General features: G+C 67.5%; 107 protein-coding genes, 2 tRNA genes and 1 pseudogene (2 of these 110 cut by a window edge). 80 read left to right on the top strand and 30 right to left on the bottom strand.

Annotated elements, in window-relative coordinates:
* Positions 1-640 carry the 3' portion of a phosphatidylserine decarboxylase gene (locus tag CRM90_RS10680; RefSeq protein WP_102806991.1) on the top strand. It extends 548 nt beyond the left edge of the window, so only the last 640 of its 1,188 coding nucleotides appear in the window; its start codon lies beyond the left edge, outside the window; it ends in the stop codon at positions 638-640.
* A 129-nt stretch (positions 641-769) separates the two neighbouring features.
* A complete protein-coding gene (gene ligA, locus CRM90_RS10675) occupies positions 770-2,836 on the top strand; it encodes an NAD-dependent DNA ligase LigA (protein ID WP_102806990.1) in 2,067 nt (688 codons plus the stop codon).
* Position 2,837: 1 nt separating this feature from the next.
* On the opposite strand, the gene CRM90_RS10670 is transcribed toward ligA, so the two are convergent.
* The gene (locus tag CRM90_RS10670; protein ID WP_102806943.1) at positions 2,838-3,497 is read right to left on the bottom strand and encodes an ACT domain-containing protein; all 660 of its coding nucleotides are present in this window, start codon (positions 3,495-3,497) and stop codon (positions 2,838-2,840) included.
* 168 nt (positions 3,498-3,665) lie between these two features.
* Between CRM90_RS10670 and gatC the strand changes: the two genes are divergently transcribed.
* The 4 genes from gatC to gatB all read left to right on the top strand — a co-directional run bounded on the left by gatC (position 3,666) and on the right by gatB (position 8,109).
* Positions 3,666-3,965: an Asp-tRNA(Asn)/Glu-tRNA(Gln) amidotransferase subunit GatC gene (gene gatC, locus CRM90_RS10665; RefSeq protein ID WP_102806942.1), complete on the top strand. Its 300-nt coding sequence runs from the start codon at positions 3,666-3,668 to the stop codon at positions 3,963-3,965.
* Positions 3,962-5,446: an Asp-tRNA(Asn)/Glu-tRNA(Gln) amidotransferase subunit GatA gene (gene gatA, locus CRM90_RS10660; protein WP_102806941.1), complete on the top strand. Its 1,485-nt coding sequence runs from the start codon at positions 3,962-3,964 to the stop codon at positions 5,444-5,446. Before gatC ends, gatA begins: the two co-directional genes overlap by 4 nt.
* 18 nt (positions 5,447-5,464) lie before the next feature.
* Positions 5,465-6,496 (top strand): ATP-dependent 6-phosphofructokinase, encoded by a 1,032-nt coding sequence (locus CRM90_RS10655; protein WP_036339260.1) that lies wholly within the window; start codon positions 5,465-5,467, stop codon positions 6,494-6,496.
* Between the two features lie 101 nt (positions 6,497-6,597).
* A complete protein-coding gene (gene gatB, locus CRM90_RS10650) occupies positions 6,598-8,109 on the top strand; it encodes an Asp-tRNA(Asn)/Glu-tRNA(Gln) amidotransferase subunit GatB (RefSeq protein WP_102806940.1) in 1,512 nt (503 codons plus the stop codon).
* On the opposite strand, the gene CRM90_RS10645 is transcribed toward gatB, so the two are convergent.
* Positions 8,110-8,679, bottom strand: a complete 570-nt coding sequence (locus CRM90_RS10645) for an HAD family hydrolase (RefSeq protein WP_233209268.1) — start codon at positions 8,677-8,679, stop codon at positions 8,110-8,112.
* A 221-nt stretch (positions 8,680-8,900) separates the two neighbouring features.
* Between CRM90_RS10645 and CRM90_RS10640 the strand changes: the two genes are divergently transcribed.
* Positions 8,901-9,551 carry a response regulator gene (locus CRM90_RS10640; protein ID WP_102806938.1) on the top strand — a complete coding sequence of 217 codons (651 nt, stop codon included), beginning with the start codon at positions 8,901-8,903 and terminating at the stop codon, positions 9,549-9,551.
* Positions 9,548-10,762 carry a GAF domain-containing sensor histidine kinase gene (locus tag CRM90_RS10635; protein ID WP_102806937.1) on the top strand — a complete coding sequence of 405 codons (1,215 nt, stop codon included), beginning with the start codon at positions 9,548-9,550 and terminating at the stop codon, positions 10,760-10,762. The genes CRM90_RS10640 and CRM90_RS10635 overlap by 4 nt, the downstream gene beginning before the upstream one ends.
* On the opposite strand, the gene CRM90_RS10630 is transcribed toward CRM90_RS10635, so the two are convergent.
* Positions 10,759-11,820 carry an AraC family transcriptional regulator gene (locus CRM90_RS10630; protein WP_102806936.1) on the bottom strand — a complete coding sequence of 354 codons (1,062 nt, stop codon included), beginning with the start codon at positions 11,818-11,820 and terminating at the stop codon, positions 10,759-10,761. The genes CRM90_RS10635 and CRM90_RS10630 overlap by 4 nt on opposite strands.
* Positions 11,821-12,020: 200 nt before the next feature.
* On the opposite strand from CRM90_RS10630, the gene CRM90_RS10625 reads away from it, so the two are divergent.
* The 9 genes from CRM90_RS10625 (at position 12,021) to CRM90_RS10585 (ending at position 20,509) form a co-directional block, all read left to right on the top strand.
* Positions 12,021-12,509 carry a DUF1641 domain-containing protein gene (locus CRM90_RS10625; protein WP_102806935.1) on the top strand — a complete coding sequence of 163 codons (489 nt, stop codon included), beginning with the start codon at positions 12,021-12,023 and terminating at the stop codon, positions 12,507-12,509.
* A 94-nt stretch (positions 12,510-12,603) separates the two neighbouring features.
* Positions 12,604-13,575 carry an NADH-quinone oxidoreductase subunit B family protein gene (locus tag CRM90_RS10620; RefSeq protein WP_102806934.1) on the top strand — a complete coding sequence of 324 codons (972 nt, stop codon included), beginning with the start codon at positions 12,604-12,606 and terminating at the stop codon, positions 13,573-13,575.
* Between the two features lie 48 nt (positions 13,576-13,623).
* Positions 13,624-15,231, top strand: a complete 1,608-nt coding sequence (locus tag CRM90_RS10615; protein ID WP_102806933.1) for a nickel-dependent hydrogenase large subunit — start codon at positions 13,624-13,626, stop codon at positions 15,229-15,231.
* A 104-nt stretch (positions 15,232-15,335) separates the two neighbouring features.
* Positions 15,336-16,097, top strand: coding sequence for a hydrogenase maturation protease (locus tag CRM90_RS10610; protein WP_102806989.1), 762 nt, complete (start codon positions 15,336-15,338; stop codon positions 16,095-16,097).
* Between the two features lie 5 nt (positions 16,098-16,102).
* On the top strand, positions 16,103-16,348 hold the full coding sequence (locus CRM90_RS10605) for a hypothetical protein (RefSeq protein ID WP_102806988.1): 246 nt from the start codon (positions 16,103-16,105) through the stop codon (positions 16,346-16,348).
* Between the two features lie 13 nt (positions 16,349-16,361).
* Entirely contained in the window at positions 16,362-17,627 is a 1,266-nt protein-coding gene (locus CRM90_RS10600) for a tetratricopeptide repeat protein (RefSeq protein WP_233209261.1), read from the top strand.
* A complete protein-coding gene (locus tag CRM90_RS10595; RefSeq protein ID WP_102806932.1) occupies positions 17,611-18,501 on the top strand; it encodes a NifU family protein in 891 nt (296 codons plus the stop codon). The genes CRM90_RS10600 and CRM90_RS10595 overlap by 17 nt, the downstream gene beginning before the upstream one ends.
* The gene (locus CRM90_RS10590) at positions 18,498-19,676 is read left to right on the top strand and encodes an NHL repeat-containing protein (RefSeq protein WP_102806931.1); all 1,179 of its coding nucleotides are present in this window, start codon (positions 18,498-18,500) and stop codon (positions 19,674-19,676) included. Before CRM90_RS10595 ends, CRM90_RS10590 begins: the two co-directional genes overlap by 4 nt.
* Positions 19,673-20,509, top strand: coding sequence for a hypothetical protein (locus tag CRM90_RS10585; protein ID WP_102806930.1), 837 nt, complete (start codon positions 19,673-19,675; stop codon positions 20,507-20,509). The genes CRM90_RS10590 and CRM90_RS10585 overlap by 4 nt, the downstream gene beginning before the upstream one ends.
* A 12-nt stretch (positions 20,510-20,521) precedes the next feature.
* Here the strand turns inward: CRM90_RS10585 and hypB are convergent, their stop codons facing one another.
* Both hypB and CRM90_RS10575 read right to left on the bottom strand, forming a co-directional pair.
* Complete coding sequence (gene hypB, locus CRM90_RS10580) at positions 20,522-21,289, bottom strand: hydrogenase nickel incorporation protein HypB (RefSeq protein ID WP_102806929.1); 768 nt, start codon at positions 21,287-21,289, stop codon at positions 20,522-20,524.
* Positions 21,290-21,312: 23 nt separating this feature from the next.
* Positions 21,313-21,648: a hydrogenase maturation nickel metallochaperone HypA/HybF gene (locus tag CRM90_RS10575; protein ID WP_102806928.1), complete on the bottom strand. Its 336-nt coding sequence runs from the start codon at positions 21,646-21,648 to the stop codon at positions 21,313-21,315.
* A 251-nt stretch (positions 21,649-21,899) separates the two neighbouring features.
* Between CRM90_RS10575 and hypF the strand changes: the two genes are divergently transcribed.
* From hypF to hypE, 4 genes are read left to right on the top strand one after another with little or no spacing between them, the layout of a single operon-like run.
* Positions 21,900-24,230, top strand: coding sequence for a carbamoyltransferase HypF (hypF, locus tag CRM90_RS10570; RefSeq protein ID WP_102806927.1), 2,331 nt, complete (start codon positions 21,900-21,902; stop codon positions 24,228-24,230).
* A complete protein-coding gene (locus CRM90_RS10565; RefSeq protein ID WP_102806926.1) occupies positions 24,203-24,478 on the top strand; it encodes a HypC/HybG/HupF family hydrogenase formation chaperone in 276 nt (91 codons plus the stop codon). Before hypF ends, CRM90_RS10565 begins: the two co-directional genes overlap by 28 nt.
* Positions 24,475-25,575, top strand: coding sequence for a hydrogenase formation protein HypD (gene hypD / locus CRM90_RS10560; protein ID WP_102806925.1), 1,101 nt, complete (start codon positions 24,475-24,477; stop codon positions 25,573-25,575). Before CRM90_RS10565 ends, hypD begins: the two co-directional genes overlap by 4 nt.
* Positions 25,568-26,638, top strand: a complete 1,071-nt coding sequence (gene hypE / locus CRM90_RS10555; RefSeq protein WP_102806924.1) for a hydrogenase expression/formation protein HypE — start codon at positions 25,568-25,570, stop codon at positions 26,636-26,638. The genes hypD and hypE overlap by 8 nt, the downstream gene beginning before the upstream one ends.
* Positions 26,639-26,689: 51 nt before the next feature.
* Here the strand turns inward: hypE and CRM90_RS10550 are convergent, their stop codons facing one another.
* A complete protein-coding gene (locus CRM90_RS10550; protein WP_102806923.1) occupies positions 26,690-27,676 on the bottom strand; it encodes an SDR family NAD(P)-dependent oxidoreductase in 987 nt (328 codons plus the stop codon).
* A 183-nt stretch (positions 27,677-27,859) separates the two neighbouring features.
* Here CRM90_RS10550 and CRM90_RS10545 point away from each other — a divergent pair, with 183 nt between their 5' ends.
* From CRM90_RS10545 to CRM90_RS10525, 5 genes are all read left to right on the top strand, one after another.
* Positions 27,860-29,515, top strand: coding sequence for a nitric oxide reductase activation protein NorD (locus CRM90_RS10545; RefSeq protein WP_102806986.1), 1,656 nt, complete (start codon positions 27,860-27,862; stop codon positions 29,513-29,515).
* 202 nt (positions 29,516-29,717) lie between these two features.
* Entirely contained in the window at positions 29,718-30,422 is a 705-nt protein-coding gene (locus tag CRM90_RS10540; protein WP_286145626.1) for a CbbQ/NirQ/NorQ/GpvN family protein, read from the top strand.
* 13 nt (positions 30,423-30,435) lie between these two features.
* A complete protein-coding gene (locus CRM90_RS10535) occupies positions 30,436-31,554 on the top strand; it encodes an ABC transporter substrate-binding protein (RefSeq protein ID WP_102806922.1) in 1,119 nt (372 codons plus the stop codon).
* A 4-nt stretch (positions 31,555-31,558) separates the two neighbouring features.
* The gene (locus CRM90_RS10530) at positions 31,559-32,686 is read left to right on the top strand and encodes a spirocyclase AveC family protein (protein WP_102806921.1); all 1,128 of its coding nucleotides are present in this window, start codon (positions 31,559-31,561) and stop codon (positions 32,684-32,686) included.
* Between the two features lie 27 nt (positions 32,687-32,713).
* Positions 32,714-33,928: a cytochrome P450 gene (locus tag CRM90_RS10525; RefSeq protein ID WP_102806920.1), complete on the top strand. Its 1,215-nt coding sequence runs from the start codon at positions 32,714-32,716 to the stop codon at positions 33,926-33,928.
* A gap of 79 nt (positions 33,929-34,007) precedes the next feature.
* Here the strand turns inward: CRM90_RS10525 and CRM90_RS10520 are convergent, their stop codons facing one another.
* Positions 34,008-35,297 (bottom strand): TetR/AcrR family transcriptional regulator, encoded by a 1,290-nt coding sequence (locus CRM90_RS10520; RefSeq protein WP_370508266.1) that lies wholly within the window; start codon positions 35,295-35,297, stop codon positions 34,008-34,010.
* A gap of 126 nt (positions 35,298-35,423) precedes the next feature.
* Positions 35,424-36,554, bottom strand: a complete 1,131-nt coding sequence (locus CRM90_RS10515; protein WP_102806918.1) for a PQQ-dependent sugar dehydrogenase — start codon at positions 36,552-36,554, stop codon at positions 35,424-35,426.
* A gap of 136 nt (positions 36,555-36,690) precedes the next feature.
* Here CRM90_RS10515 and CRM90_RS10510 point away from each other — a divergent pair, with 136 nt between their 5' ends.
* On the top strand, positions 36,691-37,524 hold the full coding sequence (locus CRM90_RS10510) for a DoxX family protein (RefSeq protein WP_233209260.1): 834 nt from the start codon (positions 36,691-36,693) through the stop codon (positions 37,522-37,524).
* 34 nt (positions 37,525-37,558) lie between these two features.
* Here CRM90_RS10510 and CRM90_RS10505 read toward each other — a convergent pair whose 3' ends face one another.
* A complete protein-coding gene (locus CRM90_RS10505; protein ID WP_199189848.1) occupies positions 37,559-37,972 on the bottom strand; it encodes a PH domain-containing protein in 414 nt (137 codons plus the stop codon).
* A gap of 259 nt (positions 37,973-38,231) precedes the next feature.
* Here CRM90_RS10505 and CRM90_RS10500 point away from each other — a divergent pair, with 259 nt between their 5' ends.
* From CRM90_RS10500 to ilvC, 3 genes are read left to right on the top strand one after another with little or no spacing between them, the layout of a single operon-like run.
* Entirely contained in the window at positions 38,232-40,127 is a 1,896-nt protein-coding gene (locus CRM90_RS10500) for an acetolactate synthase large subunit (protein WP_102806916.1), read from the top strand.
* Positions 40,127-40,639: an acetolactate synthase small subunit gene (gene ilvN / locus CRM90_RS10495; protein ID WP_036339188.1), complete on the top strand. Its 513-nt coding sequence runs from the start codon at positions 40,127-40,129 to the stop codon at positions 40,637-40,639. The genes CRM90_RS10500 and ilvN overlap by 1 nt, the downstream gene beginning before the upstream one ends.
* A gap of 51 nt (positions 40,640-40,690) precedes the next feature.
* A complete protein-coding gene (gene ilvC, locus CRM90_RS10490; protein WP_174714175.1) occupies positions 40,691-41,692 on the top strand; it encodes a ketol-acid reductoisomerase in 1,002 nt (333 codons plus the stop codon).
* A 60-nt stretch (positions 41,693-41,752) separates the two neighbouring features.
* Here ilvC and CRM90_RS10485 read toward each other — a convergent pair whose 3' ends face one another.
* Positions 41,753-42,319, bottom strand: coding sequence for an EXPERA domain-containing protein (locus CRM90_RS10485; RefSeq protein ID WP_102806915.1), 567 nt, complete (start codon positions 42,317-42,319; stop codon positions 41,753-41,755).
* Positions 42,320-42,401: 82 nt separating this feature from the next.
* Entirely contained in the window at positions 42,402-43,829 is a 1,428-nt protein-coding gene (locus CRM90_RS10480; RefSeq protein WP_102806914.1) for a phytoene desaturase family protein, read from the bottom strand.
* A 65-nt stretch (positions 43,830-43,894) separates the two neighbouring features.
* Here CRM90_RS10480 and serA point away from each other — a divergent pair, with 65 nt between their 5' ends.
* Both serA and CRM90_RS10470 read left to right on the top strand, forming a co-directional pair.
* Entirely contained in the window at positions 43,895-45,481 is a 1,587-nt protein-coding gene (gene serA, locus CRM90_RS10475) for a phosphoglycerate dehydrogenase (protein WP_102806913.1), read from the top strand.
* Complete coding sequence (locus CRM90_RS10470; RefSeq protein WP_102806912.1) at positions 45,478-46,488, top strand: 3-isopropylmalate dehydrogenase; 1,011 nt, start codon at positions 45,478-45,480, stop codon at positions 46,486-46,488. The genes serA and CRM90_RS10470 overlap by 4 nt, the downstream gene beginning before the upstream one ends.
* Here CRM90_RS10470 and CRM90_RS10465 read toward each other — a convergent pair.
* A complete protein-coding gene (locus CRM90_RS10465) occupies positions 46,485-47,672 on the bottom strand; it encodes an MFS transporter (protein WP_102806911.1) in 1,188 nt (395 codons plus the stop codon). The genes CRM90_RS10470 and CRM90_RS10465 overlap by 4 nt on opposite strands.
* A gap of 105 nt (positions 47,673-47,777) precedes the next feature.
* On the opposite strand from CRM90_RS10465, the gene CRM90_RS10460 reads away from it, so the two are divergent.
* From CRM90_RS10460 to CRM90_RS10445, 4 genes are all read left to right on the top strand, one after another.
* Positions 47,778-48,554 carry a fumarylacetoacetate hydrolase family protein gene (locus CRM90_RS10460; protein WP_102806910.1) on the top strand — a complete coding sequence of 259 codons (777 nt, stop codon included), beginning with the start codon at positions 47,778-47,780 and terminating at the stop codon, positions 48,552-48,554.
* Positions 48,554-50,044, top strand: a complete 1,491-nt coding sequence (gene gltX / locus CRM90_RS10455) for a glutamate--tRNA ligase (protein ID WP_102806909.1) — start codon at positions 48,554-48,556, stop codon at positions 50,042-50,044. Before CRM90_RS10460 ends, gltX begins: the two co-directional genes overlap by 1 nt.
* Positions 50,045-50,147: 103 nt before the next feature.
* Positions 50,148-50,219: transfer RNA gene (locus CRM90_RS10450), tRNA-Gln, on the top strand.
* 75 nt (positions 50,220-50,294) lie between these two features.
* A tRNA-Glu gene (locus tag CRM90_RS10445) sits at positions 50,295-50,370 on the top strand.
* Positions 50,371-50,418: 48 nt separating this feature from the next.
* Here the strand turns inward: CRM90_RS10445 and CRM90_RS10440 are convergent.
* On the bottom strand, positions 50,419-50,916 hold the full coding sequence (locus tag CRM90_RS10440; protein WP_036339164.1) for a PPOX class F420-dependent oxidoreductase: 498 nt from the start codon (positions 50,914-50,916) through the stop codon (positions 50,419-50,421).
* A 42-nt stretch (positions 50,917-50,958) separates the two neighbouring features.
* On the bottom strand, positions 50,959-51,660 hold the full coding sequence (locus CRM90_RS10435; protein WP_102806908.1) for an IclR family transcriptional regulator: 702 nt from the start codon (positions 51,658-51,660) through the stop codon (positions 50,959-50,961).
* 75 nt (positions 51,661-51,735) lie between these two features.
* Here CRM90_RS10435 and leuC point away from each other — a divergent pair, with 75 nt between their 5' ends.
* The 3 genes from leuC to CRM90_RS10420 all read left to right on the top strand — a co-directional run bounded on the left by leuC (position 51,736) and on the right by CRM90_RS10420 (position 54,743).
* Positions 51,736-53,169: a 3-isopropylmalate dehydratase large subunit gene (gene leuC, locus CRM90_RS10430; protein ID WP_102806907.1), complete on the top strand. Its 1,434-nt coding sequence runs from the start codon at positions 51,736-51,738 to the stop codon at positions 53,167-53,169.
* A 19-nt stretch (positions 53,170-53,188) separates the two neighbouring features.
* The gene (gene leuD / locus CRM90_RS10425) at positions 53,189-53,785 is read left to right on the top strand and encodes a 3-isopropylmalate dehydratase small subunit (RefSeq protein WP_036339156.1); all 597 of its coding nucleotides are present in this window, start codon (positions 53,189-53,191) and stop codon (positions 53,783-53,785) included.
* A 199-nt stretch (positions 53,786-53,984) separates the two neighbouring features.
* Complete coding sequence (locus CRM90_RS10420; RefSeq protein WP_102806906.1) at positions 53,985-54,743, top strand: HU family DNA-binding protein; 759 nt, start codon at positions 53,985-53,987, stop codon at positions 54,741-54,743.
* Between the two features lie 52 nt (positions 54,744-54,795).
* Here CRM90_RS10420 and mutT1 read toward each other — a convergent pair whose 3' ends face one another.
* The 3 genes and pseudogenes from mutT1 to cofC form a co-directional block, all read right to left on the bottom strand.
* Positions 54,796-55,761 (bottom strand): 8-oxo-(d)GTP phosphatase MutT1, encoded by a 966-nt coding sequence (gene mutT1, locus CRM90_RS10415; protein ID WP_102806905.1) that lies wholly within the window; start codon positions 55,759-55,761, stop codon positions 54,796-54,798.
* Between the two features lie 70 nt (positions 55,762-55,831).
* Positions 55,832-58,010, bottom strand: a pseudogene (locus tag CRM90_RS10410) (RNA degradosome polyphosphate kinase).
* Between the two features lie 60 nt (positions 58,011-58,070).
* Entirely contained in the window at positions 58,071-58,709 is a 639-nt protein-coding gene (gene cofC, locus CRM90_RS10405) for a 2-phospho-L-lactate guanylyltransferase (RefSeq protein WP_102806904.1), read from the bottom strand.
* Between the two features lie 75 nt (positions 58,710-58,784).
* On the opposite strand from cofC, the gene CRM90_RS10400 reads away from it, so the two are divergent.
* From CRM90_RS10400 to CRM90_RS10390, 3 genes are read left to right on the top strand one after another with little or no spacing between them, the layout of a single operon-like run.
* Positions 58,785-59,795, top strand: coding sequence for an NAD(P)H-dependent glycerol-3-phosphate dehydrogenase (locus tag CRM90_RS10400; RefSeq protein WP_199189847.1), 1,011 nt, complete (start codon positions 58,785-58,787; stop codon positions 59,793-59,795).
* Positions 59,792-60,901, top strand: a complete 1,110-nt coding sequence (locus CRM90_RS10395) for a cystathionine gamma-lyase (protein ID WP_102806903.1) — start codon at positions 59,792-59,794, stop codon at positions 60,899-60,901. The genes CRM90_RS10400 and CRM90_RS10395 overlap by 4 nt, the downstream gene beginning before the upstream one ends.
* A 58-nt stretch (positions 60,902-60,959) precedes the next feature.
* Entirely contained in the window at positions 60,960-62,063 is a 1,104-nt protein-coding gene (locus tag CRM90_RS10390; RefSeq protein WP_102806902.1) for a D-alanine--D-alanine ligase family protein, read from the top strand.
* A 1-nt stretch (position 62,064) separates the two neighbouring features.
* Here CRM90_RS10390 and CRM90_RS10385 read toward each other — a convergent pair whose 3' ends face one another.
* Positions 62,065-62,631 carry a DUF3515 domain-containing protein gene (locus CRM90_RS10385; protein ID WP_102806901.1) on the bottom strand — a complete coding sequence of 189 codons (567 nt, stop codon included), beginning with the start codon at positions 62,629-62,631 and terminating at the stop codon, positions 62,065-62,067.
* Positions 62,621-62,857: an Lrp/AsnC ligand binding domain-containing protein gene (locus CRM90_RS10380; RefSeq protein WP_102806900.1), complete on the bottom strand. Its 237-nt coding sequence runs from the start codon at positions 62,855-62,857 to the stop codon at positions 62,621-62,623. Before CRM90_RS10380 ends, CRM90_RS10385 begins: the two co-directional genes overlap by 11 nt.
* Before the next feature lie 132 nt (positions 62,858-62,989).
* Here CRM90_RS10380 and CRM90_RS10375 point away from each other — a divergent pair, with 132 nt between their 5' ends.
* Positions 62,990-63,946, top strand: a complete 957-nt coding sequence (locus CRM90_RS10375) for a thiamine-phosphate kinase (RefSeq protein ID WP_233209259.1) — start codon at positions 62,990-62,992, stop codon at positions 63,944-63,946.
* Between the two features lie 22 nt (positions 63,947-63,968).
* On the top strand, positions 63,969-64,652 hold the full coding sequence (locus CRM90_RS10370) for a uracil-DNA glycosylase (RefSeq protein WP_102806898.1): 684 nt from the start codon (positions 63,969-63,971) through the stop codon (positions 64,650-64,652).
* 77 nt (positions 64,653-64,729) lie between these two features.
* Here CRM90_RS10370 and rpmB read toward each other — a convergent pair whose 3' ends face one another.
* Entirely contained in the window at positions 64,730-64,924 is a 195-nt protein-coding gene (gene rpmB, locus CRM90_RS10365) for a 50S ribosomal protein L28 (protein WP_036339124.1), read from the bottom strand.
* 262 nt (positions 64,925-65,186) lie between these two features.
* Here rpmB and CRM90_RS10360 point away from each other — a divergent pair, with 262 nt between their 5' ends.
* The 5 genes from CRM90_RS10360 to CRM90_RS10340 all read left to right on the top strand — a co-directional run bounded on the left by CRM90_RS10360 (position 65,187) and on the right by CRM90_RS10340 (position 71,567).
* Positions 65,187-66,830 carry a DAK2 domain-containing protein gene (locus tag CRM90_RS10360; protein WP_102806983.1) on the top strand — a complete coding sequence of 548 codons (1,644 nt, stop codon included), beginning with the start codon at positions 65,187-65,189 and terminating at the stop codon, positions 66,828-66,830.
* Positions 66,831-66,832: 2 nt separating this feature from the next.
* Positions 66,833-69,049, top strand: a complete 2,217-nt coding sequence (recG, locus tag CRM90_RS10355) for an ATP-dependent DNA helicase RecG (protein ID WP_102806897.1) — start codon at positions 66,833-66,835, stop codon at positions 69,047-69,049.
* On the top strand, positions 69,046-69,753 hold the full coding sequence (locus tag CRM90_RS10350) for an HNH endonuclease family protein (protein ID WP_102806896.1): 708 nt from the start codon (positions 69,046-69,048) through the stop codon (positions 69,751-69,753). The genes recG and CRM90_RS10350 overlap by 4 nt, the downstream gene beginning before the upstream one ends.
* A 135-nt stretch (positions 69,754-69,888) precedes the next feature.
* The gene (locus CRM90_RS10345; protein ID WP_102806895.1) at positions 69,889-70,338 is read left to right on the top strand and encodes an RrF2 family transcriptional regulator; all 450 of its coding nucleotides are present in this window, start codon (positions 69,889-69,891) and stop codon (positions 70,336-70,338) included.
* Entirely contained in the window at positions 70,335-71,567 is a 1,233-nt protein-coding gene (locus CRM90_RS10340; RefSeq protein ID WP_102806894.1) for a globin domain-containing protein, read from the top strand. Before CRM90_RS10345 ends, CRM90_RS10340 begins: the two co-directional genes overlap by 4 nt.
* Before the next feature lie 25 nt (positions 71,568-71,592).
* Here CRM90_RS10340 and CRM90_RS10335 read toward each other — a convergent pair whose 3' ends face one another.
* Complete coding sequence (locus CRM90_RS10335; protein WP_102806893.1) at positions 71,593-72,408, bottom strand: aldo/keto reductase; 816 nt, start codon at positions 72,406-72,408, stop codon at positions 71,593-71,595.
* Positions 72,409-72,666: 258 nt separating this feature from the next.
* Between CRM90_RS10335 and CRM90_RS10330 the strand changes: the two genes are divergently transcribed.
* The 13 genes from CRM90_RS10330 (at position 72,667) to smc (ending at position 87,376) form a co-directional block, all read left to right on the top strand.
* A complete protein-coding gene (locus CRM90_RS10330; RefSeq protein WP_102806892.1) occupies positions 72,667-73,761 on the top strand; it encodes an alpha/beta hydrolase in 1,095 nt (364 codons plus the stop codon).
* A 73-nt stretch (positions 73,762-73,834) separates the two neighbouring features.
* On the top strand, positions 73,835-74,623 hold the full coding sequence (locus CRM90_RS10325) for a DsbA family protein (RefSeq protein ID WP_102806891.1): 789 nt from the start codon (positions 73,835-73,837) through the stop codon (positions 74,621-74,623).
* Positions 74,620-75,258, top strand: a complete 639-nt coding sequence (locus CRM90_RS10320) for a vitamin K epoxide reductase family protein (RefSeq protein ID WP_102806890.1) — start codon at positions 74,620-74,622, stop codon at positions 75,256-75,258. The genes CRM90_RS10325 and CRM90_RS10320 overlap by 4 nt, the downstream gene beginning before the upstream one ends.
* Positions 75,259-75,298: 40 nt before the next feature.
* The gene (locus tag CRM90_RS10315) at positions 75,299-78,706 is read left to right on the top strand and encodes a pyruvate carboxylase (protein WP_102806981.1); all 3,408 of its coding nucleotides are present in this window, start codon (positions 75,299-75,301) and stop codon (positions 78,704-78,706) included.
* Positions 78,703-79,254 carry a 16S rRNA (guanine(966)-N(2))-methyltransferase RsmD gene (gene rsmD, locus CRM90_RS10310; protein ID WP_102806982.1) on the top strand — a complete coding sequence of 184 codons (552 nt, stop codon included), beginning with the start codon at positions 78,703-78,705 and terminating at the stop codon, positions 79,252-79,254. Before CRM90_RS10315 ends, rsmD begins: the two co-directional genes overlap by 4 nt.
* Positions 79,255-79,315: 61 nt before the next feature.
* The gene (gene coaD, locus CRM90_RS10305; RefSeq protein ID WP_102806889.1) at positions 79,316-79,801 is read left to right on the top strand and encodes a pantetheine-phosphate adenylyltransferase; all 486 of its coding nucleotides are present in this window, start codon (positions 79,316-79,318) and stop codon (positions 79,799-79,801) included.
* A gap of 233 nt (positions 79,802-80,034) precedes the next feature.
* Entirely contained in the window at positions 80,035-80,772 is a 738-nt protein-coding gene (sepIVA, locus tag CRM90_RS10300; protein ID WP_036339102.1) for a cell division protein SepIVA, read from the top strand.
* A gap of 58 nt (positions 80,773-80,830) precedes the next feature.
* Positions 80,831-81,430 (top strand): YceD family protein, encoded by a 600-nt coding sequence (locus tag CRM90_RS10295; protein ID WP_051659864.1) that lies wholly within the window; start codon positions 80,831-80,833, stop codon positions 81,428-81,430.
* A 41-nt stretch (positions 81,431-81,471) separates the two neighbouring features.
* Positions 81,472-82,119, top strand: coding sequence for a ribonuclease III (gene rnc, locus CRM90_RS10290; protein WP_370508337.1), 648 nt, complete (start codon positions 81,472-81,474; stop codon positions 82,117-82,119).
* 27 nt (positions 82,120-82,146) lie between these two features.
* The gene (gene mutM / locus CRM90_RS10285) at positions 82,147-83,010 is read left to right on the top strand and encodes a DNA-formamidopyrimidine glycosylase (RefSeq protein ID WP_102806887.1); all 864 of its coding nucleotides are present in this window, start codon (positions 82,147-82,149) and stop codon (positions 83,008-83,010) included.
* Between the two features lie 79 nt (positions 83,011-83,089).
* A complete protein-coding gene (locus CRM90_RS10280) occupies positions 83,090-83,506 on the top strand; it encodes an OsmC family protein (protein WP_036339094.1) in 417 nt (138 codons plus the stop codon).
* The gene (locus CRM90_RS10275; RefSeq protein WP_036339092.1) at positions 83,493-83,774 is read left to right on the top strand and encodes an acylphosphatase; all 282 of its coding nucleotides are present in this window, start codon (positions 83,493-83,495) and stop codon (positions 83,772-83,774) included. The genes CRM90_RS10280 and CRM90_RS10275 overlap by 14 nt, the downstream gene beginning before the upstream one ends.
* An 11-nt stretch (positions 83,775-83,785) precedes the next feature.
* A complete protein-coding gene (gene smc / locus CRM90_RS10270) occupies positions 83,786-87,376 on the top strand; it encodes a chromosome segregation protein SMC (protein ID WP_102806886.1) in 3,591 nt (1,196 codons plus the stop codon).
* An 11-nt stretch (positions 87,377-87,387) separates the two neighbouring features.
* On the opposite strand, the gene CRM90_RS10265 is transcribed toward smc, so the two are convergent.
* Both CRM90_RS10265 and CRM90_RS10260 read right to left on the bottom strand, forming a co-directional pair.
* On the bottom strand, positions 87,388-88,392 hold the full coding sequence (locus CRM90_RS10265; protein WP_102806885.1) for a cobalamin B12-binding domain-containing protein: 1,005 nt from the start codon (positions 88,390-88,392) through the stop codon (positions 87,388-87,390).
* The gene (locus CRM90_RS10260; protein ID WP_102806884.1) at positions 88,380-89,630 is read right to left on the bottom strand and encodes a PP2C family protein-serine/threonine phosphatase; all 1,251 of its coding nucleotides are present in this window, start codon (positions 89,628-89,630) and stop codon (positions 88,380-88,382) included. Before CRM90_RS10260 ends, CRM90_RS10265 begins: the two co-directional genes overlap by 13 nt.
* Before the next feature lie 146 nt (positions 89,631-89,776).
* Here CRM90_RS10260 and CRM90_RS10255 point away from each other — a divergent pair, with 146 nt between their 5' ends.
* Positions 89,777-90,133 (top strand): STAS domain-containing protein, encoded by a 357-nt coding sequence (locus CRM90_RS10255; RefSeq protein ID WP_233209258.1) that lies wholly within the window; start codon positions 89,777-89,779, stop codon positions 90,131-90,133.
* Here the strand turns inward: CRM90_RS10255 and fni are convergent.
* Positions 90,117-91,178: a type 2 isopentenyl-diphosphate Delta-isomerase gene (gene fni, locus CRM90_RS10250; RefSeq protein ID WP_502693257.1), complete on the bottom strand. Its 1,062-nt coding sequence runs from the start codon at positions 91,176-91,178 to the stop codon at positions 90,117-90,119. The two genes, CRM90_RS10255 and fni, sit on opposite strands and share 17 nt — an antisense overlap.
* 66 nt (positions 91,179-91,244) lie before the next feature.
* Between fni and ftsY the strand changes: the two genes are divergently transcribed.
* The 6 genes from ftsY (at position 91,245) to CRM90_RS10220 (ending at position 99,842) form a co-directional block, all read left to right on the top strand.
* Positions 91,245-92,675 (top strand): signal recognition particle-docking protein FtsY, encoded by a 1,431-nt coding sequence (ftsY, locus tag CRM90_RS10245; RefSeq protein ID WP_102806883.1) that lies wholly within the window; start codon positions 91,245-91,247, stop codon positions 92,673-92,675.
* 177 nt (positions 92,676-92,852) lie between these two features.
* The gene (locus tag CRM90_RS10240) at positions 92,853-94,208 is read left to right on the top strand and encodes an ammonium transporter (protein WP_199189852.1); all 1,356 of its coding nucleotides are present in this window, start codon (positions 92,853-92,855) and stop codon (positions 94,206-94,208) included.
* Between the two features lie 5 nt (positions 94,209-94,213).
* Positions 94,214-94,552, top strand: a complete 339-nt coding sequence (locus tag CRM90_RS10235; RefSeq protein WP_036339085.1) for a P-II family nitrogen regulator — start codon at positions 94,214-94,216, stop codon at positions 94,550-94,552.
* A gap of 73 nt (positions 94,553-94,625) precedes the next feature.
* Positions 94,626-97,109: a [protein-PII] uridylyltransferase gene (locus CRM90_RS10230; protein WP_102806882.1), complete on the top strand. Its 2,484-nt coding sequence runs from the start codon at positions 94,626-94,628 to the stop codon at positions 97,107-97,109.
* Between the two features lie 95 nt (positions 97,110-97,204).
* The gene (gene ffh, locus CRM90_RS10225; RefSeq protein ID WP_102806881.1) at positions 97,205-98,770 is read left to right on the top strand and encodes a signal recognition particle protein; all 1,566 of its coding nucleotides are present in this window, start codon (positions 97,205-97,207) and stop codon (positions 98,768-98,770) included.
* Position 98,771: 1 nt separating this feature from the next.
* Entirely contained in the window at positions 98,772-99,842 is a 1,071-nt protein-coding gene (locus CRM90_RS10220; protein ID WP_102806880.1) for a metal-dependent hydrolase family protein, read from the top strand.
* 1 nt (position 99,843) lies between these two features.
* Here CRM90_RS10220 and CRM90_RS10215 read toward each other — a convergent pair whose 3' ends face one another.
* Positions 99,844-101,292, bottom strand: a complete 1,449-nt coding sequence (locus CRM90_RS10215; protein ID WP_102806879.1) for a hypothetical protein — start codon at positions 101,290-101,292, stop codon at positions 99,844-99,846.
* A gap of 157 nt (positions 101,293-101,449) precedes the next feature.
* Positions 101,450-102,292, bottom strand: coding sequence for a D-alanyl-D-alanine carboxypeptidase family protein (locus tag CRM90_RS10210; protein WP_102806878.1), 843 nt, complete (start codon positions 102,290-102,292; stop codon positions 101,450-101,452).
* Between the two features lie 211 nt (positions 102,293-102,503).
* On the opposite strand from CRM90_RS10210, the gene CRM90_RS10205 reads away from it, so the two are divergent.
* A complete protein-coding gene (locus CRM90_RS10205; RefSeq protein ID WP_102806977.1) occupies positions 102,504-103,136 on the top strand; it encodes a DUF1942 domain-containing protein in 633 nt (210 codons plus the stop codon).
* Between the two features lie 9 nt (positions 103,137-103,145).
* Here CRM90_RS10205 and CRM90_RS10200 read toward each other — a convergent pair whose 3' ends face one another.
* Entirely contained in the window at positions 103,146-104,021 is an 876-nt protein-coding gene (locus tag CRM90_RS10200) for a D-alanyl-D-alanine carboxypeptidase family protein (RefSeq protein WP_102806877.1), read from the bottom strand.
* A 24-nt stretch (positions 104,022-104,045) separates the two neighbouring features.
* A complete protein-coding gene (locus CRM90_RS10195; protein ID WP_102806876.1) occupies positions 104,046-105,680 on the bottom strand; it encodes a sulfite reductase subunit alpha in 1,635 nt (544 codons plus the stop codon).
* A 102-nt stretch (positions 105,681-105,782) separates the two neighbouring features.
* Here CRM90_RS10195 and CRM90_RS10190 point away from each other — a divergent pair, with 102 nt between their 5' ends.
* The 6 genes from CRM90_RS10190 (at position 105,783) to CRM90_RS10165 (ending at position 110,631) form a co-directional block, all read left to right on the top strand.
* Complete coding sequence (locus CRM90_RS10190) at positions 105,783-106,199, top strand: nuclear transport factor 2 family protein (protein WP_083116790.1); 417 nt, start codon at positions 105,783-105,785, stop codon at positions 106,197-106,199.
* A 183-nt stretch (positions 106,200-106,382) separates the two neighbouring features.
* Positions 106,383-106,859 (top strand): 30S ribosomal protein S16, encoded by a 477-nt coding sequence (gene rpsP / locus CRM90_RS10185; protein WP_102806875.1) that lies wholly within the window; start codon positions 106,383-106,385, stop codon positions 106,857-106,859.
* The gene (locus CRM90_RS10180; protein WP_005148848.1) at positions 106,856-107,098 is read left to right on the top strand and encodes an RNA-binding protein; all 243 of its coding nucleotides are present in this window, start codon (positions 106,856-106,858) and stop codon (positions 107,096-107,098) included. The genes rpsP and CRM90_RS10180 overlap by 4 nt, the downstream gene beginning before the upstream one ends.
* 6 nt (positions 107,099-107,104) lie before the next feature.
* Complete coding sequence (rimM, locus tag CRM90_RS10175) at positions 107,105-107,635, top strand: ribosome maturation factor RimM (RefSeq protein ID WP_102806874.1); 531 nt, start codon at positions 107,105-107,107, stop codon at positions 107,633-107,635.
* 11 nt (positions 107,636-107,646) lie between these two features.
* Positions 107,647-108,369 carry a tRNA (guanosine(37)-N1)-methyltransferase TrmD gene (gene trmD / locus CRM90_RS10170; RefSeq protein WP_102806873.1) on the top strand — a complete coding sequence of 241 codons (723 nt, stop codon included), beginning with the start codon at positions 107,647-107,649 and terminating at the stop codon, positions 108,367-108,369.
* A 153-nt stretch (positions 108,370-108,522) separates the two neighbouring features.
* Positions 108,523-110,631: an MDR family MFS transporter gene (locus tag CRM90_RS10165; protein ID WP_102806976.1), complete on the top strand. Its 2,109-nt coding sequence runs from the start codon at positions 108,523-108,525 to the stop codon at positions 110,629-110,631.
* A 13-nt stretch (positions 110,632-110,644) separates the two neighbouring features.
* Here CRM90_RS10165 and CRM90_RS10160 read toward each other — a convergent pair whose 3' ends face one another.
* A complete protein-coding gene (locus tag CRM90_RS10160) occupies positions 110,645-111,577 on the bottom strand; it encodes a serine hydrolase (RefSeq protein WP_102806975.1) in 933 nt (310 codons plus the stop codon).
* 310 nt (positions 111,578-111,887) lie between these two features.
* Here CRM90_RS10160 and rplS point away from each other — a divergent pair, with 310 nt between their 5' ends.
* The 4 genes from rplS to CRM90_RS10140 are packed head-to-tail and all read left to right on the top strand — an operon-like array spanning position 111,888 to position 114,208.
* The gene (gene rplS, locus CRM90_RS10155) at positions 111,888-112,229 is read left to right on the top strand and encodes a 50S ribosomal protein L19 (protein WP_036339053.1); all 342 of its coding nucleotides are present in this window, start codon (positions 111,888-111,890) and stop codon (positions 112,227-112,229) included.
* 54 nt (positions 112,230-112,283) lie between these two features.
* The gene (gene lepB / locus CRM90_RS10150; RefSeq protein WP_102806872.1) at positions 112,284-113,138 is read left to right on the top strand and encodes a signal peptidase I; all 855 of its coding nucleotides are present in this window, start codon (positions 112,284-112,286) and stop codon (positions 113,136-113,138) included.
* Positions 113,139-113,150: 12 nt separating this feature from the next.
* Positions 113,151-113,855: a ribonuclease HII gene (locus CRM90_RS10145; RefSeq protein WP_199189851.1), complete on the top strand. Its 705-nt coding sequence runs from the start codon at positions 113,151-113,153 to the stop codon at positions 113,853-113,855.
* A 47-nt stretch (positions 113,856-113,902) separates the two neighbouring features.
* Positions 113,903-114,208, top strand: coding sequence for a DUF2469 domain-containing protein (locus CRM90_RS10140; protein WP_005148868.1), 306 nt, complete (start codon positions 113,903-113,905; stop codon positions 114,206-114,208).
* A 28-nt stretch (positions 114,209-114,236) separates the two neighbouring features.
* Here CRM90_RS10140 and CRM90_RS10135 read toward each other — a convergent pair whose 3' ends face one another.
* Positions 114,237-114,389, bottom strand: partial view of an ROK family protein gene (locus CRM90_RS10135; RefSeq protein ID WP_102806870.1) — the final stretch only. Its footprint extends 1,026 nt past the window's final position; only the last 153 of its 1,179 coding nucleotides appear in the window; its start codon lies beyond the right edge, outside the window; it ends in the stop codon at positions 114,237-114,239.

Genomic DNA, 114,389 nt, shown 5'->3' with positions numbered 1-114,389 from the left:
CAACGCGGGTCTGCGTCCCATCAGTGCGCCCGCCGACAACGCGGTGGTGACCTCACCGGCGGACTGCAGCTTCCGACACTGCTACGACATCGACGCCGACTCCAACATCCCGGCCACCGCCATCAAAGGCCGCCACTACGGCAACATCACGCAGTTGATCGATGGCAGTCGCTTTGCCGATGCTTTTGCAGGCGGCACCTTCGTGCACTACATGCTGCCCCCGTCGGCGTACCACCGCTTCCACGTCCCGGTCGCGGGGACAGTCGAGGAGTCGTTCGTGATCTCCGGTCAGGTCTACATGCAAGTCGACCTCGAGGATCATCAGCTCAAGGCGCGCGACAGCGCACACACCGGGTACGAGTTCTTCCAAAACCGGGGGGTCCTCACACTGGACACCTCGACGTCGGGAAACGGCGATCTCGGCGTCGTTGCCGTAGTCCCCGTGGGCATGTCGCATGTGGGTTCGGTGAACGTGACTGCGGCGCAGGGTGGCCAGGTGGCCAAGGGCGACGAATTCGGGTTCTTCGCGTTCGGTGGGTCCGACATCATCGTCCTGTTCCAGAACGGCGTGCACCCCGAGGTCGACACCAGCACGAAAGCCCGGAAGATGGGTTCGGTCATCGCCCGCTGCCGCCCCTAGACGGCCGGCCCCGGTCACCGGCCGCGGCCGCTCGCCGGCAGTGCGTCGGTTGCTCGTGCGTGTGGCGTCAGTGGCCTCCGATAGCCTTCGGGGGTGGCTGCAGAGACGTCCGATCCCGAGGTCGATCCCATCGATCCGGATGTGCGGCGGCGTTGGCAGGAACTTGCCGAAGAGGTGCGCGAGCATCAGTTCCGCTACTACATCAAGGACGCGCCGATCGTCTCCGACGCGGAGTTCGACAGGCTCTTCAACGAGCTCCTCGCACTCGAGGATCGCTTTCCCGAGCTTCGCGTTGCCGACTCGCCGACCCAGCTGGTCGGCGGCGCGGGCTTCGCCACCGACTTCGCCGAGGCCGCCCACCTGGACCGCATGCTGAGCCTCGACGACGTGTTCAACACCGAGGAACTGGCGGCCTGGTCCAGCCGGGTCGAAGCCGAGATCGGCCGGGACCCGCAGTACCTGTGCGAGTTGAAGATCGACGGCGTCGCGATCGCGCTGGTGTACCGCAACGGCCGGCTGGAGCGGGCCGCCACCCGCGGTGACGGCCGGGTCGGCGAGGACGTGACGAATAATGCGCGCACCATCGACGACATCCCCGAAACTCTCACCGCGTCAGCGGATTACCCGGTTCCGGCGCTCCTCGAGGTGCGTGGCGAGGTGTTCTTCATGCTGGCCGATTTCGAGAACCTCAACGCCAGCCTGGTCGAGGAGGGCAAGGCGCCGTTCGCCAACCCGCGCAATAGCGCGGCCGGCTCGCTGCGGCAGAAGAATCCGGCGGTCACCGCCCGCCGGCGGCTGCGGATGATCTGCCACGGCCTCGGCCGCACCGAAGGATTCGCGCCGGACTCCCTGCACGACACCTACTTCGCGTTGAAGGCCTGGGGTCTGCCGGTGTCCGATCACACCACACGGGTGGCGGGGCTGGCCGCCGTCGAGGAGAAGATCGTCTATTGGGGCGAGCGCCGCCATGAGATCGAGCACGAAATCGACGGTGTCGTGGTCAAAGTCGACGACTTCGCTCAGCAGCGCCGCCTCGGCGCCACCTCTCGTGCGCCGCGCTGGGCGTGCGCCTACAAGTATCCGCCGGAGGAAGCGCAGACCAAGCTGCTGGACATTCAGGTCAATGTCGGTCGCACCGGCCGCGTCACCCCCTTCGCGATGATGACGCCGGTGAAGATCGCCGGATCGACGGTCGGCATGGCCACCCTGCACAACGGCTCGGAGGTCAAGCGCAAAGGCGTGCTGATCGGCGACACCGTGATGATCCGCAAAGCCGGTGACGTGATCCCCGAGGTCCTGGGACCCGTCGTCGACCTGCGCGACGGCACCGAGCGCGAATTCGTGATGCCCACCCACTGCCCGGAGTGCGGCACCCCGCTGGCCCCGGCCAAGGAGGGCGATGTCGACATCCGGTGCCCGAACGCCCGATCCTGCCCCGCGCAACTGCGTGAGCGGGTCTTCCACCTGGCCGGCCGCGGTGGGCTGGACATCGAGGGGCTGGGTTACGAGGCGGCCACCGCGCTGCTGGCCGCCAAGGTCATCACCGACGAGGGTGACCTGTTCGATCTCACCAGCGCCGACCTGCTGACCTCGGAATTCTTCACCACCAAGGACGGGACGCTGTCAGCCAACGGCGCCCGCTTCCTGATCAACCTGCAGCAGGCCAAGGACCGGCCGCTGTGGCGGATCCTGGTGGCGTTGTCGATCCGGCACGTCGGGCCGACCGCGGCGCGGGCGCTGGCCGTGGCGTTCGGCAGCTTCGACGCGATCATGGCCGCCACCGAGGAGCAGCTCGCCGACGTCGAAGGTGTCGGCCCGACGATCGCCGCCGCGCTCGTCGAATGGTTCGCCGTCGACTGGCATCGCGCGATCATCGACAAATGGCGCGCCGCCGGGGTGCGGATGGAAGACGTCCGCGACGACTCGATCAGCCCTACGCTGCAAGGACTTTCGATCGTCGTCACCGGCTCGCTGCCGAACTTCTCGCGCGACGAGGCCAAGGAGGCCATCATCAGCCGCGGCGGCAAGGCGGTCGGTTCGGTGTCGAAGAAAACCTCGTATGTGGTGGCGGGCGATTCGCCCGGATCGAAATACGACAAGGCCGTCGAGCTGGGCGTGCCGATCCTCGACGAGGACGGGTTCCGCACGCTGTTGGACGAAGGACCGCCGCCGCCGCCGGCCGACGCCGACGACTGAGTCAGCGAAGAATCGTCGCGACTATCCCGGCCAGATAGCCCAGCCGGGCCACCTCGGAAGGCCGGAACAACGGCCCGCCCGGGCGGCCCAACAACACCGCGGTATTCGGGTCGCCGAGTGGCGCGGCGGCCAGCGTGGTGTCCATGTCCCGCCACACCTGCGGCACCCAATCGGCGGTGCCGTCGAGGGCTTCGGCATGTGCGAGCGGCAGCCACGGCGCGGAGGTCGCCGCGGTCTCCGGCGCGCCGGAACTGCCGACCACGCGTTCCAGGCCCGACTCCGACATCCGGGCCACCGTGCAGAAGCCCACCCGCAGCACCCGCGGCGCCTCGTCGGCGAGAACCTGCAGCTTGGCGGCCCGGTTGCCTGCCGCCGCGATGTGGTCGATCAGCTCCAGCTCGCGATGGGCCTCCAACAGGCCGGTGTGCGGCCGGATGGTGTCGACCCGGACACCCTTGATCTGTTCGGCGGCCGTGATCAGCATGTCGGGCATCGCACCGAGCGGCAGCTCGACGACCAGGTCGTCGATCGCCCAGCCGGGCCCCCGCTCGACCACGTCGAGCGACAGGATGTCGGCGCCGACGGTGCCCAGCGCCACGGCGAGCGAGCCGAGGCTACCGGGCCGGTCGGCCAGCTGGACCCGCAGCAGATACGAAGGCACGCGCACACTGTTTCACAGCCGCCTGGACTCAGCATTCCGGTAGGGGCGGCCGCCTGGCGCCGTAGCTACCGCGGGCAGGGCGAGGACCAGCAGGGGCGCTCAGCGGCAGGCCGACCAGAAGCAGTCCCCACGGCACGCGGATCGCCCTTTCACCTAGGCTTGACCACCGTGTCCCAGATCTCCCGCGACGATGTCGCCCGGCTCGCCAAGCTGGCCCGGCTGGCCCTGACCGACCATGAACTAGAGAGCTTCGCCGGCCAGCTCGACGCCATCCTGGAGCACGTCAGCCAGATTCAGGCCGTCGACACCGCAGACGTGAAGCCGACCGACAATCCCCTGAAAGACGTCAACGTCACCAGGCCCGACGTGGTTCAGCAGTGCCTGACCCAGTCCGAAGCGCTCGCCGAGGCGCCGGCCGCAGAGGAGGGCCGCTTCGCGGTCCCGCAGATTTTGGGGGAGCCCCAGTGAGTGACTTGATCCGGCTCGACGCCGCCACCCTGGGCGAGAAGATCGCGGCCAAAGAGGTGTCCTCGGTCGAGGTGACCCAGGCCTGCCTGGACCAGATCGCCGCCACCGACGAGCGCTATCACGCCTTCTTGCACGTCGCCGCCGACGAGGCACTGGCCAGTGCTGCCCGCGTTGACGCCGCCGTCGCCGCCGGGGAGACGCTGCCGTCGCCGCTGGCCGGTGTGCCGCTCGCGCTCAAGGACGTCTTCACCACCGTCGACATGCCGACGACGTGCGGCTCGAAGATCCTCGAAGGCTGGACCTCGCCGTACGACGCGACGGTGACGGCCCGGCTGCGCGCCGCGGGCACCCCGATTCTCGGCAAGACGAACATGGACGAGTTCGCGATGGGCAGTTCCACCGAGAACTCGGCCTACGGCCCGACCCGCAATCCGTGGGACGTCGACCGGACGCCGGGCGGTTCGGGCGGTGGCAGCGCTGCCGCGCTGGCCGCCTTCCAGGCGCCGCTGGCGATCGGCTCCGACACCGGCGGCTCGATCCGCCAGCCGGCGGCGCTGACCGCGACCGTCGGGGTCAAGCCCACCTACGGAACGGTGTCGCGTTACGGACTGGTGGCGTGCGCGTCGTCGCTCGACCAGGGCGGGCCGTGTGCGCGCACCGTGCTCGACACCGCGTTGTTGCATTCGGTGATCGCCGGGCACGACCCGCGCGACTCCACCTCCGTCGACGCGCAGGTCCCCGATGTGGTGGCGGCCGCCAAGGCCGGTGCCACCGGCGACCTGTCGGGTGTGCGGATCGGTGTGGTCAAGCAGCTGCGCAGCGGTGAGGGGTACCAGCCGGGCGTGCTGGATTCGTTCAACGCCGCCGTCGAGCAGCTCGAAGCGCTGGGTGCCCAGGTCAGCGAGGTGGACTGCCCGCACCTGGACTACTCGCTGTCCGCCTACTACCTGATCCTGCCCTCGGAGGTGTCGAGCAACCTCGCCCGCTTCGACGCCATGCGCTACGGGTTGCGGGTCGGCGACGACGGCACTCACAGCGCAGAAGAGGTGATGGCACTGACGCGCGCGGCCGGATTCGGCCCAGAAGTCAAGCGCCGCATCATCATTGGCACATACGCGCTGTCAGCGGGCTATTACGACGCCTACTACAACCAGGCGCAGAAGGTTCGCACCCTGATCGCCGGTGACCTCGACGCCGCCTACGAGCAGGTGGACGTGCTGGTGTCCCCGGCCACCCCGACCACCGCCTTCCGGCTGGGGGAGAAGGTCGACGACCCTCTGGCGATGTATCTGTTCGACCTGTGCACGCTGCCGTTGAACCTGGCCGGGCATTGCGGAATGTCGGTGCCGTCGGGGCTGTCGACCGACGACAATCTGCCGGTCGGCCTGCAGATCATGGCGCCGGCGCTGGCCGACGACCGGCTGTACCGCATAGGTGCGGCCTATGAGTCCGCCCGCGGTTCGCTGCCAACAGCGATCTGACGGGGCAGGATAGGTCCCATGCGTATCGGAGTGCTGACCGGTGGGGGTGACTGTCCGGGCCTGAATGCGGTGATCCGGGCTGTGGTGCGGACCTGCGACGCCCGCTACGGGTCTTCGGTGGTCGGGTTTCTGGACGGCTGGCGGGGCCTGCTCGAGGACCGCCGGATCCAGCTGCACAACGACGACCGCAACAACCGGTTGCTGGCCAAGGGCGGCACCATGCTGGGCACCGCCCGCACCAATCCCGACAAGCTGCGCGCCGGTCTGGACGACATCAAGCAGACGTTGGAGGACAACGGGATCGACGTGTTGATCCCGATCGGCGGCGAAGGAACCCTGACCGCCGCGCACTGGCTGTCCGAGGAGGGTGTGCCCGTCGTCGGTGTGCCCAAGACCATCGACAACGACATCGACTGCACCGACGTCACATTCGGCCACGACACCGCGCTGCAGATCGCCACCGAGGCGATCGACCGGCTGCACAGCACCGCGGAGTCGCATCAGCGGGTGATGCTGGTCGAGGTGATGGGCCGGCACGCGGGCTGGATCGCGCTGAACGCCGGGCTGTCCTCGGGTGCGCACATGACCCTGATCCCCGAGCAGCCCTTCGACGTCGAAGAGGTGTGCCGGCTGGTCAAGAAACGCTTCCAGCGCGGGGAGTCCAGCTTCATCATCGTGGTGGCCGAAGGGGCCAAGCCGGCCGAGGGGTCGATGCAGCTGCGCCAGGGCGGCACCGACGAATTCGGGCATGAACGCTTCACCGGGGTGGCTCAGCAACTGGCCATGGAGGTGGAGAAGCGGATCAAGAAGGAAGTCCGGGTCACCGTGCTCGGGCACGTGCAGCGCGGCGGCACCCCGACGGCCTATGACCGGGTGCTGGCCACCCGATTCGGCGTCAACGCCGCCGACGCAGCGCATGCCGGTGAGTACGGGATGATGGTGTCGCTGCGCGGGCAGGACATCGGCCGGGTGCCGTTGGCGGACGCGGTGCGCCAACTCAAGCTGGTGCCGCAGAGCCGCTACGACGACGCGGCCGCCTTCTTCGGCTGAGCGCTCCATCCGCGAGCAGACAGAAACTCGGCCTTTTTCGGCTTCCGAAGCCCGAGTTTGTGTCTGCTCGGCGGGGAAAAGCGACCCACTAAGATCGACTCATGACTGCTGCTGCGCAGGCTGACCTGCTCGACTACGACGACGTCATCGCCCGCTTCGACCCGGTGCTCGGGCTCGAGGTGCACGTCGAGCTGTCGACCGCCACCAAGATGTTCTGCCCCTGCGCGACGACCTTCGGCGCCGAGCCCAACACCCAGGTGTGCCCGGTCTGCCTCGGCATGCCCGGGGCGTTGCCGGTGCTCAACGAGGCGGCCGTCGAATCGGCCATCCGGATCGGCCTCGCGCTGAACTGCTCGATTGCCCCCTGGTCGCGCTTCGCGCGGAAGAACTACTTCTATCCCGACCAGCCGAAGAACTATCAGATCTCGCAGTACGACGAGCCGATCGCCTTCGACGGTTACCTCGACGTCCCGCTCGACGACGGCAGCACCTTCCGCGTCGCCATCGAGCGGGCGCACATGGAAGAGGACACCGGCAAGCTCACCCACGTCGGCGGCGACACCGGCCGCATCCACGGTGCCACCACCTCGCTGCTGGACGTCAACCGCGCCGGGGTTCCGTTGATCGAGATCGTCACCAAGCCGATCGAGGGCACCGGCGAGCGGGCACCCGAGGTGGCTCGCGCCTACGTGACGGCGTTGCGGGACCTGCTGCGTGGGCTGGGTGTCTCCGATGTGCGGATGGATCAGGGCTCGCTGCGCTGCGACGCCAACGTGTCGCTGCGCCCGATCGGACAGCAGGAGTTCGGCACCCGCACCGAGACCAAGAACGTCAACTCCCTCAAGAGCGTCGAGGTGGCGGTCCGCTACGAGATGCGTCGCCAGGCAGCGATTCTCGTCGAGGGCGGCAAGATCCATCAGGAGACCCGGCACTTCGACGAGGGCGGCTTCACCTCACCGGGCCGCGACAAGGAGACCGCCGAGGACTACCGGTACTTCCCGGAGCCCGATCTGGAGCCGGTGGCCCCGAGCGAGGAACTGGTGGCTCGGCTGCGTGCCACGATCCCGGAGCTTCCGTGGTTGTCGCGCAAGCGAATTCAGGACGACTGGGGCATTTCCGACGAGGTGATGCGCGACCTGGTGAACGCGGGCGCGATCGAGCTGGTCGCCGCGACGGTCGAGGCGGGCGCCGGCAGTGAGCAGGCCCGGGCCTGGTGGGGAAACTTCTTGGTGCAGAAAGCCAACGAATCCGGCGTTGAGCTGGCAGCACTGCCGATCACGCCGGCTCAGGTGGCGAAGGTTGTCGCGCTGGTCGACGAGGGCAAGCTGTCGAACAAGCTGGCACGCCAGGTCATCGAAGGTGTGCTCGCGGGTGAGGGTGAGCCCGAGCAGGTGATGACCGACCGGGGTTTGGCGCTGGTCCGCGACGACTCGCTGATTCAGACCGCTATCAATGAAGCGCTGGCCGCCAATCCCGATATCGCCGAGAAGATCCGCGGCGGCAAGGTGCAGGCGGCGGGTGCGATCGTCGGCGCGGTGATGAAAGCCACCAAGGGGCAGGCCGACGCGGCGCGAGTACGCGAATTGGTCATGGCCGCGTGCGGCCAGAGCTAGCTAGGCGCTGAGTCGGCTGCGGTTGATCCACCACTGCTCGTGCAGTCGCCGACATCGGCCGGCTGACAGCGGTTCGTCACCGTCGTAGCGGTCCAGGACGGCGGCCGCGCCGGCGAAGTCCCGGTTGCGGATGCCCAGGGTGGTGACGACGATCGTCGCGAGACCCGCCGAACGCGCGGTGTGGAACCCGGCGGGGGAATGCTCGACGGCCATCGCGGACTCGGGACCGACCCCGAGTTCGCACAGCGCCCGGTGATACACCTCGGGGTCGGGCTTGGGTCGGATGACGTCGTCGCCGGTGATCAGCACCTCGACCACACCGTCGCCGATGAGTTCGCGGATCAGTGGTTCGACCCAGTCGCGGGGACCTGCCGACGTGACTCCGACCCGGATATCGCCGCAGTGCAGGCTCCAGATCAGCTCACGGAACATGTGCGCGTCGCGTTCGGTGGCCGCCAGCGGCGCGTCGAAGTCGAAAATGACCGCTTCGAGTTCGGGGGCGTCGTCATGCGCGCACCGCGCCCGATCCCACCAGAAGGATCGATTCCGGCTGATCGTGTCCAAAAGCATCGTGGCCACGGGGAAAGTATGGTCCGGTCGATATGCCGCGAGCATCCCCCGACCGGGGGAGTACAGGGTGGAGGTCTCACCCGCGTCCCCGGCGGCACACTCCCCGACCGCCGAGGATTTTCCGCTGTAATCTGCTGTGGCCGTGGTCTTTCCGCATATTTGACAGGTGTCGAGCCGGATTGTCGTCCGATAAGAGCGGTTGCCCCACTACGGTGTTGTCCATGACGGTGCGGGTGGTGCTGGTCGATGACCACGAGATGGTCATCGAGGGCCTCAAGGCGATGCTCGCGCCGTTCGCCGAACGCGTCGAGGTGGTGGGCGAGGCGGTGGGCGCGGAAAAGGCCATGGCCGTCATCGCCGACCTGAAGCCCGACATCGTCCTGTGTGACGTACGGATGCAGGGCGCCAGCGGCCTCGATCTGTGCCGGGAGATCCGGGAGCGCGACCCCGGCCGCAAAGTCATCCTGCTCTCGGTGTACGACGACGAGCAGTACCTCTTCCAGGCGATGCGGGTCGGGGCGTCGGGCTATCTGCTCAAGGGCATCAGCAGCGACGAGTTGGTGCGCCAGCTGGAAGGTGTGCACGGAGGCTCCACGGCGATCGACGCCGGGCTGGCCGCGCGGGCGGCGGAGACCGCGGCGCGGCTGCAGAGTGACCAGTTCTGGCCGGGTGCCCGGCACGGGCTCACTCAGCGGGAGAGCGAGATCCTGTCGCTGGTGGTGACCGGGTTGTCGAACCGTGGCATCGCCGCCAAGCTGGTGATCGGCGAAGAGACCGTCAAGACCCACCTCAGTTCCATCTATCGCAAGCTGAAGGTCAGTGACCGCACCAGTGCCGCGGCGACCGCGTTGCGGGAAGGCATCTTCCGATGAGCCCGGCCAAGGGTGTCAGCCCGCACGCCGTGCACGGGCTGGTCGACGCGGACCGGGAAGTCGCTCTGCTGCTCGACATCATCGCCGCGACGTCGAGCGGGCCCGAGGTGGAACCGATGGCGGCGGCGGTCGCCCGAATGATCACCGCGGCAACGGCATCCGATGTCTGCTTCGTCCACGTTCTCGACGACACCGATCAATCGCTGACGCTGGCGGGCGCCACACCGCCGTTCGACGAGCAGGTCGGCCGCATCCGGATGCCGCTGGGGTCGGGCGTCTCGGGGTGGGTAGCCAGCCACCGGGAACCAGTGGTGATCGTCAGCGACAAGGAAGCCGACCCGAGATACGTGCCGATCGCGGCGTTGCGCGGCAAGGACTTTGCCTCGATGGCGTCGGTACCGATGGAGACCGAGCCCGGCGGGCTGGTGGGTGTACTCAACGTGCACACCATCGAGCGACGCGACTTCACCCCGCGCGACATCGAGCTGCTGCTCGTCATCGGCCGGCTGATCGCCGGCGCGCTGCACCAGGCGCGGCTGCACCGGCAGCTGTCGGCACGTGAACGCGCGCACGAGAATTTCGCCGAACAGGTGATCGCCGCTCAGGAGAGCGAACGCCGCAGGCTGGCCGGTGACATTCACGACGGCATCTCGCAGCGTCTGGTCGGGCTGACCTACCGGCTGGATGCGGCGGCCCGGGCCGTTGACGACCTGGATCAGCCTTCGGCCGCCGAGCAGCTGGAAAAGGCAAGGGATCTGGTCGATCTCACGCTGGCCGAGGCGCGTTCGGCGATCAGCGGCCTGCGGCCGCCGGTGCTCGACGATTTGGGCCTGGCCGGTGGACTGGCCAGTCTCGCCACCTCCATCCCCGAGGTGGACCTGGAGCTCAACCTGGTCGACCAGCGGCTACCCGAGCACATCGAAGTGGCGCTATATCGTATTGCGCAAGAAGGACTTCAGAACGTCGTCAAGCATTCTCGCGCGATGGTCGCCACCGTCCGGTTCGCGGTCACCGACGGACAGGCCCTGCTGGAGGTGGCCGACAACGGGGTGGGCTTCGAGTCGTCTCCGGGGACGCATTCGGGCGGTTACGGCATGTTGTCGATGGCCGAGCGCGCCGAACTGGTCGGCGGAACACTGACGGTCAGATCGCGGCCCGGGGCGGGAACCACAGTCACGGTGGCGATACCGCTGGAGACTGACGGCGGCTAGCGCCGCAGAGTCTCCGAAGGTGCTTCGCCCCAACGCTTCCGGTACTCGACGCCGAAGCTTCCGAGGTGGTGGAAACCCCACCTCTCGGCCACCTGTGTCACGGTCACACCGTCCGCGGGGATGGCGTCAGTGAGTTCCTCGTGGACGCGCTCCAACCGGCGCTCGCGGAGGTAGGTCATCGGTGTCATGCCCAGTTCCTCGCGGAACCCCTGCTGGATCGAGCGCACGCTCATGTGCACGGCCCGGGCGACGGCATCCATCGTAATGCGTTCGGCGAGGTGATCATCGATGTAATTCATCGCGTTCTGGACGACCGCGCCGCGTTGGTCGGGCTGGGCGGGTGCGAGGAATTCGTCGTGATAGTTCGAGGGCTGCAGGTGCAGAAGGCTGCTCATCACGAATTCCTCGATGGCTCCGATTCCGCGACCGCGCTGCACCAGCGATCCCTCGTGGAAGACCTCGGTGTGGATGAGTTGTACTGCGGCATGCCAGCGCATCGCCGCTTCGGTGGCCATGTCGAACTCCGGGTCGAACACCAGCGGGTGGCTCAGGCTGCGGCCCAGCAGCCGGGTCAGGTGGGCGGCCATGGAGCGCTCCTCCACCCGAATGATCAGCTGCGGTGAGTCGTGGCCGAACGCGATCTGCAGCGACGCCCCTGGACTGGTCACCGCGGAGCGGATCGTGTTGGCCTCGAACGTGTGACCGCGGTGCTCGACGATCGCGTGGCCGTTCATCGGCATGTGCACCCCGTAAAACGGTCCCAGCAGCGGGATGTCGATGGTCGCGGCGACGTGCACGTCGAGGTAGAGCATGCTGACGTTGCGCAGCCGGACGCCGTGCATGGTGGCCGCGAAACCGGCCACCTGGTCGGCCTCGACCATCAGATTCAGTGGGCCAAGGGTTTTGGCGATCAGTCGTGACGCCTCGCCGACGTCTTCGGTGTAGAAGATCTCGTGCAGCGCCAGTGCCGGCGGCACGCCGCGCGACCGCACCTTGCGGCGGACCGGGTTGCTGGTGCGGCGGACGTCGATGTAGCCCAGTCGGGTCAACCGTGACATCAGCGTAGCTGCGCAAACCAGTCGTCGGCGAGTAGGTTATTCGTGCCGCTCACACAAGCCTCCGAAAGATCGAGCGCGCTTCAGCGCGCACAACTCTTCGCAATCCTGACAGCTGCTGCGCGAAAGCGATAGGCAGGGGTCGTGACATAAGTCTACTTTTGTGGCTTGAAGCACATTCGCCAGCGACCCGGGAGAAGCGCATGACGGCCAACGGGCAGACAGTGGCCACGTCGCCGGGCGATCAAATCCGCGAGCGCCTTGACGATCCCGCGGTTGCCGAAGCGCTCAACACACTGCTCGATCACGCCGAACTGCTGGCGGTACTGGTCTCCGGCCTAGACGGCTTCATCCGCCGCGGCGACACCATCAGCAACTCGCTGTCCTCGGCCCTCACCGAACTGAAGGGCGCCCCCTTGGGCAGCGCAGTCCCCGGGGCCGCGGCGCTGAAGGGTGTCGACATCCAAGCGCTGGCGGCGAGTCTGGCTGCGCTGTCCGCCACCCTCGTCGCGGCGACGCCGGTGCTCAGCGCTCTCGGCGAGGCCGTGGTGGATGCCAAGGCCGCCGCCACCGTCGCGCCCCCGAAAGGGCTGTTCGGCTTGTGGAAGGTGACCAAGGACCCTGACGTCGGCCGGGGAATGAATTTCATGATCCAGGTGGCCCGCTCATTCGGTCGCCGAGTGGGCCGGTAGTGACCATCTTGTCCACCCATCCGCCCGCCTTCCATTCAGCACACCTACGCCCGATCTCGGTCTCGCCCAGGGGCGTCATCTGAAAGGAGTTCGCATGGCTTCCGTTCTGTGGTTTCAGGGAGGGGCATGTAGTGGCAACACCATGTCGTTTCTCAACGCCGAGGAACCCAACGTCGTCGACCTCATCGTCGACTTCGGTTTGGACCTGATCTGGCATCCTTCGCTTGGCCTCGAGCTCGGCAACAACGCCCAGAAATTATTCTGGGACTGCGCCAAAGGTGAACGGCCCCTTGACATCTTCGTGTTCGAGGGCACGGTCATCGAGGCGCCCGACGGCAGCGGCCGGATGGACATGTTCGCCGACCGCCCGATGAAGGACTGGGTGACCGATCTGGCCGGCGCCGCGCAGATCGTCGTCGCCATCGGCGACTGCGCCTGCTGGGGCGGCATCCCGGCGATGGAGCCCAACCCGTCGGCGTCGACCGGATTGCAGTTCCACAAGCGTGACAAGGGCGGGTTCCTCGGACCGGACTTCCGCTCCAAGATGGGCCTGCCGGTCATCAACATCCCCGGCTGCCCTGCCCACCCGGACTGGATCACCCAGATCATCGTGGCGCTGGCCACCGGCCGCGCCGGCGACATCGCACTGGACGAGCTGCACCGGCCCGAGACGTTCTTCAAGACGTTCACCCAAACCGGTTGCACCCGTGTGCAGTTCTTCGAGTACAAGCAGTCGACGATGTCCTTCGGTGAAGGGACCCGCACCGGCTGCCTGTTCTACGAGTTCGGCTGCCGGGGTCCGATGACGCACTCCCCGTGTAATCGCATCCTGTGGAACCGGCAGTCGTCGAAGACCCGGGCCGGCATGCCGTGCCTGGGCTGCACCGAGCCGGAGTTCCCGCACTTCGACCTGGCGCCGGGAACACTGTTCAAGACCCAGAAGGTCGGTGGGGTGATCCCCAAGGAAGTGCCGGAAGGATCCGACCACCTCACCTACATGGCCCACGCCGCGGCGGCTCGGATCGCTGCGCCGCAGTGGTCCAAAGAAGACATGTTCGTGGTCTAGCCGAATCCGCCAGCACAGCCTCAGCCCAATTCCTATGGAGGACTTCACATGACCGCGCTCGACTTGTTCGTCAGCCCACTGGGCCGCGTCGAAGGTGACCTCGACGTCCGGGTCACGATCGACGACGGTGTCGTCACCTCGGCATGGACGGAGGCCGCGATGTTCCGCGGCTTCGAGATCATCCTGCGGGGCAAGGACCCGCAGTCCGGTCTCGTCGTGTGCCCCCGCATCTGCGGGATCTGCGGCGGCAGCCATCTGTACAAGTCGGCCTACGCCCTGGACACCGCCTGGCGCACTCACATGCCGGCGAACGCGACGCTGATCCGCAACATCGCCCAGGCATGCGAAACGCTGCAGTCGATTCCCCGCTACTTCTATGCGCTGTTCGCCATCGACCTGACCAACAAGAACTACGCCAAGTCCAAGATGTATGACGAGGCGGTTCGCCGCTTCGCGCCCTACGTCGGCACCAGTTACCAACCGGGAGTGGTGCTTTCGAACAAGCCGGTCGAGGTGTATGCGATCTTCGGCGGGCAGTGGCCGCATTCGAGCTTCATGGTGCCCGGCGGCGTCATGTGTGCGCCCACGCTGTCGGACGTGACGCGCTCGATCGCGATCCTGGAGCACTGGAAGGACAACTGGCTCGAAGGCCAGTGGCTGGGCTGCAGCATCGACCGCTGGCTGGAGAACAAGACCTGGGACGACGTTCTGGCGTGGGTCGACGAGAACGAGTCCCAGTACAACAGCGACTGCGGCTTTTTCATCCGCTACGCCCTCGACATCGGCCTGGACAAGTACGGTCAGGGCGTAGGCAACTACATCGCCACCGGTACCTACTTCGACCCGACGCTGTACGAGAACCCCACCATCGACGGTCGCAACGCCGCGCTGATCGGTCGTGGCGGCATCTACGCCAAAGGCCAGTGGTACGAGTTCGATCAGGCCAACGTTCGCGAGGACGTCGCCCACTCGTTCTACGAGGGCAGCACGCCGCTGCACCCGTTCGACGGCGAGACCATCCCGGTGGACCCCGAAGAGGGCAGGAAGCAGGGCAAGTACAGCTGGGCCAAGTCGCCGCGCTATGCCGTCGGAGACCTGGGCACGATTCCGCTCGAGGCTGGTCCGCTGGCCCGGCGGATGGCCGCGGGTGGTCCTAATGCATTGCCGCATCAGGACAACGACCCGCTGTTCGTCGACATGGTTGGCAAGATCGGGCCGAGCGTGATGGTGCGACAGCTGGCGCGGATGCACGAGGCGCCGAAGTACTACAAGTGGGTGAGGTCCTGGCTCGACCAGCTCGACCTCAAGGAGAGCTTCTACAGCAAGCCCACCGAGTACGCCGAAGGCAAAGGCTTCGGTTCCACCGAGGCCGCGCGTGGCTCGCTGAGCGACTGGATTGTCATCGAGGACAGCAAGATCAAGAACTACCAGGTCGTCACCCCGACGGCGTGGAACATCGGGCCGCGCGACGGATCCGACGTCCTGGGCCCGATGGAGAAGGCTTTGGTCGGCTCGCCGATCGTGGATGCCGAGGACCCGGTCGAGCTTGGTCACGTGGCTCGCAGCTTCGACTCCTGCCTGGTGTGCACCGTGCACGCCTACGACGGCAAGACAGGCAAGGAGCTCTCGAAGTTCGTCATCAACGGAATGGTGTGATCCCGGCGGTCGAGCCTGGGGCACACGACTCCCACAGCAACCCAGGCGGTTCCGATATCAGCAACCCCTCGCTCGATATCGGGCCGCCTGGGTGTGCGGTTCTGGTGGTGGGCTGCGGCAACCTGCTGCGCGGTGACGATGGTGTCGGACCGGTTCTGGTCCGGCACCTCTGGGAGCGGGGCGTGCCGGCCGGCGCTCGTCTGGTCGACGGCGGCACCGCGGGCATGGACGTCGCGTTCCAGATGCGCGGCGCCGAGCGCGTCGTCATCGTCGATGCCTCGGCTACGGGTGCGACGCCGGGGACCATCTACCGCGTCCCCGGCGAGGAGCTGGCCGACCTGCCGCCCCTGCAGGGCTTGCACACCCACTCGTTCCGGTGGGATCACGCGATCGCGTTCGCGCACTGGGCGCTGGCCGATGCCTGCCCCAGCGATATCACGGTGTTCCTGATCGAGGCGGGCGGCGTCGAGCTGGGCGCCGACCTCTCCGAGCCGGTGCAGGCGGCGATGGAACAGGTGATCGATGTTCTCGAGCGGGACTTTTTGGGGCCGCTGCGACCTCCGCTCGGCGACGACATCTCGGTACAGTTCACCGACGACGGATATCTGCGCCTCGATGCGGCATTGGCGGCCAACCGATTCCCCTCGGATGCCGTCGCGGCGATGGTGCGCGGCGACGACCTCTGGTTGTTCCCGCTGCGTGGGCCTCGCAGCGGGGGGCTGTTGCTCAAACAGCGCAACCCCGCGGGCGATCGGTCCCTGCTGATCCGTGAGGTGCTCGCGGACCGTCTCGTTACCGGTGTTCACCAGGCATTCTGGGACGATGCCCAACAAGCGTTGCGGATTCCGCTGGAGCCGGTGCGGTGATCGTGATGTGTGAAGCGCCCCGGCCGAAGACCACCGTCGGCAAGGACATTTCCACCGACGAAGCGTTAGATGTGCAGACCGTCGTCGTCGAGGAATGCGGCCGGTGGGCGGTCGAGATCGTGGTGGTGTTCGCCGACGGCGTGGTGCGCAAGCGCATCGACACACACCACACCAAGGCCCGCGCCGAATTGTCGGCCCGACTGATCAAGCGCGCCGCCGAGCGCGAAATTCGCGGACCCATCAACGGATGACGGGAGAGATGGCGTGACCGCAGTTGTCAACACCGATGAGGTGGACACCGACGTCCTTGCGGTGCGGCCCCAACCACTGGGCGCCTTCCCACTCCCGCTGGGGTACATGCTGATTCCGGCATCGGTGGCCACCGAGGACGCCCGGTGCGCGCTGCTCGCCGGCAACGTACCGCAGTGGCCCGATGCGCTGCGAGCACACGAGCTGGCGCTGGCCGGTGACCGTGACGGCGCCCTGGAGATGCTGACCGGTGCTGATCCGGTCAGCCGATACAACCGCTTCGTCATGGACCCGGACGGCGACGATCCCGCCGAATTACGCTCGCTCTTGGGTGAATTCGCAGTTCTGGTGGATGTCGTGCTCTTTGCGGTCGGCCGCTCGCAGGTCGCACCGGAGTTGGGTTCGGCCGGTGCAGAGCTCGCGGCCCTGGTGTTGTCGACCCAGGCCAGCAGCGCATTCAACGATGGCGATGCGGCCCGGGCCACCGCGCTGCTCGACCAGGCGGCCGACGAAGCGGCCGCCGTGTCCAAGCCGTTGTACGCAGTGCTGCTCGGTGCGGCGGCCTCGATCGCGGCGCACGGCGGCCAGCCGGACGCCGTCCGGCGCTTCGAGACGGCGCTCAAAGGCCTCGAAGGCGCTGACGGTCTGCGCGTCGCTCGGGCCGAACTGCATCTGACCTTGGCGGGGCTGCTGCACGAACAGGCGCCGGAGCGGCCGGAACTGCTGGCAGCTGTTGTGCCGCATTATCATTCGGCGCTGCAGCTGGTGTTGCGTGATGAAGCTCCGCTGCTGTGGGCGTCGGCGCACGCCAATCTGGCGACCGCCTACCTGACGATGCCGATGACAGAGGCCTCCGGTCAGCTGCGACTTGGTATCGCGGCGCAGTCGTTGCGCTCGGCGCTCAAGGTGTACACCCGCGAGGACTATCCCGAACAGTGGGCCAGTGTGCAGCTGAACCTGGCCAATTCACTGGTCTACACCCCGTCGAAACACCAGGCCGACAACCTCGTCGAGGCCGTCGAACTCTACGAGGCAGTCCTGGGCGCCCGGGACCGCCACAGCGATCCGATGGGCCGGGCCCGGGTGCTCGCCAATCAGGGCAACGTGTTGGCGCATCTGGGGTCCTTCGACCAGGCGAGAGCCAAACTGTACGAAGCTCGGTTCCTGTTCGAGGAACTCGGCGACGGCGACTCGGTGCGCACGGTTCGCGGCGTACTCGACGAGATCGCCCGGCAGATCACGCTGGGCAGGACGGACGGCACCGATGTCGACGACCACTGAACGGCCGATCACTGAGCCGACTTTCGAAGACCTCGCCAAACGCGTCGACGACGCCGTCGCCGCACTGGACAGGTTGGATCCGTCGGCGCGCGAGGTGGCCGAGGAGCTCAAGGCCGCCATCGAGGGCATTCACCGCGCCGGTCTGGTGACGATGGTGCGCCGGATGCGCGGCGACGAGGCGGCGCGGCAGGTGCTGTTCGAGTTGGTGGACGATCCGATCGTCCATCTGTTGCTGTCTCTGCACGGGATCGTGCGACCCGACCCGGTCACCCACGCCAACCAAGTGTTGGCCTCGGTGCGTCCACAACTGCAAAGCCACGGCGGAGACGTGACCCTGGTGCGGGTGGACGATGGCACGGCGTACGTCCGGCTGGAGGGAGCGTGCAACGGCTGTTCCATGTCGGCGGTGACATTGCGCAACCTGGTGGAAGAGGCTCTGGTGCAGGGTGTTCCGGCGATCTCGGCGGTGGAGGTGTTGCCGAACGAGCCGACACCGACACTGATTCCGATCGAGGCGCTACGGATCGGGCGTGACCCGGCCGGTGAGGGCTGGGTCGAGTTGGGCCCGGCCGCTGGCCTGGCCGTCGACGATCTGTCGCCGCGGAGCGTGACGACAGCCGACGGCGAGCGTGCCCAGGTGATCGTGGTCAACGCGGGCCGGCGACTGTCGGCCTACCGCAACGAGTGTGCGCACGAAGCGCTTCCGCTGGACAACGCGATACTCGACCTGGAGACCAACACGCTGACCTGTCCGTGGCACGGCTTCTGTTATGACGCGACGTCGGGGGAGTGTCTCAGCGCTCCCGGCGCCCAGCTGGAACAGCTGCCGTTGCGCGTCGACGACGGTGTCGTCTGGGTTCGCGTCGGCGGATGAGCCGCTACACCGTCCGGCACAACGTGAGCGGACTGGGCACCCGCGTCGACGTGATACCCGATGTCGATCGCACCGGCGGCTGGTCACCCGCGCTGTGGCTGGGCGCGCCGGCACCCGGCGGCCTGGCACTTCCGCCGGCGAAACCGTCTCTGTCCTGGATGTATTCGCCGCGTGGCGTGTTTCTCGGCGACCGCCACCTGGTGGTGGCCGACTCGGGAAACCATCGCGTCCTGATCTGGCACGGCATACCCGACGACGACGAGCAACCTGCCGATGTCGTGCTCGGACAACCGGACGGCGAGTCGGAGGGCCGCGCGGCCGGCGGTCGCGGTCCGGAACGCGGAATGAACCTGCCGACCGGGGTTCTGGTGCACGACGGCCGGCTCGTCGTCGCCGATGCCTGGCATCACCGGATCCTGGTGTGGAACACCGTGCCGCAGACGAGTGACGTGGCGCCCGACCTCGTGCTCGGCCAGCCCGATGCTGCCTCCGTGGTGGAGAACCGCGGCGGTGAATGCTCGGCGTCGACCCTGTATTGGCCGTTCGGAATCGGAATGGTCGGCCGGGCCTTCTGGGTTGCCGACACCGGCAATCGCCGAGTTCTCGGGTGGCGCAACGGGATACCCGAGGCTGATCAGCCGGCAGATGTCGTGCTGGGTCAGCCCGACGCGGCGACGCGGGAGGAGAACCGGGGCGGTGCCGTCGGTCCGGCCACGTTCCGCTGGCCCCACGACATCACCGGTCGCGACGACCTGCTGCTGGTCGCCGACGCCGGCGATCACCGGCTGCTGGGGTGGTCGCCCCCGCCGGAGGCCGACCGGGACGCCGATTCCGTGCTCGGCCAGCCGGATTTCACCAGCGCGCTCGAATGGCCCTATGGACCGCACACTTCGGACCGGTTGCGCTTCCCCTATGCGGCGTGCCTGGATCGCGAGCGGCTGGCCGTGGCTGATACCGCCAACAACCGGATTCTGCTGTGGGACGGCATGCCTGACGATGGCCGCGGCGCCGATCACGTGCTGGCCCAACCGGATTTCGGCTCCAACGGCGAGAATCGGTGGACCTCGGTGCAGCGCAACACGCTCTGCTGGCCGTACGGCCTGTCGCTGCGTGGGGACATGCTGGCGGTCGCCGACTCCGGCAACAACCGGGTGATGATCTGGCGGCGGACGTGAGACCGCGAATCATCCAGGGAGACGACCAGATCGGGTTCTACTGGTCGACACCGACCGGCAGCCCGACGTCGCTGCAGGCCCTGGTCGCCGTCGACGACGAACCAGACCGGCTGATGGCCACCCACCTCGAAGCGCTCGACGATGCGCTCATCATCGCCGCAGGCCGCTTCGGTGAGATCTTGGGGGGTGGGCGGCCACCCGCCGATGCCGACGAACGTGACGGCCTTGTCGAGCTGTACCGAACCCTCGACCGGTTGTGCCTCGAATTCGCGGCGGCACAGGAGTTGACCGGATTCGGTGTTGATCTGCGGGCCGGAAAGATCGTCGGCACGGCCGCCTTGTTCTCGATCCGGGCGCGCCTTCCGCTGGACCTGCTCGGACCCGCGCCGTTCGACGGTGAACTCGACGATCCGTCCATCGGCGTCATCGGTGGCTTCGGCGAATTCCACCACGTCGATCCGGACGCGCCATGGAAGGGCGGCCGCTGGGTGGTCCGTACCGAAGCGGGCCAACGTTTTCCGCTCACTTTGGCGATGCTGTTCTTCGACAGCTCAGGGGTCAACAAGGATGCCGCGCGCAAGGAACATCGCGACGCATTACAGGCGTTGGTCACGGCGGCACGTTCCCCGGCTGCCGATCCGTTGACAGTGAGCTGTGCGGTGGACTGGCTGCTGTACGACTGGCTGATGGCACATCGCGAAGACCCGGACAGCGCGGAGATCGTCTTCCCCAAGGGATACGAGGATGACGCCGCTTTGGTGGTTTCGGCTGCAGCGACGTCCGTTTCCGCGCGGGCAACGTTCGATCCCGGCCTGCTGGGGCTAATCGCGTGATCGCGTGTCCGCTCAGGGTGCGGTGGCCGCCCCGGACGCAAAGCGGCGAAGCCACTCGAACCAGGCCGCCATGCCCTCGCCGGTGCGTGCACTCACCGGCAGGATCGTCGCCGTCGGGTTGACCTCACGGACCCGCGAAATGTAGGTGTCGACATCGGTATCCAGATGGGGCACCAGGTCGATCTTGTTCAGCAGCACGACATCGACGGAGCGGAACATCACCGGGTATTTCAGCGGTTTGTCCTCGCCCTCGGTCACCGAGTACACCATCGCTTTGGCGTGTTCGCCGACGTCGAACTCGGCGGGGCACACCAGATTCCCCACGTTCTCGATGATCACCAGGTCCAGCGCGGGAAGGTCCAGGCCCTGCAGGGCGCGATTGACCATCGGGGCGTCGAGGTGGCATTCACCGCCGAAACCGTTGTTGGTGTTGAGCAACGAGATCTGCGCGCCCCGGCCGGCGAGCTTGGCGGCGTCGAGGTCGGTGGCGATATCACCTTCGATCACGCCGGCGGCGAGATCTCCGGCGAGCTCGTCGAGGGTGGCGGCGAGCACCGTGGTCTTGCCAGAGCCGGGCGAGCTCATCAGGTTCAATGCGCGGATGCCGTTGCTCTCGAAGGCTCTCCGGTTGATATCGGCTCTCGTATCGTTCTCGGCGAAGATGTGCTCGAGTACCTCGATCCGCTGGGAGCCGGTCGCATAACCACTGTGATCACCGTGGTCGTGGTCGTGGTCGTGGTCGTGCACCGTGCCGTCGTCGTGGCGGTGAAACCTACCCATGTCGAATGCCTTTCGCTATCCGCTTACGTCACGTCGACCGAGGTGACCAGGAACTCGGTGCCTCGCACCACCTCGACATCGGAACTTTCGCACTCCGGGCAGCACACCGAGAACCGGGACGAGATCTCGGAATGCTCGCCGCAGCTGCGGCAGTCCACCTCGGCAGCGACGAACTCGAGCTCCAACTCCGCCTCGGGCATGCTTTCGTGTTCGCGGACCATCGTCCAGCAGAACGACAGCGACTCCGGAACCACCTGCCGCAGCGCCCCGATCTGGACCCGCACCACATCGATGCGGCGGCCGTCCGCGTACGGCCTCACCACCCCGGCGATCGCGTGGCACAACGACAATTCGTGCACTGTGGGATTTTCCGTCCTCCCCATTGGGCAGGCCTGCACCCTACAGCGCGTAGACAGCACCGGCCGAGGGTATTTCGGCCGTAAAAACGCCGACTTTCGCCGCGGAATTCTGATTGTGGTCGGCCTACCGCGGGACTAGCGTGGGATGACTGCCCGCGAACAGCCCAACTGCGGGTGGCCGTCTTCTGCTCAGGAGGTTCATGAGCATCTACGTGCGCCCGCGATCGGTCGACTGAGGTGACGGTGACCCGATGAACGTGCGGGTGCGTCTTCACATCACCGGTGTGGTGCAGGGCGTCGGGTTCCGCCCGGCTGTCGCACGGATCGCCGCCGAATTCAGGCTGGGCGGTCTGGTCTACAACGACGCGGGGTCGGTGCACTGCGAGTTCGAAGGGCCGCCAGGTGATGTCGAGGCCGCTGTCACGGCGCTGCGCCTGCGACCGCCGCCGATGGCACGCATCGACAATGTCCGCATCACCCGGGTCGACCTCAACGGCGACAACCGCTTTGACATAGTCGGCAGTCGCGACGGCGACGAGTCGCGCACCCTGGTTCCGCCCGACATCGCGGTGTGCGCGGACTGTCTGCGCGAAATGCGGGACACGGCCGACCGCCGCTACAGGCACCCGTTCATCACCTGCACCAACTGCGGACCGCGCTACACCGTGATCACCGATCTGCCCTACGACCGGCCCGCGACCACGATGGCCGGTTTCCCGATGTGCGAGGCATGCGACGCCGAGTACCACGATCCGCTGGATCGCCGCTATCACGCGCAGACCATCGCCTGCCCGGAGTGCGGGCCTCGGCTGACGTGGCGGTCCGCCGACGGTTCGCCGAACACCGACGATCCGATCGGTGCGGCGGTGGCTGCGCTGCGGGCCGGACTTATCGTCGCGGTCAAGGGGATCGGCGGCTTCCATCTGGCCTGCCGAGCCGACGATGCCGCCGCCGTCGCCGAACTGCGCCGCCGCAAGAACCGGCCGGCCAAGCCGTTCGCGGTGATGGTCGCCGACCTGGCCGGCGCCGGCGAGATCGCCGTGCTCGACGACGCGGTGTCCACCGCGCTGACCGCGCCGTCGGCACCCATCGTGCTGGTCGGCAGCCGGCCGGGGACGGTGGTCGACGGTGTTGCTCCGGGCTTGACCGACGTCGGTGTGATGCTTGCCTACTCACCGGTGCACCACCAGTTGTTCGATCGGCTGGGCCGTGTCCCGCTGGTGATGACGTCGGCGAACCGCGGCGGGTCACCCATCGTGTTCCGCGATGACGATCTCGGCTGGATCGATGGGCTCGCCGACGCCGTGCTCACCCATGACCGGCCCATCCACGTGCCGTGCGAGGACTCGGTGGTGATGATCGACGACCGCGGCGCGCACGTGCCGCTGCGACGCTCGCGCGGATACGCCCCGCTGCCGGTGTCGGTGCCCGGCCCGCTGCCGGAGCGGGTCATCCTCGCCACCGGCGGCGACCTGAAAACCACTTTCTGTCTGGTGGGCGCGGACGGCCACGCCCACATGTCCGCCCATCTGGGCGATATGGCCGACCCGCGGACCCAGGGCTGCTTCGAGGCGGCGCTGGAGCATCTGGCGTTCATGACCGATCGCACCCCGGACGTGATCGCCTGTGACCTGCACCCCGGGTACGCCACCACCGCGTGGGCGCGGCGCTACGCCGAGGGCCGGCCCGTCCTCGCCGTCCAGCACCATCACGCCCACGCTGTCTCACTGCTCGCCGAACACCGACGGCTGGGTACGCCGGTCATCGCGGTCGCCTACGACGGCACGGGCTACGGCACCGACGGCACCATCTGGGGCGGCGAACTGCTGGCGATCACCGACGCCGCCCGCTTCACCCGGGTGGGTCACCTTCGACCGTTCGCGCTGCCCGGCGGTGACGGTGCCGTGCGCAATCCCGCCCGGATCGCTCTGGATCTACTGCACCGGGCCGGTATCGAGTGGGCCGGCGACCTGCCGTCGGTGGCGGCGCTCGACGAGAGGTCGCTGCACATCCTGCGCCAGCAGATCCCGCGCGGCCTCGGCTGCGTCCCCACCACCAGCATGGGGCGGCTCTTCGACGCGGTGTCCAGCCTGCTCGGCGTCTGCCAGCAGGTCAGCTATGAAGGCCAGGCGGCGGTGGAGCTCGAGCACCTGGCTCGCCGGGGCGACGCGAGTCCGTTGGACATCCGCGTCGCCGATGGTGTGCTGGACCCCGCACCGCTGATCACGGGGATCGTCGAGGGGCTGCGGCGCGGTACACCGGCTGCTGACCTGGCCGCCGGCTTCCACGACGCGGTGATCCGCGCGACCGCGATGGCAACCGCCGAATGCGCTCGTGCGGTGGGGATTTCGGTCATCGGACTGACTGGCGGCGTGTTCGCCAATCGCCTTGTGCTGCAGGGCCTGCGGCAGGTCCTCACCGCGGGCGGCTTCGAGGTGCTAAGTCACCGGGTCGTGCCGTGCAATGACGGTGGGCTGGCGCTGGGCCAGGCCACCATCGCCGCCGCGACGCTCGCCGATGGGCGCGCCTCGGCTGTATCGGAAAGGAACGGCGTATGTGCCTCGGAATCCCCGGCAAGGTGATCGAAATGTGGGAGGAGGCCGGCACTCGGATGTCGACCGTCGACTTCGGCGGAACCACCAAAACCGTGTGCCTGGCATATCTGCCCGACATGGAGATCGGCGAATACACCATCGTCCATGCGGGTTTCGCGATCACCCGACTCGATGAGGACTCGGCCAACGAAACGTTGCGGATGTTCCGAGAACTCGGCGTGCTCGACGAGGAACTCGGTGGCGCCGAGGGGCAGGGCAGGCGGGGGCCGGCATGAAGTATCTCGACGAGTTCCGCGATCCGGCCGCCGCCAGGACTCTGGTCGACGCTATCCGGCGCCAGGCCAGTCGCCCCTGGACGATCATGGAAGTGTGTGGCGGGCAGACGCATTCGATCATCCGGAACGGCATCGATCAGCTGCTCGACGGTGCGGTCGAGTTCATTCACGGTCCGGGGTGCCCGGTGTGCGTCACCCCGCTGGAGATGATCGATCGGGCCTTGGAGGTAGCCGCCCGCGACGACGTCATCTTCTGTTCGTTCGGCGACATGCTGCGGGTGCCCGGTAGCCGCCACGACCTGTTCAGTGTGCGCGCCCGCGGTGGTGATGTCCGGATCGTCTACTCGCCCTTGGACGCCACCCGAATCGCCGCCGACAACCCTGACAAGCAGGTGGTGTTCTTCGGCGTCGGGTTCGAGACCACCGCCCCCGCCAACGCCATGGCGGTGCTGCACGCCCAACGGCTTGGCCTGACCAACTTTTCGGTGCTCATCTCACACGTTCTGGTACCTCCCGCGATGACGGCGATCCTCAGTTCGCCCACCAACCGGGTGCAGGGGTTCCTGGCCGCCGGCCATGTCTGCACCGTGATGGGCACCGCGGAGTACGGGCCGCTCGTGGAGAAGTTCGGCGTACCCATCGTGGTAACCGGGTTCGAGCCGCTGGACCTGCTCGAAGGCGTGCGGCAGGTGGTCGATCAGCTCGAATCGGGCAAGGCCGAACTGCGCAACGCCTATCCGCGGGCGGTCAGCGACGCCGGCAACACGGTGGCGCAACAGACGCTTGCCGAGGTGTTCACCGTGGTCGATCGGCAGTGGCGCGGGATCGGCATGATCCCGAAGTCAGGGTGGGCGCTCTCGCCGCGCTATGCCGAATTCGATGCCGAACTCAAGTTCGGCGTGGGGCACCTGCAGGTACAGGAGTCCGCCGAGTGTCACGCCGGGGAGGTGCTGCAGGGCTTGCTCAAGCCCAACGAGTGCCCGGCATTCGGCACCAGCTGTACGCCCCGTACCCCGCTGGGCGCCACGATGGTGTCCAGTGAGGGAGCGTGCGCAGCGTATTACCAATTCCGGCGGTTGGGGGCCGCTCATGTCTAATTCGGTGGGTATCGATCCGTCGGATTGGGTGTGTCCGTTGCCATTACGGGAGACCAAACGCATTGTGCTCGGCCACGGCGGCGGCGGGATCCTGTCCGAGGAGCTGATCGAGAATCTGTTCCTGCCTGCCTTCGGCTCTGATGGTGGCCCGGCTCGTGACTCCGCGGTGCTGGCCGTTGCCGGTGGGCGGATTGCCCTGACCACCGATTCTTATGTGGTCAACCCGCTGTTCTTTCCGGGCGGCAACATCGGGGACTTGGCGATCAATGGAACGATCAACGACCTCGCGATGAGCGGTGCTCAGCCGCTGGGGTTGACCGCCGGCTTCATCATCGAGGAGGGTTTGGAGCTCGAGGTGCTCGGGTCCGTCGCTCAGACGATGGGCAAGGCGGCCGCTGATGCGGGCGTCGGCATCGTGACCGGCGATACCAAGGTCGTCGGAAGAGGCAGTGCGGACGGTCTTTTCGTCAATACCGCCGGTGTCGGTGTGATACCCGACGGCGTCCGCATCGGGCCTGAGCAAGCCCGTCCCGGTGACCACGTGGTCGTGTCCGGCAATCTCGGTGAGCATGGCGTGGCGATCATGAGTGTGCGCGAAGGAATCGACTTCGGGACGACGGTGGTCACCGACAGTGCGCCGCTACATCTATTGGTGGCGGCGATGCTGGCGGCGGTGCCCGACCCGAACGTCGTACATACCCTGCGTGATCCGACCCGCGGGGGACTGGTCGCCTCGACCGTCGAGATCGCCCGCGCCGCCGGTGTCGGCGTCGAACTCGACGAGCACCGGATTCCGATTCCTGATGCGGTGTCGTCGGCCTGCAGCTTCCTCGGGCTCGATCCGCTTCAGGTTGCCAACGAGGGCAAGTTGGTGGCTTTCGTCGACCCGGCGCACAGCGATGCAGTGTTGGCGGCAATGCGTTCCCGGCCCGAAGGTGCGGGAGCGGTTGTCATCGGCCGGGTGGTTGCCGACCATCCGGGCATGGTGGTCGGGCGCACCGCGTTCGGCACCACCCGGGTGATCGAACGTGAACTGGGCGAACAACTTCCGCGGATCTGCTGAGCCGTCAGCCCACAGCGGCGGGCGTGCGGCCGGCACGACGCGGTCGTGGAATCAGTTTCGGGACATCGTCTTCGGAGGTTCCGGAAACTCGACGTCGGCGCCGCCCGGCATCGGACTGATGCCGCGGCGATCACAGACCTCGAGGACCTCGTCGACGATCGACTCCGGCACGATGAACTTCTCGGTGGCCGATATCTGGTCGAGATGGCCCGAGATGTCTTCGGCTGACGGCACGGTGCCGACATCGGCCAGCCACCCTTCACTGAGCCCGATGAACGCCCGCGCGTAGCGTCCCGCGCATGCCGAATAGTTGCGATGGGTGAACGTGCACGCCGTACTCGCCAGGAACGCCACCAGCGGGACCACCAGTTCCGGTCTGATGGCGCGCATGAAGCCGGATTCGGCGAGAAACTTCTCGTCGCCGACGGTCTCGGTCACCATCCGGGAGAACCCCGTGGGGAGCACGGAGTTGGCGCGAATTCCGTGCGCTTGCCCCTCGATCGCAATGACATTCGACAGACCGATGAGACCCGCCTTGGCTGCCGCATAGTGCGCCTCCATCGGCTGGCCGAAGACGCCCGCCGAGGACGAGATGAACACGAAGCGGCCACCGCCGGCCGCCCTCATCACCCGGTAGGCAGGCTGTGACAGGTGAAAGCCGCCATCGAGATGGACCCGCAGCATTCGCGTCCAATCGTCCTGCGAGAGCTCGTCGAAGGCGACGCTGCCGAAGATACCCGCGTTGCTGATGACGGCATCGAGGCGGCCGAACGACGTCATGGCCGCGTCGACGATCGCCGCCCCACCCGCCGCGGTGTCGACCGAGTCGTATGACGCGACCGCGCGTCCTCCGGAACTGGTGATCTCCTCGACCACCGAATCGGCGACCGACGAGTCCACTCCGTCCCCGTGCATGGTCGAACCGAGGTCATTGACGACGACGGCCGCACCCCGCCTGGCCACGTCGAGCGCGTACAACCGGCCGAGTCCACGACCGGCACCGGTCACGATGACTGATTGGCCCGTGAAGTCGATCATGTCGTCACCCTTGTCAATTCGGTTCGGATAACCGCGACCCCGACACCGCGTAATCAGGCAGTTGACTGCTGTTCGATCGAACCCTACGGTGGAACAGATATTTGGTCAACGAGGCCAACGACCGGTCCGGAAGGACGGAGGTGCTCGGTGGTGGACAACGAGCGACTCGCCCGGCTGGCCGTCATGGCATCGGCTCTGGCGGGGCGCACCGTGGTGGTGGCGCCCGCCGAGCCCGGCTCGCCGTCGTGGACCGACGGCCAGCGCATCTTCGTCAATCCCGGCGGCGACCGGTGCGCGATCATCGACGCCATCGCCGTGCAAGCATCGCTCATCGCGGCGGGCAGTCTCGATGCGGAGATCGTCCGAGCGCTGGGTCGCAAGACCCGGCTGGTAGCTCGGTACCTGGCCGTCGAGGGGCGCCGCGCGGTGCTGGCAAACGCCGACGTACTGCCGGGCGCGCTGGCGTCGCCGGCTACACCTGCAGTCGCGGGCGGCAGCCAATCGGCCTCGGAGTCACTGGCGATCGCGAGAGGTTCGGCGCCGATTGCCGAAGCGCCTGCGCATTTCGGGGAGATCCGGCCGAAGCAGGTACTCGAGACGATCAGGCGTGGGGCCAAGGCAACCGACCATGACTCGGTCGGCCACATCCCGAGACGGGATGGCGCGGCGGAAATCGAGGCACTCGACGACGGTGAATTGATCACGGCGGCAGACGGTCCCGACCTCTTTTCCAGTCCGGTCGGTGGTGGCGGGTTCATCGGGAAGTGGTTGAAGAAGATGCTGTCGTCCACCCGTGCCGGCAGTTCTGGCGGTGGACCCCCGGGCGCGGACTCACCGACGCATCGCGCCAACGTGTCCACGCGAGGCGCCCACGTCGTGTCCTCGACCGCGTCAGCGGCGACCGAAGACGGGGCGGACGCTGATGCGAGCGGAATGACCTATCCGGAGTGGGACGTCAACCACATGCGGTACCGCCCGAACTGGTGCACGGTCCGCGAGGTCGAACCCCGGGTGGAGCCCGATGCTTCGGCGGCCATCGCCGATGCCGTCGCGCTTCGCCGCCCGCTCGCGCGCCTCGGCATGGGTCTGCGTCGCCGGCACCGGCAGCCCCAAGGCGATGAGATCGACATCGATGCCGCTGTATCCGCACGTGTGGAGGTGCGGGCCGGATCGGTGCCCGATGAATCGGTGTATCTGGACAGCCTGCGCCGCCGCCGCAACCTGTCGGTGCTGGTGTTGCTCGACGTATCGGGTTCGTCGGCGGAGGCCGGGACGCTGGGCAAGACAGTCCATGAACAGCAATGCCGCGCCGCCGCCGATCTGGTCGTGGCGCTGAACGACCTAGGTGATCGTGTTGCGTTGTACGCCTACAACTCTCAGGGCCGCAACGCAGTGAACGTGATGCCGATCAAACGCATGGACGACCATCTGGACACCCGAGTGCTGCGCACGCTCAACAGCGTTGAACCGGTGGCGTATTCGCGCCTCGGGGCCGCCATCCGGCACGGCACAAGGGTGCTCGAGGAGCGGGGCGGAACGCCGCGACGCCTACTCGTCGTGTTGTCGGACGGCCTTGCCTACGACCACGGTTACGAGCGCGGCTACGGCGCCGCCGACGCGCGCCGGGCACTGACCGAGGCGCGTCGCAGCGGTACGGGGTGTGTGTGTCTGACGGTGGGTGCGAGCGTCGATTCAGCCGAGCTTCGTCGCGTCTTCGGCAGCGCTGCCCATGCGGTGGTGAGCCGTCCGGAACAGCTTCACGGTGTGGTCGGACCGCTGTTCCGGTCAGCCGTCCGCGCAGCTGAGGCCCGGCGACGGGTGCCGGCGGCACGCGCTTGAAACAAACATCTGTTCCGCGATAGGCTGCCTACACCGCAGAACGGCGGGGAAGGAAAGAACGTCATGCCACAGCTCCCGGGCGAGCTCGAGCAACCGCAACGGTGCCACCTGTCTCCCCGGCGGCGAGCGTCCGTACTACCAGGCGCTCGGCAACGAGGAGGCCGTCTTCAAAGCGGCCTATCGGCAGGGGCTTTCGCTGCTGTTGAAAGGTCCCACGGGCTGTGGCAAGACCCGGTTCGTCGAGGCGATGGCCCACGACCTCGGCCGCCCGCTGATCACCGTGGCGTGCCACGACGACCTGACCACCGCCGATCTGGTCGGCCGCTATCTGCTGCGCGGTGACGAGACGGTATGGGTCGACGGGCCGCTGACCCGCGCGGTGCGCGAGGGGGCGATCTGCTACCTCGACGAGGTGGTCGAGGCCCGCCAGGACACGACGGTGGTCCTGCACCCACTCGCCGATCACCGCCGCCAGCTCCCTATCGAACGGCTCGGCGTGACGCTCGACGCGGCGGCCGGCTTCGGGCTGGTCGTCTCCTACAACCCGGGCTATCAGAGTGTGCTGAAGGATCTGAAGGACTCAACTCGTCAGCGCATGGTTGCGATCGACTTCAGTTTCCCCACAGCCGAAGTCGAGGAGGAGATCGTGACCCGGGAGGCCGGCGTCGGCCGTTCGGTGGCAGCTGAACTGGTGCGGTTCGGCCACGCGGTACGCCGCCTGGAGACCGGCGGACTCCGCGAGGTGGCATCGACGCGGGTGCTGATCGCGGCGGGACGGCTGGTCGCCGAAGGGTTACCGATGCGCGATGCGGCGCTCGCCGCGATCGCGGGACCGCTGACCGACGATGCGGTCGTCAGTCGCGGGCTTGCCGAAATGATCGACATCTACCTCGCCGCTCCGGCCTGACCAGGAGACGTCAATGTCCTACGAGAGCACCGCCGAGCCGATCAAGGTCGGCTACCTGATGGACTTCACGTTGCCTCCGGGCTTCCCGGACGAACTCCTGTCGTCCTTCACCCGGTGCTTCGAGCTGGTTTTCGAGGAAGCCATCGCCGACGGTGTCATCGATCGGCCCGTGCAGATGATCTACAAAGAAGTCGAGGGCCTGCCCAAAGGCAGTGTGAAGGCAGTGATCGACGCCTATGCCGAGCTCGTCGACGACGGCGCCCTGGTGGTGTTCGGGCCCAATATCACCGACAACTGTGTGCCACTGCGCGAGGCGATCGAAGACCGCTTCAAGGTTCCCGCTATCAGCGTCACCGGCACCGACGATTGGTTGGGGGAGTGGACGTTCGCGTTTCCGCAGGGCTCGATGACCGACGAACCGATCTTCATCGCTGATCTCGTCGCCAAGCGCGGTCTGACCCAGATCGGTGTTTTGGTCGAACAAAGCCTGATCGGCGAAAGTTATCTGAAGAACCTTCGAAGTGCATGTCGCCGCAAGGGTATTCGCATCGCCGCCGAAGCTGCCATCGCTCAGACGGCGCAGGATGTCGACGAGGCGGTCCGCTCGCTGCACGAGGCGAAGGCGGAAGCCATCGTGCACCTGGGGTTCGGGTTCGGGATCGTCTTCGTCAACCCGGCGCTGGAGGCGCTCGGTTGGGATCCGCCGCGGTTTACCACCACCGCCTTTCAGAACGCCTGGGTCAACCCGATCATGTGGAACGCCTTCATGGGTTGGATCGGAGTCGACCAGTACGACGAGGGCAACCCGATCGGGCAGGCGTGGCTGGACCGCTACGCCGGGCGCTACGACGGCAGCCGGCCCGAGTATTGCGTCACGGTGGTCAACCATGACGTGGCCGCGACGCTGGTGCGTGCGTTCGCGGACTCGCACCCGCTGAGCCCCCGGGGTGTGAAGGAGGCACTCGAGCGGGTGAAGATGTTGCCGGCCGCCTCCGGTGCGCCGGGAACCCGGGTGTCGCTCGGCAAATGGACGCGTCGCGCGTGGATGGGAGCCGGCTACCTGGTGGCGCGCACGCTCGATGCCGACGGCATCAACTCGCATCTGGTGGATCGCTTCGGTGCGGAGGACTGATCCGATGACAGCCCAGGAATTCGTACCGACACCCACGGTAACCGTTCGCACCGGGCCGAACTGGGGCCGAGTGATCTCGTTGGTCGCCTGGCTCGGCTTTCTCGGCGTGTTCGCGGCAGTCGGGCGTACCCACGTCGACCCGCGGGTGGCCAACCCCAACGTCGAGGGCCGGCCCCGCCCCGTCGAGTTCCTCAACGGCTGGGACCACTGGCAGCTGGTGCCGCAGATCGGTGCCGCGCTGATGGTCGCGGCGCTCACCGTCGTCTTCATCCGCGGCTGGCGCAAGAACCCGGGCAGCCCCGTGCTGCTGATGGTGCTGTGCACGACGCTCATCGTGTGGCAGGACCCGATCATGAACTGGTCGCCGTACGCGGTGTACAACCCGGCCTTGGTGCACTGGCCGGAATCCTGGTACCTGATCATGATGTCGCCGACCGTGGAGCCCTTCATCGTGTTCGGCTACGTCACGTTCTATTTCGGGCCGTACTTTCCGGCGATCTGGATCTTGCGCAAGCTGCAGGCCAAGTACGGACCCGCGGCGTACGTCAGCCGGCACCCGCTGATCAGCCTCGGCGCCCTGGTACTGGTGATCGGGTTCGTCTTCGACGCGATGCTGGAGATCAGCCTGGTCCGGACCGGGTTGTACATCTACTCGCAGGCGATCCCGTTCGGAACCTTGTTCCCCGGCAGCACATTCCAATTCCCGCTGCTCTGGGAGTCGTTGTCGGTGACCTTCGTGATGATCCCGGCGGCCATCCTGGTCTACCGCGACGACACCGGGAAGTCGGTCGCGGAGAAGCTCGCGGCCAGGGCCCGCATCTTCCCGGCCCGGCCGGTCCTGGGCACCTTCCTGGTGATGTTCGCGATCATCAACGTCGCGTATTTCGCGTACGGCAGCTGGTTCTGGGTGATCAAGGCCAGCGGCGCCGCCACCTCCGTCGCGTGCCCGTGGCCCTACCCCGAGGCCAAGGTTTACGACCCGCAGGGCAACTACGAGAAGGCGGGGGCGCAAGGCCCGTTCTCGGTGGGCAAGTGGTCCACCTGGCAGCAGGGCCTGCCCGACGGTCGCCCCGATGTGACGCCCCCACCGCCTGGTGACGGCGCCTGCGCCCCGGCGAATCCCGCCGGCTGACCACGAATCCCAATCTAGGAGCCCGGTATGGAACAACTCTTCGACGACCTCGACGACTTCGGTTCGTTCGACGATGTCGTGTCCGGCAACGTGCGCGATCCGTTTCCGGAGCTGGCCCGGCTGCGTCGAGAAGAGCCGGTTCAGCGCATCGAAGGGTCGTCGATGCCCGGGGAAGCCGGTTTACCCGTGTTCATCGTGTACCGCTTCGAGGAGGCGCAGCAGATGCTGCGCGACAACGAGACGTTCTCGTCGGCCGGGGTGATCGCGGCCTTCGGCCCGGTACTGGGCGAGGGGGTGATGCTCGGCATGGATGAACCCGTGCACGGCCGGTTGCGGGCGCTGATCTCGAAGGCCTTCTCCCAGAAGTCGCTGGCGCGCTTCCAAGACGAACTGGTCGCGCGGGTGGGTGACGAGCTTATCGACGCCTTCGCCGCGAATGGCAAGGCGGATCTGGTGAAAGAATTCACCTTCACGTATCCGAGCCGGATCATCGCCGGACTGCTGGGGCTGCCCGAGGAGGACTACCCCCAGTTTCAGCGCTGGTCGATCTCACTGCTGAGTTGGATCATGAATCCCGAACGGGGACTGGCGGCGTCGGCGGCGTTGGTGGAGTATTACCGGCCAATCCTCGAGGCACGCCGTGCCGAGCCGCGCGACGATCTGATCAGCTTGCTGGCCGCCGCCGAGATCGACGGGGCGAAGCTGGCGGACGAGGAGATCTTCTCGTTTCTGCGACTGCTGCTGCCTGCCGGCGTCGAGACGACGTACCGATCGCTCGGCAATCTGTTGTTCGCCTTGCTGTCCGACCCCGCTCAGCTCGACGCGGTGCGCACTGATCGGTCGCTGCTGCCTCAGGCCATCGAGGAGGGGGTGCGGTGGAATCCGCCGCTGCTCACCATCACTCGGGTCGCCACCCGCGACACCGAACTGGGTGGGGTGCCGATTCCGGCGGGTGCGTCGGTGATGCCGATGTTGGGGGCGGCGAACCGGCAGGAGGACCGTTGGCCGGATCCCGATAGGTTCGACATCTTCCGTGAGCAGCGCAGTAGCCTCGGCTGGGGATACGGCGTGCATGTATGCCTGGGCATGCACCTCGCTCGGCTCGAAATGCGCACCGCCGTAAACCTTCTGCTGGACCGCCTGCCGAATCTGCGGATGGACCCGGACGGGGACGACCCGCACATTCGCGGACAGATCTTCCGGTCGCCGACGTCGTTGCCGGTGCTCTTCGATCCGCAGTAGCGAGGCGTGCCCTGTTCGGGCTGTAGTTATCGACACCGTTACTCGCAACTTCGCGCGATAACGACAGTGTCGAGCGAACCTACGACCGCGTGACGACGACGCCGCGAAGTGATGTGTCGCGCACACACAACAGTGCGGCCCGCGTGCCGACCTCGCGAAGGATGCTCTCGGGAATCCAGCCGACGCAGATCACCGAGCGAGCCAGCAGATCGTTGGACGGGCTGTCGATGCTGATCTCGCCGGACTTGATGCCTTCGGAGAGCAAGGCTTTCATCTGACGCACCCGCTTGGTGAACAGCCATCCCGGATTGGGCGTGTCCGGAGGAGACTGCCGCATCCAGGCCAGCTGAATCCGGAACTCGTCGGCGAAGCGGTCCATCGCATTGGTGTTGATCCAGCTCAGGGCGTCCAACTTCTCGACGCTGGAGGAGTCCGACGCCAAGACCTCCGACCACCCCATGGCGACCTTCTCGCCGAACGACTGCATGATCGCCGCCAGCAGCTGGTCCTTGGACCCGATCAATCGGTACACCGTCCCGGTGCCCATGCCGGCCGCCGATGCGATGTCGCGGACGGTCGTGACCTCGTAGCCCTTCTTGCCGAATTCGGTTCTGGCGATGGCGCGTACGTGGGCCGCCTTGTCGTCGGCCTCAGCGTCGGCGCCATCGGCCCAGGACCGGACGACCGCGTCGGCGGCCAGGAACGCCGCGGACGCATCCAGTTGTTCGTCGGTCGGTGAGCCGGCAGCCAGCCCCTCGAGGAGGATTCGGCACAGCAGCGCCGCCGACTTGTCGGAGCTTGCGTTGCCGCGTATGACATCGAGCCCGATCTGCAGCATCGTCTGCACGATCCGCTCGGCCAGCACGGCCAGGTCCACATCGGATCTCAGATAGCCGCTCCAGCGCGCTGCCCGAAGGGTTTCCAGCATCGACTGCAGCAGAGCGGCAGGGCGGCGCGCCGCCAGGACGGTCAGCTCGTGATTCGAACTGGGGCCCTCGTAGAACGACATCTGCAGAGCCGCGCGATGGGTGACCGAGCACTGCGCGATCGCCTTGCAGAGGTCGGCGATCTGGTCGAAGGCCGGGTGGAAGTCGGGATCGTTGAGACGGCTCTGCGCCTCGTCGGCGATCCGGTCCAGGTCTTCGTGATAGCGGTGCAGCAACTCGACAAGGATCGCTTCTTTGGAATCGAAGTGGTGGTACAGGCTGCCGGGAAGAATGCCTGCCGCGTCAGCGATCTCCTGCAAGGACGTGCGCAGGCCGGACGTCGCGATGATCGAGGCCGCGGTCTGCAAGATCTCGGTTCGCCGCGTGCCGTCGTCGTAGGCATGGCTCGTCCCCACGTTCGGTGTCATGCGCGAGCGACCCACGACTCCTCCATTGGCTGGAACCCGATATTTGGTAGACGCTACCAGAGCCGGGTTCGCTGACAGGCCCGCCACCTGCGGATGTGGATCGAAAACGACCAGCTACGGGAGACCCGTTTGGTTTGGATGTCAGGTGTTGTCAGCGTTGCTGCGGGGGAAGCCGCCGCCCTGCGGGAAGAGTGGGAAAACCACGTCGTCGAGCTTCTCGGCGTCTCCGGCGGTCCGGTTGACCGTTGCGCCCCAGATGTTTCCGTCCGGGGCGACCTGCAGCGCCCAGGCGTGACCGTGGGTGTCCTGGCGCACCACCTCGGGCTCACCGGTCACTGACCCGGTGCCCTTCGCCAGTCGCACCGCGACGGTCTGCTTGGCGTTCACCAGGTTCACCAGCACCGTGCCATCCAGCGCGGCACAGCCCGCGACGCCGGGCCGGTCCGGCCACGTCCACACCGTGGAGGTCTTGGCGTCCGGCGTGATGCGCTGTAGGCGGTCACCGGCCGTGGAGCGATCGGTGATGTAGAGCGACTTGTCGGTGGGATCGATGCACATGCCACCGGCCGGACCCATCCCGGACAGTGCGGTGGTGGGCGGCGCGGGTTGCACGGTGGTCGGCTGTTCGAGGCGGATGACCTTGCCTGCCAACGAGTTCGGATCCGCGGCCAGGGCCGGGTTGCCCGCGTCGCCGGTCTGCACGACGAGCGTCGTCGGGCTGGTGAAGATCAACGATCCGCTATTGCCGGTGGCGCCCTTCGGGATCCCGGTCAGGATGTCCTTGGGTATGTCGCCGTCGGCAACCCGGATCACCCGGTTGTCGGTGGGCGTGCTGATGTAGGCGTACATCAGCCCGTCCTGCGAGTAGGTGGGGGACAGCACGATGTCCATCAGCCCGCCGTCACCGCTGGGGTCGACCGGGATGATGGTGTGGATCTTCGGCTCGGCGCTCACCGACACGTCTTTGACGGCACCGGTGGTGCGTTCGGCCACCAGTGCGGTCTTGCTGTCCGGGCCCATGATCAACCCGCTGGTGCTCTCCAGGCAGCCCTGCATGACTCCGGGCGCGGGGCAGGCCTTGGGGAAGGGCTTGGGCGGCAGCGGCGGTGGTGGCGGCGGCGTCGACGGCTGGCCCGGGGCCAGCTGCGGGGCCGTGGTGAAGGGCTGCGAAATGTCGTTGTTGAACTTCGCGCAGCCCGCCGTCGACCCGGCCACGACCGTCACTGCACAGAGTCCGGCCAGCACTCCGCGAACCGACCGGCGTACCTGCATGCCCGCCAGGTTACGGATATCGCGCCGATGTTCGCCACGACGGCCCGACCGCGACGCGAAATCCAGGCAATATTGGCCGCTAGAAGCGCCGCTCAAATCCCCGGTTTGCACCCCGGGTGGCCTTACTCTGACTCCCGTGACGAGTCAAGGCCCCGATCCGCACTGGCAGCGCCCCGACGATTCCTCGGCCCGGCCGACGTCGGCCAAGCTGGTCGACCCCGAGGACGATCTCCCCTCGGCCACCTACGGTGGCGACTTCGAGACCACGACCATTCCGCACTACACGTCGGGACTGCCGGGTTCGGCGCCGTCAACCGGCTACGGCCTGCTGCACGACCCCGAGCCGCTGCCCTACGTGCAGCCGCACCTGGACCCGACCCCCTCGCAGGCCACGCCGATGGAGATCGAACCCTTCGACGCCGAAGAACGGGCGAAGGCCGCGGGACGCCGCGGCACCCAGGACCTCGGCATGTTCCTGTTGCGGGTGATCATCGGTGCGGCGTTCATCGGACACGGACTGCAGAAGGCCTTCGGGTGGTGGGGCGGCCAGGGGCTGGACGGTTTCAAGACCGCGCTCGCCGACGCCGGATACCAGCACGCGAGCGTGCTCACCTATGCCGGTGCCGGCGCCCAGATCCTGGTGGGTGTGCTGCTGGTGCTCGGACTGTTCACCCCGATCGCGGCCGCCGGCGGGATCGCCTATCTGGTGAACAGCTTGCTCACGATCATCTCGGCACAGCGCCAGGACGGCTACCTCGCGGTCTTCGGACCGGACGGCATCGAGTACCTGCTGGTGCTGATCGTCGCGACGTCGGCCGTCATTCTGGTCGGCCCCGGCCGCTACGGATTCGACGGCGGACGCGGCTGGGCCCGGCGCCCGTTCGTCGGGTCGTTCATCGCGTTGCTGCTCGGCATCGGTGGCGGCATCGCGGCGTGGGTGTTCCTGCACGGCAACAACCCACTGGCCTGATCATTCGTAGGGCCTGATCATTCGTAGGGCCGGATCACTCGTAAGGATTGGGCACCCGCCCGCCGCTGGCCTCGGCCAGCAGCGGCAGCGTCGTGAACGTCACCGCGGGCAGCAGCAACCGCGAGCCGTCCTTCAGGTGCGCCCGCGCCCATGAAGTGCGCTCGAACCCGAGACCGTCGACCTCGTCCCAGCCGACCGTGCGGCTGCCGAACAGCGTTCGTGCCGTCAGGGTGTTGCGGTCAGCCACGGTGCGCAGCCGCACGATCGCCACCGACGCCAGGATGGGCAGCACCATGAACACCGCACCCCAGGTGGGGAACACGGTGATCATCACCAGCAGGCCCAGGGCCAGGAAGCCCGAGGCGAAATGCGCCATCGGCGACATCCGGATCACCACGGGTTCGGCGGGTCTGGTCGTCGATTCATCGGGTGCACGACGGGAGGCCATGGCTGTCATCATCCCACCTACCGGCGGCGCGACCCGGGGCCCGCGTCGGGATTTGACGCTTGACCAGTGCGGAGGCTACCGTCGCAGGTTATGAAGACCGGCGGAATGCTCGTAGTAATTGGCCAGCGCGTTGGTGCCGCGCTTGCCCCGACACGGGCATAGCCACACGCACCAGCGCGCAACCCTCGTACAGCCGCCGAAGCTGACGGGGGTTTTTTCTTGCCCGAAGAAATGAATCAGGACCGAAAAGGACGACATCGTGAGCGCACCCACGCGACCACCCGAGCCGTCGGCCACCGCCGACAGCCCAGGCGCAGCACATTCCGCCGGTAAGAACGGCACGACCGCCGCCAAGCGCGTCGCCCCGGAGCAGCTCACGGGCGCCCAGGCGGTAGTCCGCTCGCTGGAAGAGATCGGCGTCGAGACCATCTTCGGAATCCCGGGCGGCGCGGTGCTGCCGGTCTACGACCCGCTCTACGACTCCCAGAAACTGCGCCACGTGCTGGTCCGCCACGAACAGGGCGCCGGGCACGCGGCCAGCGGTTACGCCCACGCCACCGGCAAGGTCGGGGTCATGATGGCCACCTCGGGTCCGGGTGCCACCAACCTGGTCACCCCGTTGGCCGACGCGCAGATGGACTCCATCCCGGTGGTCGCCATCACCGGGCAGGTCGGTCGCAGCCTGATCGGGACCGACGCCTTCCAGGAAGCCGACATTTCCGGCATCACGATGCCGATCACCAAGCACAATTTCCTGGTGCGCAACGGCGATGACATCCCGCGGGTGATCGCCGAGGCATTCCACATCGCCTCGTCCGGCCGCCCCGGTGCCGTGCTGGTGGACATCCCCAAGGACATCCTGCAGGGGCAGTGCACCTTCTCGTGGCCGCCGCAGATGGACCTGCCGGGCTATAAGCCCAACACCAAGCCACACAGCAGGCAGATCCGCGCGGCCGCCAAGCTGATCGCCGAAGCTCGCAAGCCGGTGCTCTATGTCGGCGGCGGCGTGATCCGCGGTGATGCCACCGAGGAGCTGCTGGAGCTGGCCGAGCTGACCGGAATCCCCGTGGTCACCACGCTGATGGCCCGCGGGGCCTTCCCGGACAGCCATGAGCAGAACATGGGCATGCCGGGTATGCACGGCACCGTCGCCGCGGTCGCAGCCTTGCAGAAGAGCGACCTGCTGATCGCGCTGGGCGCCCGGTTCGACGACCGGGTGACCGGCAAGCTGGATTCCTTTGCCCCCGAGGCGAAGGTCATCCACGTCGACATCGACCCCGCCGAGATCGGTAAGAACCGCAACGCCGACGTGCCGATCGTGGGTGACGTCAAGCTGGCGATCACGGAATTGACTGAGGCGCTGCGCAAGACGGTCGGAGGGCAGGAGCGAAGCGACTCGGGAAATACACCCGGCTCGCCGAAGGCGAACCGGGACGGTTGGTGGAAGTACCTGAAAGGAATTCAGGAGACCTACCCGCTCAGCTACGACCCCCAGCATGACGGCAGCCTGAGTCCGGAATATGTCATCCAGCAGCTCGGCAAGATCGCCGGGCCGGACGCGATCTACGTCGCCGGCGTCGGCCAGCACCAGATGTGGGCGGCACAGTTCATCTCCTACGAAAACCCGCGCACCTGGCTGAATTCCGGCGGTCTGGGAACCATGGGCTACGCCGTCCCGGCGGCGATGGGCGCCAAGATGGCCCGGCCCGAGGCCGAGGTGTGGGCGATCGACGGTGACGGCTGCTTCCAGATGACGAATCAGGAGCTGGCCACCTGCGCGGTCGAAGGGGTGCCGATCAAGGTCGCCCTGATCAACAACGGCAACCTGGGCATGGTGCGCCAGTGGCAGACCCTGTTCTACGAAGAGCGGTACAGCCAAACCGATCTGGCCACCCACAGCCATCGCATCCCGGACTTCGTCAAGCTGGCCGAGGCGTACGGATGTGTCGGGCTGCGTTGCGAGCGTGAAGAAGACGTGATCGACGTGATCAACCAGGCCCGGGCCATCAACGATCGGCCGGTGGTGATCGACTTCATCGTCGGCGCCGACGCCCAGGTCTGGCCGATGGTCGCCGCGGGATGCGGCAACGACGAGATCATGGCGGCGCGCAATATCCGGCCGCTGTTCGACGACAACGAGGAGGGACGGGCCTGATGGCGGGAAATACTGTCACCCACACCCTGTCGGTGTTGGTCGAAGACAAGCCCGGTGTGCTGGCCCGAGTGGCCGCGCTGTTCTCCCGGCGCGGCTTCAACATCGAGTCGCTGGCGGTCGGAGCCACCGAGCAGAAGAACATGTCGCGGATGACGATCGTCGTCACCGCGGAGGAGACGCCCCTCGAGCAGATCACCAAGCAGCTCAACAAGCTGATCAACGTGATCAAGATCGTCGAGCAGGACGTCGAGAATTCGGTGCACCGCGAACTCGCGCTGATCAAGGTCCGCGCTGACGCAGGCACCCGCGGTCAGGTCATCGAGGCGGTGAACCTGTTCCGCGCCAAGGTGATCGACGTGTCCACCGAGTCGCTGACCATCGAGGCGACCGGCACCCAGGAGAAGATCGAGGCGTTCCTGCGGGTGCTCGAACCCTATGGTGTGCGCGAGATCGTGCAGTCCGGCGTGGTGTCACTGTCGCGCGGACCGCGCGGCATGACGAACGCCAAGTAAAGCCCCCACCGAAGAAAACAACAGAAGGAAAGTTCAATCGTGTCAGTTGAGATGTTCTACGACGATGACGCCGACCTGTCGATCATTCAGGGCCGCAAGGTCGGTGTGATCGGTTACGGCAGCCAGGGCCACGCGCACTCGCTGAGCCTGCGTGACTCGGGTGTGCAGGTCAAGGTCGGCCTCAAGGAGGGCTCCAAGTCTCGCGAGAAGGTCACCGAGCAGGGCCTCGAGGTCGACACTCCCGCCGAGGTCGCCAAGTGGGCCGACGTCATCATGTTGCTGGCCCCCGACACCGCGCAGGCCGAGATCTTCAAGAACGACATCGAGCCGAACCTCGAGGACGGCAACGCGCTGTTCTTCGGCCACGGCCTGAACATCCACTTCGGTCTGATCAAGCCGCCGGCCAACGTCACCATCGGCATGGTCGCCCCGAAGGGCCCCGGCCACCTGGTGCGCCGCCAGTTCGTCGACGGCAAGGGCGTGCCCTGCCTGATCGCCGTAGACCAGGACCCGAAGGGTGAGGGCCAGGCGCTGGCGCTGTCCTACGCCAAGGGCATCGGCGGTACCCGCGCGGGCGTCATCAAGACCGACTTCAAGGAAGAGACCGAGACCGACCTCTTCGGTGAGCAGGCCGTGTTGTGCGGTGGCACCGAGGAACTCGTCAAGGCCGGCTTCGAGGTCATGGTCGAGGCGGGCTACGCCCCAGAGATGGCCTACTTCGAGGTGCTGCACGAGCTCAAGCTGATCGTCGACCTGATGTACGAGGGCGGCATCGCCCGGATGAACTACTCGGTGTCCGACACCGCGGAGTTCGGTGGCTACATCTCCGGTCCGCGCGTCATCGATGCCGACACCAAGGAGCGGATGCGCGGCATCCTCAAGGACATCCAGGACGGCAGCTTCGTCAAGCGCCTGGTCGCCAACGTCGAGGGCGGCAACAAGGAGCTCGAAGCACTGCGCAAGAAGAACGCCGAGCACCCGATCGAGGTCACCGGCAAGAAGCTGCGCGACCTGATGAGCTGGGTCGACCGGCCCATCACCGAAACGGCTTAGTTTCGTTAAATTTCGGCGCGCTAACCGGTGTTCAGCACCGGTTAGCGCGCCGAACTGCGTTCAGGGCCGGCTGAACGGATGCGCCCGCCACATCCGGGCGGTCAGCAGGATCGGCACGATGATGTACGGCAGGTTGTAGGCCATCGCCTTCGGCGCGTTGGTGAACGTGTAGTCGTAGGCCGTGTTGCAGACCGCCTGGAAAAGGCTTGCGTCCCCGGCGAATCCGACCATCACCACGATGAACGTGGTCTGCACGACCATCCCGGTGTAGATGAACGACGGCTTGCGGATCCACTCCCGCCCGCGGATGAAGCAGTAGACCAGCAGTACGTAGAAGGTCCCGAAGACGACGGCCGACACGCTCGCGCCGACTTGAAGGAACCTCGGGTTGGCGATGAGTAACGGGTCGGTGCCGCCCGCATACACCTGGTAGACGACCCGGGCGAGGAAGAAGTCGGAGTCCGGGTCGGGGCGGCTCACCATGTTCACGATGTCGCCGGTGAACGAGGAGCCGATGAACACCGTGAACACGACGATGAAGAACCAGTCGTAGCGGCGTTCGCGCAGGGGGATGGGACTGCGTTCGGCAGCAACGGCATTGGTGATCGCAACCGGCGGAGTGGTCATGTCCGCTGATGGTAGGTCGTTACGACGGCACCGGTGACCGATTTACTGAAGTTACAACAGTAAGTGCATCTGTATAGCTGAATTATGGGGCGAGCGACGGCAGCGGCAGGCCGAATTCGCGCTTGAGCACCGTGCGCGCGGCGTAGTAGCCGCACATCCCGTGCACGCCGGTGCCCGGCGGAGTCGCCGACGAACTCAGGTACGCCTTGGGGATCGGGGTGGTCCACGGATTCCAGCGCAGCGTCGGCCCGACCATCGCCGCGAACAGCGTCGCCCCGCCGACGATGATGTCGCCGCCGACGTAGTTCGCGTTGTGCGCAGGCATCTGAGCCGCGGTCACACATCGCGAGGCCAGCACCAGGTCCCGGAATCCGGGTGCGGCGTTCTCGAACAGTCTGATGACTGTCTCGGTGACGTCCTCGGTCGAGTTCGACGGAACGTGCGCATACGTCCACAGCGGTCGGCGTCCCGCGGAGTCGATCCTCGACGGGTCGGACAGGTGCGGCAGCGCCGCCAACGTCATCGGCCACTCGGCGTGGCGCCCCGCGGCGATCTCCTTCTCGCCGTACGCCATCTGCGCGCGGGTCCCGCCCATGTGGACGGTGGGGGAGTTCGCCATCCGCTGGTCACGCCAGGGGATGTCGCCGGAGAGCACGAAGTCCACCTTGCAGACACCCGGCCCGAACTTATAGCGCCGCAAGGACTTTGCGTAAGAATCCGGTACCGCTGAGCCGTAGATGTCCAGCAGTGCGGTGGGCGCGGTGTCGTAGATCACCACACCCGGCGGTGGGGAGGTCACCGGCTCGCCGACCACCAGCTCGCCGCCGTGAGCCTGCAGATCCGCGAGCATCGCGTCGACGATCACCTGGCTGCCGCCGACCGGCACCGGCCAGCCCGCGGTGTGCGCCACCGTGCCGAGCATGATCCCGGCGCCACTGTTGACCGGCGACGGCATTGTCGAGATCGCATGGGTGCCAACGCCGGTGAACAGCGCGCGGGCGTCCTCGCCGCGCAGCACGCCCCACGCCGGGCTGCCCTGGGCGAGCACCCGCAGTCCCGATCGCACGGTGGTGAGGAGATCGGGTGGCAGCGAGCGCTTGTCGCCGAGGAAGAATCCGAGCACGCCATCGGGATGAGAGGCCAGCGGACCGAACAGCCGCCGCCACGAGCTGCCCTCGTCGAGTTCGGCGCAGGTGCGCTGCAGCGAGTGGTAGGCGATCGCGGCGGGCCGGTTCGGCAGCGGGTTCGCGTAGGAGATCTCCGGCACGACCAACTCGACGCCCCGCGCCGGGAGATCGAACTCGGCGAAGAAGGGCGAGGCCAGTGCCAGCGGGTGCACCGCCGAGCAGACGTCGTGGCGGATGTCGGGATACTCCGGGTCCGCCGCGGTGCGGGCACCGCCGCCGAACGTCGGCTGGCCTTCGATGACGCGCACCGACAAGCCGGCTCGCGCGCAGATGACGGCGGCCGCCAACCCATTGGGACCACTACCGACGACGGTCACGTCCACCGCCTAAGTAGACCGCACCACGGCCGATGATCGTCCACCGGGCGACAACCACTAGGCTGACCGGCGTGAATCTGCCCGTTGTGTTGATCGCAGACAAACTCGCCGAGTCGACCGTCGCAGCCCTGGGTGACCAGGTCGAGGTGCGTTGGGTCGACGGCCCGGACCGGCCGAAACTGCTGGCCGCCGTCGCCGATGCCGACGCGCTGCTGGTGCGTTCGGCCACCACGGTGGACGCCGAGGTCATCGCCGCCGCGCCCAAGCTGAAGATCGTCGCCCGGGCCGGCGTCGGCCTGGACAACGTCGACGTGGACGCCGCCACCGCCGCCGGGGTGCTGGTCGTCAACGCGCCGACGTCGAACATCCACAGCGCCGCCGAGCACGCGCTGGCCCTGATGTTGTCGGCCGCGCGGCAGATCCCCGCCGCCGATGCGACGCTGCGGGAGCACACCTGGAAGCGGTCGTCGTTCTCCGGCACCGAGATCTACGGCAAGACCGTCGGCGTGGTGGGTCTTGGCCGGATCGGACAGCTGGTGGCCCAGCGCCTGGCCGCCTTCGGCACCCACGTCATCGCCTACGACCCGTACGTGCCGGCCGCCCGTGCCGCCCAGCTGGGCATCGAGCTGATGTCGCTCGACGAGCTGCTGGCCCGCGCGGACTTCATCTCCGTGCACCTGCCCAAGACCCCGGAGACCGCCGGTCTGCTGGGCAAGGAGGCGCTGGCGAAGACCAAGAAGGGCGTGGTCATCGTCAACGCGGCCCGTGGTGGTCTGATCGACGAGCACGCCCTCGCCGATGCGATCACCAGTGGTCATGTGTTCGCCGCGGGCCTCGACGTCTTCAGCACCGAACCGTGCACCGACAGCCCGTTGTTCGAACTGCCGCAGGTCGTCGTCACCCCGCACCTGGGTGCCTCCACCGCCGAGGCTCAGGACCGGGCCGGCACCGATGTTGCGGCGAGCGTGAAGCTGGCGCTGGCCGGCGAGTTCGTGCCGGACGCTGTGAACGTCGGCGGCGGCGCGGTCAGCGAAGAGGTGGCGCCCTGGCTGGATCTGGCCCGCAAGCTCGGCCTTCTCGTCGGGGTGCTCTCGACCGGTGCCGCGTCGAACCTGTCGGTCCGGGTCTCCGGCGAGATCGCCTCCGAAGATGTTGAGGTACTGAAACTTTCGGCGCTGCGCGGATTCTTCTCGACGGTGACCGATCAGCAGGTGACGTTCGTCAACGCGCCCAACCTGGCCGCCGAACGCGGCCTGCAGAGCGAACTGACGACGGCGAGCGAAAGCCCGAACCATCGCAGCCTGATCGACGTCCGGGTGGTCGGTCCCGACGGCACCGCCACGAACGTGTCCGGAACGTTGTCCGGCCCGCAACAGGTCGAGAAGGTCGTCCAGATCAACGGGCGCAACTTCGATCTGCGTGCCGAGGGGGTGAACCTGGTGCTGCACTACTCGGATCAGCCCGGTGCGCTGGGCAAGATCGGCACCGTGCTCGGCAACGCCGACGTGAACATCCTGGCGGCCCAGCTGAGCCAGGACACCAGCGGCGAGGCCGCGACCCTGATGCTGCGGCTGGATCGCGACGTGTCCGATGATGTCCGGTCGGCGATCCGCACGGCCGTCGGCGCGACGACCCTGGAAGTGGTGGACCTGTCATGAAACTGGCGGTGATCGCGGGCGACGGTATCGGCCCGGAGGTGATCGGCGAAGCGCTGCAGGTGCTCGATGTGGTCCTGCCCGGTGTGGAGAAGGCCGAGTACGACCTCGGTGCGCGCCGCTATCACGCCAGCGGTGAGCTGCTCACCGAAGACACCATCGAGGAATTGCGCGGCTACGACGCCATCCTGCTCGGCGCCATCGGCGACCCGTCGGTCCCCAGCGGTGTGTTGGAGCGTGGGCTGCTGCTGAAACTGCGGTTCGCCCTGGATCATCACGTCAACCTGCGACCGGGTCGGCTGTATCCGGGTGTGGACAGTCCGCTGTCCGGGGTGACCGGTATCGATTTCGTTGTTGTGCGTGAAGGCACCGAGGGTCCGTACACCGGCAACGGCGGCGCGCTGCGCGTCGGGACGCCGCACGAGGTGGCCACCGAAGTCAGCGTGAACACCGCGTTCGGTGTCGAGCGCGTGGTGCGTGATGCGTTCGCCCGCGCGCAGTCCCGGCGCAAACACCTGACATTGGTGCACAAGACGAACGTGCTGACGTTCGCGGGCAGCCTGTGGTCGCGGGTCGTCGCCGAGGTCGGAGCCGAATTCCCCGACGTCGAGGTCGCCTATCAGCACATCGACGCCGCCACGATCCACATGGTCACCGATCCGGGGCGGTTCGACGTCATCGTCACCGACAACCTGTTCGGCGACATCATCACCGATCTGTCCGCGGCGGTCTGCGGCGGAATCGGCTTGGCCGCAAGCGGCAATATCGATGCGACGCGGACGAATCCGTCGATGTTCGAACCGGTTCACGGCAGTGCGCCCGACATCGCGGGTCAGGGCATCGCGGATCCGACGGCTGCGGTGATGTCGGTGGCGCTGCTGCTCGGCCACGTCGGCGAGGACGCCGCGGCGGCCCGGGTCGACAAGGCCGTCGCCCATCATCTGGCCACCCGCGGCGATGCCACGATGTCCACCCGCGAGGTCGGCGAGCGGATCCGCGCGGCGCTCTAGTCCCGTCGCGGCGGGTCCGTCGGGACCAAGGGGAACGCGACGAGCGGGAACAGTGCGCACACGGCAAAGGCCACCGGGTAACCGAGCACACCGATCAGCGCGCCGAACAGCGGCGGAACGATACCGGTGGTCAGCAGTTGGCTGGTGTTCTGCGCGCCCAACGCCCGGCCGCTCCAGAACGGCCCGGTGATCTCGGCGATCGCGGTGAACGCCAACCCGTTGTCGCTCACCGTGATCACCGACGCCGCGACCATCACCGCGATGCTCAGCGGTGAGTGCAGCGCGTCGGTCAGAGCCAACAGGAACATCGACGCCGCCGCGGCCAACGCGATCGTGCGAATCGGCCGTAGCCGCAGACCCAACCGGTCCGACCAGCGCCCGGCGGCGATGCGCCCCAGCGCTCCCAGGATCTGCGCGAACATCACCATCAGGCCGGCGGCTTCCGCGGACCAGCCGCGGTCGGTGATCAGCCACACCAGGGTGAATGTCCACACCACGCACTGCGGCACCACCAGTAGCACCGACACGGCATGGATGCGCCACAGCAGCGCCGAGCCACGATATGGGTTGGCCAGGTGCTCGGCCGGCGCCTCGGCGCGCGGGGGCCGTGGCGGATCGGCCACGGCGACGGCGCACACCACCGCTGCCACACCGCACACGATCGCCGGGAACAGCAGCGCGCCACCAACGCCGTGAGATTGGGCGAGCCGGGGAATCACCAACGCACCGAACGCCACTCCCAGCGGCTGGGCGGTCTGGCGGATGCCCATCACCAGCCCACGTTGATGTGGCGGAAACCACCCCACCACCAGCCGCCCGCTGGCCGAATTGCTGCTCGCGGCCGCCATTCCGCCCAAGAACAGGAAGACGCCCACCACGAACAAGGAGGGGGCTGCCGCCGCTGCGAGCGCCGCGGCGGCGGTCAGCGCGGAGCCGACCGCCAACACGAAACGCTCACCGACCCGGTCCACCACATAGCCCCAGGCGATCAGGGTGACGACCATGCCGAAGCTCGGCATCGCCGACACCAGACCGGATTTCGCCAGGTCGAGGCCCATCGTGGTGTGCAGGGTGGGAATGAGGAATGCGGCCCCGTTGATGAAGACGTTGGCGGACAGCGTTGCGAACAGCGCGATCACGAGCATCATCCATCGCCGCACGGTGCTGATCGCGTCGACGGCCATGCGCCCATGATTCCACCTGCGTCCCACAATGCTGAATCAGATTCTCAAAATATGAGACACCCGGGTCGTAGCGGGAGCCGATGGCCCGAGCACTAGGCTGTTGACATGCGCCTGGGTCGAATTGCCAGCCCCGATGGGGTCGCCTTCGTCAGTATCGAAGGAGACAGTGGGAGCGAAATCGTTCGTGAAATCGCCGAACATCCGTTCGGTACGCCGACGTTCACCGGCCGCACCTGGCCGCTCGCCGATGTGCGCCTGCTGGCACCGATCCTTGCCAGCAAGGTGGTCTGCATGGGCAAGAACTACGCGGCGCACATCGCGGAGATGGGTGGTGAAGCGCCGGAGGACCCGGTGATCTTCCTCAAGCCCAACACCGCGATCATCGGCCCCGGTGTGCCAATTCAGTTGCCTGCCAATGCTTCACCGGTACACCATGAGGGCGAACTCGCCGTGGTGATCGGCAGGCCCTGCAAGGACGTCCCCGCCGCCCGTGCCGCGGAGAACATCCTCGGCTACACCATCGCCAATGATGTGTCCGCCCGCGATCAGCAGAAAGCGGACGGCCAGTGGATGCGCGCCAAAGGCCACGACACGTTCTGCCCCGTCGGCCCGTGGATCGTCACCGACCTGGACCCCTCCGATCTGGAGATCCGCACCGAGGTCAACGGCGAGGTCCGCCAACTGAGCCGAACCTCGATGATGATCCACGACATCGGCGCGATCATCGAGTGGATCTCGGCGGTGATGACGTTGCTGCCCGGTGATCTCATTCTCACCGGCACCCCCGAAGGCGTCGGGCCGATCGAGAACGGCGACACCGTCAGCATCAGCGTCGAGGGCATCGGAACGTTGTCCAATCCCGTGATTCGAAAGGGCAATTGATGACCGCCGCCGCCAACGACACGGTGCGCGTGCGGTTTTGCCCGTCGCCGACCGGAATTCCGCACGTCGGGATGGTGCGCACCGCACTGTTCAACTGGGCCTACGCCCGGCATACCGGTGGCACATTCGTGTTCCGGATCGAGGACACCGACGCCGCGCGCGATTCCGAGGAAAGCTATGCCGCATTGCTCGAAGCATTGCGGTGGCTGGGTCTGGACTGGGACGAGGGGCCGGAGGTCGGCGGGCCGCACGAGCCGTACCGGCAATCGCAACGCACCGACTTGTACCGCGATGTGCTGGCGCGCCTGCTCGACTCCGGGGAGGCGTACCTGGCCTACTCCACACCGGAGGAGGTCGAGGCCCGGCATGTGGCCGCGGGCCGCAATCCCAAACTGGGCTATGACAATTACGACCGCGACCTGACCGACGAGCAGCGCGCCGCCTTCGCTGCCGAGGGGCGCAACGCGGTCATGCGGCTGCGGATGCCCGACGAGGACATCAGCTGGCACGACCTGGTCCGCGGCACCACGACGTTCGCCGCAGGCACGGTTCCCGACTTCGCCCTGACCCGGGCGACGGGAGAACCGTTGTACACCTTGGTCAATCCGGTCGACGACGCACTGATGAAGATCACCCACGTGCTGCGCGGTGAGGACCTGCTGCCCTCGACGCCGCGTCAGATCGCGCTGTATCAGGCGCTCATTCGGATCGGGGTGGCCGAGCGCGTGCCCGAATTCGCGCACCTGCCACCAGTGTTGGGGGAGGGCACCAAGAAGCTGTCCAAGCGCGACCCGGAGTCCAACCTGTTCCTGCACCGCGATCGGGGATTCCTGCCCGAGGGGCTGCTGAATTATCTGGCGCTGCTGGGCTGGGGGATCGCCCAGGACCGGGACATCTTCACCCTCGACGAGATGGTCGCGGCCTTCGACGTCGTCGACGTCAACTCCAACCCGGCCCGCTTCGACCAGAAGAAGGCCGACGCGATCAACGCCGAACACATTCGCCGTCTGGACGAGGCAGAGTTCGCCGCGCGGTTACGGGCCTACTTCGAGGCGCACGGTCACGACACCGGGCTGGACGATGCGGGTTTCGCCACCGCCGCGCAGCTGGTGCAGACCCGCATCGTGGTGCTCTCCGACGCGTGGTCGCTGCTGAAGTTCTTCGACGACGCCGCTTACGAGCTGGACCCCAAGGCTGCCGCCAAGGAGCTCGGCCCCGATGCCGCGCCGGTGCTGGCCGCGGCGATCACTGCGCTCGACGCGGTGGCCGAGTGGACGACGCCTGCCATCGAGGAGGCGCTGAAGGCGGCGCTGCTGGATAACCTCGAACTCAAGCCGCGCAAGGCGTTCGGCCCGATCCGGGTGGCGGTGACCGGATCCACGATCAGCCCGCCGCTGTTCGAGTCGCTGGAGCTGCTCGGTCGCGACCGCAGCCTGCAGCGACTGCGCGGAGCGCACGAGCGGGCCGGGGGGCCGGAAAAAGACGGGTAAAATCTTTGATAGTCTGCTCGTCGGCCCGCAACCACGGCGGAGCGGCCCTCACCCCCTGGGAAACCAGGAAAAGGCTGCTTGACCAGCGGTTATAGGCCGTTGATGGGGTATGGTGTAATTGGCAACACTAGGGATTCTGATTCCCTCATTCTAGGTTCGAGTCCTGGTACCCCAGCAATTATGTCGGCAACGCCCTCTGGGCTATGCTGGCAACCCGGTGCGCCACGCGGTGCGCCACGGATTTGGTTCTGGCCCCGTCGTCTAGCGGCCTAGGACGCCGCCCTCTCACGGCGGTAGCGTGGGTTCGAATCCCATCGGGGCTACCAAATCAAATCGCCCGGTCATCGACCGGGCGATTCGTCGTTTCGAGCCTCTTATTCGGTTGGTGCGGTGGAGCCGGCCAGCGGCATCGGGGGCAAGCCGAGCTTGCCGTGATCCCAGGAGCGGGTGCGCTTGGCCACAATGCGCACCGCCACACGCTTGTTCATCATCATGTCGACGGCCGGCTTGAGATCGTCGGTGTAGGGCCCGTTGTAGCGCTCCCACACGCTGATGCCGACTTTGAAGATGGTGTCGGGGTCCTCGACGATCTCGGCGACACCTTCGAAGGAGACCCCGCGCAGGGTGTCGTAGGTGTCGCCGTCCTCGATGAGGAAGCTCACCCGCGGGTCGCGACGCAGGTTCACGGCCTTCTGCGACTTGGCTTTCGTCTCGACCCAGATCTCGCCGTCGAGGACGCCGTACCACATGGCCACAAGATGGGGCTGGCCGTCGGGGCCGATGGTCGCCATGGTGCCGGTGCGACTGCGTGCGACGAAGTCGGCGACCTCGGCGTCCGACATGACGATCTGGTTGCGCTGATTGGTTCCCATGGCGTCAGTTTGTCAGGCTCTGCCGCGCGGCTGTCGCGGGGATCACAGTCGGCGGGTGAGTGCGTCGGCGGCGGCCAATAGATCGGCCGCCCAACGCGCGCCGGGCCTGCGGCCCATCCGGTCGATCGGACCCGACACCGACACCGCTGCCACCACCGCCCCGGTGCGATCCCGTACCGGGGCCGAGACACTGGCCACCCCGGGCTCGCGTTCGGCCGCACTCTGCGCCCAGCCGCGGCGGCGGACCTCGGCGAGGGTGCGTTCGGTGAATTTCGCCGTCGGGAGGACGGTCTGCTGGGTGGCGGTATCGCTGAAGGCCAGCAGAACCTTCGCGCCCGATCCTGCCGTCATCGGCAGGCGCGCCCCGACCGGCACGGTATCGCGCAGCCCGGCAGGGGGTTCCAGCGCGGCGACACAGATTCGAGTGGTGCCCTCGCGGCGGTAGAGCTGCACGCTCTCGCCGGTGATCTCCCGCAGCCGCGGTAATACCGTGGCGCCCGCGGCAAGCAGCGGATCGTTGACGTGGGCGGCCAATTCGGAGATAGCCGGTCCGAGTCGCCACCGTCCCGCACTGTCGCGGGCCAGTAAGCGGTGGACTTCCAGGCCGGCGGCCAGCCGGTGTGCGGTCGCGCGGGGCAGGCCGGTGCGCTCACAGAGTTCGGCCAGCCCGCAGGGGGACTCGGCGATTGAGTGCAGTACGCCCACGGCTTTGTCGAGCACGCCGATGCCGCTATCCTGTCTCATAGAGAGATACTAGCGTCCCGAAATGTGAGATAGCCACTCTCGCGTTGCGGGAATCGAGAAGTGAAGTGAGAACCCATGGCTCAGTCCGACAAGCCCAGGACACTGCCCGAGAAGGTGTGGGACGACCACGTGGTGGTCGCCGGAACCGGCACCGGCTCATCACGTGAACCCGACCTGATCTACATCGATCTGCATCTCATCCACGAGGTGACCAGCCCGCAGGCCTTCGACGGGCTGCGGCTCGCGGGCCGTCCGGTGCACCGGCCGGATCTCACGATCGCCACCGAGGACCACAACGTTCCGACGGTCGACATCGACAAGCCGATCGCCGACCCGATCTCTCGGACCCAAGTCGAGACCCTGCGCCACAACTGCGCCGAGTTCGGGGTCCGGCTGCATCCGATGGGCGACGCCGAACAGGGCATCGTTCACGTGATGGGGCCCCAACTGGGACTGACCCAGCCCGGCATGACGATCGTGTGCGGGGACAGCCACACCTCCACCCACGGTGCGTTCGGCGCGATCGCGATGGGCATCGGGACGTCCGAAGTCGAGCATGTGCTTGCCACCCAGACACTTCCGCTGCGTCCGTTCAAGACGATGGCGGTCAATGTCGACGGTGCCCTGCCACCGGGAGTGAGCGCCAAGGACATCATCCTGGCCGTGATCGCCAAGATCGGCACCGGCGGCGGTCAGGGTTACGTCATCGAATATCGGGGCAGCACCATCGAATCGCTGTCGATGGAAAGCCGGATGACGATCTGCAATATGAGTATCGAGGCCGGTGCCCGTGCCGGGTTGGTGGCACCGGATGAGACGACCTATGAGTTCCTGCGAGGCCGTCCTTACGCGCCGACCGGTGCGGACTGGGATGCCGCCGTCACCGCGTGGGAGGCGCTGAAGACCGACGAGGGTGCCGAATTCGACACCGAGGTCTACATCGACGCGACGACGCTGAGCCCCTTCGTCACGTGGGGCACGAACCCCGGCCAGGGTGTTCCGCTGGCCGCCTCGGTACCCGATCCCGAGTTGATGACCAGCGATGGCGACCGGCAGGCCGCCGAGAAGGCGTTGGCATACATGGACCTTCGGGCGGGCATGCCGATGCGTGAGGTGGCCGTCGACGCCGTCTTCGTCGGGTCGTGCACCAACGGGCGCATCGAGGATCTGCGGGTGGTGGCCGACGTGCTGCGTGGCCGCAAGGTCGCCGACGGGGTGCGCATGCTGATCGTGCCGGGGTCGATGCGGGTGCGTGCACAGGCCGAAAGTGAAGGCCTGGGCGAGATCTTCACCGCCGCCGGTGCCGATTGGCGCCAGGCGGGCTGCTCGATGTGCCTGGGCATGAACCCCGATCAGCTGACGCCGGGGGAGCGTTGTGCGTCGACGTCCAACCGGAATTTCGAAGGCCGGCAGGGCAAGGGCGGGCGGACACATCTCGTTTCGCCCGCGGTCGCGGCTGCGACCGCAGTGCGCGGAACGCTGTCCTCGCCTGCCGATCTCGAAAAATAGACCTGCTAAGGAGAACACGATGGATGCATTTCACACCCACACCGGCATCGGTGTTCCGCTGCGACGATCCAATGTCGACACCGACCAGATCATTCCGGCGGTGTATTTGAAGCGGGTAACCAGAACGGGTTTCGAGGATGGTTTGTTCGCCGCGTGGCGCAACGATCCCTCATTCGTTCTGAATCTGAGCCCCTTCGACCGGGGTTCGGTTCTGGTGGCCGGACCGGACTTCGGCACCGGCTCGTCGCGTGAGCATGCGGTCTGGGCGCTGATGGACTTCGGCTTCCGTGTCGTCATCTCATCCCGTTTCGCCGACATCTTTCGCGGTAACGCCGGCAAGGCCGGGCTGCTGGCGGCCGAAGTCGCTCAAGATGATGTTGAACTTTTGTGGAAGCTCATCGAGCAGAATCCTGGGCTGGAACTGACTGTGAATCTTCAAGATCGAAATATCACCGCGGGAACAGCAGTGGTGCCGTTCACGATTGACGATTACACGGCGTGGAGACTGCTGGAAGGTCTTGACGATATCGGCCTTACGCTGCGGAAACGCGATCAGATCGCAGCCTTCGAGGAGTCCCGTCCGAGTTGGAAGCCGCGCATTACGACACCGTCCTGAACGACGCGAAACGCCGAAATCCCGCGCCAAAAAGGGGGTTCGGACGACCTGAAATCACCGCCCTAGGGCGGCAAGCGGATTGCTGAAATCCTCCTAAGTAAAGCCTGAAATTGGGCGTGGCTCTTGGAAATCTGCAGCTCTTGGGTTTACCGTGTTCTGCAGTCGGTCCAAAGTGGACCACTGGCTTCGGAGGAATTGAATGAACAAAGCAGAGCTCATCGACGTACTCACGGAGAAATTGGGCTCAGATCGTCGGCAGGCAACCCTGGCGGTGGAGAACGTCGTCGACACCATTGTGCGCGCGGTGCACAAGGGCGACAGCGTGACCATCACGGGCTTCGGCGTTTTCGAGCAGCGGCGTCGTGCCGCTCGTGTGGCGCGTAACCCGCGCACCGGCGAAACCGTCAAAGTGAAGCCGACTTCCGTTCCCGCTTTCCGTCCCGGCGCTCAGTTCAAGGCCGTCGTCTCTGGTTCACAGAAGCTTCCTTCGGAGGGCCCCGCCGTCAAGCGCGGTGCCGTCGGCGGACCCGTCAAGAAGGCGGCGGCCAAGAAGGCCGTTCGCAAGGCGGTCGTGAAGAAGGCTGCTACCAAGGCTCCGGCCAAGAAGGCTGCACCGGCCAAGAAGGCCGCGCCCGCCAAGAAGGCTGCACCCGCTAAGAAGGCTCCGGCCAAGAAGGCCGCGCCCGCCAAGAAGGCTGCACCGGCCAAGAAGGCTCCGGCCAAGAAGGCCGCGCCCGCCAAGAAGGCTGCACCGGCCAAGAAGGCTCCGGCCAAGAAGGCCGCGCCCGCCAAGAAGGCTGCACCGGCCAAGAAGGCTCCGGCCAAGAAGGCCGCGCCCGCCAAGAAGGCTGCACCGGCCAAGAAGGCTCCGGCCAAGAAGGCCGCGCCCGCCAAGAAGGCTGCACCGGCCAAGAAGGCTCCGGCCAAGAAGGCTCCGGCCAAAAAGGGCCGTCGCTAAATAGCTGAAGTTGAATACGCCGCGGGCTCAACGCCCGCGGCGTATTCGCGTGTCAGGGGCGTGTTGCCAGTGGACTGTCGATGTAGTCGGCGGCCACGACCTGGTCGCCGGTCAGTGACAGCACCCAGGTGCTGCCCTTGCGGTTACGCGATTTGTCCGGTTTGTCGGTTCCGCGCCACCACGCCAGCAGGTAGGGAATCACCTTGCCCTGCGTGCAGATGACCGGTGTCCCGCCCTGCGCGGCGATCTTGATGATGCGATTGTGCGCGGCGTCGGGATCGGCGGCGTACGCCTCTTCGGTGAGGCTGGTCTCGGCGGAGATCGTCACGCCGAGTTCCTGCGCCAGCGGTTCGACTGTCTGGAAGCAGCGAGCCCGGTCGGCCGCGTAGACGTCGGTGGCCCCGAATGCCATCAGCTGGCCGGCCAACGACTCCGCTTGCGCCCGACCATTCTTGTCCAGTGGCCGACTGCGGTCGTCGTCCTTGTAGCGGGACTTGATGCCCGCGGTTCCGTGCCGGACGATCAAGACCGTCGTGGTGTCGGCGGGTTGTTTGGCGAACGCCTTCAGCACTTCCCGGTCGTGCGGGTAGGTGAGGCGCTGCGCCGCCTCGGCGACCGGCAGCCACTCCATCAGGTCGACTTCGGCGTTGGGCGTGAATTCGCCGCCCAGCGCCCGCGCCGTCCAGTAGTGAACGATCTTGGTCCCCTGCGGGATCGGGTAGTGCGTCTGGATCAGGCGCCGGCCCAGCTGAGACCGCTGACCGGTTTCCTCCCAGATCTCGCGTACTGCGGCGATGGGTTCGTTTTCGCCCGGATCCACTTTCCCTTTGGGTAGCGACCAGTCGTCGTAGCGCGGCCGATGAATGACTGCGACGTGCAGCTCGCCCGTCTCGGGATCGTGTCGCCACAGCGCCGCACCGGCGGCGATCACCCGACGCTTGAGCGTCTTGCTTTTGTTTGTCGCTGACTTGTTGGTCGATTTGGTCCTCGAGCTGTCACGTGACGTTCTCTTGGCCACGTCAACTCCCGCAAATCATTTCGGGGCCCTGTTCGGGACCGGATCTGGTGGGTTGCAACGGCGAAGGCACTTAGCGCTGCCGATGACGTTCCATCAGCCACACCTGATGGTCTCGGACTTGCCTGCCGTCTTGCGGCGCCGCGGTCCAGTGCCCCTCGGGTCCCAGCTCCCAGCATCGCGTCGACGGATCCATCGCCGATTCGAAGATCTCATCGAGATGCGCAGTGAGCCGGGGATCTTTCACCTGCGCCATCACCTCGACGCGCCGGTCGAGATTGCGATGCATCATGTCGGCGCTGCCGATGAAGAACTCGTTGATCGCATTGAAATGGAAGATCCGCGAATGCTCCAGAAACCGGCCGAGTATCGAACGCACGACGATGTTCTCGGAGAAACCCTGGGCACCCGGCTTGAGGGCGCAGATGCCGCGGACGACCACCTCGACGCGGACGCCGGCCTGCGATGCGCGGTACAGCGCGTCGATGACCTGTTCGTCGACAAGGGCGTTGGCCTTCAGCCGAATCCGGCCGCTCTCACCCTGGCGGTGCGCGTCGATCTCGCGCTCGATGCGCTCGATGATGCCCTTGCGCACCCCGTGCGGGGCGACCAGCAGGTTGCGGTAGCTGACCTTGCGGGAGTAGCCGGTCAGCGAGTTGAACAGATCCGTCAGGTCCGCGCCGATGTCGGGCGCGGCGGTGATCAAGCCGACGTCCTCATACAGCCGCGCGGTTTTCGGGTTGTAGTTCCCGGTGCCGATATGGCAGTAGCGACGGATCGTCGAGCCCTCGCGGCGCACCACCAGGCAGGTCTTGCAGTGGGTCTTCAACCCGATCAGCCCGTAAACGACATGCACGCCCGCATCTTCCAGCGTGCGGGCCCACTTGATGTTGGCCTGCTCGTCGAAGCGCGCCTTCAGTTCCACCAGGGCGACCACCTGCTTGCCCGCCTGGGCCGCGTCGATGAGCGCGTTGACGATGGGGGAGTCACCGGAGGTCCGGTACAGCGTCTGCTTGATGGCCAACACATTCGGGTCGGCGGCGGCCTGCTCGATGAAGCGCTGAACGCTCGTCGAGAACGAGTCGTACGGATGGTGCACCAGCACGTCACCGTCGCGCAGCGTGGAGAAGATGCTCTTGGGTGTCTCCCGCTCGGCGAACGCGGGATGGGTGGCCGGCACGAACGGGCGATCCTTGAGCGCCGGCCGGTCGACGTCGTACACCTGCCACAGCGACGAAAGATCCAGCAGCCCCGGCACCTGCACCACATCGCCGGGGTGGACGTCGAGCTCGCGGAGCAGCAGTTCGAGCATGTGCTCGGTCATGTCGTCGGCGACTTCGAGGCGCACCGGAGAACCGAAGCGCCGTCGCGCCAGTTCACGTTCGAGCGCCTGAAGCAGATCTTCGTCGCGGTCTTCCTCGACCTGCATGTCGGCGTTGCGGGTGATGCGGAAGACGTGATGCTCGACGATCTCCATGCCGGGGAACAACACCGGAAGGAATGCCGCGATGAGTTCCTCGGTGGGCAGGAACCGGACGACGTCGTTATCTCCGTTGGTGCCCTTGAGAACAACGAAACGGTCGACGTTGTCGGGAACCTTGATGCGGGCGAAGTGTTCGCCACCGTCGTCGGGCGACTTCACGGTGATCGCCAAGTTGAGGCTCAGCCCGCTGACGAACGGGAACGGATGCGCGGGGTCGACGGCGAGCGGGGTGAGAACCGGGAACACCTGCTCGTGGAAGTACGTCGAGAGCTCACTGCGTTCGGCGTCGGTCAGGTCCGCCCACGTGACGATGTGGATTCCCTCGTCGGCCAACGCCGGCCGCACCGATTGGATGAAGACCTCGGCTTGGCGCAACGAGATCTGGCGCGTGCGTTCGCCGATCCGGCGCAGCTGTTCGCGCGGCGACAGCCCGTCGGCCGAACGCACGGACAACCCCATCTCGTCGCGGCGCTTGAGCCCGGCCACCCGGACCATGTAGAACTCGTCGAGATTGGACGCGAAGATCGCCAGGAACTTCGCCCGCTCCAGCAGAGCCAGCGAGGTGTCGGCCGCCAGCGCCAGCACGCGGGCGTTGAAATCCAGCCAGCTCAGCTCGCGGTTGAGGTACCGGTCCTCGGGCAGTGCATTTTCGACGGCGGCAGCCGTGGCCGCCGGCGGGGCCTCCGGCGCTGCGTCGCCGGGCTGCCAGCCGTCGTCCGTCGATCGCGCATCGGTTTCCATGTCCGTCACGCTTCCGATCATCCCCCATCCGCGAAGCGCGCGGACCGAGGCAGGCAGAAGTTGCTGCCCGTTCAAGCGTTGTTAACCGTCAGTGGTGGCTGATTGCCCTGGTCGTCGCCGCCCCGACACCCAGCAGTCGCGCCGCCTCGAGGTCCTCGATGGTGTCGATGTCACAGCGCAGTCCCGGCCATGCGCCGGTCAGTTCGACGGCGCCGGAGTCGCGGTGCAGACGGGCCGAATCGCGGCCGAGCAGTGGGTCCAGCGGGGCCCCGAACGCGAACAGGGCCGCGGTACCTGTGCCGGGACGGTCGGGGACAAAACTGCGCCGGTGCGCCCGGGCGTGCGCCACCGCGTCGGTGAGTTCGTGCGTCTGCAGTGCGGGTAAATCTCCTTGCAGCACAACAGTATTGGCCGTTCTTCTGCTGACCTCAGCCCAGGCGAATCGCACTGCGGTGTTCAACGGGTCGGGCTCGGTCGGCGGCGTCGCGTCGAACAGCACGTCCGCGCCGAGCTCACGGGCGGCGGTGGCCGCCGTGTCGTCGGGGGTGACCACGGTGATCGACGCGACGGCGCTGGCCGCACGGGCCGCGGTGATGGTGTCGATCAGCATCGCGAGCACCACCTGCTCGCGGATACTCGCCGAGAACACCGGACTGAGTCTGGTCTTGGCGGCCGTGAGGCGTTTCACCGCAATGATGACGCCGAGGTCCGCGCTCATGTTCACCATCCTTCCAGCGTCGTTCGGGTCTCTCGCATTCCTGGCCGGCGAGCGGTCGCGGCGGCGTGGGCTACGTTAATGACCATGACCAGCACGGTGGGCACCGCCGCGGTGATGGGCGCCGGCGCCTGGGGAACCGCACTGGCCAAAGTTCTGGCCGATGCCGGCTCCGAGGTCCGGTTGTGGTCTCGTCGCGCGGAAGTCGCCGAGGCGATCAACACCACACACGCCAACCCCGGATACCTGCCCGACATCGCGCTGCCGACCACGATCCGCGCCACCACCGATGCCGCCGAGGCCCTCGACGGGCTGACCACAGTGCTGCTCGCCGTGCCCGCGCAGACCTTGCGCACCAACCTCGAACAGTGGCGTGGCCTGATCGCCGACGGCGCCACCCTGGTCAGCCTGGCCAAGGGCATCGAATTGGGCAGCCTGATGCGAATGAGCCAGGTCATTGTTCAGGTCACGGGCGTCGACCCCAGCCAGGTCGCCGTCGTCTCGGGCCCGAATCTGGCTGACGAGATCGCGCAAGGCCAGCCCGCCGCGACGGTGGTGGCCGCCACCGACTCCGGCCGCGCGATCACCTTGCAGCGCTCACTGAGCACGGGCTACTTCCGCCCGTACACGAACGCCGACGTCATCGGCACCGAGATCGGCGGTGCGTGCAAGAACGTCATCGCGCTGGCCTGTGGCATGGCCGCCGGAGTGGGACTCGGGGAGAACACCGCTGCGGCGATCATCACCCGCGGTCTGGCCGAGATCATGCGACTGGGCATCGCCGTGGGCGCCAAGACCGCGACGCTGGCCGGCCTTGCCGGCGTGGGCGACCTGGTCGCCACCTGCACGTCGCCGCACTCGCGCAACCGCAGTTTCGGTGAGCGCCTCGGGCGGGGCGGCACCATGGAGGCCGCCCAGCTGGCCGCCGGCGGGCACGTTGCCGAAGGCGTCACCTCATGCGAATCGATCCTGGCGCTGGCGTCGAGCTATGACGTCGAGATGCCGCTGACCGATGCGGTCCACCAGGTGTGCCACAAGGGATTGTCCGTCGACCAGGCGGTGGCGCTGTTGTTGGGCCGCAGCACCAAACCGGAATGACCGACCGCTACGGCGACTCGACCCGCGCCGTCAAAGCTGTGAGTTCCCTGCCGATTCCGGGAGATCCGATTCAGCCGGGTCCGGTTCCGGCGTCGGCGTACCACCTCTCCGACGACGAGGGCAGCGAACAGAACACCTACGGTCGCGCCACCAACCCCACCTGGCGGCAGCTCGAGTCGGCACTGGCCGAGCTCGAAGGGGCCGCGGCGGCCTTGACTTTCGGCTCCGGGATGGCGGCGATCACCGCCGCGCTGCGTGTGATGGCCAAACCCGGATCAGTACTGGTCGTCCCGGCCGACGGCTACTACCAGGTGCGCCGCTATGCCGCGGAATATCTTGCTCCGCAAGGGATCACCGTTCACGAGGCCAATGCCGAGCAGATCTACCAGGCCGCCGGAAGCGCCGACGTGGTGCTGGCGGAGACCCCGACCAATCCGGCGCTGGATGTTGTGGACCTGCGCCGGCTTGCCCAGATCTGCCGGCAGCGCGGTGCGCGGCTGCTGGTGGACAACACCACCGCGACGCCGCTGGGTCAGCAACCGCTGGCGCTGGGCGCCGATCTGGTGGTGGCCAGCGCCACCAAAGCCCTGTCGGGCCACAGCGATCTGCTGGCCGGGTACATCGCAGGCACCGATCCCGACCTGATGGCGGCCCTGGAGCGCGAGCGGCTGCTGTCCGGGGCGATCCTGGGGTCGTTCGAAGCGTGGCTGGTGCTGCGCAGCCTCGGCAGCCTCGGCCTGCGCTTCGACCGGCAATGCCGCAACGCCCTCGCGCTGGCCGGCGCGCTGGCCAGCCACCCGCGCGTCCGCTCGGTGCGCTACCCGGGATTGCCCGACGACCCGTCCCACCCGGTGGCCGCCGCGCAGATGCGGCGTTTCGGGGGATTGGTGTCGTTCGAACTCGCCGACGCGCGCGCCGTCCACGCCCTGGTGCAGCGCAGCGACCTGCTGGTGGCCGCGACCAGCTTCGGCGGCATCCACACCTGCGTCGACCGTCGGGCCCGGTGGGGCGACCCCGTGGCCGGCGGCTTCGCCCGGATCTCGGCCGGCATCGAGGACACCGACGACCTGGTCGCCGACGTCCTCGCAGCCCTCGACGCCGGATAGTCACTGCTCACAGCGCCAGATCGTGCTCATACCGGCTGGGCTGTAGCCTCTCTAGTTTGTGACTTCTCGTATCCGCGTCGCCGTCGTCTACGGGGGCCGCAGCTCCGAGCACGCGATCTCCTGCGTATCGGCCGGAAGCATCCTGCGGAACCTCGACCCGGAGCGGTTCGAAGTCGTCGCCGTGGGCATCACCCCGGAGGGCTCCTGGGTGCTGACCGACGGCAGGCCGGAAACCCTGGCCATCACCGACCGGCGGCTGCCGGAGGTCAGGGGTGACTCCGGCACGGCGCTGGCGTTGCCTGCCGACCCGCAGCGGCACGGTGAGCTGGTGTCGTTGGGTCAGGCCGCCGGTGAGGTGCTGACGTCGGTCGACGTCGTCTTCCCGATCCTGCACGGGCCGTACGGCGAAGACGGCACCATCCAGGGTCTGCTCGAATTGGCGGGCGTGCCGTACGTGGGTGCCGGCGTGCTGGCCAGTGCGGCCGGCATGGACAAGGAGTTCACCAAGAAGCTGCTGGCCGCCGATGGTCTTCCGATCGGTGATCACGTGGTGCTGCGGCCGCAGGAGAAGGCGCCCACGCTCGATGACATCATGCGCCTCGGCTTTCCGATGTTCGTCAAACCCGCGCGCGGTGGGTCCTCGATCGGGGTGAACCGGGTGATGAGCCCCGACGAGCTGCCCGCGGCGATCGCCGATGCACGCACACACGATCCCAAGGTCATCATCGAAGCCGCGATCGAAGGCCGTGAGCTCGAGTGCGGTGTCCTCGAATTCCCGGACGGCTCAGTGCAAGCCAGCGCGATCGGGGAGATCCGGGTCGCCGGCATCGCGGGCCGCGAAGACGGCTTCTACGACTTCGCCACCAAATACCTGGACGACGGCGCCGAACTCGACGTCCCGGCGAAGGTCGACGAAGACGTGGCAGAGGAACTGCGGCACTTGGCAATTCGGACCTTCAAGGCTCTGGACTGCCAGGGTCTGGCGAGAGTGGACTTCTTCCTCACCGAGGACGGCCCGGTGGTCAACGAGATCAACACGATGCCCGGGTTCACCACGATCTCGATGTATCCGCGGATGTGGGCGGCCAGCGGCATCGACTACCCGACGCTGGTCGGCACCATGGTGGAGACGGCGTTGGCGCGCGGAACCGGTCTGCGCTGACTCAGCGAGGCGGGTTGGGGTCGATCGGAACCGCAGGCAACGTTCGCGCGATCACATCCGACAACGCCTGAATGGGCGTGGGGCCAGACTCTTTCGGGAGGGTGAGTGCCAGGTACACCGGGCGGTCCACGGTGACCCAGGTGCTGCGGTCGGTCTGGGGATCCTCGAGCTGGAACCATTGAACCGCGTTGACCAGCTGGATGGGGGAGCCCACCATGAACTCCGCGGGCCGGTCGATGCCACATCGCAGGATGACCGGGTAATTGTCGGCCGCCCCACGCCAGGCCGCTGCGCCGGGCGGCACCGGGTCGGCCGCCGCCACCCGATGGAATTCACCGAGGTTCTCCGGCAATGCGCCCATCAGGCTCCGGCAGCTCGGTGAATCCGCTTGCGGCGCTGGGGCAGCGGCGATCACGACCGGCTGGACCGGAGCCTTGCGGGTGGCCGCGATCGCGAGCACGGCGCCGATCGCCACCACTGCCACGATCACCGCGGCGATCAGGAAGGCGCGGGGCGGTCCGTCCCCGGTGCTGTCCTCGCTGGCGACGGGAAGTGGCTCAGTCGGCATCGGCGATAGGGCAGGTTAGGGTCCGGGTGATCCCGGCGATCTGCTGAACGCTGGGCACCACGGAGGCGGCCAGATCATCCTTGGTGGCCGAGGCGACTCGGACCACCACGTCATAGGGACCGGTCACGTACTCGGCGGACAGTACGCCCGGCAGTGCGGCCACCTGCTTGGCGACGACCTCGGCGCGGCCGACCTCGGTCTGGATCAGCATGTACGCCTCCACCACCCGTCGCCTCCTCTCGATGGCCGCCCGCATGCGGCGCCGCCCTAGACTGGCATGTCCGGGTGCCGGCAAGGCCCCAACGTACCGCAGGTTGCCGTGCCGATCAGCCTGGGCGACGGGAGGAGGGCAGACCTCGTGGCCGACGGTGGCGACCCCACATTGCGCCAGCTCGGCGAGTTCCCGGTGATCGACCGCCTGGTCGCCGGACGTCGTCAACCCGCGATCGTGACGGTCGGGCCCGGAGACGACGCCGCGGTGGTGGCGATGCCGGACGGTCGCGTCGTCGTGAGCACCGACATGCTGGTCGAGGGGCGCCACTTCCGGCTGGATTGGTCCACTCCGCAGGAGGTCGGCCGAAAAGCCATCGCGCAGAACGCCGCCGACATCGAATCGATGGGCGCGCGGGTCAGCGCGTTCGTCGTCGCGTTCGGCGCCCCGCCCGACACCCCGGCGGTGCGGGCGCAGGAGTTGGCCGACGGAATGTGGCTGGAGGCCGGTCCGCTGGGCGCCGGGATCGTCGGCGGTGATCTGGTCGCCAGCCCGCAGTGGGTGGTCTCGGTGACCGCGTTCGGTGATCTGGCCGGCCGGCCACCGGTACTGCGCAGCGGCGCGCGAGCGGGATCGGTCGTCGCCGTCAGCGGTGAGCTGGGCCGCTCTGCCGCCGGATATCTGCTGTGCCACAAGGGGATTGCTGGTTTCGGCGAGCTGCGCGAGCGGCACCTGGTGCCGCGTCCACCCTATGGGCAGGGCATTGTGGCAGCGGACGCCGGCGCGCAGGCGATGACCGACGTCTCCGACGGGCTGCTCGCCGATCTCGGCCACATCGCCCACGACTCCGGTGTCCTCATCGACCTCGCCGCGGACGCGCTGCGACCCGACGTCGACGCCGTCACCGCCGCGGCCGCGGCGGCCGGTGCCGATCCGCAGGCGTTGGTGCTCTCCGGTGGCGAAGATCACGCCCTCGTCGCGTGTTTCCCCGCAGCCGTTCCGCCCGGCTGGCGGGTGATCGGCACCGTGCGAGACGGCACGCCCGGCGTGCTGGTCGACGGGCTCAGATGGGAAGGCGCGGCGGGTTGGCAATCCTTCGACTGACGGCTCGCGTTAGGTTACGTCGGTGACGACCACCGCCCGGCCGCTGGCCGAACTCGTCGACGAAGGCTGGGCGCAGGCGCTCGCCCCGGTCAGTGACCAGATCACCCAGATGGGCCAATTTCTGCGCGATGAGATCGCCGCCGGCAGAAACTACTTGCCCGCAGGCCAGAACGTGCTGCGCGCCTTCACCTTTCCGTTCAGCGAGGTGCGGGTGCTGATCGTCGGCCAGGACCCGTACCCCACGCCGGGACACGCGGTGGGTCTGAGCTTCTCGGTGGCCCCCGACGTGCGACCGGTGCCTCGCAGCCTGGCCAACATCTTCACCGAGTACACCGCGGACCTCGGCCACCCACCGCCGTCGACCGGTGATCTGACGCCGTGGTCGCAGCGTGGTGTCATGCTGCTGAACAGGGTGCTGACGGTGCGGCCGGGAACCCCGGCATCGCATCGGGGGAAAGGTTGGGAGGCCGTCACCGAATGCGCGATCCGCGCGCTGGTGGCGCGCGATCAACCGTTGGTGGCGATCTTGTGGGGACGCGATGCGTCGACGCTCAAGCCGATGCTGGGTAGCGCGCAGGCGATCGAATCCCCGCATCCGTCGCCGCTGTCGGCGTCACGGGGGTTCTTCGGATCACGGCCGTTCAGCCGGGCCAACGAACTGCTGGCCGGGATGGGTGCCGAACCGATCGACTGGCGACTGCCTTAACCCACGCCGAGATCGACGTCTCGCGGGAACGTCTCGAACTTTTCCGCCCACACGTCGGGGTGGGCGCAAGAGCGGGATTAACCGCGGCTGACCTTGCCGGCCTTCAGGCAGGAGGTGCAGACATTCACGCGGTGCTTGTTGCCACCGGGGCGGCTCACGGCGCGCACGGTCTGGATGTTCGGGTTCCAGCGACGGCTGGTCCGGCGATGGGAATGCGACACCGACTTGCCGAAGCCGGGGCCCTTTCCGCAGACGTCGCACACGGCAGCCATGTAGAACTCCTCTATCGAACGTGTTCCTGGGGGCCAACGACCGAAACGGGTGACCCGACAACCTGACTAGGATAGCCGTCCGGTGAACCGAACGCCAAAATGCGCCGCTGCAACGCCCGGACGACGCCCTCTGCGGCCAGCTGACCTGCAGTGATCCGGCCATCCCACGGTCCTGCGCCGCGGCGGCATCGCGGTGTCGGGTGGACTGGATAGGCTGGCGCGACGACGCCGTGTGGTGGCCAGGGATCGCGAGGAGGTGCCGATGCCGGACCGGCGGCTGGACGCATCTGCCCTGCGCGACTGGGCCTCTACCGCGGTCGGCGACCTGATCACCCACACCGACGAGATCAACCGGCTCAATGTGTTCCCGGTCGCCGACTCCGATACCGGGACCAACCTCTTGTTCACCATGCGGGCGGCGCTGACCGAGGCGGAGTCGGTGACCGGCTCGGGCGGCGTCGGTGAGTTGACCGCCGCGCTCGCCGAGGGTGCACTGCACGGCGCCCGGGGCAATTCCGGGGTGATCCTGTCCCAGATTCTGCGCGGACTGGCCGACGTGACCGCCGCGGCCGCCGCCGACACCGACGGTTATCTCGCCGACATCGACGCGGTACTGCTGGGCGCGGCCCTTCGGCACGCCGTCGGGCTGGTGGTGTCGTCGATGGGTGGGCAGCTGGTGGCCGGCACCATCGTCTCGGTCCTGCAGGCTGTCGCCGACACCGTTCAGCAGTGGGCCGCCGACGGCGCGAGCCTTGCCGAATCGCTGACCGCAGGTGGCGAGGCCGCGGTCACCGCGCTGGACCGCACGCCCGAACAGCTCGACGCGCTGGCCGAGGCAGGGGTGGTCGACGCGGGCGGGCGCGGCTTCCTCGTCCTGATCGACGCGCTGACCGCCACCGTCACCGGGCATGCGCCACACCGGCACGCTTACGAACCGGGCCCGCCGCGGATCGAGACCGCGGCCGCGGAACCGGCTCCGCCGCAGTTCGAGGTGATGTATCTGCTCGCCGGCTGTGACCCGGCCGCCCTCGACCCGCTGCGCACCCGGCTGGAGCAGCTCGGCGATTCGGTCGCGATCGCCGCGTCGGCCGAACGCTATTCGGTCCACGTCCACACCGACGACGCCGGCGCCGCCGTGGAGGCCGGGATGGCGGCCGGCGCGGTGAGCCGAATCCAGATCTCGGTGTTGAGCACCGGGCCCGCCCGGGTGTCCCCGGGCAGCTGGAGTCGGGAGCGCGCGGTGCTCGCCGTCGTCGACGGAGACGGTGCCGCAGAGCTTTTCAGCCAGGAGGGCGCCTGCGTGCTGCGGCCCGAGGCTGAGCTGGAAGATCCGGTCAACGGCGTGAGCGCCCGTGAACTGCTTCGCGCGCTGGTCGATACCCGGGCCGCGCAGGTGATGGTGCTGCCCAACGGATATGTGGCGGCCGAGGAGTTGGTCGCCGGCTGCACGGCCGGAATCGGTTGGGGCATCGACGTTGTCGCGTTGCCGACCGGTTCGATGGTGCAGGGCCTGGCCGCGCTCGCGGTCCACGATCCGGGCCGCCACGCCGTCGACGACGGGTACTCGATGGCCAGGGCGGCGGCCGCGGCCCGGCATGGTTCGGTTCGCACTGCCACCGAACAGGCGCTCACGTGGGCGGGTAGCTGCGAACCGGGTGACGGGCTGGGCATCGCCGGTGACGAAGTCCTGGTGGTCGCCGACGATGTGACCGGTGCGGCCGCCGGGCTGATCGACCTGCTGCTGGTGGCCGGCGGTGAGCTGGTGACCGTGTTGACCGGTGCCGGCACCGATCCGGCCGTCGCCGAGGCGCTCGCCGCGCACATCCACCGGCGCCATCCCGGAATCGAATTCGCCACCTACGCCACCGGTCACCGCGGCGATGACCTGTTGATCGGGGTGGAGTAGTCGTGGTCAGTCTCACCGACCGTCTCGACGGAATCGTCGGCGGCAAGGCCGCCGGTCTGCTCGACGATGTGTTCGGCATCCGCACCGTCGACGGCCTGCTGCGGCACTACCCGCGCAAGTACATCCACGGGATGTCGGTGTGGGGTGAGGACGAGGTGCCGCCGGAGGAGGGCGAGCACATCACGCTGGTCGGCGAGATCGAGAGTGCCGTCACCCGCCTGCCTCAGCGAGGACCCAAGCGCGAGTATCTGGTGATCACGCTCGGCAAGGGGCGGCGCAAAGTCACCGCGACGTTCTTCAACGCCAAGTGGCTCAAGAAGGAATTGATCGAGGGCGTCCGGCTGATGCTGTCCGGGGAGGTCGGCTTCTTCCGGGGGGCCATGCAGCTGACGCATCCGGATTTCCTGGTTCTGGAGTCGCCCAAGGGGCGAGTGTTCGGCAGCAAGTCGTTGAAGACGATCGCCGACACCTCGACGTCACAGAGCGGCGAGTTGGCGATGTCGGCGTTCGAGCGCGACTTCTTCCCGATCTACCCGGCCAGCTCCAAGCTGCAGAGCTGGGACATCTACGCCTGTGTGCAGCAGGTACTCGCGGTCCTCGACCCTATACCCGATCCGCTGCCCGAAAGCGTTGTGCGCCAACGGGGTCTGATCTCCGAGGATGAAGCGCTGCGCGCCATCCACGTGGCCGAACGGGAACCCGAGCGCGAGGCAGCCCGCGAGCGGCTGCGGTTCGACGAGGCTGTCGGGATGCAATGGGCGCTCGCGCAGCGCCGCCACGGCGAGCTCTCCGAATCCGGCCCGGTCGCGCCGCGTCGCGAAGACGGCTTGGCCGCCGCGCTGATCGAGCGCCTGCCCTTCGCGCTGACGGCGGGTCAACGGGAGGTGCTCGACGTCGTCTCCGGCGAACTGGCCGCGAGCAAGCCGATGAACCGGCTGCTGCAGGGCGAGGTCGGCTCCGGCAAGACGATCGTGTCGGTGGTGGCCATGCTGCAGATGGTCGACGCGGGTTACCAGTGCGCGTTGCTGGCGCCGACGGAAGTCCTTGCCGCCCAACATGCCCAGTCGATCCGCGGTGTGCTCGGCCCGCTGGCGATGGCCGGCCAACTCGGCGGTGAGGACGGGGCGACCCGAATCGCACTGCTGACCGGGTCGATGTCGGCGGCCCAGAAACGTCAGGTGCGCGACGAGGTGGCGTCCGGGGAGGCGGGCATCGTCGTCGGCACCCACGCGCTGTTGCAGGACGCCGTCGAATTCCACAAGCTCGGCTTCGTCGTCGTCGACGAACAACACCGGTTCGGCGTGGAGCAGCGAGACCGGTTGCGCGCCAAGGCGCCTGCCGGACTGACCCCGCATCTGCTGGTTATGACGGCCACCCCGATCCCGCGCACCGTCGCACTGACGGTCTACGGCGACCTGGAAACTTCGACCCTGCGCGAACTTCCGCGCGGGCGTCAGCCGATCACCACCAACACGATCTTCATCAAAGACAAGCCGCAGTGGCTGGCGCGGGCCTGGCAACGGATCACCGAGGAGGTCGGCGAAGGCCGACAGGCCTACGTCGTGGCCTCTCGCATCGACGCGGACGACAAGGCGGGCGAGCAGGAGGGCGGCCCGCCCGCCGAGACGGTCGTCAACCTGTTCAAGCATCTGGGTCACGGGCCGCTGGCCGGGCTGCGGTTGGGCCTGATGCACGGCAAGCTGCCCGCCGACGAGAAGGACGCGGTGATGGCCGCGTTCCGGGCGGGCGACATCGACGTCCTGGTGTGCACCACTGTCATCGAGGTGGGTGTGGATGTGCCGAATGCGACGGTGATGGTGGTGATGGACGCCGACCGGTTCGGCATCAGCCAGCTGCACCAGTTGCGCGGGCGGATCGGGCGCGGTTCGCACGCCAGCCTGTGCCTGCTGGCCACCAAACTCCCGGAGGGATCCAAAGCCGGCGACCGGTTGACCGCGGTGGCGAGCACGCTGGACGGCTTCGAGCTGGCGGATCTGGACCTGCAGGAGCGCCACGAGGGAGACGTGTTGGGGCTCAACCAGTCCGGCCGTCCCATCACGCTGCGCTTCCTGTCTCTGGCGGAGCATCTCGAGGTCATCGTCGATGCGCGTGAGGTGGCCCAGTCGATCTATGCCAGGGATCCCGCGAACCCCGGCATGACGGTCCTGGCCGGCCAATTCACCGGCGGCGACCGGATCGACTACCTGGACAAGTCGTGAGACGGCGGCCCCTGATCTGGCTGGCCGTGATCGCGGCGCTGGCGGTGATCGTCTCCGTGCAGGTCACGTCCTCGACCAGCCATCCCGATGCGATGATCGCCCGCGCCGACGTGCCGACGGTGGCACCGGGAACCGACGTGCTCGACGGGATCGTCGTCATCCCGCAGCGGGTGCGCGGCAACGACTATCGGCGCGCGGCCTTCGGCGATGCGTGGGACGACAACAACTCCGCGCCGGGCGGGCACAACGGCTGCGACACCCGCGACGACGTGCTGGACCGCGACCTCGTCGACAAGACCTTCGTGTTCACCAAACGCTGCCCGCAGGCGGTCGCCACCGGCGTCCTGCACGACCCGTACACCAGCGCGACGATCCCGTTCACCCGTGGCGCGAAGGTCGGGGCGGCGGTGCAGATCGACCACCTGGTGCCGCTGGCGTACGCGTGGGACATGGGCGCGCGAAACTGGCCGGACGACATGCGGATTCGATTCGCCAACGATCCGGCCAACCTGCTGGCCGTCGACGGTCAGGTCAACCAGGACAAGGGCGACCAGCCTCCTGGCAGCTGGATGCCGCCCAATCATGCGTTCTGGTGCCAGTACGCGATGCAGTTCATCGCGGTGCTGCGAGGGTACGCACTGCCGGTGGATCAGGCCTCAGCCGACGAGTTGCGCTCGGCCGCGGGTACCTGCCCCAGTCGCTAGCCGGGGCGGTCGGTTACCTCGAGATCGGGCTCACGCGGTCGTCACCGCGGGTCAAAAATCCGCACCGAATCGTGTATTCAAGCCCACACGCAGAAAATACGCATCTGCGATGCCGAATAAACTATCGTCGGGTTTATGCAGCTCACGAGGTTTACCGACCTAGGTCTTCGGGCCATGATGCTGCTCGCCACCGGTCAGGCTCGCGAGCAGCGGGTCACCACCAGAACGGTCGCCGCCGCGGCCGGCGCGTCGGAGAATCATGTCGCCAAAGCGGTGTCGCGGCTGACCGAGCTGGGGCTGGTGCACGCCCGCCGCGGCCGCGCCGGCGGCCTGGAACTCACCGACGCCGGCCGCGAGGCATCACTGGGCTGGCTGGTACGCCGGCTCGAAGGTGATCGCGAAGTCGTCGACTGCACCGGCCAGCCGGCCTGTCCGCTGATCGCGGGATGCCGGCTGCGTCGGGTGCTCGCCGATGCCAAAGAGGCCTTCTACGCCGAACTCGATCGCCACACGATCGCCGATCTCGTCGGCAGCCAGATGCTGCCCGTCGTTCTGCAACTCACAACCGAAGGGAATCTGACATGACCACCACCGCAGTCGGTGCGGCCGAGGTTCAGGAACTGGAGCCGCACCACGCCGAGATCATCACGGCGACACTGCCGCTCGTCGGGGCGCACGTCGACGAGATCACCTCGGTGTTCTATCGGCGGATGTTCGGTCGTCACCCGGAGCTGCTGCGCAACCTGTTCAACCGGGGCAATCAAGCGCAAGGAGCGCAGCAGCGTGCCCTGGCCGCCTCGATCGCGACTTTCGCCACGCACCTGGTCAATCCGGACCTGCCGCATCCGAGCGAACTGCTGTCGCGCATCGGCCACAAGCACGCGTCGCTGGGCATAACCCCCGACCAGTACCCGATCGTGCACGAGCACCTGTTCGCCGCGATCGTCGAAGTGCTGGGCGCCGACACGGTGACCGCTGACGTCGCGGCGGCATGGGACCGGGTGTATTGGATCATGGCCGACACCCTGATCGCTCTGGAACGCGATCTCTACGCCGGCGCCGGGGTCGCCGCCGGAGACGTCTTCCGTCGGCTGCGGGTCACCGCCCGCGAAGACGACCCCTCCGGTGCCGTACTGGTGACGGTGGGAGCCGACGGTGTGGCCGGAGCTGGTGCGGCGCAATATGTTTCGGTTGGCGTGACGCTACCCGACGGCGCGCGTCAGCTGCGGCAGTACAGCTTGGTGACCGCTCCCGGTGCGTCCGAGTTGACCTTCGCGGTCAAGCCGGTCGACGCCGTCGGGCACAACCCGGCGGGTGAAGTGTCGAGCTGGATCCGCGACTGCGTCCGGGTCGGTGATCTGCTCGACGTCACGGTGCCGTTCGGCGATCTGCCCGAGCCGCGCAGTGGTGCGCCGGTCGTGCTGATCTCCGCGGGCATCGGCATCACGCCGATGATCGGAATTTTGGAATACCTTGTCGGCCAGTCACATGCGGCACCGGTGCAGGTGCTGCACGCCGACCGCAGCGCGGTAACCCACCCGTTGCGTAAGCGGCACCGTGAACTCGTCGACATCCTGCCCGACGCCAGCCTGGACCTCTGGTACGCCGAGGACGTCGACGGCGACAACCCCCGGATCCACGAGGGGCTGATGAACCTCGACGACGTCGACATCGCCGACGGCGCAGAGATCTATCTGTGCGGGAACGACGGTTTCGTGCAGGCGGTGCGCGCCCAGTTGACCGGCCGCGGCATCGCCACGGATCGGGTGCACTGCGAGTTGTTCAGCCCGAACGACTGGCTGCTGGACGCCTGAGCCACGGCGGGCTCGGCGGCGGGGCCTAGCCTGCCGGATTCGGCAGGAAGCGGGTCCCGTCGTCGAGACCGTTGAGGGTCTCGATCTCCGCCGCGGTGAGTTCGAAGTCGAACACATCGGCGTTCTCGGCGATGTGCGCCGGAGCCGACCGCGGAACGACGATATCGCCCTGCTGCAGGCTCCAGCGGATCAGCACCTGTGCCGGTGACTTCCCATGCGCCGCAGCCACTTCGGCGATCGCGGGATTGTCCGTCAGCTTGCCCTCATCGGTCGGGATGTACGCCCCGGTGCGGATCGAACGATCGCCGTGTGCCGCGCGCAACTCGGTCTGGTTGAGCAGCGGGTGCAGTTCGATCTGGTTGACCACCGGCGAGAAATAGCTCAGGTCGATGATGTCCGACAGGTTTTCTGGGGTGAAGTTCGCGACACCGATCGACTTGATCAGACCGTCCTGACGGGACCGCATGATGCCGCCCCAGGCGTCGATGTACTTGCCGTTCTGCTCGGCCGGCCAGTCCATCAGATACAGGTCGACATACTCCAAGCCGAGGCGTTCGAGGCTGGCCCTGATGGCGTCCTGGGACGACTGGAAACCCTGGTCCTCGGTGGCGAGCTTGGTGGCGATGAACAGTTCGTCGCGGGGCAGACCCGACGCGGCGACGGCGCGCCCGACGGCCTCCTCGTTGCCCTTCGCGGTTTGGATCAGCCGATAACCCGCCTCCAGGGCGCTGGCCACCGCGCTCTCGGTCTCCTCGGCGGACAGCTCGGCGACGCCGAGGCCCAGCACGGGGAGGGTGTTGTCGTCGTTGAGCGTGACGGTGGGGATCGCGGCCGCCGGCATCGTGTCACCTGTCTGTGGAGTCGAATGAGTCGGGGACAGGACCCGTCGCAATCGGCTCCGGGGTCAACCGACTTCGGGTGACGATAGTACCCAGGGCGATATGTCGTTTGAGCAGGCCCGGCGCGCCGCCGCCGAGAACAGGTCGAATTGTCGGATTCGTCAACCGCTGATTGCGGGCGGGGCCGACAGGCCGCCGACAGTCGAAGTCCCGTACGCTGCGGCGATACCGGTACTGCGCACCAGAACCGAGGACTATCAATGACAGACACCGTGTCCGGGACCGCGCGAAGCCGGTTCCTGAAGAGGGCCTTGCCGGTCGCCAACCGCGCCGGCGTCAAAGCCATCCCGCACCTGCCGGGCTTCGTGAAGAGACTGTTGTCGGGTGGCCGCGCCATCACGATCGACGGGAACACTCTCGATCCGTCGATCCAGATGATGCTGGCCGCCCAGCGCGCGGTCGGCTTGAGCAGCCTCGCGGTCACCGGCGATCCGATCGCCACCCGCCGTCAGAACCGGGAAGCCACCGACAGCCTCGACGAGGCCGACATCCACGTCGCTCAGATCTCGCCGCTGGAGATTCCCGGCCCGGCCGGCATCATCCCGGCCCGGCACTATCGCCCCACCGACGGCGACGGCGCGCCGCTGCTGGTCTTCTATCACGGCGGCGGGTTCGTCTTCGGCGACCTCGAAACCCACGATTCGGCCTGCCGGTTGATCTGCCGCGATGCCGGTGTGCACGTTCTGTCCATCGATTACCGGCTGGCGCCCGAGCACAAGGCGCCCGCCGCCGTCGACGACGCCTACGCCGCCTACCTGTGGGCCGTGTTGAACGCCGCGGAGTTGGGTGCCGACCCCGACCGCATCGCGGTGGGCGGCGACAGTGCCGGCGGCTGCCTGGCCGCGGTGGTGGCCCAGCTGGCCCGCGACGGTGGCGGCCGCCAGCCGAGCCTGCAGTGGCTGATCTATCCGGCGACCGACCTGCGCGGCGGTACCCGGTCACGCACCCTGTTCGCCGACGGATTCCTGCTGTCCAAGGCCAACATGGACTGGTTCGCCGACGCCTACGTCGAGGGATCCGAAGTCGACATCATCGATCCGCGAGTGTCGCCGCTGCTGGCCGACGATTTCAGCGGGCTCGCACCGGCGCTGGTCGTCACCGCGGGGTTCGATCCGCTGCGCGACGAAGGCGAGCAGTACGCGGCAAAGCTGCAGGCAGCGGGCGTACTGACCGATCTGCGGCAGATGGGTCCGATGACCCACGCATTCCTCAACCTGAATGCGCTGGGCGGCCAGGTGAGCCGGTGCAATGCCGAGATGATCTCGGCGCTGCGCGCCCACCTCGCCCGCGCCTGAAATTCGGCGGGCAGGCGCGCCGGTATTCTAGAGGCGCCAACACCGAGTCTTGACAGCGAGGATCAGCCGAGCCGTGGCCACCAACAAGAAATCCACCCCCCGCTACGACCTGAAAGCCCAGGACCGTAAGCGCAACCTGGCCATCCAGCTGGGGCTGACCGGCATCGTCGTCATCTTCGCCGTCGCACTGGTGCTGTACATCGTGATGAGTCACGACAAAAAGACCGCCGCGGCAGGCGACGCGCAGGCGGTGCGGATCACCTCGAGCCAGCTGATCAAGAAGGACGGCACCGACGAGCCCAAGGCGGTGCTGTCGCTCTACGAGGACTTCCAGTGCCCGCACTGCCGTGATTTCGAGAAGGCTTTCGGCCCGACCATCTCCAAGCTGGTCGAGGCCGGTGCCATCGCCGCCGACTACTACTCGGTCGCCATCCTCAACTCGCGGGTCAACGACAACTACTCCACTCGCGCGGCCAACGCGGCCTATTGCGTCGGCGACGCGGACAAGGAAGCGTTCCCCCGCTACCACTCCGCGCTGTTCGCCATGCAGCCCGAGGAAGGTGCGGGCGGTGCCCCTGACAACGCCCGCCTGATCGAGACCGCCCGGCAGGCCGGAGTGCCGACCGACAAGGTCTCGTCGTGCATCAACTCCGGCAAGCACAGCGACATGGTCGAGGGTCTGGCCGCGGCCTCCAAGATCACGGCGACGCCGACCATCCGCCTCAATGGCCAGGACATCAGCCCGGCCTCGCCGGAGGATCTGATCGCCAAGGTCAAGGCGATCGTCGGCAACGTGCCCGGCCTGGACAACGCTCCCGCGCCGCCGAGCCCGACTCAGCCCACGCCGGCCCCGACGTCATGAGCGTGGCGACCCCGGCTCCGGTCGAACCGACCGAACCCGTCGAGTCGAAAGACCCGTCGGGCGGGGTCGCGGTGCGACCGGCCAGCGCGTGGTGGGTGCTGATCGCCGGCGTGGTCGGTCTGATCGCGTCGGCCACCCTGACGATCGAGAAGATCGAGATCTTGGTGAACCCGGCCTACGTGCCGAGTTGCAGCATCAACCCGGTGCTGTCGTGCGGATCGGTGATGATCACGCCGCAGGCGTCGGCGTTCGGCTTCCCGAACCCGCTGATCGGAATCGCCGCGTTCGCCGTCGTCGTGGCCACCGGTGTGCTCGCCGTGGCCAAGGTGCGACTGCCGCGGTGGTACTGGCTGGGACTCACCATCGGCACGGCGCTGGCTACGGTGTTCATCCACTGGCTGATCTTCCAGACGCTGTACCGCATCGGCGCGCTGTGCCCGTACTGCATGGTGGTGTGGGCGGTCACCGTCCCGTTGTTGGTTGTGGTGTCCTCGATTGCGCTTCGTCCGCTCGCCGGGAACGTGGTTGCCCGGGTGCTCTACACCTGGCGCTGGTCGATCGTGACGCTGTGGTTCACCGGGTTGCTCCTGCTGATCCTGGTGCGGTTCTGGAACTACTGGTCCACGCTCATCTAGTCGCCCGCCGCAGGCGCGGTCACGCGGGTAGGGTATGCGGGTGATTTCCAAAGTCCTCGTGGCCAACCGCGGTGAGATTGCGATCCGAGCTTTCCGCGCTGCCTACGAAATGGGCATCGGCACGGTAGCCATTTTCCCGTACGAGGACCGCAATTCGTTGCACCGCCTCAAGGCCGACGAGGCATATCAGATCGGCGACGTCGGCCATCCGGTACGGGCGTACCTGTCGGTCGACGAGATCGTCGCCACCGCCCGGGCCGCCGGTGCGGACGCGATCTATCCCGGTTACGGCTTCCTGTCGGAGAATCCGGAATTGGCGGCCGCCTGCGCGGCGTCGGGCATCACGTTCGTCGGCCCCGATTCGTCGATTCTCGAACTCACCGGCAACAAGGCGCGAGCGATCGCCGCGGCCCGCGAGGCGGGGCTGCCGGTGCTCACGTCGTCGGCGCCGTCGGCCTCGGTGGACGAATTGGTCGCCGCGGCCCAGCAGATGGAATTCCCGTTGTTCGTCAAGGCCGTCGCCGGCGGCGGCGGGCGCGGTATGCGCCGGGTGACCGAGCCGTCGGCGTTGCCGGAGTCCATCGAGGCCGCCAGCCGCGAGGCCGAGTCGGCCTTCGGTGATCCCACGGTGTTCCTTGAACAGGCAGTGGTCAATCCACGCCACATCGAGGTGCAGATCCTCGCCGACACCTACGGCAACGTCATTCACCTCTACGAGCGTGACTGCAGTGTGCAGCGCCGCCATCAGAAGGTCATCGAGCTGGCCCCGGCGCCCAACCTGGATCCCGCTCTGCGCGACCAGATCTGCGCTGACGCCGTCGCCTTCGCCCGCCACATCGGCTACACCTGCGCGGGCACCGTCGAGTTCCTGCTCGACGAGCGCGGCCGGCATGTGTTCATCGAGATGAATCCCCGGATCCAGGTGGAGCACACCGTGACCGAGGAGATCACCGACGTCGACCTGGTGTCGGCCCAGCTGCGGATCGCGGCGGGGGAGACGCTGGCCGATCTGGGGCTGAGCCAGGAGCGCATCGCGCCGCACGGCGCGGCCCTGCAGTGCCGCATCACCACCGAGGACCCCGCCAACGGATTCCGTCCCGACACCGGGCGGATCACCACCTACCGCTCGCCGGGCGGCGCGGGGATCCGGCTCGACGGCGGGACCCATCTGGGTGCGGAAGTCGCCGCGCATTTCGATTCGATGCTGGTCAAGCTCACCTGTCGCGGTCGTGATTTTCCCACCGCGGTGGCACGGGCCAGGCGGGCGGTGGCGGAATTCCGGATCCGTGGCGTGTCGACGAATATCCCGTTCCTGCAAGCGGTTCTGGACGATCCGGATTTCCAGGCCGGGCGGATCACCACGTCGTTCATCGACGAGCGTCCGGAACTGCTGACGTCGCGGACATCCGCGGACCGCGGAACCAAGATGCTGAAGTTCCTGGCCGAGGTGACGGTCAATTCGCCGTACCGCGACCGGCCCCGGTACTACCCGCAGGACAAACTGCCCGACATCGATATCGCGGCGAGCCCGCCGCCGGGCAGCAAACAGCGCCTCGACGAACTGGGCCCTGAGGGATTCGCCAAGTGGCTCAAGGATTCTCCAGCGATCGGCGTGACCGATACGACGTTCCGAGACGCCCACCAGTCACTGCTGGCGACCCGCGTGCGGTCCTCGGGACTGCTCAAAGTCGCCCCGTACATCGCCAGGATGACGCCGGAGCTGTTGTCCATCGAGTGTTGGGGTGGAGCGACTTATGATGTCGCGCTTCGGTTTTTGAAGGAAGACCCGTGGGAGCGGTTGGCCTCGCTGCGTGAGGCGATCCCCAACATCTGTCTGCAGATGCTGCTGCGCGGCCGCAACACGGTCGGCTACACGCCCTACCCGGAGACGGTGACGCACGCGTTCGTCGACGAGGCCGCTCGCACTGGTGTCGACATCTTCCGAATCTTCGACGCCCTCAACAACGTCGAGTCGATGCGGCCGGCCATCGATGCCGTGCGCGCGACCGGTTCGGCGGTCGCCGAAGTGGCGATGTCCTACACCGGTGACCTGTCCAACCCGGCCGAGACGCTGTACACGCTGGACTACTGGCTGCGGCTGGCCGAGCAGATCGTCGACGCCGGCGCCCACGTGCTGGCGATCAAGGACATGGCCGGGCTGCTGCGGCCACCGGCGGCGCACACGCTGGTGTCCGCGCTACGCAGCCGCTTCGACCTGCCGGTGCACGTGCACACCCACGACACGCCGGGCGGTCAGCTCGCCACCTACACCGCGGCCTGGCATGCCGGCGCCAGTGCGGTGGACGGCGCGGCGGCTCCGCTGTCGGGCACCACCAGCCAGCCGCCGCTGTCGGCGATCGTCGCCGCCGCGGCGCACACGCCGTACGACACCGGCATCAACCTCGACGCGGTGTGCGACCTGGAGCCGTACTGGGAGCTGCTGCGCCGGGTGTACGCCCCGTTCGAGGCCGGCCTGCCCGCGCCGACCGGCCGGGTGTATCACCACGAAATCCCGGGCGGCCAGCTGTCCAACCTGCGCACCCAAGCCATCGCGCTGGGGCTGGGCGAGCGGTTCGAGGACGTCGAGAACGCCTACGCGGGAGCCGACCGCATCCTGGGCCGACTGGTGAAGGTCACGCCGTCGAGCAAGGTGGTCGGCGATCTGGCGCTGGCCCTGGTCGGTGCCGGCATCACCGCCGAGGAGTTCGCCGAAGACCCAGGGCGCCACGACATCCCGGACTCGGTGATCGGGTTCCTGCGCGGCGAGCTTGGTGACCCGCCGGGCGGCTGGCCGGAACCGTTGCGCACCAAGGCATTGGAAGGGCGTGGAGCCGCCAAGCCCGAACAGTCGCTGTCGGTCGAGGACGAAAAGGTGCTGGGCGAACCCGGTCCGGCTCGCCAGGCTGCACTGAACCGGCTGCTGTTCCCGGGCCCCACCAAAGAGTTCGAGGCGCACCGCGACGAGTACGGCGACACCTCCGGCCTGAGCGCCAACCAGTTCTTCTCCGGACTGCGCCACGGCGACGAGCACCGAATCGAGCTCGAGCGCGGCGTCGAGCTGATCGTCGGGCTGGAGGCCATTTCCGAACCCGACGAACGCGGCATGCGCACCGTCATGTGCATCATCAACGGCCAGCTGCGTCCGGTGCTGGTGCGCGACACCAACATCGCCGAAACCGTGCCGGCCGCCGAAAAGGCCGACCGCAACAACCCCGATCACGTGGCCGCCCCGTTCGCCGGGGTCGTCACCATCGGGGTGGCCGTCGACGAGAAGGTGCAAGCGGGACAGACCATCGCCACCATCGAGGCGATGAAGATGGAGGCCGCCATCACCGCACCCAAGGGTGGCAGGGTGACTCGCGTTGCCGTCGGCAGCACCGCCCAGGTCGAAGGTGGCGATCTGCTGGTGGTGATCGGTTCGGAAGGACTGACCGGGGGAGCAGCCTGACCCGCATCGTCGGCGGCAGCGCCGGCGGACGGCGCCTGGATGTGCCGCCCCGGGGTACCCGGCCGACCACGGACCGGGTCCGTGAGGCGCTGTTCAATGTCCTTGCCGCGCGGCGGGATTTCGACGGTCTGCGGGTGCTGGACCTCTACGCCGGTTCGGGGGCGCTCGGCCTGGAAGCGCTGTCGCGCGGTGCGGCCGCGGCGCTGTTCGTCGAAAGTGATTCGCGCGCAGCGGCTGTCATCAAACGAAATGTCTCGACGTTGGGTCTGCCCGGGGCGACGGTACGCCGCGGGGCGGTCGCCGCGGTGCTCGCCGCGGGCACCGACGTAGCGGTGGACCTGGTGCTGGCGGATCCGCCGTACGAGGTGTCCAGCGCCGACATCGAGGCCGTGCTCGCAAGTTTGGAGCGCAACGGCTGGCTTCGGTCGGACAGTGTCGTCGTGATCGAGCGGCCGGCCTCCGCGGATGAACTCACCTGGCCGGCCGGCTGGACGGCCTGGGACAACCGGCGATACGGAGATACCCGCATCGAGATCGCGGCCTGCTAGCGTCACTGCCCATGACCGGCGGCGACGACGCAGAGCGTAGCGATGAGCAGGAGCGCCGCATATGACTGGCGCGGTATGCCCGGGATCGTTCGATCCGGTGACGCGGGGTCACGTCGACATTTTCGAGCGGGCCGCAGCGCAATTCGACGAGGTGATCGTCGCGGTGCTGATCAATCCCAACAAGTCCGGGATGTTCGACATCGACGAGCGGATCGCGATGATCTCCGAGGCGTGCGCCCATCTGCCGAATCTGCACGCCGAGTCGGGGCAGGGACTGGTCGTCGACTTTGTGAAACAGCGCGGCATGACCGCGATCGTCAAAGGTCTGCGCACCGGAACCGATTTCGAGTACGAGCTGCAGATGGCGCAGATGAACAAGCACATCGCCGGGGTGGACACCTTCTTCGTGGCCACCACACCGGAGTATTCGTTCGTCTCCTCGTCGCTGGCCAAAGAGGTTGCGATGTTCGGCGGTGACGTCTCGGCACTGCTGCCGGAGTCGGTGAACCGCCGGCTGCAGGCCAAGCTGGCCCAGCGCGCCCGCTGATCTGTCACGACTGTGCGGCCCGATCAGGGGCACGCCGGGCTCGGCGAATCCGAAGTCGCACTCGCTGATTCTCCAGTGCAGAGGAGTGTCTCGCCGACATAATCGTCGGCGAGACGCCCCTGACCGGTGCGGTTGCCAGAAAAGTCTGCCCGACACACCGAGCCGCCACCGCAGTCACAGGCGTAACACCAGGCACACTGGTCACTACCAACTACGCCCAGGAGGGTGGCGCCGTGTACCGAGTTTTTGAAGCGCTCGATGAATTGAGCGCGATTGTCGAAGAGGCCCGCGGCGTTCCGATGACGGCTGGTTGCGTGGTGCCGCGCGGTGACGTGCTGGAGCTCCTCGATGACATCAAGGACGCCATCCCGGGTGAACTCGACGACGCCCAGGATGTGCTGGACGCCCGCGATTCGTTGCTGCGGGAGGCCAAAGAGCACTCCGACTCGATGGTGGCGAACTCGACCGCCGAGGCCGACTCCCTGCTGAGCCATGCCCGCGCCGAGGCCGACCGGCTGCTCGCCGACGCCAAGTCGCAGGCCGACCGGATGGTCGCCGAGGCGCGTCAGCACAGCGAACGCATGGTCGCCGAGGCCCGCGACGAGGCGAGCCGTCTGGCCGCGACCGCCAAGCGTGAGTACGAAGCGGCCACCAGCAGGGCCAAGGCCGAGGCCGACCGGCTGGTGGAGAGCGGCAACATCTCCTACGAGAAGGCCGTGCAGGAAGGCATCAAGGAGCAGCAGCGGCTGGTCTCGCAGACCGAGGTCGTCCAGTCGGCCAACGCCGAGTCGACCCGGCTGATCGACACCGCCCACGCCGAAGCCGACCGGCTGCGTGGCGAGTGCGACATCTACGTCGACAACAAGCTCGCCCAGTTCGAGGACTACCTCAACGGCACGCTGCGTTCGGTGAGCCGCGGCCGTCATCAACTGCGCACCGCCGCGGGCACCCACGACTACGCGCAGCGCTGAGCGTCCCGGCCCGCGCCTACTGACGCGATCGCGCGGCGCCGGGTTTTAAGATCGGAACATGGCGACTTCACGTAGTGCTCACACGAAGCGCAAACCCCGGTCGCCGCTCGTCCTCGACATCTCCCGCTTGGGCCGGCGCCCCGGCTCGATGCTCGAGCTGCACGAAACGGTGCCCAGCCCATCGCGAATCGGGCTGGACCTGGTGGCCATCGAAGCCGGCGCCGACCTGACTCTGGATCTGCGACTGGAGTCGGTGTCCGAGGGGGTCCTGGTCACCGGCACGGTCTACGCACCGACCCGGGGTGAATGCTCCCGCTGCCTGACCGAAGTCACCGGCGACGTCGAGATCTCGCTCACCGAACTGTTCGCCTATCCCGACAGCACGACGGAATCCACCACCGAGGAAGACGAGGTCGGCCACGTCGTCGACCAGACCATCGACCTGGAGCAGCCGATCGTCGACGCCGTCGGGCTGGCCCTGCCGTTCGCCCCGCTGTGCACCGAGGACTGTGCGGGGCTGTGCCCGCAGTGCGGTGTCGCGCTGGCCTCCGAACCCGGCCATCACCACGACGTGATCGACCCGCGGTTCGCCAAGCTGGCGGGCATGTTCCCCGCAGCAGACGCCGACACCCCCGAACCGGGGGCCGGCCCGTCGTGAGCCCGCCACGCGAAAGTCTGCTTGCCGCACTCGGCGTCGACATGCCCGAAGACCTGCTGACGCTGGCGCTGACCCACCGCAGCTATGCCTACGAGCACGGCGGTCTGCCCACCAATGAACGCCTGGAGTTCCTCGGCGACGCGGTGCTGGGCCTGACGATCACCGACGAGCTGTTCCATCGCCACCCGGAACGCACCGAAGGCGACCTGGCCAAGCTGCGCGCCAGCATCGTCAACACCCAGGCGCTGGCCGACGTGGGACGGGGCCTGACCGACGAGGGCCTGGGCGCACACCTGCTCCTGGGCCGCGGCGAAGTCAACACCGGCGGAGCCGACAAGTCCAGCATCCTGGCCGATGGCATGGAATCACTGCTGGGGGCGGTGTATCTGCACCACGGTATCGACGTTGCGCGCGACGTGATCCTGCGGCTCTTCGGCAATCTGCTGGACACGGCGCCGACGCTGGGTGCCGGCCTGGACTGGAAGACCAGCCTGCAGGAGCTCACCGCGTCGCGCAGCCTGGGACCGCCGTCCTATGTGGTCACCTCCACCGGGCCCGACCACGACAAGGAGTTCACCGCCGTCGTTCTGGTGATGGACACCGAGTACGGCAACGGCGTCGGCCGGTCGAAGAAGGAAGCCGAACAGAAGGCCGCCGCCGCGGCCTGGAACGCGCTGGACAACGCTTGAGCCACAGTCGCATTCGGCGCTCCTGCGATGCCTGAGCTACCTGAGGTCGAGGTGGTCCGGCGCGGCCTGCAAGCCCACGTCGCCGGCCGGTCCATCTCCGCGGTACGAGTGCACCATCCCCGGGCCGTGCGCAGGCACGAGGCCGGTGCGGCCGATCTGACCGCCCGGTTGCTCGACGCGCAGATCACCGGCACCGATCGGCGCGGAAAGTACTTGTGGCTCACCCTGAATGACGAAACCGCACTGGTGGTGCACCTGGGTATGAGCGGCCAGATGCTGCTGGGCCCGGTACCCAACACCAATCATCTGCGCATCGCGGCACTGCTCGACGACGGCACCGCGCTGAGTTTCGTCGATCAACGCACCTTCGGCGGGTGGCAGCTGGCCGACCTGGTCGACGTCGACGGCGCTCGGGTGCCCGAGCCGGTGGCGCACATCGCCCGCGATCCGCTGGACCCCCGGTTCGATCGCGATGCTGTCGTTACGGTGTTGCGCCGCAAGCACTCCGAGATCAAGCGGCAGCTGCTCGATCAGACCGTGGTGTCGGGTATCGGCAACATCTACGCCGACGAGTCGCTGTGGCGGGCCAAGATCAATGGCGCGCGGCTGGCCGAGAACCTGACCCGCCGGCAGCTCGGCGAGCTGCTCGACGCCGCAGGAGAGGTGATGCGTGAAGCGCTCGGCCAGGGCGGCACCTCGTTCGACTCGCTGTACGTCAACGTCAACGGGCAGTCCGGGTATTTCGACCGGTCGTTGAACGTCTACGGGCGTGAAGACCTGCCGTGCCCGCGCTGCGGCACCGCGATCCGGCGGGAGAAGTTCATGAACCGCTCGTCGTTCTACTGCCCGCAGTGTCAACGAAGACCGGGCCAACCGCGTCCTCGGCGTTGAACCGTCGAGATCGACGTTTTGGCGTGATTTACTCGCACTTTCCCGCCCAAGCGTCGGTTTGGGCGCAAAGGAAGGAACCATGACTGACCTGTGGGTGGAACGCACCGGCATCCGCCGCTACACCGGGCGCAGCAGCCGCGGCGCGGAGGTGCTGATCGGCTCGGAGACCGACGAGGGTGTCTTCACCCCCGGCGAGCTGCTCAAGATCGCGCTGGCCGGATGCAGCGGCCTGAGCAGCGATCAACCGCTGCGCCGTCGCCTCGGCGACGACTATCCGGCGACGATCCGGGTGTCCGGACCGGCGGACCGGGAGCAGGAGCGCTACCCGCTGCTGGAGGAGAAGCTCGAGATCGACCTGTCCGGGCTGTCCGCCGAGGAGATCGAGCGGCTGGTGGTGGTGGTCAACCGGGCGATCGACCAGGTGTGCACGGTGGGCCGCACCCTGAAATCCGGCGCCGAGGTCCGGTTCGAGGTGGACGACGTTGGCCGATCCTGACGTCCGCCTGACCGCCTGGGTACACGGCCACGTCCAGGGCGTGGGTTTCCGCTGGTGGACCCGGTCTCGCGCGCTGGAGCTCGGTCTGACCGGGTATGCCGCCAATCAGGCCGATGGCCGGGTGCTCGTCGTCGCGCAGGGCCCGCGTGACGCATGTGAACAGCTGTTACAGCTGCTCAATAGTGGGAAAACGCCGGGGCACGTCGACACGGTTGTTGTCGATTGGTCACCGCGCGGCGAAGCCATCAGAGGCTTTAGCGAGCGGTAGTCTGGCACGCCGTGTACCTCAAGAGTCTGACCCTGAAGGGCTTCAAGTCCTTCGCCGCGGCGACGACTCTGCGCCTCGAGCCCGGCATCACCTGCGTGGTGGGCCCGAACGGCTCGGGTAAGTCCAATGTCGTCGACGCGCTGGCCTGGGTGATGGGCGAGCAGGGCGCGAAAACCCTGCGCGGCGGCAAGATGGAAGACGTCATTTTCGCCGGCACCTCCTCGCGGGCCCCGCTGGGTCGCGCCGAGGTGACGCTGACCATCGACAACTCCGACAACGCGCTGCCGATCGAGTACTCCGAGGTGTCGATCACCCGGCGGATGTTCCGCGACGGCGCCGGTGAGTACGAGATCAACGGCACCAGCTGCCGGCTGATGGACGTCCAGGAGCTGCTCAGCGACTCCGGCATCGGCCGCGAGATGCACGTCATCGTCGGCCAGGGCCGGCTCTCCCAGATCCTCGAGTCGCGGCCAGAAGACCGCCGGGCCTTCATCGAAGAGGCCGCCGGCGTGCTCAAGCACCGCAAACGCAAGGAAAAGGCGGTCCGCAAGCTCGACTCGATGGCGGCCAACCTGGCCCGGCTCACCGACTTGACCACCGAGCTGCGCCGTCAGCTCAAGCCCTTGGGCCGCCAGGCCGAGATGGCGCGGCGAGCCCAGACCATTCAGGCGGATCTGCGCGACGCCCGGCTGCGGCTGGCCGCCGACGACCTGGTCACCCGGCGGGCCGAGTTCGCCGGCGCCGACGACACCGAGACCACGTTGCGCCGTGAGCACGACGACGCCGCGAAACGGCTGGACGTCGCCGGCGCGGCGCTGGCCGAACATGAGGCCGCGGTGGCCACGCTGTCCGAACGCACCGACGCCGCCCAGCAGGCCTGGTTCCGCCTGTCGGCGCTGGCCGAACGGGTCAGCGCCACCGTCCGGATCGCTTCTGAGCGAGCGCAATACCTCGAGACCGAGCCCACCGCGAGCACCGGCCCGGACCCCGACGAGCTGGAAGCCGAGGCCGACGAGGTCGCCGCGCGGGAACAGGAGCTGCTGGCAGAGCTGGCCGAAGCGCAATCGCGGCTCGAGTTCGCCCGTGCCGAGCTCGGAGAACGCGAACGCGCGGCCGCCGAAGCCGAACGTGCCCACATGGCCGCGGTGCGCGCCGAGGCCGACCGCCGGGAAGGCCTCGCCCGGCTGGCCGGTCAGGTCGAGACCGTGCGCGCCCGGGTCGAATCGATCGATGAGGGTGTCGCGCGGCTGACCACCGCGATCGAGGAGGCCGCCGCCCGCACCCAGCACGCCAGGGCCGAGTTCGAGACCGTGCAGGGCCGGGTCGGCGAACTGGATCAGGGCGAGGTCGGCCTCGACGAACAGCATGACCGTACGATCACCGCGCTGCGGCTGGCCGACGAACGGGTGGCCGAATTGCAGGCCGCCGAGCGCAGCGCCGAACGGCAGGTGGCCTCCCTGCGGGCTCGCATCGACGCGTTGGCGGTCGGGCTCGAGCGCAAGGACGGCTCGGCCTGGCTGACGGAAAACCGTGGTGGCGCAGGACTTTTCGGGACCATTGCCAATCTCGTGAAGGTGCGTTCGGGCTACGAGGGGGCGTTGGCGGCGGTGCTGGGCGCGGCGGCCGACGCGGTGGCCGCCGAGAACTTCGACGCCGCCAGTTCGGCGGTGCGAGCACTCAAGGACGCTGACGGTGGCCGGGCGGCGATCGTGTTGGGGGACTGGCCGATTGCGCCGCGCCAGACCGGTTCGTTGCCCGAGCGCGCGGTGTGGGCGCTGGATCTGATCGAGGCGCCGGGCCGACTGCAGGGCGCCATGACGGCGATGCTCGCCGACGTCGCCGTCGTCGAGGATCTGGGTGCCGCGCTGGCTCTGGTCGCGGCGCGGCCAGCGCTGCGTGCGGTCACCCTCGAAGGCGACCTGGTTGGCGCGGGGTGGGTAAGCGGCGGCTCCGACCGCAAGCCGAGCACACTGGAGATCGCCGGCGAAATCGACAAGGCCACACGCGAACTCGCGGCGGCCGAGACTCAGGTCGCCGAGCTGTCGGCCGCACTGGCCGGTGCCCTCACCGAACAGGGTGAGCGTCAGGACGCCGCCGAGCAGGCGCTTGCGGCGCTCAACGAATCCGACGCCGCGATCGCGGCGATCTACGAACAGCTCGGCAGGCTGGGGCAGGAAGCTCGTGCCGCCGAGGGGGAGTGGCGCCGCCAGCAGGCTCAGCGCGACGAACTCGAGGCCGGGCGGTTGCGCACGGTGGAAGAGCTCACCGAACTCGAGAACCGGCTGGCTGCCGCCCAGGACGGGGCGACCGAGGTCGACGACGCGCCCGAGGACCGCCAGTACATGCAGTCCGCCGCGGAGGAAGCCCGTGCCGTCGAGGTGGAGGTGCGGCTGGCGGTGCGTACCGCCGAGGAACGTGCGAACGCCGTTCGCGGGCGGGCGGATTCGTTGCGGCGCGCCGCTGCGGCCGAGCGGGAGGCACGGGTTCGCGCCCAGCGCGCCCGCGCGGCCCGCGAGCACGCCGCCGCAGTCGCGGCCGCGGTGGCCGAAGCCGGGCGACGCGTGGCCGGGCACCTGTCCGGTGTTGTGGCAGCGGCATCCCGGCGCCGAGACGCCCTCGCTGCCGAACGGCAGGAACGGGCCACCGCGATGACCGCTGCGCGCGAGGAAGTCACCGCGCTGAACGGCCGGATCGCCGCGCTGACCGATTCGCTGCACCGCGACGAGGTGGCCAAGGCGCAGGCGTCGCTGCGCATCGAACAGCTCGAGCAGATGGTGTTGGAGCAGTTCGGTATGTCCGCCGACGATCTGATCGCCGAGTACGGCCCGGACGTGACCCTGCCGCCGTCGGAGCTGGAGATGGCCGAATACGAACAGGCCAAGGAGCGCGGCGAGCAGGTCTCGGCGCCCGCGCCGATGCGGTTCGACCGCCCGACTCAGGAACGTCGGGCCAAGCGGGCCGAACGCGAGCTGTCCGAACTGGGACGGGTGAATCCGCTTGCGCTGGAAGAGTTCGCCGCGCTGGAGGAACGCTACAACTTCCTGTCCACCCAGCTCGAAGACGTCAAGGCCGCCCGCAAGGATCTGCTCGACGTGATCGCCGACGTCGATGCACGCATCCTGCAGGTGTTCGCCGAGGCGTACGCCGATGTCGAGCGCGAGTTCGAGCAGGTGTTCGCGACGTTGTTCCCAGGCGGTGAGGGCCGGTTGTTGCTGACCGACCCCAGCGATCTGCTGACCACCGGCGTGGAGGTGGAGGCCCGCCCGCCGGGCAAGAAGGTCAAGCGGCTCTCGCTGCTCTCCGGTGGTGAGAAGTCGCTGACCGCGGTGGCCATGCTGGTGGCGATCTTCCGGGCCCGGCCGTCGCCGTTCTACGTCATGGACGAGGTCGAGGCTGCCCTCGACGACGTGAATCTGCGCAGGCTGATCGGACTGTTCGAGCAGCTACGGTCACAGTCACAGCTGATCGTCATCACCCACCAGAAGCCGACCATGGAGATCGCCGATGCGCTGTACGGCGTGACGATGCAGGGCGACGGCATCACCACGGTGATCTCCCAGCGGATGCGCGGCGAAGAGCTGGTCGCCAGCGCGGCACCGTAACCGTCCGCGGCTCAGCCGGATTCGATCATGAAGTGCGCCCGCACGAGCTCGGACGCCAATGGGAAGTCGTCGAGGCTGTCGGCGAGCAGGTCCGCCAGCTCGGCCACTGACGCGGAGTCGGCGTCACGCGCCTGCAGTACGTCGTTGATCCACCACGCGGTCTCGGCGATCGGCCGCGGGTCACCGGTGAGCAGCGCCGCCGACAATGCGTGCAGCGCCTGGTTCAACGTGTCGCGAGTCAGGTTGGCGAAGACGGTGTTCGGCGGCGATTCACGCGTCAGCGACCACCGTTCGTGCAGGAACTCGACGATCCGCCGGTGGTGGAGATCCAGTTGCGCCTGCTCGGCGCTCGCCGCCGGTGAAATCTCCGGTAGCACACCGGCAACAGTGGGCAGCCGGTCCATCGCTTCGACCGCGGAGTGCGCGTTCGGTGCCCACGCGGTGGCGCCCAGCGCCCGCGCCCGCACGTCGTCGTAACCGAATGCCGGGCCCCCGACCAACGTCGGCACCCCGGCCCCGGTGGCCGCCTCGATGAAGCGGCGGGTGGTCGGCAAGGCGCCCAACACCGAGCAGCTGATGGCCACCGCGTCGTGCCCGTGGTCGACGAGATGCTGACTCAGGCGCATCGGCGAGGTCGCCGCGCCCAACACGGTGGTCTTCCAGCCATGCGCGCGCAACGCGCACCCGATGATCATGGCGGGCAGTTCATGGAACTCCCGCTCGGCACACGCGACCAGAACAGACCTGCCCCGCAACGGAATTGCGTTCACGTGCTCCGCGACGGCGCCGGTGGCGGCGACCGAGATCGCGGTGGCCGCGTGCTCGTCGGCGACGGACCATTCGGCGCGCTGCCACCGCATTCCGACCTCGCGCTGCGACGTGGCGATCACGTCGGTCAGTATCGTCAGGGGATCCACACCGTCAGTGAGCAATTGGGTGACAACGCCGGTGGCCTGCGCCCGGTTTCTGCTCGCCAACGCATGCTGGTAGTCGGCCAGCGCTGTCAGCTCCCGCACGTGACCGCCAGCAATGCCATGTCGTCGTGCGGATCACCGTCCAGGTACTCCAGGACGTCGCGTTCGACGGCTTCGCAGATCACCTCTCCGCCGGCGCCGGCGTAGGCGGGCAGCAATTCCAGCAACCGATGTACGCCATACAGACGCTCGTCGCGACGCGCCTCCTCGACGCCGTCGGTGAACATCAGCATGGTGTCGCCGCGCTCCAATCGCACTGCGGCAGTGTGATAGTGCACACCGAGCTTCACTCCGGCGGCGATCCCGGAGACCTCGATCTGTTCGATATCGCCGGTGGCCCGAACCACGATCGGGCCGGGGTGTCCGGCCGCGGCGACGTGCGCCTCGGCCCATTCACCGTCAGGTCTGCCCCGCACCCGCGCGCACAGTGTGGTCACGAACCGTCCCACCGCCTGCTCACACAGCACCGTGTTCAGCGTGTCCAGAACCCGATCGGGGCTGCGGTCGAAATGCGTGGAGGTGCGGATGGTTTGGCGGGCCTGCAGCGTGAGCGCCGCGGAATCCACCCCTTTGCCGCACACATCGCCGAGGGTGAGCACCACGTCGTCGCCGCTACCGACGACATCGTAGAAATCACCGCCGACCTCGAGATGCTCCACCGCAGGCCGATACCGCGCCGCAACCGAAAATCCGGTGGCCTGAGGAAGTTTCGGCGGCCGGAGGCTGCGCTGCAACGCCGCGGCCAATTGTCCGCGCTCTTCGTAGAGTCGAGCCGAATCCAGCGCGACAGCCGCGGTCGCGCCCACCCGCTCGGCCTCCTCGATGGTGTCCTCGTCGAAAAGCCTTCCCGCCGTGCGGGCCAACACGAACGCGCCCAATGTCGTGCCCCGGGCGGTCAGCGCCAGCGTCAGCACGTCAGCCGGACGCAGTGCGGCCAGTTCCTCGGCGAGGGCGCGGTGCCGCAGGCGGGTGCCGATCTCGGCGAGGGACATATCGTGACCGACGTGGCCATGGAGTCGCTGGCCGGTGCGCAGCACCTGATCCAGACCGCGCTCGGACGGCGACGACCGGGCGATCACATCGGTGAATCCGACGTTGGCCCCGCCGTAGACGGTCAGTCCACCGGTCCGGTGATCCGGCATGGCCAGTACCGCCCAGTCCGCCAGGCGTGGCTGGACCGCGCTCAGCAGATTCAGGACGGTGCGCCGCAGATTCAGCGATCCGTTCAGCGCGGTCTCGACGTCGCGGTGCGCGACGTCGGGCGCGAACTGGTTTGCCATTGCCTCCACGCTAGCGGGGATCTTCGCCGCAGGGCCAGGCCTGGCCGTTAGAGGGAGCCGACGGCGTGAGCTAATCTGTTCGCCGAGGTTCAAGCAGCAGCCTTCCGATAGTTGTCGCCCGCCGGCCGGGCACCGATCGTCGAAGGGTGGCTTTGGACGCTTACGATTCCCGCCAGTACTGGCTGGGGAGAACCGCCGTCGTCAGTGCTTCCGGGGCACTCGATCTGCTGACGTCGCCGCGTCTCGAGCAACTCGTCACCAGCACACTGGAGCAGCGCCCAGACGCCCTGATCGTGGACCTGACCGAGGTGAGCTTCCTCGGCTCGGCCGGCATGCAGGTGCTCGTCGACGCCTACGAGGCGGCATCCCCGGAGATCGGATTCGCAGTGGTCGCCGACGGGCCAGGCACCAGCAGGCCGCTGAAGCTGATCGGACTGACCGAGGTCTTCGACGTCGTCGCGTCCTTGCAGATCGCGGTCGACCGACTCAGCCGAGGCGCGTGAGGTCCAGGCGTTTCAGCGCGGAAAGATCATCCGCACCGCAGCCGTGCAGGCAGACGCGCAGCTCTTCGACGAAGCCGTGCAGCGCATCCAGCGCGGCGGCCGGTGACTCGATCGCCGGGGCCAACAACGGGCGGGCCAGGGCCACCACATCGGCGCCCAGCGTCAGTGCCGTCGCGGCATCGACCCCGGTGCGGATCCCGCCGGAGGCCACCAGCGGCATGCCCGGCAGGGTGGCCCGAACTTCGGTGAGCGCCTGTGCGGTCGGCACTCCCCATTCGGCGACGGCCGGGTAGCGCACCTCGCCGTAGCGCACGAGCTGTTCGACCCGGGCCCATGACGTGCCGCCGGCGCCGGCGACGTCGACCGCGGCGATCGGCAGGCCCCGCAGCCGCTCGGCGGCCGCAGCGCCGATCCCGTGGCCGACCTCCTTGACAAGGATCGGATAGGGCAGCGCCTCGGCCAGCCTGCGCAACCGGTCCAGCGACCCGCTGAAGTCGGTGTCGCCGTTGGCCTGCATCGCCTCCTGCAGCGGATTGGTGTGCACGGCCAGCGCGTCGGCGCCGATCCGGTCCAGTGCCGCGGCGATCTTGGGGATCGCGGATTCCGAGAGCTGAGCCAGGCCGATGTTGCCGACCAGCAGGACGTCGGGGGCGAGGTCGCGGACCTCGAAGCTGGCGGCTGTGACCTCATCGTCGAGCATGATGCGCTGTGAACCGAGCATCATGCCGATCCCGAGCTTCTGCGCGGCCTCGGCAAGATTGCGGTTGATGGTGCGGGACAGCTCGGCCCCGCCGGTCATCGCCCCGATCAGGACCGGGGCGCGCAGCTGGGCACCAAGAAAGCCGGTGCTGAGGTCGACGGTCCCGAGGTTGGTCTGGGTCAGGGCGTTGTACGGAAGCCGATAGCGCTCGAAGCCGGTGGTCACCGTCTCGTATTGCACCGGCCCGTGAAGGCAGGCGTCGATGTGGCGAAGCTTGCGGCTCGCCATACCCAAACTGATCCCCGGGTCGCTGCGCTCTCCCCGGCCGGATCCCGCGTCGTCCATCGTCATGAGATACCCCGTACCCCAGGGGTGGCGCGGCGCATCGCCATGCCCTGAAACAATGGCACGGTGTCAGAGGGTCTCTGGATCGCTATCGCGGTCATCGCCGTCCTGCTCGTCGCTGCACTCATCATCGGTCTGGTCCGCTATCGGCGGCGCCAAATCAGTCTGCGCCGCAGCTCAGAGAGTCCCACACCAATTGACCGATCCGGCGGCTACAGCGCGTCGAGCGGCATTTCGTTCACACAATCGTCAGTAACGACAGCGCCCCCCAAAGCGCCGGTGGCGCCGCCCACGATCGACACCACCGGACTGCCCGGGGTCGGTGACGATGCCGCGCTGCCGCGAGACTCCATCAAGCGCCCGATCGAGGATGTGCGGCTGCCCGAACCGCCGGTGGCCGAACCGCCGGTGGCCGAACCGCCGGTGGCCGAACCGCCGGTGGCCGAACCGCCGGTGGCCGAACCGCCGGTGGCCGAACCGCCGGTGGCCGAACCGCCGGTCATCGAAGAGCCTGCCGTCGAGGAGACCCCCGCGCCGGCAACGGTCACCCCGGCGGCCCCTGACCTCAGCGGCATCGCGCCCACGGAAGGCCGCCTCGAGCGCCTCCGCGGGCGGCTCGCCAAGTCACAGAACGCGCTGGGCCGCAGCATGCTCGGTCTGCTCGGCGGCGGCGATCTCGACGAGGAGTCCTGGGAAGAGGTCGAGGACACCCTGTTGATCGCCGACCTGGGCCCGGTGGTGACCGGCTCGGTGATCGAACAGTTGCGCAGCCGGCTTGCTGCCACCACCGTGCGCACCGAGGCCGACGCCCGCGCCGTGCTGCGCGATGTGCTGATCGCCGAGCTCAACCCGGGGCTGGACCGCTCGATCAAGGCACTGCCGCATGCCGACAAGCCGTCGGTGCTGTTGGTCGTCGGCGTCAACGGAACGGGCAAGACCACCACGGTGGGCAAGCTGGCCCGCGTCCTGGTCGCCGACGGGCGCCGGGTGGTCCTCGGCGCGGCCGACACGTTCCGCGCGGCGGCCGCCGACCAATTGCAGAGCTGGGCGTCGCGGGTCGGTGCCGAAGTCGTGCGCGGCGCGGAGGGAGCCGACCCGGCCTCGGTGGCCTTCGATTCGGTGGACAAAGGAATCGAAGCCGGCGCCGACGTCGTCGTCATCGACACCGCCGGGCGACTGCACACCAAAACCGGCCTGATGGACGAGCTCGGCAAGGTCAAGCGGGTGGTGAGCAAACGTGCGGCGGTCGACGAGGTGCTGCTGGTGCTCGACGCGACGATCGGCCAGAACGGTCTGGCGCAGGCCCGGGTCTTCGCCGAGGTCGTCGACATCACCGGGCTGGTGCTCACCAAACTCGACGGCACCGCCAAGGGCGGCATCGTCTTCCGCGTGCAGCAAGAACTCGGGGTGCCGGTGAAGCTTGTCGGATTGGGTGAAGGCCCCGACGATCTCGCACCGTTCGAGCCGGCCGCGTTCGTCGACGCGCTGCTCGGATAGCCCCGGAAATCGTTCTGAGCGGTGCGAATTGCGGGATGTAACACCCGCGAAACGCAGACTGCCGATCCGTTCACATGCGCGAAACACCTAGGCGTCTCCGCTGAAACAACCACTGCGCATTGTCTTGGCCTAGGTCAACGGTGCCTAACCGTGGCATGGGTGAAGGAGAAACTGCGAGTGGATGGATTCCCGGTGATGGGCGTGCCGGACACCGGCGACACAGCATGGATGCTAGCGAGCTCCGCGCTCGTCCTGCTGATGACGCCAGGCCTGGCCTTTTTCTACGGCGGCATGGTGCGTGCCAAGGGCGTGCTCAACATGATCATGATGAGCGTCAGTGCCATGGGTGTGGTCACGGTGCTGTGGGTGCTGTACGGCTACTCATTGGCATTCGGCAACGACAAGTTCAACCTGTTCGGTGACCCCAGCCAGTATTTCGGCCTCAAGGGGCTGATCGGCGGCACCTACCTGCAACTGAAGCCGGAGGATGCGGCCGTCTCGATCCCGCTGGCCGGAACCATTCCACAGGTCGTCTTCGTGGCCTTCCAGCTCATGTTCGCGATCATCACGGTCGCCCTGATCTCCGGTGCGGTCGCCGATCGCCTCAAGTTCGGCGGCTGGCTGGTGTTCGCGGGTCTGTGGGCCACCTTCGTGTACTTCCCGGTCGCCCACTGGGTGTTCGCCTTCGACGGCGTCACCGGTGAGACGGGCGGCTGGATTGCCAACAAGCTCAAGGCAATCGACTTCGCCGGTGGAACCGCGGTGCACATCAACTCCGGTACCGCGGGCTTGGTCCTGGCGATCATCCTGGGCAAGCGCCTGGGCTGGCCCGGCACTCCGATGCGGCCGCACAACCTGCCGTTCGTGATGCTCGGCGCCGGTCTGCTGTGGTTCGGTTGGTACGGCTTCAACGCGGGTTCCGCGGTGGGCTCCAACGGAATTGCCGGTGTCACATTCATCACGACCACCGTCGCCACAGGCGCGGCCATGCTGGGCTGGCTGCTCACCGAGCGGATTCGTGACGGACACGCCACCACCCTCGGTGCGGCATCGGGCATCGTGGCCGGCCTGGTCGCGATCACCCCGTCCTGCTCCTCGGTGAATGTGGTTGGCGCACTGGCGATCGGCGCGGGCGCAGGTATCATCTGTGCCCTTGCGGTGGGATTGAAGTACAAGCTGGGCTTCGACGACTCGCTGGACGTGGTCGGCGTGCACCTGGTCGGTGGTCTGTTCGGCACCCTGATGGTGGGCCTGGTGGCCACCGCGGAGGCGCCGGCGGCGGTTTCCGGCCTGTTCTACGGCGGTGGCTTCGATCAGTTGATCAAGCAGGCCATCGGTGCGTTCGCGGTTCTGGGGTACTCCGCCATCGGGACAGCTATCTTGGCCTTGATCGTCAAGTACACCATCGGACTGCGGCTTGATCGCGAGGAAGAGGCATCCGGTATCGACGAAGCCGAGCACGCGGAAACCGCGTACGACTTCGCGACCGCCGGCACCGGCTCGGTTCTCGGTCGTCACGGCGCGGAGGAATGAGGGAAATGAAGCTGATTACTGCGATCGTCAAGCCGTTCACGCTGGAAGACGTCAAGACCGGTCTGGAGCAGACGGGCATCCTCGGGATGACCGTCAGCGAGGTCCAGGGGTACGGACGTCAGAAGGGTCACACCGAGGTGTACCGGGGCGCGGAGTACTCCGTGGACTTCGTGCCCAAGGTGCGCGTGGAGGTCATTGTCGATGACTCCGCGGTCGACAAGGTCGTGGACGTCATCGTGCAGGCCGCACGAACCGGCAAAATCGGCGACGGCAAGGTGTGGGTCAGTCCGGTGGAGACCGTGGTTCGGGTCCGCACCGGTGAGCGTGGGTCCGACGCTCTCTGACGCAGACGTTGTGAGGTTCTTCGCGGCCGCACCGAATGAGCGTTAGTCGAGCGTCGGCCGTTGGAGGACTGAGATGACAAAGCAATCAAGAGATTCCGCCGCCGGCGCCTCCCGATGGGAGGCACCGGCGGCGGGTTCGTCGAAACCCGCGAAAGATCTGGCCGCCGCCAGCAAGCAACTGCTGGAAGGCGGCCAGCGCCACCTGGATTCGGCGGCACTGCGCGACGCGCTACTGGACCTGCACGAATTCTGGCTGACCACCAAGGCCACCGAGATCGGCATCACGGCCACCAGCGGGTTCGCCATCGTCGCCACCGGCGGGTTGGGCCGCCGCGAGTTCGTGCCGTACTCCGACCTCGACCTGATGCTTTTGCACGACAACATGCCCGCCGAGATCGTCACCCAGGTGGCCGAACTGCTGTGGTACCCGCTGTGGGACGCCAACATTCGTCTGGACCACAGTGTCCGCACGGTGCCCGAGGCCCTCGCGGTGGCCAACGAGGACATCTCGGCCGGGCTGGCCATGCTGGAGGCGCGACACATCGCCGGTGATGCCGAACTGTCCCAGCTGTTGATCGGCGGGGCGCGACGGCAATGGCGCACCGGAATCGGTTCCCGCTTCGAGGAACTCGTCGAGCTCACCCAGGCCCGCTGGCAGCGCAGCGGGCAGATCGCACATCGCGCCGAACCGGACCTCAAATGCGGTCGGGGTGGGCTGCGCGACGTTCAGCTGCTGAATGCGCTGGCGATCGCCCAGTTGGCGGACGTGTACCCGAGCCACTCGCTGGTGTCGCCGACCGGCTCACTCGGCGGCGCGCACCTGGCGCTGCTCAATGTGCGCACCGAACTTCACCGGTCGTCCAAGCGTGGCCGCGACCAGCTGCTGGCCCAGTTCGCCGACGAGATCGGCGCCGCCTTGCGCATCGGCGACCGTTTCGATCTTGCCCGGATGCTCTCCGACGCCGCCCGCACCATCAGCTACTACGTCGACGCCGGGCTGCGCACCGCGGCCAATGCCCTTCCCAAGCGCGGTCTTTCGGTGCTGCGGCGGCCGGCCCGCCGTCCGCTGGACGAAGGGGTGGTGGAATTCGCCGGCGAGGTGATACTGGCGCGTGACGCCCGCCCGGAACGCGATCCCGGTCTGATCCTGCGGGTGGCGGCGGCCTCGGCCACCACCGGACTGCCGATGTCGGCGTCGACGTTGAACAGGCTGGCCGCGTCGGCTCCCGAGCTGCGCACGCCGTGGCCGCGCGATGCGCTCAAGGACCTGCTGGTGCTGCTGGCCGCAGGCCCGACCACGGTGGCCACCATCGAGGCCCTCGACCGCACCGGTTTGTGGGGACGGTTGTTCCCGGAGTGGGGAGCGGTGCGCGACCTGCCGCCCCGCGACGTCGTTCACATCTGGACCGTCGATCGCCATCTCGTCGAGACGGTCTCGCGGGCAAGCACATTCACCACGCGGGTATCCCGCCCCGACCTGCTGGTGCTGGGCGCACTGCTGCACGACATCGGCAAGGGCCGCGGCGGGGACCACAGTGTGATCGGTGCCGAGCTGGCCGTGCAGGTCGGCACCCGGTTGGGCCTGTGGCCGTCCGACATCGACGTGCTGTCGGCGATCGTGCGCTACCACCTGCTGCTGCCGGACGTCGCGACGCGGCGGGACCTGCAGGATCCCAAGACCATCTCCGGTGTCATCGACGCGCTCGGTGGCGACCCGGTGCTGCTCGAGCTGCTCGATGCGCTGGCCGAGGCGGATTCGCTGGCGACCGGGCCCGGGGTGTGGGGGGACTGGAAAGCTTCGCTGATCGGCGACCTGGTCCGGCGTTGCCGGTTGATGCTGGCCGGCGAGCCCCAGCCGCACGCGGATCCGATCGATCCGCACCATCTTTCACTGGCGGCTGACGGCGGCGTGCACGTCGAGATGACGCCGGGGGACAGTGTGCACACCTTCAACGTCGCGATGATCGCCCCGGACCGGCGCGGCTTGCTGTCGAAGGCGGCCGCGGTGCTGGCGCTCAACTCGCTGCGCGTGCATTCGGCGTCGGTGAACAGCACCGGCGGTGCGGCGATCAACACCTTCGTGGTGTCGCCGCGCTTCGGTGCCCCGCCTGCGGCAGAACTTCTCCGGCAGCAATTCATCCTCGCGCTCAGCGGCGAGCTCGACGTGATGTCGGCGCTGGAGAAGCGTGACGCCGACGCCGCGCAGTACGGCACCGGCCGGGTGGGCGAGCACAAGCCGGCCGTGCCGATCAACGCGGTGCCGGCACCGCCGCGCATCCTGTGGCACGACGGCAGCGGGGAGGGTCAGCTGATCGTCGAGATCCGCACCACCGACCGCACCGGGCTGCTCGCGACGCTCACCGGCGTGCTCGAGCGGACCGGCGCGGACATCGCCTGGGCCAAGATCACCACGCTGGGATCGTCGGTGGTCGACGCGTTCGGAATCTCGGTCCCGACGTCGCTATCGGTCGCCGAGGCCCGCGCGAAGCTGGAGAACGACCTCTACGCGGTGCTTCCGACACCGCCGCCCGCCAAGCCGGCCGAGGCGGCCGGGTAGTCGTGCGCGAAACCGACACCATGGTCGTGGTTGGCGAAGGGGGCGCGACCATGGCGTCGATCTCGGCGCCCGACGTCGCCCGCTAGGCTTACTGCGTGTTTGAATCCCTGTCCGACCGGTTGACCGGTGCGCTCTCGGGCCTGCGCGGCAAGGGTCGGCTGACTGACGCCGACATCGACGCCACCACTCGCGAGATCAGGCTGGCGCTGCTCGAGGCCGACGTTTCGCTGCCGGTCGTGCGTGCCTTCGTCAACCGCATCAAGGAGCGGGCGCGCGGCGCCGAGGTCTCCGGTGCGCTCAACCCCGCCCAGCAGGTCGTCAAGATCGTCAACGAGGAGCTCATCGGCATCCTCGGCGGGGAGACCCGTCAGCTGGCCTTCGCCAAGAACCCGCCGACCGTCATCATGCTGGCCGGCCTGCAGGGCGCCGGTAAGACCACGCTGGCCGGCAAGCTGGCCAAGTGGCTCAAGGGCCAGGGCCACACCCCGCTGCTGGTGGCCTGCGATCTGCAGCGCCCCGGCGCGGTCAACCAGCTCAAAATCGTCGGCGAGCGCGCCGGCGTCAACGTCTTCGCCCCCCATCCGGGCACCGCACCCGATGCCGCGGACACCGAGGGCGCCGGCCCCGGTGATCCGGTCGCCGTCGCCGCTGCCGGTCTGGCCGAGGCGCAGAGCAAGCACTTCGACGTCGTCGTCGTCGACACTGCGGGCCGGTTGGGCATCGACGAGGTGTTGATGGAGCAGGCCGCCGCCATCCGCGACGCCGTGCACCCCGACGAGACGCTGTTCGTCCTCGACGCGATGATCGGTCAGGACGCGGTGGCCACCGCCGAGGCGTTCGGGTCCGGTGTCGGGTTCACCGGCGTCGTGCTGACCAAGCTCGACGGCGACGCCCGCGGTGGTGCGGCCCTGTCGGTCCGCGAGGTGACCGGCGTGCCGATCCTGTTCGCGTCGACCGGTGAGAAGCTCGAGGACTTCGACGTCTTCCACCCCGACCGGATGGCCAGCCGGATCCTCGGCATGGGCGACGTGCTGAGCCTGATCGAGCAGGCCGAGCAGGTCTTCGATCAGCAGAAGGCCGAGGAAGCCGCCGCCAAGATCGGCTCCGGCGAGCTGACGCTCGAGGACTTCCTCGAGCAGATGCTGATGATCCGAAAGATGGGGCCGATCGGCAACCTGCTGGGCATGCTGCCCGGCGCGGGCCAGATGAAGGACGCGCTGGCCACCGTCGACGACAAACAACTCGACCGGCTGCAGGCGATCATCCGCGGCATGACGCCACAGGAACGGGCCGACCCGAAGATCATCAACGCCTCGCGCCGACTGCGCATCGCCAATGGCTCCGGTGTCACGGTGTCCGAGGTCAACCAGCTCGTCGATCGCTTCTTCGAGGCGCGAAAGATGATGTCGCAGATGGCCGGTGCGATGGGCATGCCGTTCGGGCGTCGCTCATCGAAGAAATCGGCCAAGGGCAAGAACAAGCAGGCGGGCAAGAAGAAGGGCGGTCGGGGGCCGACGCCGCCGAAGCAGAATCCGTTGCTGGCCGGTGCCATGCCCGGTGGCTTCCCGGACCTGTCCGGAATGCCCGAGGGACTGAACGAATTGCCGCCTGGTCTGGCCGATTTCGATCTGTCCAAGCTGAAGTTCCCGGGCAAGAACTAGCGTGCCGGCTCTCCACGTTCGGGGCCGCGGTCTGCCCGACGGCGAGCTGGTGGAGTGGTGGATCGTCGACGGTGTCTTGCGCACCGAGCAGGTCGCCGATGCGGAGACAATTTTTGACGGTGGCTGGATCCTGCCCGGCTTGGTGGACGCGCACTGCCATGTCGGGCTGGGGGAGCACGGCGAGATTCCGCTGGACGAGGCGATCGCCCAAGCCGAGCGTGAACGTGAGGTCGGCGCGCTGTTGTTGCGCGACTGCGGATCTCCGACCGACACCCGCAGCCTCGACGATCACCACGACCTGCCACGGATCATCCGGGCCGGGCGACATCTGGCCCGCCCCAAGCGGTATTCGCGCGGCTTCGCCATCGAACTCGAGGACGAGTGGCAGCTGCCCGAGGCGTTGGCGGCTCAGGCCCGTGCCGGCGACGGGTGGGTCAAGCTGGTCGGTGACTGGATCGACCGCTCGGTGGGGGACCTGGCGCCGCTGTGGTCCGACGACGTGCTGCGCGCGGCGATCGCCGCCGTCCACGACGAGGGTGCGCGGGTCACGGCGCATGTGTTCAGCGAGGACGCGTTGCCCGGACTGATCGGTTCGGGCATCGACTGCATCGAGCACGGCACCGGGTTGACCGACGACACCATCGCGATGATGGTCGAGCACGGCACCGCGCTGGTGCCCACGTTGATCAACATCGAAAACTTCCCCGGATTCGCCGACGCCGCAAGCAAATACCCGACCTACGCCGCCCACATGCGCGACCTCTACGCCACCTGCTACCCGAGGGTGGCCGCGGCCAGGGAAGCCGGCGTGCCGATCTATGCGGGTAGCGATGCCGGCAGCACGATCGTCCACGGCCGGATCGCCGACGAGGTCGACGCCCTCACCCGCATCGGGATGAACCCGACCGACGCGCTCGGCGCGGCGTGCTGGGATGCGCGCAGGTGGTTGGGCAGGCCGGTGCTCGACGACGGCGCGCCGGCGGACCTGGTGTGCTACACCGAGGATCCGCGCGGCAGCGCCGACATCTTGTCGAACCCCGACCGGGTGATCCTGCGCGGCCGGGTGTACTAGATCAGGCGGCGATGGCCGCGGCCGGGGCCGGGGCCTTGGACGCGACGATCACCCCGAAATCGCTTGACTGCCAAGACCACATGAAGCCGGCGATGGACACCGGTGCGCTGCCGGCGGCCAGGTTGCCGTCATTCAGGTAGATCTTGCCGGTGCTGACATCCACTCCGGTCACGACCACCCAGTGGTTGGCCTCGGGTGCGGGCGTCTCGACGTCCTGACCGGACGCGTTGACGATCAGGCCGGCGTCGACGACGACGGCCACCGCCTTGCCTGCGGCCAACGCGGCTTCGACATCGCCGAGCGCGCGCTGGCCGTCGACCTGGGTGGCCTTGTTCGGGGCTTCGCCCGGCTCGGGGTCGTCGACGTAGGACTTGTAGGTGGCGTCGATTCCGTACTTCTTCAGCAGCGCAACGCCGTCGTAGTTGTAGAGGCCGATGAATCCGGTCTCGGCCCGGGTGCCCACGTACATCGGCTTCGTCGGGTCAACGGTGCTGGGCGTGGCCTTGCCGATCGCGATCATCTCCTGCTCGGTGAACTGCGGGCCGCCGAGCTGAGCGATGATGGCGGCATCGGCGAGCAGCACACACGAATTGTCGACGTCCTGGGTCTGCCAGTACTGCGCCTGATCGGCGGGGGTCCCGTACTTCCCGGTACCGGAAATCTTGACGACGATGCCTTTTTCGATGGTGTCGGGCTTGGCCACCCCCAGTGCGACCGCCATCGAGTGCAGCGCCAGCTGCAGCTGGCCGAGCAGGCCCGGCAGCCTGGCGGCGGCACCGTTGCTCACGCTGACCGTGAACTCGTCGGTGATGCCGGGCGTGATCAGTTCGTCGCGCGCGACGTAGGTGTACTGCCCGGTCTTGGGATCGAGGGTGACCGTGCCGTACTTGGGTTGTTCGGTGACGGTGTAGGTCGGATCGAATCCGTTGTTGCTGCTGCCGTTGACGGCGCCGTCGACCTGTTTCTTCGGGCCCGCTTGGGCGCCCTGAGTGGGCGACGCGGTCGGCGCCTTGTTGAAGAACGTGTAGTCGATCTGGCGGGCGATGTCGCTCAGTACCGACTGGACAGTCGGAATCTTCGGTGTGGCAGACGCTTTGGGTGTCGCATCGGTGGTCGTCACCAGCGACAGGGATGGCTTGGAATCCGTTGGCGTCGCCAGACCCTGCGCTGACGGCGATGTCACGGCGCCACCGCCGGCCGTCACCTTCGGTGACGGCTTACCGATCGCCCGGCGTGAGGAGCCCGTCGACTGATGCTTGTTCGCCGCGCTGGTGGAGGTGTCCGACGCCGAATGTGACGTCGACCCGGACGACCCGGTGTCTGCGTATGCCACCGCGGTGCCGGCCACCATCGCAGCGCCGAGGCCCGCGGTGAGGGTTCCCGCCGCCAGCCAGGCAGCGAATTTGTGTGCGGCTCTGCGCCTGCGCGTCTGACCCGTGCTGTAGTCCATCAACGATCCCCGTCCCGACATTCAACGCTGATAAGAATGGCCGACATGTGCCGACCTGAGAGTAGAGCTAATTAGCTCGAGTGGTCGTCAATTCGGGAATATTGCTGAATTGTTGATCTTTCCGTTGTCAAGCGGATAGCGCCGCGTTTGCGGTGGTTCACGCGGGGTAGTGGCTGAAGCCCCAGTCGAGCAGTTGCGCGGCTTGGTTCCACAGGTCGTCGTCGCCGTACATCTCCACGACGATGAGCCGGTGCCCGCCCCGCTGCGCCATTCCGACATAGGTTTCGCGGGCCAGATCGGTGTAGCCGCTCTTGCCGCCGATGAAGCCGGCGTAGCTGCGCAGCAGGCGATCCTGGTTCTTGATCTCCCGGTAGCCCGACCGGCCGGGGAATAGTGCCGAGGTTTGGTGGACGATCTGCACAAACAAGGGGTACCGCAACGCTTCCCGATAGATCAGCGCCAGGTCGTGCGGTGAGGTCACCGACTCCCAGCCCGGCCCGTCCAACCCCGACGGCGATCCGGCCCTCGTGCTGCGGGCGCCCAGTTGATAGGCCTTGGCGTTCATCTTCTGCACTGCCGCCTGCTGACCGCCGAGCATGTCGGCGAGCAGATTGGCGGCGTCGTTGCCCGACACCAGCAGCAGGCCGTCGAGCAGTTGGCGTGCGGTGTAGATCTGGCCGGGCACCAGTCCGACGCACGAGCATTCGACTTGCGTGTTGGCTGCCGTCGCCCGGATCGCGGCATTGGGCGCCAATTGGTCGAGCACGACCATCGCCAGCAGCGGCTTGATGGTGCTCGCCGGCGCGTGCGCGCTGTAGGGTTCGCGGCTGCCCAGGATCTGGCCGGTGTCGAGGTCGGCGACCAACCAGGCTCGTGCCGGACCCTCGGGGGGAGCGGTCACCGCGCCGGCCGGCTGCGGGGCGGGTGCGGCCGCGGCGGGCGCCACCAGCACCAGGGACATGGCGATGCCCAATATCGCGACGAATGGGCGGGCCGGCATGAGTGCCGACGCTAACCAGACTGCGCCTCGGCAACGACGCGGGTGAGTCTCGAATGTATTGCGATGGGGTGCGACAGGTTTAGCGTGCGGCGACCAGGGTCGTGATGATCGCCCAGATGCCGGCTAAAGGGAGTGCTGTTAGGTAGGTCACAGTAAAGTATTCGGCACACCATTGCCAGGGATGTTGGCACCGATCAGCTGGGGAGAGACTGTGAAGATCGCGAAAATGGCCGGGGTGGCCGCCACTGTTGTCACGTTGGGCCTTGCCGGCGTCTGCGCCGCACCGGCGTGGGCGACGGACAGCGTGCGGGTGTTCGGCGAGCAGGAAACCTTGAACGGACCCAACGGCCTGCCCTACATCGGCTACGCCGTGGGCAAGCTCAGGCCCAGTTCGGATCCGGTGCCGCACAACGGCACGTTGTATTCGGCCAAGCTGACGATCGACGGGTTCGGGGGCAGTTACCCGCCGTTCATCGAGCGGTTCGGTGCGCGGGCTGAGTCCGGCGATTTCTACCCCTCTATCTGGGGTGCGTCGAATGCCGGAAAGCTCTACTTCGACGTCGTGGGCGACATCCCGAACAGCGTTGTCTTCAACGACGGCACCCGCGACCTTCTGGCCTGGGTGCCGGGTGACCCGGGCAGCACCGCGGCGCCTGTCGTCGTGCCGGATTCCGATGAGAATTTCCAGGTCGCGCCGGATAACCAAGCACCCGCCGGTGCCCCGCCGTCGGGGGACAACTCCGCGATTGTGGCGACCCCGAACGACCTGGCCCCGGCGCCGTACCAGATCACCGAAGGTGAGGCCGCTCAGCCCGGGTTCAATGCGGGTGGCGGACACCGCTAGCCGGACGAACTACAGCGCGGCGACGCTCTCGGACGGGTTCTGGGCGAAGCCCCAATCCAGCAGTGCCGCCGCCTGATCCCAGTAGGTCGGGCCACCTTCGTGGATCAGCCCGTACATCATGGCGATCACCAGCCGGCGGCCGCCGCGGTCTGCGGCGCCGACGAACGTCTTTCGGGCTGCGTCGGTGAAGCCGGTTTTGCCGCCGATCGCACCGGGATAGCGGGCCAGCAGTTCGTCCTGATTCACCAGCGGCTTGTCCCCGATCTCGCCGGGGAACATCGCGACCGGCTGGGCGGTGATCTGTGCGAACACCGGATTGGCCATCGCGGCGCGGAAGATCGCGGCAAGGTCATGCGGAGTGGTCCAGCCCGGGCCGCCCGCTCCGTCCAGGCCGGACGGCGTGGTCGCGTGGGTGTTGGTCGCCCCGATCGCCACGGCCTTGGCGTTCATCTTGTCGACCGCCGCCTGGTAGCCGCCGAGCATGTCGGCCAGGGTGTTGGCGGCGTCGTTGCCCGACACCAGCAACAGCCCGTCGAGCAGCTGACGGGCGGTGTAGCTGCGACCGGGCCGCACACCGGCGCAGTTGCATTCGACGAGGGTGTCGGAGTTGTTGGCCACCACCGTCGCATTCAGATCGGGCAGCTCGTCCAGCGCGGTGAGAGCCAGCAGTGTCTTGATCGTGCTGGCCGGCGGGTGCGCGGCGTACATGTCACGGCCGGCCAGCACCTGGCCGGTGTTCATGTCGGCGATGATCCACGCGGGCGCGGGTCCATCGGGGATCGGCACCGAGCCCGGCGGCTGATCGATGGTGTCCGCGTTGGCAATCCCTGCCGTCGCCGTCAAAACGGTGAGCGCCGTGGTCAGGCTCGCGAGAAGTCTGCGCATGGGCCCTGAGCCTAACCCGCTCGGTCAGTAGACGTCGCGTACGTACCGGTGGGCTTTGATCAGTTCGTTCACGTAGGAGTGCGCGGCGGCGGCGTCCATGTCACCGGCCTCGGCGACGATCTCGTGCAGGGCGGCGTCGACGTCCTTGGCCATCCGCTCGGCGTCCCCGCACACATACAGGTGCGCTCCGCTTTCGAGCCACCCGAACAGCTCCCGCGCGTTGTCCTTCATGCGGTGCTGGACGTAGGTTTTCGGCCCGGCACTCTCGCGCGAGAAGGCCAGATCCAGTCGGGTCAGTGCACCGGATTCGTGGAATCGCGTGAGCTCGTCGCCATAGAGGAAATCGGTGTGCCGCCGCCGGTCGCCGAAGAACAGCCACGATCTGCCCGGCGCAGCGGTCGCCTGGCGTTCGTGCAGGAACGCGCGGAACGGTGCGATGCCGGTTCCCGGTCCGACCATGATGATCGGTACATCCGGGGCGGGTAGCCGGAAATTGTGGTTGGGCCGCAGGTGAATTCGCACGGACTGCCGACCGGAGACTCTGTCGGCCAGAAATGTGGAGGCGACGCCTCCGCGGGCGCGGCCGCGGCAGTGGTAACGCACGGTCGCCACCGTCAGATGCAGCCGATCCGGATGGACCAGGGGACTCGAGGCGATCGAGTAGTCGCGAAACTGCAAGGGCCGCAACGCTTCCAGTACCTCGTCGACCGACAGTTCGGTGAGAAGCAGCAGGTCGAGCACGTCGCGGCCGTACAACCAGGACGACACCACCGCGGGGTCGGGGGAGCGCAGCGCCGCCGCGGCCTCGGTGTCGTCGGTGCGGGCCGCGACCAGCGCCTGCAACGCCCGCGACGGAGAGCAGATGTCGAGGTGGCCCGCGAGCAGTTCGCCCAGCGGCCGATCGCTGCCCGCGGCGACGTAGGAGCCGTCGACTCCGAGCTTGGCCAGCACGGCCTCGACGAGCGCGGGATTGTTGACCGGATGCACGGCCACCGAATCGCCGGCCTGATAGGTGATTCCGGAATCCGCGAGGTCCAACTCGATGTGGCGGACCTCCTTGTCGGACTCCGGTGCCGTCAGCGGCCGGTTCACCAGGGCGGTCGAGGTGAAGGGATTCGCGTCGGTCCACGGGCTGGCTTCGTGACGGCGGTGCGGTGCCGCCTTCGGGGCGGTGGGTTCTGCTGCGGCGGGTGCGGCGGCGGCCGCCTCGATGAGGATCTTGGCGATGTCGGCGATCCACTCGCGGGCGTCGCCCTCCCGGTAGCAGTCGTATTCGGCGCGCGCGGCCAGCGCGTGGGCACCCAGTTCGGCGAGGCGGGCATCGATGATCCGGCCGGCGTTGCAGAACATTTCGTAAGAGCTGTCGCCCAGCGCCAGGACCGCGTATCCCAGCCCGTCGAGCCGGGCGTCGGATGCCGCCAGCTCCTCCCAGAACACGGTGCCGTTGTCGGGGACCTCACCCTCACCGAACGTCGAGGCCACCACGATCATGTGGGTCGCGGCCCGGACCTCGTCAACAGCCACCTCGTTGAGCTCGGTCTCGGTGGCGTCGATCCCGGCTTCTTTGATCGCGTCGGCGAGTTGCATGGCGATGTACTCGGCGGTGCCCATGTCGCTGGCGTAGCCGATGATCACCGAGAAACCGGGTCGCTCCACCACACCTGCTCCGATCTGATTTGGTTAGGCAAACCTTAGTAGAAAGTGTCCCGCAGGTGTGGACCACGCCCGCCGCGCCCGCCGATCAGGTGTTGAATCACGCGCATGCTGAGCCTTGAAGAGATGTCGGATCGGATGGAGATCCAGCAGCTGCTGGTCGACTACTCGACGGCGATCGACAGCCGCCGCTTCGACGACCTCGATCGTGTTTTCACCCCGGACGCCCACATCGACTACACCGAACTCGGCGGGATCGCGGGCACCTTTCCCGACGTCAAGGCTTGGCTGGCCGAGGTGCTGCCCAATTTTCCGGCCTATTTCCACATGCTCGGAAACTTCGACATCCGGCTCGACGGCGACACCGCGACATCGCGGACGATCCTGTTCAACCCGATGGCGCTCGGCGACGACGGCCAGATCATGTTCTGCGGGCTCTGGTACGACGACGCGTTCGTGCGTACCCCCGACGGCTGGCGGATGACGCGGCGCGTCGAGCAGAAGTGCATCCAGAAGATCGTCTGATCCGGCCGGCGCCAGGTCGCGCGATTAACACCTGACCAGGGCCGTCTGGCACAATCGGTGGCTGTCCGACCGCGGCTTCCGTTATGGATGGGCCGCCGGCTGGTCACGCACGCGAGGCAAAACCGGATCCGGCAATCCGCCGGCATCGCTGAATTGCAGCGTGATACCCACAGGAGTTAGTTCATGGCTGTCAAGATCAAGCTCACCCGGCTTGGCAAGATCCGCAACCCCCAGTACCGCATCGCTGTCGCCGACGCGCGCACCCGCCGCGACGGCCGCTCGATCGAGGTCATCGGCCGCTACCACCCGAAGGAAGAGCCGAGCCTGATCGAGATCGATTCCGAGCGCGCGCAGTACTGGCTGTCTGTTGGCGCCCAGCCCACCGAGCCGGTTCTCAACCTGCTGAAGATCACCGGTGACTGGCAGAAGTTCAAGGGTCTGCCCGGTGCCGAGGGCACGCTGAAGGTCAAGGAGCCCAAGCCCAGCAAGCTGGACCTGTTCAACGCCGCGCTGGCCGAGGCCGACGGCGCCCCCGGTGGCGAGGCCACCCAGGCCAAGAAGAAGAAGGCCCCGGCCAAGAAGGCCGACGCCGCTGAGGCCGAGCCCGCCGCTGAGCCGGTCGCCGAGGCTGCCGAGTCCACTGAGGCCGCCGCAGAATGAGTTCGGTCGTCGTCGACGCCGTGGAGCATCTGGTCCGCGGGATCGTCGACAATCCTGACGATGTCCGCGTCGACATGGTCACCAACCGGCGGGGACGCACGGTTGAGGTCCACGTCCACCCCGAGGACCTCGGCAAGGTGATCGGCCGTGGCGGTCGCACCGCGACTGCGTTGCGCACCCTGGTCGCCGGTATCGGCGGCCGGGGTATCCGCGTCGACGTGGTGGACACCGACCAGTAGCTGACGATGGAACTCGTCGCCGGGCGGGTGGCCAAGGCTCACGGGATCACCGGGGAACTGGTGGTCGACGTCCGCACCGACGACCCCGAAGGGCGGTTCGCTGTCGGAAACCGGTTGCGGCTGCGGCCATCTCGCGGTGAGGGCGGTCAAGACGTCGTCGTCGAGTCGGTTCGGCCGCACGGCGGGCGTCTGCTGGTGCGGCTGCGCGGGGTGTCCGACCGCAATGCGGCCGACGCATTGCGCGGCCACCTGTTCGTCGTCGACTCCGCTGAACTTCCTCCCATCGATGATCCCGACGAGTTCTACGACCATCAGCTCGAAGGGCTGACGGTGCGGACCGTCGACGGCCGCGTCGTCGGCTCGATCAGTGAAGTGCTGCACACCGCGGGCGCGGAACTGCTGGCGGTGCGCGGAGCGGACGGAACCGAAGTGCTGGTGCCGTTCGTCGGGGCGATCGTCGTGTCGGTGTCGCTGGCCGACGGGATCGTCGAAATCGACCCTCCCGACGGCCTTTTGGATCTGGACGGCCTGGAATAGGGTGCGCGCCCGTGCGGATTGACGTCATCTCGATCTTCCCCGAGTACCTCGACCCGGTACGACAGTCGTTGCCCGGCAAGGCGATCGAGTCCGGCATCGTGGACTTCGCCGTGCACGATCTGCGTCGCTGGACCCGCGACGTGCACCACTCGGTGGACGACGCCCCGTACGGCGGCGGCCCCGGCATGGTGATGAAGGCCCCGGTCTGGGGTGAGGCACTCGACGAGATCTGCACCGAGGAAACAGTTCTCGTGATCCCGACGCCGGCGGGACGGCTGTTCACCCAGAACGACGCCCAAGCCTGGACGGCGGAGCGGCATCTGGTGTTCGCCTGTGGCCGTTACGAAGGCATCGACCAGCGGGTCGCCGAGGACGCGCGGCGGCGAATGCGGGTCGAGGAGGTCTCGATCGGGGACTACGTGCTGGCCGGTGGTGAGGTCGCGGCGCTGGTGATGATCGAGGCGGTGGTCCGGCTGCTACCCAACGTGATGGGCAATCCGCGCTCGCACCAGGACGATTCGCACTCGCCGGAAAAAGACGGTCTGCTCGAAGGCCCGAGCTACACCCGTCCGCCGACCTGGCGTGAGCTGCCGGTCCCGGAGGTACTGCTCTCCGGGGACCACGGCAAGGTCGCGGCCTGGCGCCACGAACAGGCGCTGCAGCGGACGCGGGAGCGTCGCCCGGACCTGCTCGGTGGTTCGACGGGCGAAAGCGAAGCGACCCGGGATCGGTGACTGAGAGCACGGCGCGGCGCAGGTTACCGAAGCTCGCGGCAGGGTATTGAGAACAGCGTGAATCGTCCATCCACCGGCGCTCCGCCAGCACCGGCGGCTGCGCAGGTGACGGGCCGGCAGCGCAACTTCGTCTTCCTCGCCGTGGTGCTCGGCATGCTGCTGGCCGCCCTCGACCAGACCATCGTCGCAACCGCACTGCCCACCGTCGTCGCTGATCTCGGCGGAGCCGGTCACCAATCGTGGGTCGTCACCAGTTACCTGCTGGCCTCGACGATCGTGACCGCAGTCGTCGGCAAGCTCGGCGACACCTTCGGCCGCAAACCGGTTTTCCAGGCCGCCGTGCTGTTCTTCCTCGCCGGCTCGGTGCTGTGCGGCTTGGCCGGATCGATGACGATGCTGGTCGCCTCGCGCGCATTGCAGGGCATCGGCGGCGGCGCGATCACCGTCACCGCGGTCGCGGTCATCGGCGAAGTGATCCCGCTGCGTGAACGCGGCCGCTACCAGGGCGCGCTGGGCGCGGTGTTCGGTGTCACCACCGTCGTCGGACCGTTGTTGGGTGGGCTGTTCACCGACCACCTGGGGTGGCGGTGGGCGTTCTGGGTCAACGTGCCGGTCGCGGTGGTGGTGCTCGCGGTGGCGGCGGTGGCGATTCCGGCGCTGGGCCGTACCTCCCGGCCGGTCATCGACTATCCGGGCATCGTGCTGGTGGGTCTCGGCGCGGCCGGTCTGACCTTGGCCACCAGCTGGGGTGGCACCACCTACCCGTGGGGTTCGCCGACGATCATCGGCCTGTTCGTCGGCTCGGTGGCGATTCTGGTGGCCTTCGTGTTCGTCGAAAAGCGGGCCGCGGAGCCGATTCTGCCGATCCGGCTGTTCGCCGACCCGGTGTTCACGGTGTGCTGCGTGCTGTCGTTCGTCGTCGGATTCGCGATGCTCGGGGCGCTGACGTTCCTGCCGACCTATATGCAGTTCGTCGACGGCGTATCGGCCACTGTGTCCGGCCTGCACACCCTGCCGATGGTCGCCGGCCTGCTGGCCACCTCACTGACCAGTGGTGTGATCGTCGGCCGCACCGGGCGCTACAAGATCTTCCCGGTCGCGGGCACCGCGATCATGGCGGTCGGGTTCGTCCTGCTGTCGCTGATGGACGCGCACACCTCGACGCTTGTGCAGTCGCTGGACCTGCTGATCCTTGGCGCCGGCATCGGGTTGAGCATGCAGGTCCTCATCCTGACCGTGCAGAACACCGTCGACTTCACCGACCTGGGCGTGGCCACCTCGGGCGTCACGTTCTTCCGCACCATCGGCAGTTCGTTCGGCGCCGCGATCTTCGGCTCGCTGTTCAGTAACTTCCTGGCCGATCGGCTGCCTGCGGCCCTGGCGGCCAGCGGTGCCTCGCCCGAGGTCGCGCAGTCACCGCAGGCGTTGCACAAGCTGTCGCCTACGGCGGCCGCGCCGATCGTCGACGCCTACGCCGACTCCCTGAGCAAGGTGTTCCTTTTCGCGGCGCCGGTCGCGATCGTCGGCTTCGTGCTGGCGCTGTTCCTCAAGCAGGTGCCACTGCGCGACGCGGCCGCCACCGGCAGCACCGACCTCGGCGAAGGCTTCGGCATGCCGACCACCGAACCGGCCGAGAAAGTGCTGGAGGTCGCGGTCAGCCGGCTGCTGCGGGAAAGTCGCGGCCAGCACCTGCCTGCTCTGGCCCGGGCGGGCGGCACCCGCCTCGACGTCCCGTTGATGTGGGCCGCGTTGCGGATTTACCGGCATGCGCAGGTGGCCGGCACAGCGGACCTCAGCGCCGTGGCCGCCCACCACCGGGTGCCGGTCGAGATCCTCGAGCCGACGTTCGACCGGCTGGTCGCGAACGGCTACGCCCAGCGCAGCGGGGATCAGCTCTGGCTCACCCCGGCCGGCGCCGCGGAAGTGAATCACGCCCGCAACATGCTCGCGAGCTGGATCACCGACACCCTCACCCGGTCGCCCGCATTCGAGGGCCGGCCCGACCGCATGCAGGTGCAGGGTGCGATCGAGCGGATCGCACGCAGTGTGCTCGAACAGAACGACGACGAGAGCGCCCAGGCAACCCGCCCGCTGGTGCTCGGACCGCGACGCGCCGCCAGCCCGACCGCGCCGACGACGCGGCTCGCCAGCCCGATGGCGAACACGACCGCGGTGGCAGCGACGGTCGGCAATGAACCGACCCGGCCATTCCGTGCTCGGGCCGAATTCCGTCAGCCGCCGCCGAGACCGCCGCGTCGTTGACAGCGGGGTGCCGTCAGATCCGCCCGCTGGGGAACATCGTCTTGACGGCTTGGGTCATGGTGCTGCGCGCGGTCGCGTCGTCGACCGGCTGCAGGGAGGCCATGGCCAGCACGAAACGCCGATCCGGTCCGATCACCCCGGTAGACATGTGCAGCCAGTTGCCGCCGTTCCAGCAGCACATCCAACCTTGTTTGACCGCAACGGGTTCCGCGAACAGCCCGTCGGGGATGCCGAACCGCTGCGGGTAGCCGTCGGAGCCGGTGGGGGTGGATGCCGAGAGGTCGCCGAGGATGACCGCCGCCTGCGAGGCGGGCAGGCCGCCTGCACCGTCGAGCAGCATGTCGTAATACCGGACCAGGTCGGCGGTGGTGCTCATGGTGTTCCACCAGTTGCCGTCATACGGCGCACTCGTCGAGGTCAGTCCGTATCGCGCGGTGACCCTGCTGATGATCGCGCTGCCGCCGCTCTCGCCCCAGAACACTTCGGCCGCGCTGTCGTCGGAGGACCGCAGCATGACGTCGAAGGACTGCTGCTCTGCCGGGGTGAGCTGGCGCTGACCCTTGGCCACCTGCAGCAGTAGGTCGTCGGCGATGAACAGTTTGCTCACCGAGGCGACCGGGAAGGGAGCGTCGTCACCGCCCTTGAGGACCCGTCCGGTGGTGCGGTCGAGCAGGGTGAAACTGATGTCCGCGCCGTCCTGCGCGGCCTCCGAGGCCGCTTCTTTGGCGCGCATATCGAGGTTGGTCGAGGGGTCCGGCGGCGCATCGGGCAGCGGACTGAGGGCGGGCGCCTGCGCGACGGCGTTCGGATCAGCGGACAGCAGGTTCACCGGGCGGGCGGCTGCGTCGCTCGGGCCGGCGTTCACCTGAGCGGATGAGGCAGCTACCAGAACGCCGATCACTGCCGCCGCGGTGCCGGTGACCAGCATCGACAGATGCCGTCGCATGTCCATCTCCTCGGAAACCGGTGCAAGTCTGAGATCCGGGGTGCCGCGTTGCCGCCCGACCTTGGTCCAGGTTAACGGTACCTTTTCTACACCGCGTGTTCAGTTCGTCGACAGATCATCGGCGCCTCGGCGGGTCGTGCGATTTCACTGCTCGCGGTGCGTCTGGCACAATTGAGCAGTTGCCGCGCGGGCTGGGAGTTTTCCGCCTGCTGCGCCAAACATCACGTGCCCGAATCCATCGGCCCGGCGATCGCCAGCGCTTTCCGCGCAGGCAGGTGGCTGCGCCGCGAACCGCAAGGAAGTGTCACCGATGAACACGCTGGACTTCGTCGACCAGGCGTCGCTGCGCGACGACATCCCGACCTTCAGCCCCGGGGACACCATCAATGTCCACGTGAAGGTTATCGAGGGCAACAAGCAGCGCGTTCAGGTCTTCAAGGGCGTTGTGCTCCGTCGTTCGGGCGGTGGCATTCGCGAGACCTTCACCGTGCGCAAGGAAAGCTACGGCGTCGGTGTCGAGCGCACCTTCCCGGTGCATTCGCCCAACATCGACCACATCGAGGTGCTGACCCGCGGCGACGTGCGGCGCGCCAAGCTGTACTACCTGCGCGAGCTGCGGGGCAAGAAGGCCAAGATCAAGGAAAAGCGCTGAGCTTCGACGTGTGGGAGTCGCTGACCGGTCAGCCGGTCTGACTACGCTGACGACGTGACCGACAACACGGGCTCGAACGACTCCACGCCGGACAACCTCACCGCGACGGACGGGGCGGACGACAGTCCCGCCGACGCGGCCCCGGAGACCGGGGAAAAGAACCCGGAGACCGGGGAAAAGAAGAAGTCGGCGCTGCGCGAAGGCGCGATCCTCGTCGCCATCGCGCTAGTCCTGTACTACGTGATGCTGACGTTCATCGCGCGTCCGTACCTGATTCCCTCCGAATCGATGGAACCGACGCTGCACGGCTGCCCCGGCTGCGTCGGCGACCGGATCATGGTCGACAAGGTCACGTATCGGTTCGAGGACCCCCGGCCCGGTGACGTCGTCGTCTTCAAGGGCCCGCCGAACTGGAACGTCGGATACAAATCCATCCGGTCCAGCAACACCGCGGTCCGCTACATCGAGAACGCCTTGTCGGTGGTCGGTTTCGTGCCGCCCGACGAGAACGACTTGGTCAAGCGTGTCATCGCCACCGGAGGCCAGACGGTGCAATGCCGTGCAGACACCGGACTGACCGTCGACGGCAAGCCGCTCACCGAGCCGTATCTCAACGCCCAGACGATGATGGCTGATCCTGCCGTCTACCCGTGCCTGGGCAACGAGTTCGGTCCGGTGAAGGTGCCGGACGGCCGGTTGTGGGTGATGGGTGACAACCGCACTCATTCGGCGGACTCCCGCGCACACTGCACCAGCACCCCCGCTGATGCCCAGAAGGGCATTCTCTGCACCGGTGATCCGATGGCCGGCACGGTCCCGGTGAGCAATGTCATCGGCAAGGCGCGGTTCATCGCGTGGCCGCCGTCTCGGTGGGGTGGTGTGTCCTCGTTCGACCCGCAGCAGGGTTGATCTGTGCCGGCGATGACATGGCCGCCGCGGACGGTGATTCGCAAATCGTCGGGTCTGCGAACGCTCGAATCCGCTTTGTATAGAAGCGGTTTGGGTCCGGTCGCCGGGGTCGACGAAGTCGGCCGTGGCGCGTGTGCGGGCCCGCTGGTGGTGGCGGCCTGCGTGCTGGGGCCCAACCGGATGGAGAGCCTCGCGGCTCTTGACGACTCCAAGAAGCTCACCGAGAAGGCGCGCGAAGAACTGTTCCCGCTCATCAGGCGCTACGCGCTGGCCTACCACGTGGTGTTCATTCCGGCCCCTGAAGTCGACCGGCGCGGCGTGCACGTGGCCAATATCGAGGGGATGCGGCGCGCGGTGGCGGGGCTTTCGGTGCGGCCGGGCTATGTGTTGTCCGACGGGTTCCGGGTGCCGGGGCTGCCGATGCCGTCGTTACCGGTGATCGGCGGGGACGCCGCGGCGGCCTGTATCGCCGCGGCCAGTGTGCTGGCGAAGGTCAGCCGCGATCGGCTGATGGTGGCGATGGACGACGAGCATCCGGGCTACGGGTTCGCCGACCACAAGGGGTACAGCACCCCGGCGCACAGTGCGGCGCTGACCGACCTCGGCCCGTGCCGTCAGCACCGGTTTTCCTACATCAATGTCCGGCGGGTGGCACGTGCCGGTGGTACCGAGATGGTGATGGAGTGCCCACCCCCGCAGCGCGACGATCAGGTGTGAGTCAAGATGGATAGCACCACGACAAGACAAAGAGGACAGCTGAACCGATGAGTGCCGAAGATCTCGAAAAATACGAGACCGAGATGGAGCTCTCGCTGTACCGCGAATACAAGGACATCGTGGGGCAGTTCAGCTACGTCGTGGAGACCGAGCGCCGCTTCTACCTGGCCAACAGCGTGGAGCTGGTGCCGCGCAACACCGATGGTGAGGTCTACTTCGAGCTGCGCCTGTCCGATGCGTGGGTGTGGGACATGTACCGCCCGGCACGGTTCGTCAAGCAGGTCCGGGTGATCACGTTCAAGGACGTCAACATCGAAGAGGTCGAGAAGCCCGAGCTTCGGCTGCCCGAGTAGCTCGGGGTCGGCGCTGCGGGGACTCTTGTCAGTGCAGCGATGCGTCGATGGCGCCGGGCGACAAGATTTTCTCCAAGACCAGCATCGCGCTGCCGATGTTGCCTGCCTTGTCACCGTACGTCGACGGGACGACCTGAAGGTGCCGGGTAGCCAGCGCGGTTGCGTTGCCGTACAACGTTTC

It is taken from the genome of Mycobacterium sp. ENV421 (assembly GCF_002887815.1).
GTDB lineage: Bacteria > Actinomycetota > Actinomycetes > Mycobacteriales > Mycobacteriaceae > Mycobacterium.
Note: the sequence above shows the minus strand (reverse complement) of the source record. Positions and strands in the feature narration are given on the sequence as shown.

Coding starts and splice junctions, on each gene's coding strand:
- CRM90_RS10655 (WP_036339260.1), top strand. CDS start 5,465: ATGCGTATCGGAGTGCTGACCGGTGGGGGTGACTGTCCGGGCCTGAAT.
- gatB (WP_102806940.1), top strand. CDS start 6,598: ATGACTGCTGCTGCGCAGGCTGACCTGCTCGACTACGACGACGTCATC.
- CRM90_RS10645 (WP_233209268.1), bottom strand. CDS start 8,679: ATGCTTTTGGACACGATCAGCCGGAATCGATCCTTCTGGTGGGATCGG.
- CRM90_RS10640 (WP_102806938.1), top strand. CDS start 8,901: ATGACGGTGCGGGTGGTGCTGGTCGATGACCACGAGATGGTCATCGAG.
- CRM90_RS10635 (WP_102806937.1), top strand. CDS start 9,548: ATGAGCCCGGCCAAGGGTGTCAGCCCGCACGCCGTGCACGGGCTGGTC.
- CRM90_RS10630 (WP_102806936.1), bottom strand. CDS start 11,820: ATGTCACGGTTGACCCGACTGGGCTACATCGACGTCCGCCGCACCAGC.
- CRM90_RS10625 (WP_102806935.1), top strand. CDS start 12,021: ATGACGGCCAACGGGCAGACAGTGGCCACGTCGCCGGGCGATCAAATC.
- CRM90_RS10620 (WP_102806934.1), top strand. CDS start 12,604: ATGGCTTCCGTTCTGTGGTTTCAGGGAGGGGCATGTAGTGGCAACACC.
- CRM90_RS10615 (WP_102806933.1), top strand. CDS start 13,624: ATGACCGCGCTCGACTTGTTCGTCAGCCCACTGGGCCGCGTCGAAGGT.
- CRM90_RS10605 (WP_102806988.1), top strand. CDS start 16,103: ATGTGTGAAGCGCCCCGGCCGAAGACCACCGTCGGCAAGGACATTTCC.
- CRM90_RS10595 (WP_102806932.1), top strand. CDS start 17,611: ATGTCGACGACCACTGAACGGCCGATCACTGAGCCGACTTTCGAAGAC.
- CRM90_RS10590 (WP_102806931.1), top strand. CDS start 18,498: ATGAGCCGCTACACCGTCCGGCACAACGTGAGCGGACTGGGCACCCGC.
- hypB (WP_102806929.1), bottom strand. CDS start 21,289: ATGGGTAGGTTTCACCGCCACGACGACGGCACGGTGCACGACCACGAC.
- hypF (WP_102806927.1), top strand. CDS start 21,900: ATGAACGTGCGGGTGCGTCTTCACATCACCGGTGTGGTGCAGGGCGTC.
- CRM90_RS10565 (WP_102806926.1), top strand. CDS start 24,203: ATGTGCCTCGGAATCCCCGGCAAGGTGATCGAAATGTGGGAGGAGGCC.
- hypD (WP_102806925.1), top strand. CDS start 24,475: ATGAAGTATCTCGACGAGTTCCGCGATCCGGCCGCCGCCAGGACTCTG.
- hypE (WP_102806924.1), top strand. CDS start 25,568: ATGTCTAATTCGGTGGGTATCGATCCGTCGGATTGGGTGTGTCCGTTG.
- CRM90_RS10550 (WP_102806923.1), bottom strand. CDS start 27,676: ATGATCGACTTCACGGGCCAATCAGTCATCGTGACCGGTGCCGGTCGT.
- CRM90_RS10545 (WP_102806986.1), top strand. CDS start 27,860: ATGGCATCGGCTCTGGCGGGGCGCACCGTGGTGGTGGCGCCCGCCGAG.
- CRM90_RS10535 (WP_102806922.1), top strand. CDS start 30,436: ATGTCCTACGAGAGCACCGCCGAGCCGATCAAGGTCGGCTACCTGATG.
- CRM90_RS10530 (WP_102806921.1), top strand. CDS start 31,559: ATGACAGCCCAGGAATTCGTACCGACACCCACGGTAACCGTTCGCACC.
- CRM90_RS10525 (WP_102806920.1), top strand. CDS start 32,714: ATGGAACAACTCTTCGACGACCTCGACGACTTCGGTTCGTTCGACGAT.
- CRM90_RS10515 (WP_102806918.1), bottom strand. CDS start 36,554: ATGCAGGTACGCCGGTCGGTTCGCGGAGTGCTGGCCGGACTCTGTGCA.
- CRM90_RS10505 (WP_199189848.1), bottom strand. CDS start 37,972: ATGGCCTCCCGTCGTGCACCCGATGAATCGACGACCAGACCCGCCGAA.
- ilvN (WP_036339188.1), top strand. CDS start 40,127: ATGGCGGGAAATACTGTCACCCACACCCTGTCGGTGTTGGTCGAAGAC.
- ilvC (WP_174714175.1), top strand. CDS start 40,691: ATGTTCTACGACGATGACGCCGACCTGTCGATCATTCAGGGCCGCAAG.
- CRM90_RS10485 (WP_102806915.1), bottom strand. CDS start 42,319: ATGACCACTCCGCCGGTTGCGATCACCAATGCCGTTGCTGCCGAACGC.
- CRM90_RS10470 (WP_102806912.1), top strand. CDS start 45,478: ATGAAACTGGCGGTGATCGCGGGCGACGGTATCGGCCCGGAGGTGATC.
- CRM90_RS10465 (WP_102806911.1), bottom strand. CDS start 47,672: ATGGCCGTCGACGCGATCAGCACCGTGCGGCGATGGATGATGCTCGTG.
- CRM90_RS10460 (WP_102806910.1), top strand. CDS start 47,778: ATGCGCCTGGGTCGAATTGCCAGCCCCGATGGGGTCGCCTTCGTCAGT.
- gltX (WP_102806909.1), top strand. CDS start 48,554: ATGACCGCCGCCGCCAACGACACGGTGCGCGTGCGGTTTTGCCCGTCG.
- CRM90_RS10440 (WP_036339164.1), bottom strand. CDS start 50,916: ATGGGAACCAATCAGCGCAACCAGATCGTCATGTCGGACGCCGAGGTC.
- CRM90_RS10435 (WP_102806908.1), bottom strand. CDS start 51,660: ATGAGACAGGATAGCGGCATCGGCGTGCTCGACAAAGCCGTGGGCGTA.
- leuC (WP_102806907.1), top strand. CDS start 51,736: ATGGCTCAGTCCGACAAGCCCAGGACACTGCCCGAGAAGGTGTGGGAC.
- leuD (WP_036339156.1), top strand. CDS start 53,189: ATGGATGCATTTCACACCCACACCGGCATCGGTGTTCCGCTGCGACGA.
- CRM90_RS10420 (WP_102806906.1), top strand. CDS start 53,985: ATGAACAAAGCAGAGCTCATCGACGTACTCACGGAGAAATTGGGCTCA.
- cofC (WP_102806904.1), bottom strand. CDS start 58,709: ATGGTGAACATGAGCGCGGACCTCGGCGTCATCATTGCGGTGAAACGC.
- CRM90_RS10400 (WP_199189847.1), top strand. CDS start 58,785: ATGACCAGCACGGTGGGCACCGCCGCGGTGATGGGCGCCGGCGCCTGG.
- CRM90_RS10395 (WP_102806903.1), top strand. CDS start 59,792: ATGACCGACCGCTACGGCGACTCGACCCGCGCCGTCAAAGCTGTGAGT.
- CRM90_RS10385 (WP_102806901.1), bottom strand. CDS start 62,631: ATGCCGACTGAGCCACTTCCCGTCGCCAGCGAGGACAGCACCGGGGAC.
- rpmB (WP_036339124.1), bottom strand. CDS start 64,924: ATGGCTGCCGTGTGCGACGTCTGCGGAAAGGGCCCCGGCTTCGGCAAG.
- CRM90_RS10360 (WP_102806983.1), top strand. CDS start 65,187: ATGCCGGACCGGCGGCTGGACGCATCTGCCCTGCGCGACTGGGCCTCT.
- CRM90_RS10345 (WP_102806895.1), top strand. CDS start 69,889: ATGCAGCTCACGAGGTTTACCGACCTAGGTCTTCGGGCCATGATGCTG.
- CRM90_RS10340 (WP_102806894.1), top strand. CDS start 70,335: ATGACCACCACCGCAGTCGGTGCGGCCGAGGTTCAGGAACTGGAGCCG.
- CRM90_RS10335 (WP_102806893.1), bottom strand. CDS start 72,408: ATGCCGGCGGCCGCGATCCCCACCGTCACGCTCAACGACGACAACACC.
- CRM90_RS10330 (WP_102806892.1), top strand. CDS start 72,667: ATGACAGACACCGTGTCCGGGACCGCGCGAAGCCGGTTCCTGAAGAGG.
- CRM90_RS10320 (WP_102806890.1), top strand. CDS start 74,620: ATGAGCGTGGCGACCCCGGCTCCGGTCGAACCGACCGAACCCGTCGAG.
- coaD (WP_102806889.1), top strand. CDS start 79,316: ATGACTGGCGCGGTATGCCCGGGATCGTTCGATCCGGTGACGCGGGGT.
- CRM90_RS10295 (WP_051659864.1), top strand. CDS start 80,831: ATGGCGACTTCACGTAGTGCTCACACGAAGCGCAAACCCCGGTCGCCG.
- rnc (WP_370508337.1), top strand. CDS start 81,472: ATGCCCGAAGACCTGCTGACGCTGGCGCTGACCCACCGCAGCTATGCC.
- mutM (WP_102806887.1), top strand. CDS start 82,147: ATGCCTGAGCTACCTGAGGTCGAGGTGGTCCGGCGCGGCCTGCAAGCC.
- CRM90_RS10280 (WP_036339094.1), top strand. CDS start 83,090: ATGACTGACCTGTGGGTGGAACGCACCGGCATCCGCCGCTACACCGGG.
- CRM90_RS10260 (WP_102806884.1), bottom strand. CDS start 89,630: ATGGCAAACCAGTTCGCGCCCGACGTCGCGCACCGCGACGTCGAGACC.
- fni (WP_502693257.1), bottom strand. CDS start 91,178: ATGGACGACGCGGGATCCGGCCGGGGAGAGCGCAGCGACCCGGGGATC.
- CRM90_RS10235 (WP_036339085.1), top strand. CDS start 94,214: ATGAAGCTGATTACTGCGATCGTCAAGCCGTTCACGCTGGAAGACGTC.
- CRM90_RS10230 (WP_102806882.1), top strand. CDS start 94,626: ATGACAAAGCAATCAAGAGATTCCGCCGCCGGCGCCTCCCGATGGGAG.
- CRM90_RS10215 (WP_102806879.1), bottom strand. CDS start 101,292: ATGGACTACAGCACGGGTCAGACGCGCAGGCGCAGAGCCGCACACAAA.
- CRM90_RS10210 (WP_102806878.1), bottom strand. CDS start 102,292: ATGCCGGCCCGCCCATTCGTCGCGATATTGGGCATCGCCATGTCCCTG.
- CRM90_RS10200 (WP_102806877.1), bottom strand. CDS start 104,021: ATGCGCAGACTTCTCGCGAGCCTGACCACGGCGCTCACCGTTTTGACG.
- CRM90_RS10190 (WP_083116790.1), top strand. CDS start 105,783: ATGCTGAGCCTTGAAGAGATGTCGGATCGGATGGAGATCCAGCAGCTG.
- rpsP (WP_102806875.1), top strand. CDS start 106,383: ATGGCTGTCAAGATCAAGCTCACCCGGCTTGGCAAGATCCGCAACCCC.
- CRM90_RS10180 (WP_005148848.1), top strand. CDS start 106,856: ATGAGTTCGGTCGTCGTCGACGCCGTGGAGCATCTGGTCCGCGGGATC.
- rimM (WP_102806874.1), top strand. CDS start 107,105: ATGGAACTCGTCGCCGGGCGGGTGGCCAAGGCTCACGGGATCACCGGG.
- CRM90_RS10165 (WP_102806976.1), top strand. CDS start 108,523: ATGCTGCTGGCCGCCCTCGACCAGACCATCGTCGCAACCGCACTGCCC.
- CRM90_RS10160 (WP_102806975.1), bottom strand. CDS start 111,577: ATGCGACGGCATCTGTCGATGCTGGTCACCGGCACCGCGGCGGCAGTG.
- rplS (WP_036339053.1), top strand. CDS start 111,888: ATGAACACGCTGGACTTCGTCGACCAGGCGTCGCTGCGCGACGACATC.
- CRM90_RS10145 (WP_199189851.1), top strand. CDS start 113,151: ATGACATGGCCGCCGCGGACGGTGATTCGCAAATCGTCGGGTCTGCGA.
- CRM90_RS10140 (WP_005148868.1), top strand. CDS start 113,903: ATGAGTGCCGAAGATCTCGAAAAATACGAGACCGAGATGGAGCTCTCG.